We start from the raw sequence: 112425 nt of genomic DNA on the forward strand, positions 1-112425 counted from the left end.
GAAGCTTGGAACAGGCTCGTCGATCAGCCGTGGCGCATCATGACAATCGGACGCCGCAAATGGGCATGTGGGTCGTGATCAATGCAGGTTGGTATAAGGTCTGCAATCGGGCATGAAAAAAGTGAAAAAGAACGACAATAAGTGGTCGCTTCCCGTCCGACCCCTTCTCCCCGCGCCAAACGCCTCTGTCCTACGCCGCAGCTTTTATGCTCTATGCTGCGGGATGCCCCGGCCCGCTCCACGACGCCCCTTGCCCTTTCCCCGACCCTGCCCGCAGGCGCGCGGCGGTGACCCGGCCGGAACGCCGGTGACGCGGCATGGGCGCGTCGCCGTGACCGCGACGACGCGCGGCTGTGACCCGACCGTCGCGTCGCGGGCGCATCGGGCGCGCGTCGCGGCCGAAAATCGGCCCGGCCCGCGTCGGCAGGCATGGCGACAGTGTGAACTTCGCGGCGATGACCCAGCCGGTGCGCGCCCGTCGGATCGAGCAGACGGCGGCGGGCCGCTCCAGCCGCTTTGCCTTTGCCGCCAAAGCCGCTAAAGCGCGCGCCATGACACAGACAGTTGCACAGCCCGCAGTTGCAAAGCCGGCGCCCAAGGACTGGATATCGGGCATTTCCCCCTATGTTCCCGGCAAGTCGGCGACCGACGACGGCCGTCCCCTGATCAAGCTGTCCGCGAATGAAAACCCGCTCGGCACCGGCGACGCGGCCCGGGCCGCGCTGGTGGCCGCCACCGCCGACCTCGCCACCTATCCCGATCCCGGCGCGACAAAGCTGCGCGCGGCGATCGGCGCGGCGCACGGGCTGGATCCGGCGCGGATCATCTACGGCACCGGGTCGGACGAGCTGCTGCATATCGCCGCCAGCGCCTATGCCGGGCCGGGCGACGAGATCCTGTATGTCCGCTACGGGTTCGCGGTTTACGACATCGCCGCGCGGCGCGTGGGCGCGACCCCGGTCGTGGCGCCCGACGCCGATTATGCGACCGACGTGGATGCGCTGCTCGCGGCGGTGACCGAAAAGACCAAGGTCGTATTCCTCGCCAACCCCAACAACCCCACCGGCACGATGACCGGCCGGGCGGAAATCGCCCGCCTGCACGCCGGGCTGCGCCCCGACATCCTGTTCGTGCTGGATCAGGCCTATGCCGAATATCTGGACGCCGACGATGATGATGGCGGGCTTGCGCTCGCGACCGGCGCGTCCAACATACTGGTCACGCGGACCTTCTCCAAAATCTACGGCCTTGCCGCCGAACGGATCGGCTGGGGCTATGCCAGTCAGGATGTGATCGACATTCTCCACCGCATCCGCGCGCCGTTCAACGTCACGACGGCGGGCCAGGCGGCGGCGATCGCGGCGATCGCCGATACCGCATGGGTCGAACGCAGCCGCGCCCACAATGCCCGCTGGCGCGACTGGCTGGCGGGCGAGGTCGCCGCGCTTTCCAACCACGGCCTGCGCGCGGTGCCCAGCAAGACCAATTTCCTGCTGATCCTGTTCGACGGCGCGCTGACCGCCGAAACGGCGATGAAGGGTCTGTGGGACGAAGGCTATGCGACTCGCTGGCTGCCGGGCCAGGGCCTGCCCAACGGCCTGCGCATCACCATCGGCACGGAAGAACAGACCCGCGCGGTCGCGGCGACGCTGCGCGCCCTGGCGGAGGCGGCCTGACGCGATGCTGCCCTTCGCCCGCGTCACCATCATCGGCCTGGGGCTGATCGGTTCCTCGCTCGCCCGCGCCATCCGGGCGGAAATGCCGACTGTCCGGGTCACCGGCCATGACGCCGACCCGGCCGTGCGCGACATCGCGCGGCGCATCGACCTGTGCGACGACGTAACCGACACGGCCGGCGCTTCGGTGACCGATGCCGATCTGGTGATCCTGTGCGTCCCGGTCCGCGCCATGGGCGCCGCGGCGGCGGAGATCGCCGACGATTTGCCCGCCGACGCCATCGTCAGCGATGTGGGGTCGTGCAAGGCGGACGTGCTGGCGCAACTCGCCGCCGCGCTGCCGGGGCGGACGGTCATCCCCGCGCATCCGGTCGCGGGCACGGAAAACAGCGGGCCGGATGCCGGCTTCGCCACCCTGTTCAAGGGCCGCTGGTCGATCGTCACGCCGCCAGCCGATGCCGATCCGGCGGCGGTGGAACGGGTCGCGGAACTATGGCGCCGGGTGGGCGCCGATGTCGAGATCATGGACCCGGCGCATCATGACCTGGTGCTGGCGGTGACCAGCCACCTGCCCCACCTCATCGCCTATACTATCGTCGGCACGGCCAGCGACCTGGAGGACGTCACCCAGAGCGAGGTGATCAAATATTCGGCCGGCGGCTTTCGCGACTTCACCCGCATCGCCGCGTCGGACCCGACCATGTGGCGCGACGTGTTCCTGGCCAACAAGGATGCGGTACTGGAAATGCTCCAGCGCTTCTCGGAGGATCTGTCGGCGCTCCAGCGCGCGATCCGGTGGAACGACGGCGACGCGCTGTTCAGCCTCTTCACCCGCACCCGCGCGATCCGCCGGTCGATCATCGAACAGGGTCAGGACGATGCAAAGCCGGACTTCGGCCGCTCGCACTGACCGGTCGCGTTCAGCGCGTTGATCGCGGCGTGGACCCGGGCCTCGGCCTCCTTGCGGTCCAGCCCGGGCGGCACCGTCTCGCCGACCTTGTAGGTGATGATGCCGGCGCGCTTCATGAAACGGCCGCGCGGCGACACCCGGCCGCTGTCCACCGCGATCGGCACCACCGGCAGGCGCAGCAGGCTGTAGAGCCCGGCGAAGCCGGACTTGAGCGGCGGGCTTTCGCCATGGGGGACGCGGGTGCCTTCGGGGAACAGGCAGACGGCGCGCCCCTGCGCGGTCGCCGCCTGCGCCGCCGCCCGCAAGGCCCGCAGCGCGCTCGCACCGGCGGTACGCTCGATCGGGATGATGCCGTAGCGCTGCGCGATCAGCCCCCAGAGCGGAATGTCGAGCAATTCCCGCTTCGCCCCGATGGCGGGGCGGTCGAACAGGCACAGCATGTCGATCGTCTCGAACATCGATTCATGCTTGACGATATACAGATACGCCCCCTGCGGCAGGTCGCCCACTACCTGCACTTTCTGGCCCAGAAGCCAGCGGGCGCTCCAGCGGTGAAACCGGCTCCACGCCGTGGCGATGCCGGGGACCGCCGGGGGCGCGACCCGGCTGGCGACCAGCGCGCTCAGCACATAGCCCGCGCTGGCGATGTAGAAGACCAGCATGAAAGCCAGGGACCGGATCGCGGTGACCATGATATCCTTCAGATGCCGAACAGGGCCGCGGTTCGGCGCAGGAGATATTTGTTATATTCCCGCGCCAGCACGGTCAGGCTGGGATGGCTCGGCACGGCGTCGTAGATGATGCTGACCTTCGCCGGCAACGCCTGCTTCAGTTCCAGCGCCGACCGGCGCATATGCCAGTCGGTGGTGATGAGGCGCACGGTGCGGTAGTTGCGCCGCTCCAGCCACCGGGCGGTCTCGATGGCGTTGGACCGCGTGTCGATCGCTTCGCGACCCAGGGTGATGCAGCAGGTGAAGATGTCCTCGGGCACCTTATATTCGGCCGCCAGTTCGACCGGACGGACGGCCCGGTCGACGCCGGAGATCAGCATCCGCTTGGCCGCGCCTTCGTGCAGCAGGGCAAGGCCCCGGTCGATCCGGCCGGCACCGCCCGTCAACACGACGATGGCGTCCGTCGGGCGGCTGTCCAGCGGCTGCGGCAGGAAGATCGCGAACCAGACGAAGCCCAGCACCCAGCCGAGCAGCAGGACCGCGGCGGCACGGACGATCATAGCGTCCGTCCCAGCGCGCGCAGCACCGTCCTGCGCGCTATGACCATCGCCAGCACGATGCCGGCAACCGGTATCAGGGCGAGCGCCAGCCATCCCTGCCAGGACAGGTCGATCGCGCCCAGCAGGTCAGACCCGGTGTCGGCCAGCCGCAGGCCGATCAACAGCAGCACGAAAATGGCGAATGCAAAGCCCAGTGCGCTGCCCATCAACGCGTCCATGCCGATGCGCCGCTGGAACAGACGCGCGATCTGCACGTCGGTCGATCCCATCAGGTGCAGCACTTCGATCGTGCCGCGATGGCTGTCATGCGCGCCCCGTGCGGCGAGAACAACGACGGCGCCCGTCGCCAGGGCCATCAACGCCACGACGCCGCCCGCCAGCCAGCCGAGCGCCGCCAGCAGGCCCGCCAGCGGCTGGAGGAAAGCGGCGTGGGGTTCCATCCGCAGGGTCGGAGACAGGGCGCGAAGCCGCGCCCGCAGCCGTTCCAGCTTCGCCCCTGCATCGCCCGGCGTCAGCATCACATCGATCAGCGCCGGCACAGGCAAGTCTCCGTTGACCGCCTCCTCCCCCAGCCAGGGGCGCAGCTGTTCGGCCAGCCGGACGGGATCGACCGCGGTCGCGGCGCGCACTTCGGCCGCGCCGCGCAGGCTGGCCAGCGCCTGCGCGGCGATCCGGTCGCGCACCTGCTGGTCGGCCTCCACCACCTGCACCGTGGCCCGGCCTGCGAGGTCGTCGCTCATCGACTGGACGGCGGCGGCAAGCGCCAGCCCGGCGGCGGCGGCCAGCACGGTCAGGAACATCATGATTGCGATGATCCACGGCATCGGCCCGGCCAGCCGCCCGCCGGGCAGCAGGCGGCGGCGGGCGGCGGCGGCGGCCCGGCGATCGCTGCCTCCCGCCATCATTCGCTTCCCTGGGTGCGCGGGGGATAGCGCAGGCCCCCGGTCGGGTCGGCGAGCCGGCCCTTGTCGAGCCGCATCATCTGCGCGTCCTGAACCTGGCGCATCAGCGGCAGGTCATGGGTGGCGACCACGATGGTGGTGCCCAGCCGGTTGAGCGCTTCGAACAGGGTCATGAGGCGGCTGGCCATGTCCGCGTCGACATTGCCGGTCGGTTCGTCGGCGACCAGTATCTCCGGCCGGCCGATCACCGCGCGGGCAATGGCGACGCGCTGCTGCTCCCCGCCCGACAGCGTGGCGGGGCGCGCCTGGCCCCGGTCGCCAAGGCCGACCCAGTTCAGCATTTCGGCCACCGCCGCGTCGATTTCGCCTTCCTCCATGCCCGCGACGCGCAACGGCAGGGCGATGTTGTCGTAGGCGGACAGATGCGGGACCAGCCGGAAATCCTGAAACACGACGCCGATCCGGCGGCGAAAGCCCGGCAGGCGCTTGCGCGGCAGGGTCACGACGTCCTCGCCGAACAGGCGGATCACGCCGCGGCTGGGCCGCTGGGCAAGGTAGAGGAGCTTGAGCAGCGAGGTCTTGCCCGCCCCGGAGGTGCCGGTCAGGAAATAAAAGCCGCCCGATGCCAGCGAAAAACTGACGTCGGACAGCGTTTCGCTGTCCAGACCATAGCGCAGGCCGACATTTTCGAACTGGACGATGGCCGTCATGACAGAAAATCGGCGCCCGCGCGCTCCCTGCTTTCCGAAGCCGCAGCCATGGCACAGCGGGCAGGGCGCCGTAAAGCCCAGGCGGCATCATCCCGCGAGTCGCGACGGAATGACGTCATCTTCTGTTGCCGCTTGCCCTCGAGTCCAAGCCGTGCCTATGAAGCGTCATGATCCTGGTGTGCCCCAATTGTGCGACGCGCTACGTCGTACCCGACAGCGCCGTAGGCCAGAATGGCCGCCAGGTCCGTTGCGCGGCATGCAAGCATAGCTGGTTCCAGGAAGCAGCCGTCCCCGCGCCGCGCGAAATGCCCGAAATGGCGCAGGCCGCCGCGCCCGCGCCCGTGCCAACACCGGCAGCGCCTCCGCCGGCAGCGCCCACGCCGCCGCCTGCCGCGCCGTCCGTCACGTCTCCCGGGGTCGCGGCCTCCGCAGAACCCGAGGAAGCGATTGCCGCGCCGCCGGCAACGGACGACGCGGCGCAGGAGCGGGTTGACGATCCGGTCGGTCATCGCTTCGACGATATCTATGCGGGCGCGCCGGCCGATCCCGCGATACCGGTGGAAACCGCATTCGTGCCGCCGCCGCGCCCGCGGCGCAACAAGCTGAAACTATGGACCTATGCCGCTGCGGGCTTTTGCCTGCTCGTCGCGGCGGCAGGTGGCGCGCTGTGGTATTTCGGACCGCCGTCATGGGCCGTCAATCTGGGCCTGGTGGCGGAGGAAGGCGATCCGGACCTGCTGTTCTACCTGTCCAAGCCGGCGGAACGACGCAAGCTGCCGACCGGGGAGGAATATTTCGCCTTCGGCGCGCGGATCGTGAACAGCGGTGCACAGACGCTTCCCGTGCCGCCCGTGCTGGTGCAATTGCGCGACCGTCAGAACCGGCTGGTGTTCAGCTGGACGACCAAGGCCGACAAGACGCGGCTGAAGCCGGGCGAGGAAGCGTCGATCAACGAAAGCCGCATCGACATCCCCAAAAATGCCGAAAATCTGTCGCTTACCTTCGTCGACTGACCCTTCAAATCATGGATAGCTGACGGTCTTGGGCCTGCCCTGCGGGATCGGGATGAACTCCTGGTCGTCGCCCGGGATCAGGGGGAAACGCATCGCTTCCCAATCCTCCCGCGCCTGCATCAGCCGGTCCTGGGTCGAGGATACAAAATTCCACCACACATGGCGCGGCGAGGTAAAGGCTTCGCCACCGCACAAGATGATCCGTCCGCCATCGACACTCATCAGCGTCGCGCGGGTGCCGGGCCGCAGCACGTAGAGGGTTTGCGGCGCAAGCAGCATCCCGTCGAGCGCGGCATCGCCGCCCGATACATAGAGCGCACGTTCGTCGGCCGAGGGATCGATGGCGATCCGGCCGCCTGGCGCAAGCTGGATGTCGGCGTATATGGTCTGGGCATAGGTCGTGACCGGCGACGTCGCGCCCCAAAGCGATCCCATGATGACGCGGGCTCGCGCCGATCCGTCCTCGATGACAGGCAGCCCGCCCTCGCCGACATGCTCGAAGGCGGGATCCATCTCCTCCTGTGCGTCCGGCAGGGCAAGCCAGGTCTGGATCGCGGAGAGTTTCGAAAGCTTCGCGCGATCCTCTTCGGGGGAGCGTTCGGAATGCACGATACCCCTGCCCGCGGTCATCAGGTTGACGGCGCCCGGCTCGATCAACTGTTCCGTGCCCAGCGAGTCCCGGTGCAGGAACGCGCCCTCGTACATATAGGTGACGGTCGCAAGGTTGATGTGCGGGTGGGGCCGCACATCGATGCCGTGCCCGGCGGCGATCCTCGCCGGCCCGGCCTGGTCGAAGAAAATGAACGGGCCGACCATCGTCCGGTCCCTGGCCGGCAGCGACCGGAAGACCCGGAAATCGCCCAGGTCGTGGCTGGTGGGCGTAATCGTCTGGACGAACAGGTCGTCGGCCATCATGCTTCCCCCGGAGCCCGCGCCCGGATCGCCAGCGCGTGCACCTTGTCGCGCAGCAGGTCGGCCAGCGCCGCATTGATCAGTCGCTGGCGCGCGACGCGGCTCTGGCCGGCGAAGCGATCGGCCACGATTTCCACCGTGAAATGGCTTTCGCCCGAGCCGTCATGACCGGCATGCCCGCGATGCTTTTCGCTGTCGTCGATGACGGCGAGATGAACCGGAGACAGGGCTGCGCGCAGCCGCGCCTCGATTTCTGTGGCGACAGGGCCTTTGAGGTCGGTGGTCATGACCCCTATATAGACGCTTTGATCGGACTTTCATCAGGGCAATCTTGAGCAGCGAACCCTTTTCGACCCGTCGTTTCAACCGTTTCCACGGGCGCGTGGAAGGTGATCGCCCGTGCGCGGTGAAAGGCTGCGTCGAACCGGGCGAGTTTCGCGCGCCCGCCGGAGAGCGCGGGTCCAGCCATGACGGGCCGCGCTGGCGCTGGCTGTGCCTGGAGCATGTGCGTGCGTTCAACCAGGGCTATAATTTCTTTTCCGGCATGAGCCCGGAGGAAATCGCCGCCGCCCAGCGTCCCTATGCCGGATGGGAACGGGAAACCCGCGCCTTCTCCTCCAACGCCACCAGTCCGCCGCCGCGCTGGTCGGATTTTCAGGACCCGCTCGACGCGATCGGCGCCCGTTTCAAGGAACGGGTCGCCAAGGCGCGCGCCGACCGGCAGATGCGGCAGGACGGCAAGTTCCTGTCGCAGGAGGACCGGCGGCAAATGGCCGTGATGGGGCTGGACATCGATGCCGATCGCAAGGCGCTGCGTACCCGCTACACCGAATTGCTGCGGCGCTATCACCCCGATCACAATGGCGGCGACCGGACGCATGAAGAGGCGTTGCAGGGCGTGATCGGGGCCTATGCCCATCTGCGCAAGGCGGAGGTTTTCGCCTGAAGCTGCACCTGGGACATTACAGGCCAATTTGACGCAATGGGCAACTTGATAGCCGCATGTTCCGCCTCCACTCTATCGACATGCCCCGAAGGGATCGGTTAGGGGCTGATTGACTCGCAGAAAGATGATGATGCCATGACCGACATTTCCAACGTCCAGCCCGATACGCGCGCCGATACGCTGATGGACGCGCCCGACCGCGAGGTGGACGCGCGCGAGATGTTCGGCATCGACGTCGACATGAAGGTGCCTGCCTTTTCGCAGGCGGACGAGCGCGTGCCCGACCTCGACCCCGCCTATGTGTTCGATCCCGACACCACGCTCGCGATCCTGGCGGGTTTTGCCCATAATCGGCGCGTGATGGTGCAGGGCTATCACGGCACCGGCAAGTCGAGCCACATCGAACAGATCGCCGCACGCCTGAAATGGCCGTGCATCCGCATCAACCTGGACGCGCATATCAGCCGCATCGACCTGGTCGGGCGCGACGCCATTGTCCTGAAGGACGGTCAGCAGGTTACGGAATTCCGGGAAGGCCTGCTCCCCTGGGCGTTGCAGCGGCCCGTGGCGCTGGTGTTCGACGAATATGACGCGGGCCGCCCGGACGTGATGTTCGTGATCCAGCGCGTGCTGGAAACCGATGGCAAGATGACCCTGCTCGACCAGAACCGGGTCATCCGGCCCAACCCCTGGTTCCGCCTGTTCGCCACCGCCAACACGGTCGGCCTGGGCGACACGACCGGCCTCTACCACGGCACGCAGCAGATCAACCAGGGCCAGATGGACCGCTGGAACCTGGTGGTGGCGCTCAACTATCTGCCGGCCGCGACCGAGGCGCAGGTGGTACTGGCGAAGTCGGGCGAATATGATCATGAGGGCGGCCGCAAGGAAGTCGAGAACATGATCAAGGTCGCCGAACTGACGCGGCAAGGCTTCATCAACGGCGACATTTCCACCGTCATGTCGCCGCGCACCGTGATCAGCTGGGCGCAGAACGCGCTGATCTTCAGCAATGTAGGCTTCGCCTTCCGCCTCAGCTTCCTCAACAAGTGCGACGAGGCCGAACGGGCGCTGGTCGCCGAATATTATCAACGCGTGTTCGGGAAGGACCTTCCCGAAAGCGTGGCAAGCCGGGCGAACTGACGGTTCGTTCCGGCCCTTTTTGGGCGGGAGTTTCCCCATGATCGTCGTCGAAAGGATCGACCCCAGCGGCGGGACCGCGCACCGGATCAGCATCCGGGGGCACGAGATCGTTGCAGACATGTCCGGCGCCGATGGCCATGACGCCGGGCCGGACCCGCACGATCTGTATGACGCGGCGCTGGGTGCATGCAAGGCGATGACCATGCTCTGGTATGCGCAGCGCAACGCCATTCCGGTCGAGGACATCCATGTCGGCGTGGTCCGCGACGCCAGCGAGGAACGCAAGGGCATCTACAAGCTCACGACGCGTATCGCGCTCACCGGGCCGATGAGCGACGAACAGCATGACCGCCTGATCGCGGTCGCCGCCAAATGCCCGGTGCACAAGCTGATGACCGAGGTCGAGACGCAGATCGAAACCGTGGCGGTGCCGCGCGGGCGCGATCCGGAGGGCCGGTGACGGAACGCTCCCCCCTGGATGCCTTCAAGGATGTACTGTCCGGAACGGCGCGCGCGATGACGCGCGACGCGGAGGTGGAGGTAGGCTTCACCGCCGACGCGCCGCACATGGCGGGCAAGGCGATCAAGGTGCCGACGCCCGCCCGCTCGCTGCCGGCCGAGCAGCTTGCGCTGGCCCGCGGTTTCGCCGACGCCCATGCGCTGAAACTACGCTATCATGATGCCAGGGCGCATGCATCCTTCGCCCCGTCCGAAACGGTCGCGCGCGCGGTGTTCGATGCGGTCGAGCAGGCGCGGGTGGAAGCGATCGGTTCCCGGGCGATGCAGGGCGTGCGGACCAATCTCAACCATGCGCTGGACCTGCGGCTGAAATCCGACGCGATCCGACGCGCCCGGTCGGCCGACGAGGTGCCGTTGTCGACCGCGCTGGCGCTGAAGGTGCGCGAACGGCTGACCGGGCAGGCTATCCCCGGGGACGCCGCACCCGGCGTCGCCATGGTGGACCAGTGGATCGAGGACAAGGCCGGGGGCGACCTGGATTCGCTGGCACTGGCCATCGACGACCAGCGCGCCTTCCAGAAGCTGACCAACGCCATGCTGGAGCATCTCCAGCTGATCGACGCCGATGTGCCGCCCGACACGGACGAGCCGGAATCGCAGGACGAGGGCGAGGATCAGGAAGAGCAGCAGGAAGATGGCGACAGCGGGCAGGAGGAAGCCGGCGACAGCGACATGAACGCCGAGGCGCGCGCCGAGGACCAGGGCGGCGACACCGAGGAAGGCGAGAGCGAATATAGCGACGAGTTCGACGCCGACAGTGATGAGGGCGCCGACGACATGGGGGAGGAAGGCATGATGCCGGTCCGCCCCAACCGGCCGATGTCCGACCTGCCGCCCGGTTTCGATTACAAGCCCTACACGACGAAATTCGACGAGGTGGTGGCGCCCGAGGAACTGTGCGACGAGGACGAATTGCTGCGTCTGCGCGGTTTTCTGGACCAGCAGCTCGTCAGCCTCCAGGGGGCGGTGACGAAGCTCGCCAACCGCTTGCAACGGCGGCTGATGGCGCAGCAATCGCGATCCTGGGATTTCGATCAGGAGGAAGGGCTGCTCGACGCGGCGCGGCTGGCGCGGATCGTGATCGATCCGACCCGCTCGCTGTCCTACAAGATTGAGCGCGACACCGAATTTCGCGACACGGTGGTAACGCTGCTGATCGACAATAGCGGCTCCATGCGCGGGCGGCCGATCAGCATCGCGGCGATCAGTGCCGACATCATGGCGCGCACGCTGGAGCGCTGCGGCGTCAAGACCGAGATACTGGGTTTCACCACCCGGGCATGGAAGGGCGGGCAGAGCCGCGAGCAATGGCTGGCCGCAGGGCGGCCGCCGATGCCCGGCCGCCTCAACGACCTGCGCCACATCATATACAAGAAGGCTGACGATCCCTGGCGGCGCGCGCGCAAGAATCTGGGCCTGATGATGCGCGAAGGGTTGCTGAAGGAAAATATCGACGGCGAGGCACTGCTCTGGGCGCATGCCCGGCTGATCGCGCGGCCGGAGGAGCGACGCATCCTGATGGTCATTTCCGACGGCGCACCGGTCGACGATTCGACCCTTTCGGTGAATAGTGGTACCTATCTGGAACGGCATTTGAGGCAGGTGATCGAATGGATCGAGAGCCGGTCGCCGGTGCAGTTGGTGGCCATCGGCATCGGCCATGACGTCACCCGCTATTATCGCCGCGCCGTCACCATCATGGACGCCGAACAGCTTGGCGGCACGATGGTGGAACAGCTGGCCGGGCTGTTCGACGAGGACTGACGGACCGGCCTGGCCGTTCCTTCCCGCGCTATTTTTGAATTGTCAGGAGAGGTGAATGAGCGTCGCCTTTCGTCGCGAGAGCGACGACGAGCATATGGAGCCGAAATTCGAGATCCCGCTGCCGCCCGGTCCCAACTGGGTAACGGCGCGGGGGTTGCGGTTGACGCGCGAGCGAGTAGAGGCGCTGGAAGCCGTCGACACCGGCGCGATGGACGAGGATGGCGCCAGGAAGGTCCGACGCGAATTGCGCTACTGGCGCACGCGGTTGGCGACGGCGGAATTGCGCCCGGCCGCGGACGGCCAGGCCGTCACATTCGGCGCATGCGTGACCTACAGGCTCAACAGGCAGGAAAAAACCGTCGCCATCGTGGGCGATGACGAAGCCGATCCCAATGAAGGGCGGATCAGCTTCTCCTCGCCGCTCGCCCGCGCGATGATGGACGCGGAGGTCGGGGACATGGTCGACTTTGCAGGAAAGGCCGAAGCGGTGGAGATCGTCGCGATCGCCCCAATCGACGAAGCATGACGATCGCCCGGAAGGGCCCGGGCTGAAAAAAAGCCCTCCGGAATGCCGGAGGGCTTTCTCTAACCGTCCACTGCCAAGATCAGGCGCCGCGCGCGGCTTCGAACAGGAACCAGGCGCGCTGCTCGGCCTGATCGGTCCAGTCGTCGACGATGCCTTCGGTCGCGTTGTCGCCAGCCTCCGTGGCGGCGGCCTTCACGGCGCGGAAGGTTTCCACGAGCGCCAGATTGTCGTCGCGCAATTCCTTCAGCATGTCGGCCGGGCTGACGAAGTCGGCGTCATTATCCTTGACCGTCTGGTGCCGGGCGATGTCGCCGATCGAACGCAGCGTGGTATTGCCCGTCTTGCGCACACGCTCGGCGATCAGGTCGGTCACGCCCAATATCTCGGTCGCCTGTTCGTCGAACATCAGGTGATAGTCGCGAAAATGCGGTCCCGACACATGCCAGTGGAAATTCTTGGTCTTGAGGTAGAGGGCATAGCTGTCGGCAAGGGCACCGTTCAGCGCCTCGGCCACGGACTTCACGGCGTTGCTCTTCAGATCGGTCGGCGTTTTGAGATCGGATGCGGTCATGCGGGGCCTCCTGTTCGCGAAAATGATTTCGCACATATAATGATCCGGCGGCAAGTTGGTGCCATCATCGCCCCGTCTTTCCCTGCGATAATGTCGATCAGCGTGATGGAGCGAAGCGATCAGACCAGCGAGAGAGCCGTAAGTGCCGTAAGCGCCCCGGCGACGAACAGGATAGTGCCGCCGGCCAGGCGGATCGCGCGCAGGGGGAGCAGGCGCAGGATCCGGTCGCGCAGGATCACGACCGGCACGCAGGCAGCGACGATGCCGATGGCACCCCCGACCGCGGCGAGCACCGGATCTCCGCCACGCGCGGCGATCCCCAGAATCAGGAATTGCGGACCGTCGCCAAATTGCAGGATGAAGAGGCCGAGCATCGTTGTCAGGAACGCGCCCGTCGGCCATCCTGCCAGCGGATCGGGCGCCTTCACCGGCCAGAATAGCCCGACCGCGAGAAACAGGAGCGAAAGGGCCAGAAACAGCAGCCGGGCGTCGGCGCCCAACATGGGGCCGATCCATGCGCCGGCCGCGGCGGATATGGCGGCATTGGCGAAGGTAGCGACCAGCAGCCCCGCGATCACCGCCCGGTTGCGGTCATACCGGGTGGCCAGCGCGAGCAGCAGAAACTGGCTCTTGTCGCCTATTTCTCCAACCAGGCAGCCGAGCAGCGCCAGCAGCAGCGAATCCATCGGCCGTCCGAGCGTCAGGCGCGCAGCGCCGCGCCGGCGACATCAGGTCGCAGGGCGGCGAGGGGTATCACGGCGGCCGTCGGCAGGTCCGCCGCAATCGCTTCGCGCATCAGGTCGAGATAGGACAGAACGACCGGCCCCAGCCCGTGGAGGGAGAGCGCCGATTCAAGCGTTCCGGCCAGTCCTTCGACCGCATCCAGGCCAAAGGCGCGGGCGATGTGGCGGATCTGGTCGATTTCATCATGCAGCCTGACGGCCGAAACATGACCGCGCTGCCCGGCAAGGCCGTCAACCCGGCGCATCAGGTCGGTCAAAATGGCCAGCATCGGATCATGTCGCATGGAAGGCCGCTCCCGTGCCGTTGCGTGTCGCACGATCATGCGCGCCCGCTGGTTAAGGTCGCGTAAACCGCCTCGATCACGCGGCTGAGCCTTGACATGAATCCGAATCTGCCCCATGGGCCGCTGCTGAAACGGGGCGGTTCCCCTTCCATATCTGGGGGGCCGCTTTTCTTTTTACGCAATTCACGACCAGGGATAAAGGCCATGGCCAAGCCGGCAACCGTCAAGATCCGCCTCGTCAGCTCCGCTGACACCGGCTTCTTCTATGTCACCAAGAAGAATCCGCGCACCAAGACCGAGAAGCTGAGCTTCCGCAAATATGATCCGGTTGCGCGCAAGCATGTCGAGTTCAAGGAAGCGAAGATCAAGTAAGCCGTCGCGGGCCTTTCGCCCGCACGCCTGACCTTTCGGTTCCGGAGATGGACAAAGGCCCGTCCCCCTTGGGGATCGGGCCTTTTGCTGTCGGTCGCATCCGCCCGGCCCGGCGGGTCCGGCCGGAGATGCGGGAAGGGGCGCTCCTGCCGGAACGCCCCAGCGCTACCCCTTGCGTCCCGGTGCCAGGGGGTTTTGCCAGCCCCCGATCAGTTGCCGACCGGCTGTGCGTCGGTACGGCGCACGACGATGGTGGACGATCGCGGTTCCTTGCCCGACACCGGCCAGTCGCCGGTGGGATGCTGGATATTGATGAAGAAATTGGTGAGGTCGGGGGTATAGGCGATTCCGGTGATCTCGCAGCCGGTCGGTCCGACCAGGAAACGCATGGATTTCTTCGTCGCCTGGTCGATGTAGAACATCGCGTTGTGACCGAATATGTCCTCGATCGACCGGGTGGCGTCGCCCGATGAACCGGGGACGGAATGGTCCGTCTCCACCCACAGGCGGCCCTTGGGGTCGATACGGATGCCATCGGGGCTGGAGAAGGTGTCGCCGTCGATGTCGCCTTCCAGCCGGTCGCCAAAGCCGCTGAGCGAGGGATCGCCCGCCAGCAGCAGGATTTCCCAGCTGAACTTGGATGCCAGCGGGGAGTCGCCTTCCTCCTTGAACTTGATGATGTGACCGTGCCGGTTGCCCGTGCGCGGGTTGGCGGCGTCGGTCACCTTGCGGCTGCTGTTGTTGGTCAGCGTCACGAACACGGCGCTGTTGTCGGGGGCGACCGTGATCCATTCGGGACGGTCCATCACGGTCCCGCCGGCGACGCGCGCGGCAGCCTTGCAGTTGATGAGGACATCGGCCTGCGTGGCGAAATCGACCGTGACGGGGGCCGGGGGTGTGGTCGACTGGCTGACGTTGCCGGGGTCCGAAGCGCCGATCGTCAGTCCGTTCTGACCGCGTACCAGCGCGCGCCATTCGCCGGTGCCGTCGCTGTTGAACCGCGCGACGTAGAGCGTGCCATAGTCGAGCAGGCCGATATTGGCGGCACGGTTGCTGCTGCTGAACGCGCGGTCCGGCACGAATTTGTAGATACAGCCCGGGGTCGAATCGTCGCCCATGTAAAAGGCGACGCGATTGTCGCCATTGGCCATGTACGCGACATTTTCATGGTCGAAACGGCCCATGGCAGTCCGCTTGGTCGGATCGGCCAGTTCCTGAAACGGGTCGATTTCGACCACCCAGCCATAATCGGTTTCAGGCTGCGTCGGGTCCAGATAATTGTCCGTCGTTTCCTCGCAGGTCAGATATGTGCCCCAGGGCGTGCGGCCCGACGAACAATTATTGAGGGTGCCCCTGATGGTGCCCGAAATGGCCCCCGAGGCGGGACCGCCCGCGCGATAGATGCTGTTACCGGTATACCGCTTGTTGTAGCGCGATCCCGCCTTGACGGCCCACACGCCGTCCGACCCCTTGGCGATTTCGATCACCGACACGCCGACCGCCGACAGGACCAATGCCTTCTGGTCGGCGCTGGCCGTCGTCGGGTCATAATCGCCGTCCATCAATATGTTGAAATCGGGCAGTTCATGGTTGACGGCGAGCAGGCCGCCGCTGTTGGGATCCGTCCCGGAAATCTCGTAATATTCCATGCCGTCATGATTGCCGCCGGCCCATTTCTCCGCATCGGCAGCACTGGGGAAGGCGCCGGAATAGGCCGTGCCGGCTTCGACGGAATCACCCGCCTTGAAGAGGACGTCGACGGTATAGCCCGACGGGACGGTCACGGTGTCGTTCATGTTCGCCGCGACCGGCGTGAACGCGATCGTATAGCTGGGTGTGGGGGTCGGCGTCGGCGTGGGGGTCGGCGTGGGCGTCGGCGTTTGCGCGCCATCTTCGTCATCGCATGCAGCCAGCGCGCCGAGCATCGGCAGGATCGAAAGGCCGAGCAGCCCGTTCTTCAGCACCGTGCGCCGCGCGGGATTGGCGGCGACGATCGCTTCCAGGCTGTTCTCGCCCATATCGATGGTCGGTTGCGCATCGCGATAGGGCGCGCGCGCCTCGTCGGTCAGATGAGACATGGAAATACCCCTGTATCGGTTGTCGGGCCATCGGCGGAGCGCCGCGCCCTTGTGATGCGGGGGGTGTCAGACAAGGATGACGCAACGGCGTCGCGACCATAAAATTTATGTGAAATCTGAATGACGTACCGGTTAAATGGATTGCCGGCCCGTTACAGCAGCGCGTTGACCTGTTCGACGAAGCGCAGCACGGAAATGGGCTTTGACACATAGGCCTGCGCCCCGGCGCCGCGAATGCGTTCCTCGTCGCCCTGCCCGGCATAGGCCGTCACCGCCATGATCGGGACGGCCGACAATAGGTCGTCGGCCTTGAGCGAGACGATCAGGTCGAATCCGCTGACATGGGGCAGATGGATATCCGTGATAACCAGATCCGGCAGGAAGGCGCGCGCCTGCGCCAACACATCCCGTCCATCCCGCAGCGGCAACACCTCATGCCCGTGCGCGCGGAGCAGATCGCAAAAAAGTTTGAGGTTGAGTTCGTTGTCCTCGACAACGAGCACGCGCTTTGCCACCAGTCACTCGCAATTCAAGAACAAGCGGCGTCCCATCGGCGCCGCCCCGCCGCCGGAACCCATCATGCGACCCCAGGACCCGAATGGCAAGCCGGATAGCAGGGAGGAGGCCATGCTGCTGGCGCTGCTCGCACTGGGCTGGACGGTTTCGGACGGTGCCCGGGCCGACCGGCTGCTGGCGCTGACCGGCCTGGACGCGGCGGCCTTGCGCGAAGGGGTGGACCGACCGGCCGTCCTGGCCGCCGTGCTGGGCTTCCTGGCCGACCATGAGCCCGACCTGATCGCCTGCGCCGCGGCGATCGATACCAGTCCAGCCGCACTGATCGCGGCGCAGGAGATGTTGACCCGATGACCCGCCCCCTGATCATCACAGATTGCGACGAGGTGCTGCTGCACATGGTCGTGCCGTTCCGCGAGTGGCTGGACGAGACGCATGACGTCCATTTCGACATGCACGAACGCGGGTTCGGCGAAGCCCTGCGCCACAAGGACAGCGGCGAACCGCTGGAACGCGCGCTGGTATGGGAATTGCTGCTCGGCTTCTTCGAAACCGAAATGCATCGGCAGGCACCGATCGACGGCGCGGTGAACGCGCTCCATCGGCTATCCGACATGGCCGACATCGTGGTGCTGACGAACATCACCGAGCGTCATCATCAGGCGCGGATCGCCCAGCTGGCCGGGCACGGGCTCGACATCCCGGTCTTCTGGAACCAAGGCGGCAAGGGACGTCCGCTCGCGCAAATCATGGCTGACCGGGGAGCGCCGACAGCCCTGTTCATCGACGATCTGGCCGAGCATCATCATTCGGTCGCGACGCACGCCCCCGGAGTCTGGCGGCTGCACATGGTCGGCGAACCGGCGATCGCGCCGGGTGTCGCGCCCGCACCCTATGCCCATGCCCGCATAGACGACTGGGCGACGGCGGAAACCTGGATCGCGCAACGACTGGCCGAGGGGCCGGCCCCCACTGACAGCATCTGCACAGGAGCCACCACATGAACATCGAAGCCCGTCTCGCCGAACTCGGCATCACCCTGCCCCAGCCCGCCGCGCCGGTCGCCGCCTATGTTCCCGCCGTGGAGGCAAACGGCCTGCTGCACATCTCCGGGCAGATCGCGCTTGCGCCCGACGGGCTTATGACCGGCCGCCTGGGCGAGGATCGCGACCTGGCCTATGGCGTGGCCGCCGCCCGCGTCTGCGGGCTCAACCTCATCGCGCAGATGAAGGCCGCCCTGGGCAGCCTCGACCGGGTCGAACGGATCGTGAAGCTGGGGGCATTCATCAGCAGCACGCCCGACTTCACGGACCAGCCCAAGGTCGCCAACGGTGCGTCGGAACTGATGGTCGACATTTTCGGCGAGGCCGGGAAGCATGCGCGCAGCGCGGTGGGCGTACCGGTGCTGCCGCTGGGCGCGGTAGTCGAAATTGACGCGATCGTCCTTGTCCGGCCCGCGGCCTGACCGGGCGTTCCTGACGGCGCGCCCCTTCGCCCATCGCGGGCTGCACGGGCCGTGCGCGAGCGAGAATGGCATGGCGGCCTTCGATGCCGCCATCACGGCCGGTTTCGGCATCGAATGCGACGCACGGGCAAGCCGGGACGGCGTTGCCTTCCTGTTTCACGATGCCGGGATGGCACGGATGACCGGACGCGACGACAGGATCGCGGCGCTGGATGCCGTCGCGATCGACGCGATCACCCTTCCCGACGGCGGCACGATTCCGCGTCTGTCCGGGCTTCTTGCCCGCTGCGGCGGACGGGTGCCGCTGCTGGTCGAGATCAAGGCGCCGGATCGGCAAGTGGGGCCGCTGTGCATGTCTGTCGCGCGCGCGGCCGACGCGTGGCCCGGGGCGCCGGTTGCCGTCATGTCCTTCAACCCTGCGGTCGGTCGCTGGTTCGCCCGGCACCGGCCAGCCACGGTTCGCGGCCTGGTCGTGACGGCGCAGGGCAAGGGCGTGCTGCGCGGGCGGGTCGAACGCACCCTTGCACTTTTGCTGGCGAAACCCGATTTTCTGGCCTGTGACATTCGTGACCTCCCCTCCTCCTTTACCCGGCGCGCTCGTGCCCGGGGCCTGCCGGTGCTGAGCTGGACGGTGCGCACCGATGCGGAACGTGCCCGGGCCAGCGTGCATGCGGACCAGATGATTTTCGAGCGGCCGCATGACTGAGGTCGTGGCGCGGGTCGTATCGGGTGTCGCGGATCTGCCCCGCGCACAATGGGATGCCTGCGCCGGGCAGGCCAATCCCTTCGTCTGCTGGGATTTCCTGGCCGCGCTCGAAATGTCGGGCAGCGTCGGCGGATCGAGCGGCTGGCAGCCGTTGCCTCTGGTCATCGACGGAACCGACGGCGCCATCGTCGCGGCTGCGCCGCTCTATGCGAAGAGCCATAGCCAAGGCGAATATGTGTTCGACCATGGCTGGGCCGATGCGTGGGAACGGGCCGGCGGGCGCTATTATCCCAAGATCCAGGTTGCGGCCCCCTTTTCGCCCGTGCCCGGACCGCGCCTGCTGCTGCGCGAAGCCGGCATGGCGCCGGCCCTGATCGCCGGGATCGAAACGCTGGTCGAACGCAACGGGCTGTCGTCCGCCCATGCGACATTTGTCGCGCCCGATCAGATCGCGATGTTCGAAGCGGCAGGCTGGCTGATCCGGGAGGACAGCCAGTTTCACTGGACGAACCGGGGATATCGCGATTTCGACGATTTCCTGTCCGCCCTGTCGAGCGAGAAGCGCAAGAATATCCGCAAGGAACGGCGTCGCGCGGTCGAGGGTCTGGACATCGTGCATATTTCCGGCAGCGACCTGACCGAAGCGCATTGGGACATATTCTGGGAATTTTATCAGGATACCGGCGCGCGCAAATGGGGGCGGCCCTATCTGACCCGCGCGTTCTTCTCCCTGCTGGGCGAACGCATGGCCGACCGGATATTGCTGATGCTGGCATTGCGGGACGGACGGGCCATCGCAGGGGCGCTCAACCTGATCGGCGGCGATGCGCTATATGGCCGCTACTGGGGCTGCGTCGAGGAGGTGCCCAACCTGCATTTCGAACTATGCTATTATCAGGCGATCGACGTCGCCATCGCACGCGGGCTCGCACGGGTGGAAGCCGGGGCGCAGGGCAGCCACAAGCTGGCGCGGGGCTATGCCCCGGAACCGACATGGTCGGCCCATTATATTCCCGATGCCGGCTTTCGCCGGGCCGTATCCGATTTCCTGGCGGCCGAACGGTGCGATGTTCAGCGCGATCGACAATGGTTGTCGGAACGCACGCCGTTCCGGAAGGACGGTTAGGTCAGGCGGCGCGAACCTGGGTCGCGGCGATCCAGGCGCGCGCCTGGCGCTGGGCCTCGACTATCTCGCGCGCGGTCATTTCTTCCGCGATCTCCGCGCGCATCGACTGGCCTTCCTCGCTGCCGCGCCACGCGGCCAGATTGAACCATTTATGCGCTTCGATCAGGTCGATCGGCATCCCGCCCGTGCCGCAGCTATAGGCAACGCCCAGGTCGAAACAGGCTTCCGCCGATCCGCCCGTCGCCCGCGTCATGCGGCTGTCCATCAGAAACTGTGCGCTCTTGCTGCTGTTGCCCATGTTCGTTCCCCTGTTTTCTCCGCTAACTCAATGGACGGATGATCCCTTGCCAATTCACGAAGGACAGGGTGGACCGGCACGGGATAAGAAATGGTTAACGCCCAGGCGACAAATCGCGCGCTCGCCGTGGCCAGCCGTGCTGTCTGACGGTTAACGGTCGGCGGGGATGTCGGGGCGACGATCAGATAAGGGCTGGTGCCACTGCGCCATTACGCCCATAGCCCGGCCAATGTCGTCTCCCTCCCCCACCGGCGCGGCCGCAGCCAAGGACATCGGCTTTCGCGAGTTCGTCCTGCTCTGCGCCTGCCTCATGGCGATGAACGCCCTGTCCACCGACCCCATGCTGCCCGCGCTTCCGGCGATCGGCCGGGACCTGGCCATTCCCCACGCGAACGACAGACAGCTCATCATCAGCCTCTATTTCCTGGGCCTGGGGGCAGGATCGCTGCTGTTCGGCGTCCTTTCGGACCGATTCGGGCGCAAGGCGGTGCTGGCCTGCTCGATGACGCTGTTCGTCCTCGCTTCGATCAGTTGCGCGGCCACGCCCAGTTTCGCCATGCTGCTCGTCAGCCGGGCCTGCGCCGGTTTCTTTGCCGGAGCGAGTCGCGTGATCACGGTGAGCATCGTGCGCGACCGGTTTCACGGGGACGCGATGGCACGGGTCATGTCGCTGATCTTCGCCGTATTCATGCTGATTCCCGTAATGGCTCCCAGCTTCGGGCAGTTGATCCTGTGGCTGGCGCCGTGGCGCTGGATTTTCTGGATCTTATCAATTCAGGCCAGCCTGATCCTGATCTGGATGCTGCTACGCATGCCGGAAACATTGCCGGCGGATCGCCGGATGCGCATTACTCCGCGCACGCTGCTCGCCACCGTCGCGCTCGTCATGCGCACGCGCAGCTCGATCGGCTACATGCTGGCGAGCGGCATCGTGTCGGGCGGCCTCATCGGTTTCCTGCTGTCGGTGCAGCAGATTTTCTTCGACATATTCGGGGCACAGCGCTTCTTCCCCATCGGCTTCGCGATGATCGCGGGGGCCATGGGTATCGGCAGCCTGATCAACAGCCGCCTCGTATCCCGATTCGGCGCGCGGCGATTGAGTCAGGGCGCGCTGATCGGCTTCATACTGATCGCTCTCGTCCATGCCGGCTTGATCCTCCTGAGGCTTGAGACCTTGCCGACCTTCGTCCTGCTTCAGGCCATGACCATGATGACGGTTGCGTTTACGGCCGCCAATTTCAGCGCGATCTCCATGGAGCCCTTCGCCCGCGGCGCAGGCATCGCGTCGTCCTTTCAGGCGTTTCTGACAACGGCCCTGTCGACCATGCTGGGCACTCTGATCGGGCAGGCCTTCGATGGCAGCACCTTGCCTTTGACGGTCGGCCTGTTCGTCTACGGGCTCCTGGCGTTCGTCGTCATCATCTGGGCCGAACGCGGCAGACTGTTTACCCGGCCCCACAATGCCGCGCTGCGCGACATCGAATTCGAAGCGATGCATTAAAAAAGACGGGGCGGTTTCCCGCCCCGTCTTGCAGTCGGTCAGGCGTCCTTGCCGCCCGGCGTATGCGCACCCGGCAGCGGCGGCACGGGCTGCGGCGGCGTATCGCTGTCGTCCTCGTGCACGTCGATGATGCCACGGCCCACATAGCTGCGGTTGCGGCTGTAGACGAAATATACGACCAGGCCGACCGCCGCCCAGCCGACGAACATCAGCTTGGTTTCGATCCCCAGGCTCCAGAACAGGTAGAGGCAGCCGATGATCGCGACCGGTGCGGTGACCATGATCGCCGGCGTGCGGAAGGGACGCTTGCGGGCGGGGTCGGTCCGGCGCAGCACCATCACCGCGATCGACACGGCGGCGAAAGCGAACAAGGTGCCGGAATTGGAGATGTCCGCCAGGATGCCGACCGGGAAGAAGGCCGCGAACAATGCCACGAAAATGCCCGTCAGGATGGTGATGACATAGGGTGTCCGGTAGGTCGGATGTACCTTTGAAAAGATTTCGGGCAACAGCCCGTCACGGCTCATGACGAAGAAGATGCGGGTCTGGCCGAACATCATCATGAGGATGACCGACGGCAGCGCCAGGCCCGCAGCGAGGCCAAGCAGGTTGCCGATCTGCGGCCACCCGATTTCCCGCAGCGTCCAGGCCAGCGCTTCCTTGGAGCAGGTCACGGCTTCGGCACCGGCGGCGGCCAGCGCGGCGCATTGCTGCGACAGTTCGGTCGAACCGGGAGCCAGCGCGATGCCGCCCTGCGCGATGGGAATGCCGCCCGCAGTGACCGGCTGTGCACCGACCGTGCCGATCACGCCAGCGGCGACCAGCATGTAGAAGACGGTACAGACGGCAAGCGAACCGATCAGGCCGATCGGCATGTTGCGTTGCGGGTTCTTGGTTTCCTCCGCCGCGGTCGACACGGCATCGAAGCCCACATAGGCGAAGAAGATGGAGGCCGCCGCCGCCGAAATGCCGGAAAAGCCCAGCGGGGCGAAGGGGCTGAAGCCGTCCATGTTCATCACCGGGACCGAAAGGACGATGAACAGCGTCAGCGCCGACACCTTGATCGCAACCAGCACGGCATTGACCGTCGCGCTTTCCTTCGTGCCGATGACCAGCAACCAGGTGACGAGCGCCGCGATCAGCATCGCGGGCAGGTTGACCACGCCGCCGTCATAAGGCCCGCGCGTCAGGAAGTTGGGAATGTCGATATGAAATGTATGTTCGATAAGGCCCACGACATAGCCGGACCAGCCGACCGACACGGCGCCCGCTGCGACCGCATATTCCAGGATCAGCGCCCAGCCGACCATCCAGGCGATGAGTTCGCCCATCACGGCGTAGCTGTAGGTATAGGCGGAGCCCGAAACCGGCACCATCGCTGCCATTTCCGCATAGCAGAGCGCGGCCACAGCGCACACGAAGCCGGCAATGACGAAGGAAAGCATCATGCCCGGCCCCGCCTTCTGCGCGGCTTCCGCCGTCAGGACGAAGATGCCGGTGCCGATGACGGCGCCGATACCCAGCATGGTGAGCTGGAACGCGCCCAGCGAGCGATGCAGCGATTTTTTCTCGGCCGTCGCCAAAATGGCGTCGAGAGGCTTTACGCGCCCGAATATCATGAAGACCTCTTTTTCCCTTAGCGCGACGCGCCGACGGACGCGCCTCTTTTGCTTATGGGAGGGGGAGACTATCGCCTAATCTGCGTCGCGCAAGTATGTTGCGCGGCAATGACATGATTGACGGACTGCCCCGAAGGGAACGCATGTGATTGAATTGTTGAAGGCGCGGGCGCTGGCGGACGTTCCGCACGGCTTTGCGGGACGCCGGGGCGGCGTGTCGACCGGCCTGTATGCGGGGCTGAATGTCGGACTGGGGTCCGACGACGATCGCGCGGCCGTATCGCGCAACCGGGACATGGCGCGGGATGGGCTGATGCCGGGCGGCACGCTGGTGACCGTGCGGCAGGTTCATTCGCCAGACGTGGTGACGGTCCAAGACCCGATCGCGGAGGCCGACCGGCCCGCCGCCGATGCCATGGTGACGGACCGGCCGGGCCTGCTGCTGGGCATATTGACGGCGGACTGCGTGCCGGTGCTGCTGGCCGATGCCGACGCGGGCGTCATCGGCGCGGCCCATGCCGGCTGGAAAGGCGCGATTGCCGGGGTCACCGAAGCGACCGTCGCGGCAATGGCGGCACTGGGCGCGCGGCGGGACCGCATCGCCTGCGCCATCGGCCCGTGCATCGGCCGCGCCTCCTATGAGGTGACGGCCGAGTTCGCACGGCCGTTCGAGGCGCAGGATGCCGACAATGCCCGCTTCTTTGCCGAGGGACGTCCCGGGCATCTGATGTTCGATGTGGGCGGCTATGTCGCGTCGCGGCTTGCAACTGCCGGAGTGGCCCGGATCGAAATGCTGGACGAGGATACCTATGCGCAGCCCGGGCGCTTCTACAGCTATCGCCGCTCCTGCCATCGCGGCGAACCGGGCTATGGCCGGCAGATTTCGATGGTGGGACTGCCGGGCTGAAGCGCAGGACCGGCGCACTTCAGCGCGCGTTCAGTCCGATGGGGCCATTCTGTCTTGTCATAGCCTGCGGAGACTTTGCCCCTTGCCATCCCTCGTCCGGACTGCCCTTGCCTCCATCCTGCTCCTTTCGTCGGGCACCGTCGCGGCGGCGCGCGCCGAAACCTATTATGTGGACGCGCTGAGCGGCAATGATCGCGCCGACGGCACGGCGCCCGGGCGGGCGTGGCGCACCCTTGCAAAGGTCAATGGCTTCGCGCTCCGCCCGGGCGACACGGTGCTGCTGGCGGCGGGATCGGTCTGGACGGAGCCGTTGACGATCACGCGGTCCGGCCGGGCCGGCGCGCCCGTGGTCGTCGCCGCCGCAGGCGGCGGCCCCCGCCCGCGGATCGACGCGGGCGGCGTATCATCCCATGCGGTGGGCATCATCAATGCGGAATATGTGACCGTCAGCGGGCTGGAGCTGACCAACGCCGCGGCGACCCCGGCCCCGCGTTATGGCGTGCTCGTATCCGCACAGGATCGCGGGGTCACGCGCGGCATCCGCGTCAGCGACATGTATATCCATGACATAAGCGGGACGAACAGCCGCAAGGACAATGGCGGCATCGTCTTTCGCGCCGTGGGCCAACGGCTCCCCACGCGCTTCCTGGACCTGGCGATCGAACGCAATATCATATGGCGCGTGGACCGGTCGGGCATCGCCGGAATCAGCGACCGCATATCCGTCAGCGACTGGTTTCCCAGCGAACAGGTCGTCATCCGCGACAACCTGGTCGAGGATGTCGGCGGCGACGGCATCGTTCCGCGCGGCACCGACGGCGCGCTGATCGAACATAATATCGTCCGCTATGCCGGCAGCCGGGCGCCCGGCTATAATGCGGGCATCTGGCAATGGAGTACGGACAACAGCCTGATCCAGCTGAACGAGGCGGCCTACACCGTTACCCGCTATGACGGTCAGGGGTTCGATTCCGACTTCAACTCTCGGCGCACCACGCTGCTCTACAATTACAGCCACGACAATGCGGGCGGCTTCCTGCTGATCTGTTCACCGCGCAGCAACGACACGGACAATCTGGGCAATCGCGGCACGGTAGCGCGCTATAATGTCAGCCGTAATGACGGCAGCCGCATATTCCAGCTCGCCGGCAATGTGTCCGACGCGCTGATCGAGCGCAATGTCGTCCATGTCGGGCGTGACAGGGACGTGCAGATGGTCGTGGCGACCGAATGGGAAGGATGGGCCCACGACGTGCGTTTCGCCGACAATGTGTTCAATGTCGCGGGCACCGCCCGTTATGGCAGCGAAAGCGGTCGCAACGGCCCCGACTATCTGATCAGCGCGGGTTTCGCGCCCGCCCGGTTCATCCGCTTCAGCAACAACGATTATTTCGGCAATCATGTCGACCAGCCGGACGATGCGGCCCTTCCCCTGCCCGCCGCCTATGTGCAGTCGGAAGCGGCCTGGGCCATTCCCGTATTCGACCCGTCGAGCCCGGACGGCTTTTCCGAATTTCTGACGCGGCACCGCGCCTGGATGCTGACCATGCTCGCCCGGGAACTGAGCGCGCCGGTCAATCTGCGGCAGGCACGGCGCATGTCCCTGTTCGAAGCGCGGCGCTAGACCGACGCACAGGCTCCACCGAAGGGATGCGACGTCGGCTCGGCCTCACGAGCGGTTGCCGTTTCAGGTAGCGGTCGGCCCCTTTCCGTTTGAAACGGGAAGGGGGGAGATAATAAGGGGCGTGACATGAGAATCCTTTTGCCTGCCATTTTGATCGCGGTACCGGGCACGGTGTTGGCACAGACGCCGGACACCGGCGACGATTCCCGCGTCCTTGTCGTGACCGGGCAGGGACTGGCGCTGCCGCCGGGCACGCCCGCCTATGGATCGGTGACGATCGACCGCCAGCGGCTGACCGACACCGCGTCCGGACGGATGGAAAATGTGCTGGGCGACGTCGCCGGTTTCCAGCAGTTCCGCCGGTCGGACAGCCGGTCGGCCAATCCGTCGGCGCAGGGTGCGACGCTGCGCGCGCTGGGCGGCAATGCGTCGAGCCGCGCGCTGGTGCTGCTGGACGGCGTGCCGGTGGCGGATCCGTTTTTCGGCTACATCCCCTTTTCCGCGCTGGTGCCCGACCGGCTGTCGGTCGTGCGAGTGACGCGCGGCGGCGGCGCCGGGGCGTTCGGCGCGGGCGCGGTCGCGGGCACGGTCGAACTGGCGAGCGCGACGCGCGCCCAGCTGCCCGATTTTTCCGGGAGTGCCCTGTATGGCAGCCGCGACGCGACCATATTGTCGGCCAGCGTCACGCCCGACCTGGGCGGCGGCTATGTGTCCGTGTCGGGGCGATGGGACCGGGGCGACGGATTCTGGACCACGCCCCGCGACCAGCGTGTAGCCGCCAGCGTACCGGCGGCCTATGATGGCTGGTCGGCCAATCTGCGCGCGGTCGCACCTCTGTCGGCGAATGCCGAGGTGCAGGTGCGCGGCACGCTGTTCCGCGACACGCGCACGCTGCGCTTCAAGGGTGCCGATTCGGCCAGCGAGGGGCAGGATGCCAGCATCCGGCTTGTCGCGCGCGGCACATGGCAGGTCGACGCGCTGGCCTATGTCCAGGTGCGCAACTTCTCGAACATCGTCATATCGTCCAGTTCCTTCCGCAAGACGCTGGACCAGCGCAACACACCCTCGACGGGGTTGGGCGGCAAGATCGAGCTGCGCCCGCCGGTCGGCGACGCCCATATGCTGCGCATCGGCGTGGATACGCGCTTTGCCCGGGGCGACATGTTCGAGGACGCCTATGATGCCGGCGCCGCCGCCAATCCGGTGACCCAGCGCCGCCATGCGGGCGGCAGGCAGGAAACGAGCGGGCTGTTCGCCGAGGATGACTGGACCATAGGTGCGCTGGTCCTGACCGGCGGGGTCCGGGCGGATCACTGGTCGATCGGCGACGGCTTTTACCGCGCCCGGTCCGCCGCCAATGCGGCGATCGCCGACCGTGCCTATGCCGATCGGTCCGACTGGCAGTTTTCCGGGCGCGCGGGCGCCCTGCTTCACCTGTCCGACGCGGTGGCGCTACGCGCGGCGGGCTACACCGGCTTTCGCCTGCCCACGCTCAACGAACTCTACCGCCCCTTCGTGGTCTTTCCCGTCACCACCAACGCCAATCCGGCGCTGGAGCCCGAAAAGCTGAAGGGCGTGGAGATGGGCGTCGATGTCCACCCCGTGCCGGGCGTGACCGTTGGCGCGACCGCCTTCTACAACCGGCTTGACGATGCCATCGCAAACGTCACGATCGACGCGAAAACGCGCGAGCGCCGGAATGTCGACCGCATCGTGGCGAAAGGCGTGGAACTGACCGCCAGCGCGCGATCCGGTGCCTTCCTGCTGTCGGCATCCTATGCCTACAGCCACAGCATCGTCCATACCCCGGGGCAGCCATTCGACGGCCTGACCCCCGCGCAAAGCCCGCGCCATAGCGCCAGCGCCACATTCGCCTGGGCGCCCGAGGGGGGGCCGTCGCTCTCCACCACGCTACGCTATGTGGCGAAGCAATATGAGGACGATCTGCAAAGCGACGTGCTGCCCGACGCGCTGACGCTGGACGCGACCGCGCGCCTGCCACTCGGCCTTGGCATCAGCCTGATCGCACGGGGCGAAAATCTGTTCGACGAAACCGTGGTCACCCGCAATTCGGGCGGGTCGATGGATTTGGGCACGCCGCGCACAGTGTGGATCGGCATCAGCTTTGCCGGCTGACCCAGTATATCATGGAAACCGCCGACATGCTGCGGCGTCTGGCGCGCATGGGCCTTGGCCTCGACAAGAGGCCGGGAGGGGCATGTGAAAGGATGGGCGGGCCGACCGACCCCGCCCGCCATCGTCAATAGCCCACCGCATAGCCCATGCGGCGCGGGTCGCTGCCGGCCATGCGGGCGCCCGATGCGTCGACCAGCACGCCCTGGATGCTGCCGATGGCGAAGGGGCTGACCGTCGCCACCTTATGCCCCATGGCAGTCAGCGCCTGCGTGACGGCGGGGGCGAAACGGCTTTCCATCTGCACGGCGATCTGTGCGCCCGGCTTGTAGAAGCTGGGTTCGGCGTCGAGGGCGAAGCGCGGCGCCTCGATCGCTTCCTGGATCGGCATGGCGCGGTCGATGACGTTGACGAGGAACTGGAACTGCGTCTGGCCGATCGTCTCGCCGCCGGGCGTCCCGCACACCAGTTTGAGCCGGCCCTTTTCCAGCACGATGATGGGGCCGTTGCCCAGCAGTGCGCGCTTGCCCGGTGCGGCACGGTTGGGATGGCCGTCATAGGGCGCGGTCGACCCGGTGCGCAGGCCGTTGTTGCACAGCAATCCCGTGTCGCCCATGATCACCGACGTGCCGAAACCGCCGCCGACCGTGGTCGTGACGGCGACGGCGTTGCCGTCGGCATCCACCACCGACAGGCTGGTCGTGTCGCCGCCGCGCGACTGTTCGTCGGCCAGCGCCAGCACCGGCGCGCGGCCCGCCATGGCGATGTCGGCGCCCTGCGGAAAGGCGATGGCACGGGCGCGGTCGATGATCGCCCTGCGCTTCGCCGCGAAATCCTTGGACAGCAGGGTGTCGACCGGCACCTTCACGAAGCGGGGATCGCCGGCATAGCGATAGACATCGGCCTTGGTGACCTTGATCGCCTCTATCAGATAATGGGTGAGCAGCGGATCGGTAGCTGACAGCGCGGCAAGGTCCCAGCCTTCGACGATATTCAGCTGTTCGCACAGTTCGAGCCCGGTGCGCGATGTCAGCGGGCTGCAATAGACGTCGAGGCCGCGATAGCCGGTCGATACCGGCGCTTCCCATATCGGCTTGTAGGCGGCCATGTCCGCCATGCGCAGCCAGCCGCCGTTCGCCTCCGAAAAGCGGCTCATCTCACGCGCGACCGGGCCGGTATAAAAATGGTCGTAGGCAGCCATCAGCGCCTTGTCGCGGCTGGCCCCGCCCTTGAGCGCGCGCGTTTCCGCATCGGCGAGGCCCTGAAGCGTGCGCGACAGCGGCTCGTTGCGGAAGATGGCACGAGGCGGGGGCGGAGCGCCGCCCGGCAGGAAGACGGCCGCGCTGGTGGGATAGCGCGCCAGCACCGCCTGCTGCCGCCGGATGAACATGGCGATGGACGCATCGAGCGGATGACCGTCGCGCGCGTAGCCGATGGCCGGTTCGAGCAGCGCGGACATGGGCAGCCGGCCGAATTTGCGCGCAAGTTCGATCCAGCCGCCAAAGGCACCGGGCACCGTCACCGCCTTGTGCCCGCTGTCCAGTTCCCCGGGGTCGACGTCGGGATCGAAAAGACCCGGCGCGCCGCCGGTGAAGGCGAGCGAATGGACCTTCCCCGCCTTCCGGTCGAGACAGGTGGCAAAGCCGTTACCCGCCGCGCTGGAGGCCCAGGGTTCGACGACGTTCATGACCGCCATCGCGGCAACTGCGGCATCGGCCGCGCTGCCGCCTTGCAACAGCATCCGCGTCCCCGCCATCGCCGCGAGCGGGTGTCCGGCGGCCACGCCGCCGTGGGGCATGGGCACTTCGACCCGGTGTGCCCGGACAGCGGCGGGCGCGCTGCGCGGGGCGTCGGGCGCGCGCGTGCCCGACTGGGCGAAGGCCGATGCGACCGGCAGGCCGAGCGCGGCCCCGGCAAAACCCGCCGCGATCAGTTCGCGGCGGGCAATTCCGTCTTCCTGCATCAGAAGCTCTTTTTGATGCTGGTGTACCAGTAGCGGGCTTGCGGCTGATACAGGCTCGACAGATAGCCGCTCGATGCCAGCGGCGGGTTCTTGTCGAAGATGTTGCGGGCGCCGATGGTGATCGCCGTGTCGTTCAACATGCCCTGGTCGAACTTGTAGGTGGCATAGAGGTTGACGGTGGTCTGCCCCTTCACGACGAAGTTGTTCCCCGCCGCATCGAATACCCCGTTCTGGTAGACGTCGGAGATGAACTGGGTGAAGGCACCGATCCGCACCGGGCCGTAATTCCACGTCAGGTTGCCCGAAATCCGCCAGCGCGGCTGGCCGTCGCGGCCGACAACGTCGCCGCCGCCCGATACCGGCACCGCCCCGTTGATCGTGCCGTCCGCCTGGCCGTCGATCACCGCCTGGACCGCGGCGGGCGCGTCCACCTGATATTTGATGAGGCGGGCCGCGTTCACGTTGAACGAGAAATCGCCGATAGTGCTGGTGTGCAGGCGATAGTCGAGATTGAAATCCAGACCGTCGACCTGGATCGGCAGCAGGTTCTGGAACGGCGCGGTAACGTAGAGCAGTTCGCCCACCGGCGCGAGACCGGTACCCCGCACCAGCTCAATGTCGTCGGCGGTCGGGTCGCGGCGCACAACGGCCGGGTTGCTGCTGCCCTGCACGCGCAGCAGATAGTCGAGGTTGAGCGCGTTCTGATAGTCCAGCAGGCCCACGACGCCCTTCTGCTTGATGCGCCAGCGGTCGACGGTGAAGGTGACCGCGCCCCAGCCTTCGGGCAGCGGCGGCTGGAACACCGCGCCGAAATTCCAGCTGGTCGATTCTTCCGGCTTCAGGTTCGGGTTGCCGCCCGAACGGCGCAGCACCGATACGGGGCGGGCGCATTGCGAGAAGCTGCTGATGCGGCCGGCGCGCAGATCCGCTTCGCAGAGGATATATTCGGTGCCGCCGTTCACGCGGTCGAGCGTGGCGGTGTTGAGCACTTCGAGGTTCGGCGCGCGGAAGCCCTGCGACCAGGAACCGCGCAGGCGGAAACCCTGCAACAGGTCCCAGCTCGCCGCGATCTTGGGCTTCGCCACGTCGCCGACATCGCTATATTTCTCGTACCGGCCCGCAATCTGTATGTCGAACGAACGGAACATGGGGATTTCCATGTCCGGGCTGACCAGCGGAATGGCGAGTTCGGCATAGGCCGACCACACCTTGCGGTTGCCCTTCACGTCCGGGCTGGGGCTGGCGCCCATCAGGTCCGATCCGTAGAAGGTGCCGGTGACGGCGTCGGTATAGGTGGTGTCGACGCCCAGGATGCCGCCCTGGCGCGGATCGCGATCATCCTTGTAGGTTTCGCGGCGGAATTCGACGCCGGTCGCCAGGCCTATGCTGTTGCCGCCCCACAGGCCGAGCAGGTCCGCATTGGAAATCTTGAGGTCCCAAAGCGCCAGCGTGGTCTTGTTGCGGCGGGTCGCCTGGATGCGGAAGCTGTCGATGATGGATTGATCGTTGGGCGTGCAGTCGCCGACCGCCGGCGTGTCGATGCAGCCGCCGTTGAAGGGGTTATAGGCGTCGGGCGTCGTCTTGTTGATCGCCGCCTGCAACAGGGTGCTGGACGTCCCGTCCATCGTGTCCTTCACCGTCGCCCAGGTATAGAGGCCGGCCGATTCCCAGTTCCAGTCGCCGAAGTTGCCGCGCAGGCCGCCCAGGAAGCGATATTGATAGTTGGTGACATTCACCGACTTCCTGCCCGCATCGACATAGTTCATGCCGCGGATCGTGACCGGCAGGCCTTCGTCGGGAACGCCGACCAGGCCCGGCAATCGGTTGGGGTTGACCGACCCGTCGGCCAGCAGGGTGGGGCCGAGCGGGTTCCAATAAGCATTGGCCGCCACGGTGATCGGGATGTTGGAGAGCGACCCGCCGCTGCCGATATAGGCTTCGGTCTTGCCTTGGTAGAACCCCAGCTCGCCAAAGAAATCGAGATTGTCGGTCAGTTCATAATTGATGAAGCTGAACAGGTTGATCCGCTTGACCGATGGCTGGGTCGTCAGGTCGGTGAAGGTCTGGTTTGAGTCATATCGCAGGTTCGAATCGACGCTCGCCATCTGGGTGGCGCCATTCCCATCGTCCCAGCACATGCCCGCCGTCATCGCCGCAACCTGGCAGCCGGCGTTGGTCGATGGCTGGATGTGGAACTGGCGCGAGATATTGGTCAGCGCGACGCCATTGCTGGTGATGATGCCCGAACCGCTTGCCTGGAAATTGCCCCAGGGGGTGCTGGTCGACGTGCCATTGAACGACGCATTGCCTTCGAACGGCGTGCCCACGACATAAGGGCGGCGGTCCAGATTGGCGGTATAGTCCTGATCGCTCAGATACAGCTTCGACTTCTGGGCATAGCCGCCATAGAGCGAGATATTGCCCCGCCCGCCGCCGAAGTTGAACCCGACCAGGCCGTTGATCGTGAATTCCCGCAGGTTGGTGCTTTCCGCCCCGCCATATTGCGCGTCAAAGGTGGCACCGGTGAAATTGGATTTGAGCACATTGTTGACGACACCCGCCACCGCATCCGATCCGTAGAGCGCGGCCGCGCCGTCGCGCAGCACTTCGACCCGCTCGATCGCGCCGACGGGGATAGTGTTGGCATTGAAACCGAAAGTGGGCACGCCGGAATCGACGACGCCGGTGATCGCCTGCGACGTCGGGTGCAGCACGGTGCGGCGGCCGTTGATCAGCAGCAGCGTATTGCCCTGGCCCAGCCCGCGCAGCGACACGGTGGACACGTCGCCGCGCGCCGCGTTGCCCGAACCGCCGCCCAGCACCTGTTCGTTGAAGGTCACGCCGCCCAGTTGCGGGATGGAGCGGAACAGGTCGGCGCCCGAGACGGCGGCGACCGCATCCACCTGCTCCTGGCCGACGACGCTGACGGGCAGTGCGCCGGTGGTCTTGGCGCCACGGATCTGGGTGCCGACGACGACGATTTCGGCGCCGTCCTCACCCTGCGGTTCGGCCGGCAGCGGGGCGGGCGCGGCATCCGACATGGTGCCCCCGCCGACCTGCATTTCGGCAAAGGCGATGGGGCGCATGGCGGCGGTATCGCCGCGCGCGGCGGTCAGGCTGCGGTCGCGCAGGGTGACGACATCGTTGCGATCGGACCCGATCACCAGATCGGTGCCGCGAATGATGCGCCGAAGCGCCTGCCGCGCGTCATAGGCACCCTGAAGCCGGGGCGTGCGCGTATTGCGCAGCTTCTTCGACGGGGCGATGATCTGCAGGCCGCTTTGCAGGGCAAAGGACGGCAGCACGTCGGCGGCACGCCCTTCCGGCAGGTCGAAATTGCGTTGCTGCGCCATGGCGGTCCCGCCCGCGAGCGCAAGTGCGCTCGTGCCGGCCAGCACCATCGCCACAAACCTGAAACTGGTCATCTTCTCGTTCCCCCACTTGTCGCCCCGCAGGGCGAGCGCCACCGTGCAGCGCGCGGCCCTCGCCGCGTGCCGGTCACCCGTTCGAAAAAAATCCCACTGCTTCGCGCCGGCTCGGTCGGGCCGGCTTGCATGCCCTTCCGGCTTCGTCTGTTCGAAAGCCTCAGCATCCTCCCCAAACCGGCGGCGCATCGCCACCGATCATGATTGGAAAGACACGGCCGGAGGAAATATCCGCCATCGCGACCGTCATATTTTTTTCATGGTGGAATTTCGGCGCCCTCACGGCGGATTCGCCGCGCCGCTTCGTTGACAAAGGGGATCTTTTTTGAGGAAGGGATCGACCGATTCAGGAAAGCAGAGCCTTCTGGCTGGCACGCCATATATGTCCGCATGAACCGGCGTTGCGACGCTGGCTGGCGGGGCGTATCCAGCATGGCTTCCTGATCGATGACGTCGTGCAGGAAACATATGCCAAGCTGGCCAGCCTGCCGGCGGTCGACCATATCGAAAACCCCCGCGCCTATTTTTTCCGCGCCGCGCTGTCGGTGGTGGCGACGGAAGTGCGCCGCGCGCCGGTCGTGTCGATGGAATCGCTCAGCGAGATCGAGCGCCTGAGCCTCAAGGCCGAGGACCTGCCCCCCGACACCCAGGCGGAACAGAGGGAGGAGTTCCGGCTGGTCGCGGATGCCATCGGGCGGTTACCGCCAAAATGCCGCGAGGCTTTCGTGCTGCGCAAGGTCCAGGGCCTGTCCCAGCGCGAAACCGCGCAAAAGCTGGGCCTTTCGGAGAGCACGGTGGAAAAGCATGTCGGACGGGGAATCCGGCACCTGATAAATATTTTCGGACGTGGCGGAAAATCGGACCATGTCGCGTCTAATGTCCAAATCCCGGATCCGGAGCCATATGACAAGCAGGGAAAGCAGTGCGGAGATCGAGCGGCAGGCTGCCATCTGGGCGGCCCGGCTTGACGCACGCGCGCTGACCTCCGCCGAACAGGCGGAACTGGATCATTGGCTGGCGGGCGACAGCCGCAGGCTCGGCGCGTGGGCGATGGCGCGGGCCGCGCTGGCGCGCATCGAGATGGCGCGGGAAGAGTATGATCCGTTGAACGCTTTGCCGGTGCAGGCCCCCGCCATCGTCACCCGGCGGCGCATGTTGTGGGGCGCCGGCGCGGCGCTGGCGGCATCGGCGGTCGGCGCGGTCGGCATCGGCCTGCTGGGCCGGGGGCTGCATTACATGACCGGCAAGGGCGAAATGCTGCGCATCGCCCTGTCCGACGGCAGCATCGTCAACCTGAACACTGCCAGCGGCATCGACGTCCGCTTCACCGCCGAACAGCGCACCATCGTCCTGCGCGGGGGCGAAGCGCTGTTCGACGTGGCGAAGGACCCGGAAAGGCCCTTTGTCGTGGTGGCGGGCGACGCCCGGGTCCGCGCCGTGGGCACGGCCTTCACCGTTCGCCACGAAGACAGCAGGCCGGTCGACGTGATCGTCAGCGAAGGCGTGGTGGAAGTCAGCCAGGCCGCGGCCGCCACGCCGGTGCGCGTGTCCCAAGGGATGCGAGCGGTAGTCGATCCTAGTGCGCGCGCGCCGATCGAGACGGCGACCATTGCGCCCGATGCGATCGAGCAGGAACTCTACTGGCGCGACGGAAAGATCGCATTTCGCGACACGACGCTGGCCAGCGCGGCCGCGCAGTTCGCGCGCTACAACGACGAACGCATCGTCATTGCCGACCCGGCGCTGGCGGAGGAAACCATAACCGGCCTGTTCGTAGCCAACGACCCGCGCGGCTTTGCCGAGGCGGTGGCGGAAAGCCTGGGGGTCGTGACGCGGATGGAAGGCAACCGGATCATATTGAGCCCGACCTGAACCTTCGGGTCGTTCCATGCACTTTTCCCGCGCGACAGGCGCGGGGACAGGGAGAACCATAGATGAAGCGAGAAGACCCGATTTCGGGAATGAGCCGTCGTGCCCTGGGCAAATGGGCGGTCGCCGGCGGCACGGCGATGGCCGCCGGCCTGCCGCCGGCACCCGCGGCGACCGCGCAGACGGCGCCCCCGCCTGAACCCACGCGTCTGAAAAGCGCGGGCGAAACGCTGCGCCCGGAAATTGTCGGCAATTTCGGCATCGTCGCCGCCGGACGCCACTATGCCGTCGCGGCGGGCACCCGCATCCTCATGGCGGGCGGCAATGCGACGGACGCGGGCGTGGCCGCCGTGTTCGCCGCGGCCGTTACCGAGATTTCCCATTTCGGATTCGGCGGCGAGGCGCCGACGATCATCTATGACAGCAGCGCAAGAAAGGTGTCGGTCATCAACGGACAGGGCACCGCGCCCGCGCTCGCCACGCCGGACAAGTTCGCGAGCCTGGGCATGATCCCGGGCAACGGCCCCAATGGCGGCACCATTCCCGCCATGGTCGACGCCATGGCCCGCGCCTTGCAACTCAACGGCACGATGACGCTGGATCAGGTGATGCAGCCGGCGATCGAGCTGGCCGACGGTTTCGTGATGTACAATTTCCTGGCCGAGGTGTTCGTCAGCCAGCAGAAGGCGACGTCCAGATACAAGACCGCCTACGACACCTATTATCCGGGCGGAAAGCTGCCGAAAACGGGCGAGATATTCCGCCAGCCCAACCTCGCGCGGACGATGCGCACCATCGCGGCGGCGGACAAGGCGGCGCTCGCCGCGGGCAAGGACCGCAAGGCCGCGATCCAGGCCGGGCGCGATGCATTCTACAAGGGCGACATCGCCCGCACCATCGGCGCGGCGATGGAAGCCGACGGGGGGCTGATGCGTTATGAGGATCTGGCCCGTTACCAGGGCAAGGTGGAAGCGCCGCTGACGGCGGACGTATTCGGCTATACCGTGTGCAAGGGCGGGTTCTGGAGCCAGGGGCCCGCGCTGCTGATCGCGCTCAACATCGCCGAGGCGGCGGGCATCGCGTCGATGGAACCGGGCGGCGAGGATTATCTGCATACGCTCGCCGAGGCGATCAAGCTCGCCTTCGACGATCGCAACGCCTATTTCGGCGACCCTGATTTCGCAAAGGTGCCCGCCAGGGCGCTGCTGTCGAAGGCCTACGCCGCACAGCGCGCCAAGCTGATCGGCCCGCGCGCATCGCTGGAACATCGCTATGGCGACCCATGGGCGATGGAAGGCGGCAAGCGGCCGACTCCCGCCTTCATGCCGCACATGCTGAAAAGACCGCCGGTCCCGACCGCCGATACCACCGCGATCGAGGTGGTGGACAAGGCCGGCAACCTGTTCAGTTGCACGCCCAGTTCGGGCTGGCTGCTGGGCGGCGCCTATATCGCGGGCGAAACCGGCGTGCCGATGAGCAACCGCATGACCGTGTTCGACCTGGACCCGGAAAGCCCCAATGTGCTGGCGCCGGGCAAGCGGCCGCGTACCACGCTGTCGCCCGCCATGGTACTGAAGGACGGCGCGCCCTATCTCGCCATCGGGACGCCGGGCGGCGACAACCAGGACCAGCAGATCATGAACGTGCTGCTGCGCGTGCTCGCCTTCGGCCAGCCGCTCCAGGCGTCGATCGAGGCGCCGCGCGTCAATTCCAACCATTTCCACGGCTCCTTCGCGATCAAGAAGGACGAGCCGGGCGTGCTGGAGATAGAGGATCGCGTGCCGCAGGCCGTGCGCGACGGGCTGACCGCGCGCGGGCACAGGCTGGACGTTGTGGGGCCGTTCGGCGTGTCCACCGGCATTGTCGCGGCGGGCGTGGTGCCCGGAACCGGCACGCTGCGCGGCGGCGCGGACGTGCGCCGCGAACGATATGTCTTTGGCTGGTAAGCGCTTTCCCGGGGGAATTTTGGTAATGTCATCTTCGTTCAAGACGCTCGGTTTCGCCCTGATGATCGGCGCCGCCGGTCCGGCGCTGGCACAGCCCGCCAACCTGCCGCCGCCCGGCGGCGAGACGCCCATCGCCTTCGATGTGCATGAAGGCACGTCCATGGCGGTATCCGCCTCCCCCGACGGCAAGTGGCTGGCCGTCGACATCCAGGGCAGCCTGTGGATCATCCCGGCAGCGGGCGGCAAGGCAAAGCGGATTACCGATTATTTCAACGACGCGCGCCAACCGGTCTGGGCACCCGACGGGTCCAGCCTGCTCTATTTCGCCTATCGCGACGGCGGCTACGACCTGTGGTCGATCCGGCCGGACGGCAGCGACATGCACAAGATCACCGAGGGCGCCTATGATGATCGCGAGCCGGTCTATTCGCCGGACGGCAAGACCATCGCCTTCTCGTCGGACCGCAGCGGCAATTACGACATCTGGACGATGGACGTCGCCACCGGCGCACTGAAGCAGATCAGCAGCAACCCGCGCGAGGACCGGATGCCGACCTGGTCGCCGGACGGCGCGCGCATCGCCTATTCGGGCGCGGAGGGACCGAAGACCGCCATTTACGCCACAAGCCTGGCGGACGGCACCGAAACGCTGCTGAAACAGGTGGAAGGCAAGGTCGACGCCCCGTCCTTCGGCCCGGGGGGCGAACTGGCCTATGTGGTGCAGGACGACAGCGGCAGCCATCTGTTCATCGACGACCGGATAGTGAGCGGCACGGAAAATGTCTTTCCCTTCCGCATCTCCTGGCGCAAGGGCGGCTATTATTATGTGTCGGACGGCAAGATCCGGCACGGCGGCACGCGGAAAGCGACGGTCGAATTCACCGCGACGCTGGAAGTCGTGCGACCGCAATATGCGCGCGCCAAGCGCGACTGGGATTCCACGGCGCCGCGCAAGGCGCTGGGCATTACCCATCCGCGGCTGTCGCCCGATGGCAGCCGCATCGCCTTCGTCGCGCTGGGCGATCTGTATGTCGTGCCGGTCAAGGGCGGCACACCGGAAAATCTGACGAAGGACGCCGCGCTCGACGCCGATGCCGACTGGTCGCCGGACGGCAACAGCATCGTCTTTTCCTCCGACCGGGTCGGCGGCCTGCCGCAGTTGTTCATCAAGGATCTGAAGACCGGCAAGGACCGGCAACTGACGAATATGGACACCCAGCCGCTGGGCGCGGCCTGGTCGCCGGACGGCAGGCAGGTTGCCTTCATCGACGTCGACGGGCGCTGGGGGGTAGCGGGCGTGTGCGTCGTGGACGTCGCCACCGGCACGGTGACGCGGCTTCAGGGATCGCTGGGCCAGCCGGGAAGCCCGAGCTGGTCGGCGGACGGCAAATATGTCGCGATCAGCCTGTCCTACAAATTTTCCAACAGCTTCCGCGAAGGGACCAATCAGGTCTATGTGATCCCGGTCGACGGCAAGACCAAGCCCTTCTGGCAGATTCCGCAGGAGAATATGTCGCTCGACACGCGCAGCGGCAGCGGCCCGGCCTGGTCCCCCGACGGGACCAAGATGGCCGGCATCTACGAAGGTCTGCTGAAAGTCTGGTCGGTGGGCGAGGACGGCAAGCCTATGGGCCCCGCGCGCAGTTACACGTCGGACATCGCCTTCTACCCGACATGGAGCGGGGATTCGAAGACCATCCTGTTCCAGTCCAACGAAAAGCTGAAAACGGTCAACATGGAAACGGGCGTCCTGACAGACGTGCCGGTAGACCTCAGCTACCGCCTTGCCAAGCCGACGGGTCGCACCATCATCCACGTCGGAAGCCTGGTCGATTCCGTCCATGACGTGACGCAGAAGAACAAGGACATCGTCATCGACGGCAACCGGATCGTGGCCATCCGCGATCACGACCCGGCCAAGAGCGAGGCCGGCGCGCGCTATGTCGACGCAAGCGGTCTGACCGCCATTCCCGGCCTGATCGAATATCATTCGCACATCCAGAAGGATTTCGGGTCGAACCTGGAAAAGGCGTGGCTGGCCTATGGCATCACCACGGTCCGCGATCCCGGCACGCAGGTCTACGACGCGGTCGAGGACCGCGAGGCGGCCGAAGCCGGCGTGCGGATCAGCCCGCGCCTCTACACCGGGGGGCCGCTGCTGGAATGGCAGCGCGTCTACTATAAAATGGGTATCGCCGTTTCGAGCCCGGCCCATCTGGAGCGCGAACTGGCCCGCGCCCGCGCGCTGAAATATGACATCCAAAAAAGCTATGTGCGCATGCCCGACATCTACCAGCGGCGCATCGTGGAGGCGGCGCACGACATGGGCATCCCGGTGTCGGGACATGAAATCTTTCCCGCGGCCTATTCCGGCGTGGACGGCACCGAGCATATGGGCGCGACCAGCCGGCGCGGCTATTCGCCCAAGCAGGGTCCGGGCGGCATGGCCTATGAGGATGTGATCCAGCTGTTCGGCAAGAGCCAGCGGACGTTGACGCCCACGAATTTCGGGGCGTTGATCGGATATCTCCGGCAAAATCCCGACTATCGCAGCGATCCCCGCGTGAAGCTCTACCCAGACTGGGCGCAGGAGACGGTGACGAAGGACGAGGACGCGATGGCACGGATCGTCGGGCCGCTGCTCAAGGGCGGGCTGACCAGCATGAAGAAGATGTACGACGCGGGCACGCAGGTGGTCGCCGGTACCGACACGATGATCGCCACCAACCTGCACGCCGAAATCGCATCCTATGTCGACGGCGGGCTGACCCCGTTCCAGGCGCTCCAGACCGCGACGGTGAATTCCGCCCGCGCGCTCAATCTGGACGCCGGCACGCTGGAGGCGGGCAAGCTGGCGGACATCGCGCTGATCGACGGCGACCCGCGCGAGAATATCGCCAACACGTTCAAGGTGAAGACGGTGGTCGCGAACGGCAATGTCTATACCGTGGAGGATCTGCTGAAGGGCGTGCAGTGAGCGGTTTCGGGGCAGGCGGCGCGCCCGCCCCCCGCTTCAGCGCAGATGCTCCATGATCGCCCGCGCGGCGCGGGTTACGTCGTCCCACGTCACCTCGAACCCCGCATCCGATCCGAAATAGGGATCGACCACGCCCGTTCCCTCGCGGCCGGGGACCATGTCCATCAGCAGGCCGAGCCGCGCGGTCCCGTTCGCCGGCCGGATGCGGCGCAGGTCGCGCAGATTGTCAGCGTCGAGCGCGAAGATATGGGTGAAGCGGCGGAAATCGCCCGGCTGCACCTGCCGCCCGCGATAGCCCGAAATGTCGATGCCGTTGCGCAACGCCTGCTGCTGCGCGCGGCGGTCGGGCGGACTGCCGACATGCCAGTCGCCGGTGCCGGCGGAATCGACCAGCATGTCGGCCCCCGCCTTGTCCGCTTCCGCCCGCAGCGCGGCTTCGGCCAGCGGCGACCGGCAGATATTGCCGAGGCACACGAAGAGGATGGCGGGGCGGCTCATCCTTCTGCCGCGGCGGTCGACAGCCCGAGACCCGGCACGCCGATAGAACGTTTGCCGGAAAAGTCGGTACGCGCCACGATGACGCCCAGCTTTTCCATATAGTCGATCAGCCGGCGGACCCGACCCGGCGAGCTCGTGCCATAGGCGCGGGCGAGCGCACCGTCATCCGGGCAGGGTTGTCCGTCCATCGCCGCGCGCGCGATCAGCAGGAAGGGGGCGAGCATGTCCTCGGGCACCGGCGCCGCGGCGCGCAGCGCGTCCTGCCAGCGCGGATCGTCGGCATCGGCCATGCCCGCCTGCGCCATGGCGAAGCGTCTGCGGAAGGCGGGCAGGTCGAGCGGCGCCTTTTTCAGCCCCTTCATCCGGCAACGCACGCCAAAATCCTGATAGAGCGTCGACACGCCCGGCGCGGCGTCGCCCAGATCGGCGACGATGTCCTGAAGCACGCCGATGACGACGGGTTCATTCTCGCCGAAATCCAGTTCGGGCGCGGCGGGCCGGGCCTGCGGCGTGTCGGCCAGCGCGCGCATGATCTCCTCGGCGGCACGGGGGGGCGGCTCGGCGCGCGGCGGCGGCGGTGGCAGGTCGTCCTCCGCCGCTTTGGCAAACAGCAATTCCTGAAAATCCCCGGCCGCCGCCACGGGCGGCGGCATCAGCTTGTGCCCGCCGCCGCGCGTACCTGTCCTGACCGCGCCGATCTTCACCGACACCGGCCGCCGGGCGATGGCAGGGCCAAGGCCCAGGAAGCGGCCGCGTTCCAGGTCGCGTATCTGCTCGGCCTGCCGCCGCTCCATGCCGAGCAGGTCCGCCGCGCGCGCCATGTCGATGTCGAGGAAGGTGCGGCCCATCAGGAAGTTCGAAGCCTCCGCCGCGACATTCTTGGCGAGCTTGGCGAGGCGCTGCGTGGCGATGACCCCGGCAAGCCCGCGCTTGCGCCCCCGGCACATCAGGTTGGTCATGGCGGCGAGCGACAGGCGCCGCGCCTCGTCCGACACGTCGCCCGCGGCGACCGGTGCGAACATCTGCGCTTCGTCCACCACCACCAGCGCGGGATACCAATGGTCGCGCGGCGCGTCGAACAGGGTCGACAGGAAGGTCGCGGCGCATTTCATCTGCGCTTCCAGCTCCAGCGCGTCGAGGCTGAGCACCACGGATGCGCGATGTTCGCGGATGCGCGTCGCCATACGCACGATGTCGCGCTCATTATGGTCGCCCGCGTCGATGACGACATGGCCATATTCGTCGGCAAGGGTGACGAAATCCCCTTCCGGATCGATCACCACCTGCTGCACCATGGCGGCGCTTTCCTCCAGCAGGCGGCGCAGCAGGTGCGACTTGCCCGACCCCGAATTGCCCTGGACGAGCAGGCGGGTGGCGAGCAATTCCTCCACGTCGACCAGCACGTCCTTGCCGTGATGATCGGTTCCTATGCTGATGCTGGCGGTCACGAGGGGCTTTTGGCGCGGCGGGTGGGGGAGCGCAAGGGGCATGCGGTCGCGGACGACGCGCCACCTGCCGGGGCTGGCAGAAGTTCACACCGTCGTCGGGTGGAAAGAGGGCGATCTGGTCCGATAGTCCTGCCACAGCCACGGCGAAGCGACGGCGACGCGTCAGCCGGGTCACGGCAAGGCCACGCCGACGCGACGGCAAGGTCACGCCAAGGTGACGGCGACGCGACGGGGACGCGTCCCACCGGCGTCATGCCTGCGGCGGCGCGGGCGCGGGATGAGCGCCGAAGGGATCAGCCATGCGGCGAGCATGCAGCGCCAGCGCCCGGTCCCACGCCTGGTCGAAGGGCGTGCCCGCGAGACGCCGGCGCAGGCGATGGGCGCTGGTGCGCGACATCCCCGCCATGCCGGCGGCGCGGGCGACGCAGCCGGTCTGGACCAGGGCTTTCAGGAAGAGGCGCTGTTTGGCGGGACTCCAGTGCGCGCGGTCGACGGGAACGGGCGGCATGGGCGGCGATGCGGGCATGAGGTGCTGTTCCATCCGACAGGATAGATCAAAGAATGTTCGAGTAGGAAAGGGGGTTTTTGGCAGAGCGGTGGAGCAAGCGCGTCAAGCGTCATCGATACCGCGCCAGGGGGGATTGCGCTCTCAACCTGGTGATGCGGGAGAGGTCAGGAGATGGGTTCCCGCCTTCACGGGGATGACGACGTGCGGTGGATTGCAGGATGTCGGCTTTCCAACAAGCAGCGGTCGATAGTTGACATTGTCCAGCTACGGTTGGCCACACCTTACCACTGCACCTTTGCGGAACGGCCAACTCGATGAGTGCATAATACGAATGGCACTACCGTTGCGCTCCGTTTCTGCGCGTAGGCAATATCCACTCGACTGCGTATCCTCCGCATCGGAAAAAACCGTTCTATATTCCCGCCTATTAATGCAGAAGTCGCCGAAATAATCGCGCAGTTGAATGTGGTAGCAGCCGCCCTTTCCATATGTCTTGTATGCACGTGCTATCGCAAAGTTTTCTATCTTCCGAGTGACTTGTGGTCCAGAAAATTCAGCGATTTGATACCCTTTGGAAATCAAAGCCATTCCTAGAAGGGTTCCAAAAAATATCATACAAAAGAATAATATTATCGTTGTCCATAATAGCGAGTAGCGAGACGGTGGATTTACGACGACGATGATCGTGGATAAAATTATTGCAACAACTAAGCCAAATACGAAAGCTCCCACAAAAACGTGATCGCTATGGTCGGGTGACAACTGTGTTGATCCATCTAGAATCCACATCAGGGGCATAGATGACAGCATAGCACAAAAGATTAAAATGATGAGGTTGCGCCTTATGAAGCCACCTTTATCGTTGTCCACTCTGTTCATGCCGTAAGCGCCTTGCTGCTTCTTTGGCTACGTATAGACAGGCTCGGGTCTAAACGGAACGATGGAGATTGGTGAAGGCTGAGCGGCAACTTCTCCGATGCCACATAGGCTGCGAGACTTAAACGAATGGCCGCTTCCGGGGAATGGAAATGAGCTGCCGGTCGGCGACAAATGATCGTTGTTTGCCCGTCCTGCATCGTCATGCCGGGCACGACCCCGCATCCCGCTTTTCCTCTCCAGAAGCGAGACTCCGCCGCGAGGCCGGGGTGTCGGTTAAGGTGAACAAGCTGTCCATCGGACCGCCGCTCCCGCTGGCAGGCGCGCTGCCTGCGCCACCCTGCGAATCCGGTTTGCCCTAATCCCCTTGACCCACCCTCTACCGCAGCGCAGCATCGCTTCCATGGCGACTCCCTCTTCCGAAGCGGCGGCTCCGCCGCCCGCGATCACCCAGAATCCCGATATCCGCTATCTCGGGCGCCTGCTGGGCGATGTCATCCGCGCCTATGGCGGGGAGCATCTCTACAAGCAGACCGAATATATCCGCTCGGCATCGGTCGACCGGGCGCGCGGGGTGCAGGGGGCGGACCTGACCGATACCGGGCTGGATGCGCTCAGCCTGGACGACACGCTCAATTTCACGCGCGGCTTCATGCTGTTTTCGATGCTCGCCAACCTGGCCGAGGACCGGCAGGGCGTGGCGGCCGAGCCGGGCGCCGACGTCGAATCGGCGGTCGCACGGCTGGAAGCGCATGGTGTCGGTCGCGCGGCGATACTGGACCTGCTGGCCCACAGCCTGATCGTGCCCGTGCTGACCGCCCACCCGACCGAGGTGCGGCGCAAGAGCATGATCGATCACAAGAATCGCATCGCCGATTTGATGCATCTGAAGGATCTGGGCCGCACGGAAACGGCCGATGGCGAGAAGCTGGAGGAGGCGATATTCCGCCAGATCGCGCTGCTGTGGCAGACGCGCCCGCTGCGCCGCGAAAAGCTGTTCGTCGCCGACGAGATCGAGAATGTTCTGGCCTATTTCCGTGACAGCTTCCTGCCGGTGCTGCCCGCCCTCTATGCCCGCTGGGAACGGGTGCTGGGCGCCCGGCCGCACAGTTTTCTGCGGGTGGGAAGCTGGATCGGCGGCGACCGCGACGGCAATCCCTTCGTGCAGGCGCCGCAACTGGAACATGCGCTCAAACGCGGCGCAGCGGCAGCCATCGCCTATTATCTGGACGGCGTGCACGCGCTGGGCGCGGAGCTTTCGCTTTCCACGGAACTGGCCCATGTGCCCCAGGCGGTGCTGGACCTGGCCGATGCCAGCGGCGATGCGTCGCCCAGCCGCAAGGACGAGCCCTATCGCCGCGCGCTGAGCGGCATCTACGCGCGGCTCACGGCGACCTGCGTCGCGCTGACCGGCGGGCAGCCGGCACGGCCGTCGGGCCTGAAGGGCGACCCCTATGCCAGCCCCGCGGACCTGCGCCACGATCTCGTCATCGTCGCGCAGGGGCTGGCGAGCGAAGGCGACCGCGCGCTCGCGACCGGCGGCGCCCTGGGCCGGCTGATCCGCGCGGTCGAGACGTTCGGCTTTCACCTCGCCACACTCGACATGCGACAGAACAGCGCCGTGCATGAGCGGGTCGTCGCCGAACTGCTGAAGGTCGCGGGGGTCGAGGCGGACTATCTGGCGCTCGACGAATATGCGCGCATCGCACTGCTGCGGCGGGAACTTGCGAACAACCGGCCGCTGGGATCGCGCTTTTCGGACTATAGCGAGGAAACGGCGACCGAACTCGCCATCGTGCAGGCCGCCGCGCAGGCGCATCGCATCTACGGCCCGCAATGCATCACCCATTATATCATCTCCATGGCGCAGAGCGTGTCGGACCTGCTGGAGGTCAACATCCTGCTGAAGGAAGCCGGGCTGTGGCGCGCAGCCGAAAATGGCGATCCGCCCCGCGCCGCGATCATGGCGATCCCGCTGTTCGAGACGATCGGCGACCTGGAGGCCGCGCCAAAGATCATGTCCGCCTATTTCGGCCTGCCGGAGATCGCCGGCGTGGTGAAGGCACGCGGCCATCAGGAAGTGATGATCGGCTATTCCGACAGCAACAAGGATGGCGGCTACATCACCTCGACCTGGAGCCTGTACAAGGCGAGCCAGGCGCTGGAGCCGGTGTTCGCCGACGCGGGCGCGGCGATGCAGTTGTTCCACGGCCGGGGCGGCGCGGTCGGTCGCGGCGGCGGATCGGCCTTCGCCGCGATCCAGGCGCAGCCCAGGGGCAGCGTGCAGGGACGCATCCGCATCACCGAACAGGGCGAGGTGATCGCCGCGAAGTTCGGCACGCGCGACGTCGCCATGACCAATCTGGAAGCGATGACCAGTGCGACCCTGCTGGCCAGCCTGGAACCGGAAGGCATTTCGGAACGCGACGCGACCCGTTTTGCCGGAGCGATGGACGAATTGTCGAAAAGCGCCTTCGCCGCCTATCGCGCCCTCGTCTACGGGACGGACGGATTCAAGGAATTTTTCCGGCAGTTGACGCCGATCCAGGAAATCGCCGGCCTGAAGATCGGATCGCGCCCTGCCAGCCGCAAACAGAGCACGGCGATCGAGGATCTGCGCGCCATTCCCTGGGTATTCAGCTGGGCGCAGGCGCGCGTGATGCTGCCGGGCTGGTATGGCGTGGGCCATGCCATGGCGGCGTTCGAGGACAAGGGGTTGCTGGCCGACATGGCGCAGCACTGGTCGTTCCTGAAATCGGCGCTGGCGAACATGGAGATGGTGCTGGCCAAATCCGACCTGGGCATCGCGGCGCGCTACCTGCCGCTGGTGGAGGATCAGGACAGGGCGGAGAGCATATTCGGGCGCATTCGCGAAGGCTGGCAGATCACCCATGACGGGTTGCTCGCCGCCACCGGCCAGTCGCGCCTGCTGGAGAAGAGCCCGTCGCTGGACAGCTCGATCCGGCTGCGCCTGCCCTATATCGAGCCGCTGAACCTGCTCCAGGTCGAACTGCTCAAGCGCCACCGCGCGGGCGAGGACGACCCGCGCATCAAGGAAGGCATCGAACTGTCGATCAACGCCATTGCGACCGCGCTGCGCAACAGCGGGTAGCTACGGCGCGGGTCGTCGGCGGGCGATGGGAATCCGCGCGCCCCGGGGATGCGCGTATGGGCGATGCCGCACAGCCTGTTTCGCCGTCGCCCTCGCTACAGCCGTCATCCTCTCGCTCTGATCGGTCGGGCCGAGGCGGCCGGACATGATGACAAGGGCGTTGCCGACCACCATGTCGGTCTGCCACTATGCCGGCATGGTGACGAAGTTGAGAAAATCCGTGTCGACCCACGGCATGGTCCGTCTGGCAGGCGGGGTGTTCACGATGGGATCGGAAAATTTCTATCCTGAGGAACGGCCGGTGCGGCGCGTGAAGGTCGACCCTTTCTGGATCGACGAAACGCCCGTGACCAACCGTCAGTTCGCGGATTTCGTCGCGGCGACGGGTCATGTCACCTTCGCCGAGCTGGCACCCGATCCGAAGGATTATCCGGGCATGGACCCGGCAATGGCCAAAGCCGGGTCGCTGGTCTTCACCCGGCCCGGCCACCCTGTCCCGCCGGATGACTGGACCCAATGGTGGCGCTTCATGTTCGGCGCCGACTGGCGCCATCCCCTGGGACCGGACAGCACGCTGGACGGCCTGGACGATCATCCGGTCACGCATGTCACCCATGCCGATGCCAAGGCCTATGCGACCTGGGCGGGCAAAAGCCTGCCGACCGAGGCGGAGTTCGAATTCGCCGCGCAGGGCGGGCATGACGGGCGCGACTATCAATGGGGCGACACGCTCGCTCCGGGCGGACGGATGCTGGCCAATTATTGGCAGGGCGCGTTCCCGCACGAAAACACGATCGAGGACGGCTGGGAACATACCAGCCCGGTCCGCAGCTATCCGCCCAACGATTACGGTCTCTACGACATGATCGGCAATGTCTGGGAATGGACGAACGACTGGTACGCCACGCCCAAGCCGGCCGAAAAGAAAAAGCCAGATGCCTGCTGCACCGTCGCCAACCCGCGCGGCGCAGCCATGCGGGAGAGTTTCGATCCCTGCATGCCCGACCTCAAGATAGCCCGCAAGGTTACCAAGGGCGGGTCGCATCTGTGCGCCGAAAATTATTGCCAGCGATACCGTCCCGCGGCCCGGCAGGGGCAACCGATCGACAGTTCGACAAATCATATCGGCTTTCGCTGCGTCCTGCGCGGCTAGACCACATCCGTCGACGGCCGCGGCCCGATTTCGCTCCCTGATGAACAAATGTCCGCCCGATGCGCCCAATCGGATGAATATCGCCGCGCAGGAGCGCCTTCTGGACCAGGGACGAAGCGCGCGGCAAGGCGCTGGCCCGGCGCCTGTTGACCGGCGGCGTGTTCCCTAACGGTTTCGCGGCATCCGACCCGCGCGTGCCGATCGGCGGGATCAAACATAGCGGCTATGGGCGCGAACTGTCCTATTTCGGGCTACGGGAATTCACCAATCCGCAGCTTGTGTGGCAGGATCGTGCCTGACGGACTGACCTGGCCCGGGGCCGGGCTACGGGCGCTCTTTCAATCCCGGCCGGCTATCGCCTGCAGGTGCGCCAGCAACGTGTCACCGTTCGCCGCCCAGGTGAAGCGACGGGCGGTTTCGCGCACCGCTTCGCGATCCGGTGGGTCGGCCAGGATCGCTCGGATCGCCGCGGCAATCGCCTCGGGATCGCGATCGACGATCCGACCCGCCTCGGGACGGTCGATCAGTTCGCGCGCGCCGCCGACATCGCTGGTGACGACCGGGGTGCCGCAGGCGAGCGATTCCACCCAGGCATTGGCCAATCCTTCGGATTCGGATGGCAGCGCCATCACGTCGGCGGCGGCGAAGATGCGGGGCAGCTTGTGATGCGGAACCGATCCCAGAAAGCCGATCCGCCGCTCCACCCCCAAATCCAGCGCCATCTGTTCGAGCGTGCGGCGATACTGCCCCTGTCCCGCCAGCAGCAGCGTCACGTCGGGCAGCATCGGCAGGGCGCGCACGAGCAGATCCTGTCCCTTGCGCGGGATCAGCGCGCCGACGCTGAGCACGACCGGCCCGTCGAACCCCAAGGCCGCCTTTGCCGCCGCCTGGTCGGCCAGTTCGAACGTATCGAGATCGACGCCGGTATAATGTACCCGGATCTTGTCCTCGTCGATGCCCATGCGCCCCATCGACCGGCGCATCGCTTCCGACACCGCGAGCAGGCCCGCGGCATCGTCCGCCGCGCCGCGCACCATCCTGGCCGTGCCGCGCCGGGTACCCCAATAATGGATGTCCGCGCCGCGCGCCTTCACCGAATAGGGAATGCCCAACGCACGCGACAGCCGCCGCGCCACCGGTCCGTCGGGGAAAAAGAAGCTGGCGTCGATGACGTCGAACGGCCGGTCGGCATGAAGCCGCCGGACCAGCGGCAGGATCGCGCGGGTCATGCTAAGGACGTTGGTGCGCGCCCCGATCTTCGGGATGATGGGAAAAGTCGGGCGATAGACGGTCAGTTCGCGCCAGCGTTCCTTGCGCGGCAGGGCGCGCAGCGGCGCATAGCGTCCCGCGAGCGAAAAGGGCCAGGGCGGCAGGCCGAGCGGGGCGATGACGGTCACGTCTGCGTCCGGCCGACTGGCCAGTTCGCGCGCCTGCCTTTCCACGAAGACGCCAAAATTGGGCCGGCTCATGTCCGGGAACAGCGTCGACAACATGAGAATGTTGAGTGTCATGACACCTCAATTCCCGAAAAACATTGCCGGTTGGTTAGAGGGCGGGCGGCCACTTGGCTAGAGCGCGCGCGCCGAACGGCGGGAACGGCGCGCCGGAGCCATCCAGAAGGGCGCGTCACAGTCGCCGGACGATCTGTTCCGCAACCGCCGCCCATGGCGGATCGGTCAGCACCAACTGGCGCGTTCCGGGGCCGAGCGGCAGCAATTGCAGCCGGTCGCCCTCGCGTCCGATCAGACGGCCGAACAGGAAGCGACCCGCCGGGCGCGGCAGCAGCACGTCGCGGTTGAGCGCCGCACCGAAGTCGGGCGGCCCGATCCGGCGGCACCAGATGGCGTCGCCCGCGCGATAATCGCCGATGCTCGCGCCCACATGCACGCCGACCATGCCGTCGGACGCTACGGGCGGCGGGAAGGCCAGCGCGCGCGTCGGCGCCCGCACGCCGTCCGGACCGAGCAACGCCGCGACCGGTACCTCGCTCTGTCCCGGCAGCGCCACCAGTTCCGCACTGGTGACACCCAGCGCCAGCGCGATGCGATTCAGCCAATTCACCGAAACGGTCCGCGTTCCGGTTTCCAGCCGCCCGATCGTCTGGGCGGTGGTGGGCGGATCGCACAACGCCCCGACCTGCTCGAGCGTCAGCCCCTTCGCCTTGCGGACTTCGCGGATGCGCGTGATCATGATAACACCGATGTATAACCTATTTGGTTTTTCCTTTCCTACAAAGCGTCCTGCATGGCAAGGCCGAATCGCTGATCACCTGGACAAGGAGCGACCGATGACGAACCATGTCGAACATTATGTCGAGGGCCCGGACGGCAGGTCGCAAAGGGTACAGGTGCACCTGGGCGAATCGCCGCTCGCCTGGCTTCATGCGCGGGGCCACATCTCGCAGCGTCAATATGCCGCCGGCGACAAGCTGCGCGAGGATTGGGAGCGGGCCGGGCTGGGGCCACGCGTCACGATGCGCTGGGACGGGGCACCGCGCACGGGCGGACGACGCGGCCCGGCGCTGACGGCAGAACCCGGTCATGCCCGGCTTTCGGCACGGGCGCGGTTCGACGGTGCCCTGGCAGCGGCGGGACCGGGGTTGTCCGACATATTATGGCGCGTGGTCTGCGCGGGCGAAGGGCTGGGTGCCGCCGAAAAGGCGCTGGGCTGGCCGGTGCGCGCGGGCAAACTGGTGTTGACCATGGCGCTCGACCGGGTTGCGGGATGGTATCGGGTGCCCTGACGGGGGCAGGCGATGACCGGGGCGGCGGGCGTCAGTCGCGGATCGCGGCGAGCGCCCGACCGACGGCCAATATCCCCTCGGGCGCGGCGGCAAAGCCCATATGGGTGCAATCGACCTCCATCGCCTTGTCGCGCTCGCCCGCGCGACCCTTTGCGCATTCGGGCAGGATCACGCCGTCCCGCCGCGACCAGAGCGCCAACGTTGGAACCGGCGGCTTTTCCTCGCGCGCGCAGGGAAAGGGCGGGCGATCGACCGAAAAGCCCGACACGAATTGATAGAGACGCCAGGCATGATTGGCACGCGGATCGCCCGAGAAGGGCGTGCCCAGCGTGACCACACCCGCCACCTTTTCGGCTGCGACCTTCGCATATTCGCGCGCATAGAGACCGCCAAGGCTCCATCCCACAAGCGTAACGGGCGCATCATTGCCGCGCCGGATGGCGTCTACCCTGCGGTCGATCCGTTCCAGACTGTCGGGCCGGGGGCCAAAGTTGCGGCCCTGACCCCAGTCGTGCGCGTCATAGCCGGCGGCACACAGAATATGGCGCATCAAATCCATGCGGCGTTCCGAGGCCATCAGCCCGGGGATCAACAATATCGGGCGTCCGTCGCCGTCGATCCGCGCCGCCAGCGACGCCGCCTGCGCCCTCGTCCGCGCGAGATCGCGGGGCAGCGAGAAATTTCCGATCAGATGCTGAAGCGACGGCCTTTCCGCCGCCGTGGGACCGGACAGGAACCTGTCCTTCCAGAAACTGCTGACGGCATCGACATATGGCGGCACGATTGGAAAATCCCCTGGCCCGAAGGCTAAAGATGACGTTATCGTGACAAACGCCGGCGCCGTCCATGGGTTTCATCCCATGCGGTTAACGGTTCATCGAAGGACAGGCATCATGGCGCGAGGGGGGAATCCTGCGTGACCGGCGCCCCGCCACCGCTGCGCAAGCTACGCGGTTCCAGGATCGCGGCGGTTTCGACAAGGTCGAGCGCTCGGCGCGCCTCCATGTACCGGCGGGCCATCTGGATCCAGCGTTCGGCAACGGCGCGGCCCGGCAGGCGTTCCACCTCCGCCAGCGAAGCGCTGACCCGACCGGCATCGAGATAATGGATCGCGCGGTCATATCCCGCCTCCGGCCTGGGCGAAGGCGCATCGGCACGGCGGATCGTCACCAGTTCGCGCGCTTCGTGACGCAGCGCCGTCCACCAGTCCGCATCGGCCGGCGGCGTGGTCACGCGCCCACCAAGTTCGATCAGTTCGGCCCGCAGATCCGCGAGCGTCACCGGCTCCCGCGCGGCGTTGATGATGGTGGCGACAGCGCGCGGCTGGGCCGAACCGAAGCGCAGCCGCAACTGCGCCTCGACATAACCGAGCGGCGCCCCGTTATCGAGCGCGCGACGCGCGGCGAACGCAACCAGCAATCCTTCCGCGCGGGCGGCATTGGCCGACGCGGCCTGCGCTTCGACCGTGATTCGGGTCAACCGTTCCTCGAGCTGCACGACGCGGCCATCCAGCATCTGCGCGGCATCATTCGTCAGCGGACGCATGGCGGTCGGCGGTTGCGTCGGGCGCGCCGGCGCGGCGGACACCACGGCCCGTGGCTTTGTATCCGCACCCCATCCGCCCTGAATCCGCGGCCAGGCCCATATCGTCGCCGCGACACCGACCGCGAAGGCCAGCAACATCAGGATCAGCGCCGGAAGCGGGCCGCGCCCGGTCGCACGCGGCGGCGCGGATGCGCCATCCGCCACCTCGTCGCGATCGTTCCTGCTGACCCCGTCCTCTGTCATTGTCTCGTCATTCGCACAAAGCGCGCGCCAGGGCCAGCATGTCGTCATCGTCCGGACGATCCGGTGCATGGGCGCTGGCCCAGCCACCGCCACAGGCTTTCAGCGTGGCGTCGCTGATCGCCACCAGATGCAGCGTTCCACGCGCCGCCGGCCCGATGCGGTCAGCGAGCAGGCGACCGGCGCGGGGCGAATGGACCAGCACGACCGCGCCTGCCGTGGCGTCGGCCGCGAGCGCCGGATCCGGCGGCAGGGCCGTCATGGTGTAAACGGCGACCCGGATGATCCCCAGCGGTCCCGCCTCCAAAGGCGCCACGGTGGTTCCGGCCAGGTGAAGCACCCGCCGGTGCCCGTCGGCCGCGATCCGCGCGGCGATCGCGCTGCCGTCCGAGTCGCCGGCTGTCACGTCGGCAAAGCCCGCTTCGCACAAGGCCCGGGCGGTGGCCGCGCCCACCGCATAGGCGGGCAGCGCGCGATAGATGCGAAGCTCGTCCCCGGCCATGCGCACGCCATGTGCGCTCGTCAGCAGCAACGCGTCGAGTTCGCCGGCCGGCGGCGGCGTCCAGGCGACCGCCCGGGGTGCGAACAGCGGATGAAGGCGCACGTCGAAGCCCATGGCCGCCGCCTTGTCGGCCGTTCGCCCCGCCGCCGGCTGGGGCCGCAGCAGGATGAGGCGCTTCACCCTTCGAACAGGACGCGCAGGGCGGGACTGGCGCGTTCGAGCAGGATGCGGCCGATCGCTTCCGCCGCGCCATGGTCGCCGCGCGCCAGCACGGCCTCCTCGCGCACCGTCTCCACGCCGTCGGGGCTGATGATCTCCGCGGCGATGCGCAGCCGGTCGTCCTCGACCCGCGCCAGGGCGGCGATCGGCGAGTGGCAGGTGCCGCCCAGCCCGCGCAGCACGGCACGCTCCAGCATCACGCAGTCGAAAGTGTCGCGGTGGTTGATCGCCGCCAGTGCGTCCAGCACCGGCCCATTGCCCGAAAGCGCCTCGATCCCGACCGCTCCCTGCGCGGGCGCCGGCAGCATCATGTCCACCGGTATCGGCGTCCCCACCTCTCCCTGCTCCAGCCGGTCCAGTCCGGCGGCGGCCAGCAGCGTCGCGTGCACGTCGCCCGCCGCCAACTTGGCCAGCCGGGTCGCGACATTGCCCCGGAAAACGGCTATGGTCGCGTCGGGACGCAACCGCCTTACCTGCGCGCCGCGCCGGGGCGAGCTGGTGCCGACCAGCGGATCGGGCGGCAGCGCATCGAACCGCACCGCCCCCACCAGCTTGTCGCGAACATCGGCGCGCGGCAGCATCGCCGCGATGTGGAAGGCGTCAGGACGCAGCGTTTCCACATCCTTCATGCTGTGCACCGAAAAATCGGTTTCCCCGGCCAGGAGGGCGCGGTCCAGTTCCTTGGTCCACAGCGCCTTGCCGCCGATGTCGGCCAGTGCCCGGTCCTGAATCCGGTCGCCGCTGGTCTGGACGGTGACGATCTCGATGGCGTCATCGGCCCAGCCATGGGCGGCGGCCAGCGCCTGCGCGGTCAGGCGCGCCTGTGCCAGCGCGAGCGGCGAACCTCTGGTGCCAAGGCGCAACGGTCGGTCGGTGAAAAGCATATCCGGCTTGCTCTAATGACCAGCGGCATTAGATGGAAGCGGCAATGACCATCATCCTTGGCCTGGAATCGAGCTGCGATGAAACCGCAGCGGCGCTGGTGACGGCCGATGGCCGCATCCTTGCCCATCGCCTCGCCACGCAGGAGGAAGCCCACCGGCCCTATGGCGGCGTCGTGCCGGAAATCGCGGCACGCGCGCATGTGGAGGCGCTGACCCCGCTGGTGGAGGCCGCGCTGGCGGATGCGGGCATGACGCTGGATCAGGTCGACGTGATCGCCGCCACCGCCGGGCCGGGCCTGATCGGCGGGGTGATGGTCGGCCTCGTCACCGGCAAGGCGCTGGCCCATGCGGCGGGAAAGCCGCTGGTCGCGGTCAATCATCTGGAAGGGCATGCGCTCTCGCCGCGCCTCGCCGACCCCAGTCTGCGCTTCCCCTATATGCTGCTGCTCGTGTCGGGCGGCCATTGCCAGATCCTGCATGTCCGGGGACCCGGCGATTATGCCCGGCTCGCCACCACCATCGACGACGCGGCGGGCGAGGCGTTCGACAAGACCGCCAAGCTGCTGGACCTGGGTTATCCGGGCGGTCCGCTGGTCGAGAAGGCAGCGGCGCAGGGCAATGCAAAGGCCGTGCCGCTGCCGCGCCCGCTGGTCGGCACGAACGAACCGCATTTTTCTTTCGCCGGCCTGAAAAGCGCGGTGATGCGCGCGGTCCAGTCCGGCCAATATGCGACCGAGGACATCGCCGCGTCCTTCCAGCAGGCAGTGATCGACTGCCTTGTCGACCGGACCCGCAGGGCACTGGCCCAAGGTGATAGCGTCACGGCGCTGGTCGTCGCGGGCGGTGTCGCGGCCAACCAGCCGATCCGCGCGGCACTGGAATCGCTCGCCGCCGCCCACAACCTGCCCTTCGTCGCACCGCCCCTGTGGCTGTGCACGGATAATGCGGCAATGATCGCCTGGGCCGGGGCGGAACGCCATGCGGCGGGACTGGTCGACGACCTCACCGTCCCCGCCCGGCCGCGCTGGCCGCTCGATCCGGCCGCGGAAAAGGCGCGCGGCGCAGGGGTGAAGGCATGAAGGCGGGCGTCATCGGCGCTGGCGCGTGGGGTACGGCGCTGGCGCAACTGCTGGCCGGCGACGGGCGGCCGGTCGCGCTATGGGCGCTGGAGGCGGACGTGGTGGACGCGATCAACGCGACCCATGAAAATCCGCTCTACCTGCCCGGCCTGCCGCTCGCCCCGTCGATCCGGGCGACCGGCGACATGGCCGACCTCAACGACTGCGACCTGCTGCTGGTGGTCAGCCCCGCCCAGCATCTGCGCGGCGTAGCGGGCCAGGCCCCGGCGGGCGTGCCGCTGCTCCTGTGTTCCAAGGGGATAGAGGCGGGCACCAGCCTGCTCATGTCCGAAGTCGCGCGGCAGGCTCAACCGTCCTCGCCCGTCGCCGTCCTGTCCGGCCCGACTTTCGCGCATGAAGTCGCCAAGGGATTGCCGACCGCCATCACCCTGGCCTGCGAGGACCGGGCACTGGGCGAGAAACTGGCCGCGCGCATCGCCCGGCCGACATTCCGGCCCTATCTGTCCGACGATGTCATCGGCGCGGAAATCGGCGGCGCGGTGAAGAATGTGCTCGCCATCGCCTGTGGCGTCGCGGAAGGCGCGGGCCTTGGCCTCAACGCCCGCGCCGCGCTGATCAGCCGGGGTTTCGCCGAAATGACGCGGTTCGGCCTCGCGCGCGGGGCACGGGCGGAAACGCTGGGCGGGCTGTCGGGACTGGGCGATCTCGTGCTCACCTGCTCGTCCACCAATTCCCGCAACTTCTCGCTGGGCAAGGGGCTGGGCGAGGGCGCGCGCGCGGCCGACCTCCTGTCGAACCGCAGGACCGTGGCGGAGGGCGCGTTCACCGCGCCCGTGCTGCGCGACGCGGCGCGCGCGGCTGGCGTGGAAATGCCGGTGGTGGAAGCCGTCTGCGCGCTGATCGCCGACGCCGCGCCGCTGGCCCAGGTCATCGACGCCCTGCTCGCGCGCCCCCTGCGGCCCGAATAAATTTCCCCCGGCCGCATCCTTTGCCTACAACAGGGAAGAAGACCATGGGTCGAGAGGGGGACCAGCAGCACGTGACGGCCAGCGCCGCCCTGCCGGATGACAAGGACGACATCGCCGCCCTGGCCAAAGGCGGGCGAACCAACATATTCGGTTTCCTGCTGCGCCTCGCCGCGCGCCTGCCCTTTCTGTTCATCGCCGGGCGCGTCTATGGCGCCGACGCGCTGGGCCGCTTCGCCTATGCCGTGCTGGTGGTCGAATTCGTGGCGCAGATCGCGACGCTGGGGCTCAAGCGCGGGCTTGCGGGCGCGCTGGCCCAGACCGAGCGGCCGCATGTCCATGTCGTGGCCGATGCCATGCTGGTCACCCTGCTCGCGTCGCTGCTGGGCGCGGGCCTGCTGATCCTGTTCCCGCAGGCGATGTTTCCCAACAGCGGCATCAACGGGCTGGACCGGCTGCTGGCGCTGACGGTGATCGCCGTCGCCGGATCGGACGTGGCGCTGGCGGCGTGCGCCTATCGCTTCGATGTCGGCGCCACCGTGCGGGCGCGCGCGATCATCGAACCCTGGGCGATCAGCATCGGCGCCTTCGCCTTCGCCTTCTATTCCAAGCGCGACGGCCTCATCCTCTCCTATGCCGTGTCGATGATCGCGGCGCTGGCGGCCTCGCTCGTCCCCATGGCCCGTCATTACGGCCTGCCCGGCGGCTGGCGGCCCGATTTCGGACGGCTCGGTCGGCTTGCCCGGCGCAACCTGCCGCTGGCGGCAGCCGATGGGGTCGAGTGGGGATCGCGCCGGCTGGACATGGCGATACTGGGGTTGTTCGTCAGCCCGGCCGTCATCGGCATTTATTATGTCGCGCAGCAGGTCGCGTCGCTGCCGCAGAAGCTCAAGACCAGTTTCGATCCCATTCTGGGTCCGGTGATCACCCGCAATCTGGCCGAGAAGAACCTGGCCGCGATCGCCCGGCAGGTGAGCCAGGTAGGATTCTGGATCATCGCGGCGCAGGCGGGCATCGCGCTGGCGCTGGGTATTCCGGGCGAAGCGGTGATGGGCCTGGTCGGCCCCAATTTCGTCGGCGGCACCGGCGCGCTCGCCTTCCTGCTGCTGGCCGAAGTGGTGGCGGCGACGGCGGTGGTGAGCGAATCCGCGCTCGTCTATATCGCGCGGCACCGCAACCTGATGATCTCGCTCTGCATGATCGGCCTTCAGGCGGCGCTCAGTTTCATGCTGATCCTGGCGGCGCGGCGCATGGCGCTGCCCGTCATGTGGGTGGCGGCCGCGCCTGCGCTGGCGCTGTGCCTGGCACTGGGCGCCGGTGCGCTGGTCAAGGCACGGCTGCTGTCCAGCCTGCTGCATGCGCCGATCAATGCCTGGCGCTGGCCGCTGCTGAGCGCAGCCGGCATCGCCTGCATCGTCGGCGCCGCGTTCGTCGCCCTGCCGCCGCGCTTCGAATGGGTCGAGCTGGCGGTCGGCGTGTGGGCGATACTGGGCGCCTACGGCCTGGTCATCTGGCACTGGGGCTTCGGGCCGGACGACCGTGCCCTGTTCCGCAAGCCGCAGAAGGCGGGCTGACGCCGCCCTGCCCGCCTTTCCCGATCAGGCGAACAGCCGGTCGCGAATCTGCCCCAGATCCTCCTCGGGCCGTGCGCCCCAATGAGAAATGACCTCTGCCGCCGCCGCCGCGCCAAGGGCCAGCGCATCGGCGACGCTGCGCCCGTCGATATGGGCGGCAAGGAAGCCGGCGGCGAACAGGTCGCCCGCGCCGGTCGTGTCGACGATCTGCGCGACCGGCGCGGCCGGCGCCTCGTAACGGATGCCATCGACGATCGCGACCGCGCCCCTTTCGCTGCGTGTCGACACCAGCACCGGCACCTTGCCCGCGAAGGCGGCGAGCGCCTTGTCGAAATCGTCGACCTGCGCCAGCGCGCAAATCTCGCCTTCGTTGGAAAAGAGGATGTCGATCAGCCCCTGGTCGATCAGGGCGATGAAGTCGTCGCGGTGGCGGTCGATGACGAAATTGTCCGACAAGGTGAAGGCGACCTTGCGCCCGGCATCGCGCGCGGCCTCGATCGCAGCCCGCATCGCCGCGCGCGGCTGCTGCGGGTCCCACAGATAGCCTTCGAGATAGAGGATGCCGGCCGAGCGGATCAGGTCAAGGTCCAGCGCGGCTTCCGGCAGGAACTGCGAGGCGCCCAGAAAGGTGTTCATCGTGCGCTGCGCGTCCGGGGTCACCAGGATGAGGCAGCGGGCGGTCGGCACATCGCCCGACATGGCGGGCGTGTCGAACCGGATGCCGAGCGCCCGCACGTCATGGGCGAACACCGCGCCGAGCTGATCGTCGTTCACCTGCCCGATAAAGCCGCATGACTTGCCCAGCGCGGCCAGCCCCGCCAGCGTGTTGGCGGCGGACCCGCCGCTGATTTCCTTCGCCTGGCCCATGTCGGCATAAAGGCGTTCGGCCATGTCGGCGTCGATCAGCTGCATCCCGCCCTTGGTCAGCGCATGTTCGGCGAGGAAGCCGTCATCGCTGCGGGCGAGAACGTCGACAATGGCGTTGCCGATGGCGACGACGTCGAGGGTGGGGGCGGAAGCGGTCACGCAATTTCCTTAATCTGGGGGCGGGACATGAAATTTCGCCGTCTCTACCGGCCGTCGGCGCGGCGCGCAACGGCACTGATTGACGCGGGGACGGCGCGGGAGGATAGGTTGGCGATGGTCCTGACCGCCGCCCTGCGCGCCTTTCCATCGATCTTCCGCGGCGCCACCCTGCGCCTGCTGGGCAAGACGCTGTTGCTGACGCTGCTGCTGTTCGCGGTGCTGGCGGGACTGTTGTGGAGCGGATTTCACCTGCTGCGCACGCATTTCGGCTGGGGCGGGGGCGGCATGGCCGAGGCGACGGCGACGGCGCTGACCATGATCGCGGCGGGATGGCTGCTGTTCCGCGCCACCGCGATGGCGGTCATGGGCCTGTTCGCCGACGACATCATCGCGGCGGTCGAGCGGGACGATTATCCCCGTGCCGCGCCGCGCACCGTGGGATGGGGCCGCAGCCTGCGCTTCGCCGTCGCTTCCGTCACGCGGACCATCGGCTGGAACCTGGCGGCGCTGCCCGCCTATATCCTGCTGCTGGTGACGGGCGTGGGCACGATCGGGCTGTTCCTGGCGCTGAACGCCTATCTGCTGGGCCGCGACATGGCCGACATGGTGGAGCCGCGTCATCCCGCACTGCCGCCGATCGGGCAGGGCAGCCGGTGGCTCATGGGCCTCGCTTCGGCGCTTCTCTTCCTGGTTCCGGTGCTGAACCTGCTTGCACCGGTGTGGAGCGCGGCTATGGCGGTGCATATGCTGCTAGGGCGAAAATCATGACCCGCCGACCGTTCCGTCCCGTCGCGGCGGCTTTCCTGCTGATGCCGCTGGCCGGCTGCGGCGCCGGCAGCGTGGTGCCGCGCACCGGCTATGTCCCGCCGTCCGCCGGCCCACCGGCCAGCGCGTTCGGCCGGCAGGGGCCGCTGATGGGCTATGACGCCCAACAACTGACCCGCAGCTTCGGCCAGCCCCGGCTGGACATTCGCGAAAGCACGGTGCGCAAGCTGCAATTCGCCAATGGTCGCTGCGTGCTCGACGCCTATCTCTACGCGCCCGCGCGCGGGAAGGCGCCGGTGGTGACCCATGTCGATGCGCGCACCCCGGCCGGCAGCGACGTCGATCCCGCCGCCTGCGCCGCCGCATTGCAGGCGAAATAGGGCGCACGCCAGGGTCACGGGTCGGAAGTTCACGGCGTCGCGGCGTCGCATTTGCGCGATTCCACCCCGGAAAGTCTCATCCACGCACCCGCGACGCGGCCCCCGCGCGCCGCCGACGTCATGATCGCGCGTCGGGAAAGTCACAGCCGGGTCACTATCGGATCACTGCCGGGTCACGACCGACCTGGCGCGCGGCGACGGGACAGGCGGAACGGGGCGCGCGGACGGGAGGGGTCGGCCGGGTCATCCGACAGGATAGACCAGAGAAAATCCTATTTTGAAAGAGGTCCGTGCCGCGCCCGCCATGACGGCGGGGCGCGCGGTTTACGCCCCCGTCCGGCGCACCAGCGTGCCGGCGCCGCGATCGGTGAAGATTTCCAGCAGCATCGCATGCGGCACCCGGCCGTCCAGGATGACGGCCGCATCCACCCCGCCCTCGACCGCGCGAACGCAGGTTTCGAGTTTCGGAATCATGCCGCCGCTGATCGTGCCGTCGGCTTCCAGCCCGTGGATCGCCTGCGGATCGAGGTCGGTCAGAAGCTGGCCCTGCTTGTCCAGCACGCCCGCGACATCGGTCAGAAGGAAGAAGCGCGACGCCTTCAGTTCCGCCGCGATCGCGCCCGCCATGGTGTCGGCGTTCACATTATAGGTATGGCCGTCCGCGCCTATGCCGACCGGGGCGACGACCGGGATGATGCCGTTTTGCGACAGCGTGTCGAGGATCGACCGGTCGACCGAGACGGGATCGCCGACAAAGCCCAGGTCGACATTGCGCTCAATGCCCGAATTCGGGTCGGCCTCGCGCTTGCCCAGCACCTTTTCGCAGGTGACGAGGCCGCCGTCCTTGCCCGAAATGCCGACCGCGCGGCCGCCCGCCCCGCTGATCCAGCCGACGATTTCCTTGTTGATCGACCCCGCCAGCACCATCTCGGCGATCTGCGCGGTTTCCTTGTCGGTGACGCGCAGCCCCCCCACGAACTGCGATTCGACGCCCAGCTTCTTGAGCATCGCGCCGATCTGCGGCCCGCCGCCATGGACGACGACGACATTGATGCCGACCGCCTTCATCAGCACCACATCCTCGGCGAAATCGCGCGCGGCTTCCGGATCGCCCATCGCGTGGCCGCCATATTTGACGACGAAGGTCTTACCGGCGTAGCGCTGCATGTAGGGCAGCGCTTCCACCAGGACTTCGGCCTTGGCGAGGAGGGCGGGATCGGGGGCGTGCTTGCTGTTCATGCGCGCGCGCATAAGACCATATGGCCCCTGCCGCAAGTTAGCGATCCAGTTTGCGCCCCAGCGCGACCAGCAGGTAAATGACCGGCGGCACGAGAATCGCCGACAGCAGGACCTTGGCCAGCATCTGTCCCAGCAGCAGTTCGCCGATGGGGAACACGCCGTAGAAGGCGATAGACACGAACAGCAATGTGTCGACGATCTGCGACAGGATGCTGGCGACGGCGGCGCGCAGCCAGAGAAGCCGGGCGCCCTCCCGCCCCTTCAGCGCGGCGAACAGGGTGACGTTGAGCGTCTGGGAAATGCCATAGGCGATGATGCCGCCCAGCCAGATGCGGGGCGTGCCGCCCATCATCAGGGCGAAGGCCTGCGCCCGCGCCGGGTCCATATCACCGGCCGCCGGCGCCGCGAGCACCAGCACCGACAGCAGGATCGACGCGATCAGCGGCAGGAAGCCGATCTGCACCAGCCGGTTGGCGACCGCCCGGCCGTGCAGTTCGGCAACGGCGCTGGAAATGGTGACGAGCAGCAGGAAGGCGAAAATGCCCGCTTCCACCGCCAGCGGGCCGAGCCCCAGCATCGACCCCAGGCCCGACAACGGCCCCAGCGCCACCTGCTTGTTCCCCAATACCCCGGCGATGCACACCATGCCGCCATAGAAGATGGAGAAGAGGAAGAGCGATCGGCTGATCGGCGCGGGCGAACTGGTCATGGCGCGGCCTTACCGGGATTTGCGCCAACGGGAAAGAGGAGCGATAGCCCCCGGCGCTTCAGGCGAAACGCTGCTGCACCACCGCGTTTTCCCGCTTTTCGGGGCGGATATAGACCGAGGTGATTTCGCGCACCGCACCCTTGAGCGCGCTTTCCATCTCCTCGATCAGCGTTTCCGCCTCGCCCATTGCGAGATCATCCTCGAAGTCGGCGCTGATGGCGACGAACACCGCGTCGGGCGCGGTGTGGATGGTGCGGACATGGTTGACGGCAACGATGGCCCGGTGATCGTCCATGATCCGCCATACCGTGTCGACGATGACCGGCGCGGCGCTTTCGCCGATCAGCAGCCCCTTCGCCTCGCGCGCGAGCAGGATCGCAACCGCCCCCAGCACGCAGCCGATGGCGATCGACGCCACGCCGTCGATGCGCGGGTCCGAATAATGATGGCTGGCCCAGACGCCGATGCCGGCCATCGCCAGCCCCGCCAGCGCCGCGCTGTCCTCGAACAGGACGATGAAGCCCGCCGGATCCTTCGACCGCCGGATCGATCGCCACCATGTGTCCGCGCCGCGCGTCCGGTCGAATTCGCGCACCGCGATCGCCCAGGACATGCCCTCCAGCAGGACGGCGATGCCCAGCACGACATAGTTGACCGTGGGATCGCGCAACGGTTCGGGCGCGACGACGTGCAGCCAGCCTTCATAGACGGACACGCCCGCGCCCACCGCGAAGATGAGGATGGCGACCACGAACGCCCAGAAATAGAGTTCGCGGCCGTAGCCGAAGGGATGGGCCGCGTCGGGCGCGCGGCGGGAGCGGTGCTGGCCGTAGAGCAGCAGCACCTGGTTGCCGCTGTCGACCAGCGAATGGACGCCTTCGGTCAGCATCGACGACGACCCGGTGATGCCGGCGGCGACGAATTTGGCGACGGCGATGCCGACATTGGCGACCAGCGCGCCATAGAGGACGATATTGTCCTTCACATGCCCGATGCCGTCCCGTGCCATGTCGTCCCCTTCCCGTGTCGCATCGGCTGAAACGCGCCCGGGCGGCTTAAGGTTCGCGCCACTATCTGCACGCCTGTACAATTTGCCTTGGCGCGGGCGCCGGGCATCGCCTAGCCTTGCGCCATGACCCGCATGTCCATGATCCGCACCGCCTGCGCCGCCCTGATCGCGGCGGCCGCCCCCGCCCTGATCGCCGCAGCGCCGGCCACGGCCGACGATCCCTGGCTGTGGCTGGAGGATATAGAAGGACCGCGCGCCATCGCGCAGGTCGACGCGTGGAACGCGCGGACCGAACGGCAATTGCGCGCCGCCCCCGGCTTCGAGCAAGACCGGGCGCGGGCGCGCGCCATCCTGGACGACGAAAGCCAGATCGCCCTGCCCGACCGGGTGATGGGCGACCAGGTGACGAACCTGTGGCGCGACGCCGCCAATCCGCGCGGCCTGTGGCGGTCGAGCGACCTTGCATCCTACCTGGCGGGCAAGCCGCAATGGAAAACCGTCATCGACGTCGACGCGCTGGGCAAGGCGGAGGGGAAAAGCTGGGTCTGGCACGGCGCCGACTGCCTGGCCCCGGATTATCGGCGCTGCCTCGTCTCGCTGAGCGCGGGCGGCACCGATGCGGAGGTGGTGCGCGAATTCGACATGGCGACCGGCGCGTTCGTCGCCGACGGATTCGTCGTGCCCGAAGCCAAGAGCGATGTCGCCTGGATGGACCGCGACACATTGCTGGTCGCGACCGACTATGGCGCGGGGACGCTCACCGATTCGGGCTATGCCCGGCAGGTGAAGGCATGGAAGCGCGGCACGCCGCTGTCCGCCGCGACGCTGGTCATGGAAGGCGAGACGGGCGACATCGCGATGCGCGCCCGCGCCTTGCAGGACGGCGACACGCGCCGGGCCTTCGTCGAGCGGGGGCTGACCTTCTACAGCAACCGGCTGTCGCTGATCGGCGAGGACGGGCGGCTGGTCGCGACGCCGTTGCCCGAGACCGCGGAGTTGCAGGGGCTGATCGACGGGCAGATGGTCGCGCTGCTGAACGACCCGCTGGGCGACATTCCCGCCGGGTCGCTGATCTGCTGGCCGATCGCCGACGTGGCGGCGGGCCGGGCCGGGGCGCCGCAGGTCATCCTGACCCCCACGAAAACCACGGTCGTCGAGGAAGTCCGCGCGAGCGACCATGTGCTGTGGGTCAAGCAGCTGGACGACGTGTCGGGCGTGCTGCTGGCGATGACGCGCGATCCCGCCACCGGGCGCTGGTCCGGGCGGCCGGTGCCGCTGGCCGACAAGGCGACCGTGCACCTTGTCGCGACCGCCGATGCGCAGGACATGCTGTTCGCTTCGGTCGAGGGGATGCTGACCCCGCCCAGCCTGATGGTCGCGGGCGCATCCGGGCCGGCGCGCACCATCCAGCAACTGCCCGCGCGCTTCGACGCCGGCGCGTTCACCGTGGAGCAGCGCTTCGCCACGTCGAAGGACGGCACCCGCATCCCCTATTTCCTGGCCCGCAGGAAGGGCGTGACCGGGCCGGTTCCCGCGCTGATCCACGCCTATGGCGGATTCCGGCTGGCGCAGACGCCCACCTACCTGACCACCGAGCCCTATCGCGCCGGGCCGCTGGGCCTGTTCTGGGTCGAGGACGGCAACGCCTATGTACTGGCCAACATCCGGGGCGGCGGCGAATATGGCCCGGCCTGGCACCAGGCGGCGCTGCGCGAAAAGCGGCAGAATGCCTTTGACGACCTGGCCGCCGTGGCGGAGGATCTTGTAAGCACCGGCGTGTCGGCCAAGGGGCGCATCGCCATTTCAGGCCGGTCCAACGGCGGCGTGCTGGTCGGCGCGTCGATGACCCAGCGGCCCGACCTCTATGGCGCGGTGATCGCCGGATCGCCGCTGGAGGACATGAAACGCTATTCGCACCTGTCGGCGGGCGCATCCTGGGTCGCGGAATATGGCGACCCCGACAATCCGTCCGACTGGGCGTTCATGAAACACTGGTCGCCCTACCAGAATGTGCGGCCCGGCGTCCGGTATCCGCCCGCCTTCTTCTACCTGTCGACCAAGGACGACCGCGTGCATCCCGGCCATGCCCGCAAGATGGCGGCGAAGCTGATGGCGACGGGCAGCACCGTCTATTATCACGAATATCGCGAAGGCGGCCATTCGGTCGGTGCCGACCATGCCGAAGACGCGGTGCGCGCGGCGTTGCTGCACGCCTTTCTGAAAAAGGAGCTGGGCGCGAAGAAATGACGGCCGGCGCACGCGCCCCGGCCCGCCGCGCGCGTCAGGCGCCCACCACCATGCGGTGATCGATCTTCATCGCCTGGGCCAGGTGGCGCAGGCGGCGTTCGACCGGTTCGCCCAGCAGCGCATCGTCGCCGCCGCCGGTTGTCAGGACGAGGCGCCCGTCCTCATGGTCCAGCCGCGATTCATCCAGCGGCCCTTCCATCCCGCCCGACAGGCGTTGCGCGAGGCGGATGGCGAGCCCCCACAGCGCCGCGCGGTGCAGCGCCTCCGGCGCGGCCAGTCCTTCGATCCCCGCCGGCGTTCCGGTGCCGCCGCCGAAATGGCTGTAGAGCGCCTGCGCCAGCATCGCCCGTTCAGCGGCGCTGATGCCGACCCAGTTGCTGTGCAGCGCGATTTCCACGCCACGTTCGGCGCGAAAATCGGGATTGGCGCGCCAGCCCACGTCCGCGAGCAGACAGGCGGCGCGGCGGATGCGGCGCCAGGCGCTGCCGTCTTCCAGGAACAGCGGCGCGATCCAGCGTTCGATGCGGTCGCCATGACCGGCAAAGCGCGCCTGCGCCTCCCCTTCCGCCTCCGCCGCCACCAGCAGCGGGTCCTGCGCCCGGACAGCGTCCGGCAGCGCTTCGTAGAGCAGGCCTTCGCGCAGGCCATAGGCCGATGCCACCAGGCGGCTGGTGCCAAGCTGGCGCACGATCACCGACAAGAGGGCCGCCGCGTCCGGCAAGGTGGGCACGCGCGATCCGGTGATGGCGGGAATCTGCTTCAGCCGCGACCGGCCGACATGCGACACGATGCGTGTGAGTTGCTCAGCACGCTCCGCCGGCATCTCATATTGATGCACCACCGGCAGCGGGAAATGGGTCAACTGCATGTCGAAGCGGGCCAGCGTGCGCCACGACCCGCCGACCATGTAGAGCGGCAATCCCCGTTCGGGCCGCCAGCCCGCCTTGTCCAGCATCTTGCGGACCTGCCGTTCCAGATGACCCGGCCCCTTGGCACGTATGTCGGGCAGGCGCAGCACCCCCAGCGGCAGCGACGCCGTCTGTTCCACTTTCCCGGCGCGCACCCGCGCCAGTTCCAGGCTGCCGCCGCCAAGATCGCCGACGATCCCGTCCGCGCCGGGTATGCCCGACAGGACGCCGTGGCCGGCCCCGATCGCTTCCTGCGCGCCGGTCAGCAGGCGCACCGTCAGGCCCAGCGCCTGCACGCGGGCGATGAAGTCGGGGCCGTTGCCGGCATCGCGCACCGCCGCGGTGGCGACGCAACTGACGTCCGTCACCTTCATGTCGCGGCACAGATGGGCAAAGCGCGCCAGCGCCCGCAGCCCGCGTTCCATCGCCGCTTCCTCGATCTGCCCGGTCTTGGCCAGCGACGCGCCAAGGCCCGCCATCACCTTTTCGTTGAACAGGATGAAGGGCAGGCGGACCGGCCCGTCATAGACGACCAGACGAACGCTGTTGGAACCGATGTCGATGATCGCGCTGCGCTTCGTCGCCGGGTCCGGCGCCCCGGCGAGCGTTTCGGCGACCGCGCGCACCCTGCTGAGCATGGAATTCACCGCGCGCGCCTCAACCGCGCGCGCGCAGGCGCAGCGTGGGCACCGCGTCGCTGTCCAGCGCGGCCCCGCGCCCCGACAGGGACGGGTTGGTCATGAAGTAGCGGTGCAGGTTGAACGGTTTTTCGCCCGCCTCCACGCGCGCATAATGGCCATCGCTGTCCAGCGTCCAGCTCTGTTCGGTGTCGATCAGATTGGCCACCAGAACCTGGTCGACGATCTGGTCGTGCACCGTGGGATTTTCCACCGGGGCCAGAAATTCGACCCGGCGGTCGAAGTTGCGCGGCATCCAGTCGGCCGAACTGATATAGACGAGTGCGCCGTTGTTGGGCAGCGTCTTGCCATTGCCGAAGACGGCGATGCGGCTATGTTCCAGGAACCGACCGACGACGGATTTCACCCGGATATTGTCCGACATGCCCGGCACGCCGGGACGCAGACAACAGATGCCGCGCACGATGAGGTCGATCTGGACACCGGCGTTGCTGGCCGCATAGAGCTTCTCGATAATGGCGGGGTCGACCAGACTATTCATCTTGGCCCAGATGGTTCCCGGCCGCCCTTCGCGCACATGGTCGATTTCCGCGTCGATGCGGCTGCACAGTTCGCTGCGCAGGTCGCGCGGGCTTATCACCAGCTTTTCCAGCCGCTGGGGTTCGACATAGCCGGTGATATAGTTGAACAGCGCGGCGGCGTCCCGGCCATAGGCGGGTTCGGCCGTGAAGAAGCTGAGGTCGGTATAGATGCGCGCGGTGACCGGGTGGTAGTTGCCGGTGCCGAAATGGCAGTAGGTGCGGAACTGGTCGCCTTCGCGCCGGACCACCATCGACACCTTGGCATGGGTTTTCCAGTCGATGAAGCCGTAGACCACCTGAACGCCCGCGCGTTCCAGCGCATCGGCCCACATGAGATTCTGTTCCTCGTCGAACCGGGCCTTGAGTTCCACCACGGCGGTCACCGATTTTCCGGCCTCCGCCGCGTCGATCAGCGCGCGGATGACGGCGGACTGCTTGCCCGCACGGTACAGCGTCTGCTTGATCGCGACCACATCGGGGTCGGACGCCGCCTGCCGCAGGAAGGAAATGACGACATCGAACGCCTCATAGGGGTGATGGACGATGATGTCCTTGGCCCGGATGGCGGCAAAGCAGTCGCCGCCATATTCGCGGATGCGTTCGGGAAAGCGCGGTGCATAGGGTTCGAACTTGAGGTCGGGCCGGTCTTCGTCGACGATGCCCGACAGGTTGCCGATGCCCACGAAACCTTCCACCTCGACCACGATCGCGTCATGCCCCTGGAGCATGTCCTGCAACATTTCCTCGACCGGTTCGGGTATCCGCTCCTCAATCTCCATGCGGATGACGCGGCCGCGCCGCCGCCGCTTGATGGCGCTGCGGAAATAGCGGACGAGATCTTCCGCCTCTTCCTCTATTTCGATGTCGCTGTCGCGGATGATGCGGAACACACCGCTGTTGCGGACCCGGTAGCCGGGAAAGAGATCGGCGGAAAAGCGGCGGATCACCGCTTCCAGCGCCATGTAGCGCGCGGGTTCGCCGGGGATGCGGGCGAAGCGGGCGAGCGAGGGGGGGATCATCACCAGTTCGCGGATCGGTTCCTTGTCCGACAGGCGGACGAGATCGAAGACGATCGACAGACCTTCGTTTGGAATGAAGGGGAAGGGATGCGCCGGATCGAGCGCCTGCGGCGTCAGGATCGGGAAAATCTGCGTCAGGAAATGCTCGCGCAGCCATGCGTCGCTGTCGGCGTCGAGATCCGTCGAGGGGCCGATAACCTCTATGCCCACCTGCACCAGTTCGCCGTGGAGCGCGCCCCACACCTTCTGCTGCGCCTGCATCAGCGCGGCCGTGGCGTCGGTGATGGCGCCCAGCTGCTGCACCGGGGTCAGGCCGTCCGCCGAGCGCAGGTCGACATTTTGAAGCTGCTGTCCCTTCAGGCCCGCGACACGCACGGAGAAGAATTCATCGAGGTTGGCGCCCGAGATGGAGAGGAAGCGCAGACGTTCCAGCAGCGGATGGGCGCGGTTCATCGCTTCTTCCAGCACGCGCTGGTTGAAGGCGAGCCAGGACAGTTCGCGGTTGAAATAGCGTTCGCCCGGCAGGGTCAGGCTGGTCAGGGGATCGGCTTCGGCCACGGATCACTCGCGCTGGTCGGTGGAAGGATCGGGCGGGACTATAGGCATATATCCCGCCGATTGCAGAATATCTTTGGCCATTGAGGCCGAAATCTTGCGTCCCTGTGACAGGGCCGCCCGGTCGAGCAGCCGCGTTACCGATTCGATGGCGCCATAGCTGCGCTCGATCCGGCGCAGCAGCCAGTCGGGCAGGCCGGCGGCATAGGCCGCCCCCGCAATGTCGAGCGCACGGCAGATCAGCGCCCGGGCCAGCGCCTCGTCCGGTTCGGCGATCGCCACATGCGGGACGGCGGCCAGCCGCGAGCGCAGGTCGGGCAGCGCGACAGTCCAGTGCGCGGGCGGCGCCTGCCCCACCATCAGCAGCGGATGGCGCCGGGTTTGCGCATCGTTCCAGGCGTTGAACAGGGCACGTTCGTCCTGCCCCTGCGCGTCGTCGATGACCGCGCCGCCGCTCATCGCCGCGAACTGGCGCGCCAGGGTCGAGCGCCCCGAGCGCGGCGGGCCGGTGAGCACGCTGACCGACAGCGGCCAGTCGCGCCATCGTTCCAGATGGGCGACCGCCAGACGGTTGGCCTCGCTCACCAGGAATGCCCCGTCCCCGGCCTGTCCCGGCCAGTCGAAGGGAAGGCTGATCTGGCTCATTGTTCGGCGGGCTGGGGTCCCGCCGGCGCGGCGGCCGGTGCCTGCCGCCGCGTTATGCGCAGCGTCGTGCCCGACACCGCGACGGTGAAGCCGCGCGCCTGAAGCCCGGCGCGCAGCATGTCGACCGTGCCGTCGAAGCTAACCTGCATGACCGACGTGCCGCCCAGCGCCAGGCTGCGCGTCGCTGCCGTCCGCACGCCCGGAATGGCGCGCACCGCCGATTCGCCCTGCGTCACGGACCCGACATCGGGGGTGTCGAACTGGATCGAGAAGCTGGTGCCGCCGCTGCTGACGGTCGGCAGTTCGGTCGTTTCGACCGGCAGCGCCTCTGCCGCGTTCTCGATTTCCAGCGCGGCGGTGTCGACCGGCTCCTCGATGATCAGCGACGGGTCGGGCCGCAGGCGGCCGTCGTTGAGCGCGCGGATATACAGTTCGTCGATCCGGCGCACGCCGTCGTCCAGCATCTTGGCGATGCCGCTGTCGTTGGAGGCGCGCAGGGTGAAATCGCCGATCAGGCTGTCGTCGGGGCCGTAGCGGGCGGTGAAGGTGGCGGTCACGGGGCCGCCGGGCCAGGCGCGATCGAGCCGCACGATGGGAATGACCACGTCGGCGGCGCCATATTGGTCGAGCAGGACGCGCCACCACAGGCGCCCGCGCCGCCCGGTCTGGCCGGCGTTCAGCAGGATCGGGTCGGCGATCGATCCGGCGACCCGGACATAGTCGATGGCACTGTCACCGGTGCGATAGCGCGCCCAGGCCTTCTGCCATTCATTGGTGCGTTCGTAGGACACGGCCGATCCGCCGTCCCACATCACCGGGATCACCAGCAATGGCGGCGAGCGCATGACATGGCCGCTGACGCCCAGCAACTGGCCCGTGCGCGCGCGGTCGAAGGAGATGCCCAGCGTGGCGATATAGCGCGTCGGCCCGGCCTGTTCATATTCGATCTCGATCCCCGAAATCATGGCTTCGAGCTGCGAATCGGACAAGGCCGGGGCGCCCGCGCCGCCATGGGTGCGGCCCCACAGCATCCGCCATGCCTGCCGCTGGGCAAGGCGCCAGCCGGCGTAGCGGGCGCTGTCGGCATCCTTGGCCGACACGTCCACCTTCACGCCGGTCACCTCGAAATCGCCGCCGCTGGCGATCGGCGGGACGCCGCGTTCGCCGTTCATCTGCGCAAGCAGACCCGCCGCCGCTATGCCGAGCGCGACCGCGAGCAGGATCTGGAGCGGGCGGGACAGCCCGTGCGCGAGGGCGCGCCGCAGCGGCAGGCGCACGACGGGCAGGCGGGAAAGGGACGGGGCAAGGCTCACGCGCGTCCTTTTGGCGGGATTTGCCTGTCCTGCCAAGCGCCAACCCACGCCGCCTTTCGTTTTCGGGCCAGTTGCTCTAGGGCGCTGCCCATGAACGAGAACGAATCCTACAGCTACGCCAAGGCCGGCGTCGACATCGCCGCCGGCAACGCCCTGGTCCGCGCCATCGCGCCGCTGGCGAAGGCCACCCGCCGCCCCGGCGCCGACGCCGACCTGGGCGGGTTCGGCGGTTTTTTCGACCTGAAGGCGGCCGGCTATGACGACCCGCTGCTGGTCGCGGCCAATGACGGGGTGGGCACCAAGCTGAAGCTGGCGATCGATCATGGCCGCCATGACGGCGTGGGTATCGACCTGGTCGCCATGTGCGCGAACGACCTGATCGTGCAGGGCGCCGAACCGCTGTTCTTCCTGGACTATTACGCGACCGGCAAGCTGGAGTCGGGCGTAGCCGAGCGCGTGATCGCGGGCATCGCCGAAGGATGCCGCATCGCCGGCTGCGCCTTGATCGGCGGCGAGACCGCCGAGATGCCGGGCATGTATGCCGATGGCGACTATGACCTCGCCGGTTTCTGCGTCGGCGCGGTGGAACGCCACAAGGCGCTGACCGGTACACGCGTCGCGCCGGGAGACGTGCTGCTGGGCCTCGCCTCTTCGGGCGTGCATTCCAACGGCTATTCGCTGGTCCGCCGCCTGGCCGCGGACAAGGGGTGGAAACTCGACCGGCCCGCCCTGTTCGACAATGAGGTGCTGCTGATCGACGCGCTGATGGCGCCGACCCGCATCTATGTGAAGAGCCTGCTGCCGCTGGTGCGCGCGGGCATGATCCACGCGCTGGCGCACATCACCGGCGGCGGGCTGCTGGAAAATATCCCGCGCGTGCTGCCCGACGGCGCCCATGCCGTGGTGGAAGCCGACGCGTGGGATCAGCCGCGCCTGATGGCGTTCCTCCAGGCGCAGGGGAATATCGAGCCGGAGGAAATGGCCCGCACCTTCAACTGCGGCATCGGCATGGTGCTGGCCGTGGACGAGGCGCATGCCGCCGCCGTCGCCAAATCGCTGGAGGATTCGGGCGAAACCGTGTTCCGCATCGGCGCCGTGGTCGCCGGCGACAAGGGCTGCACCGTTCGGGGCGGGGCGGAGACATGGGGAGCGCGGGCCGCATGGTCGGCGACGCATCGGGGATGACATCCTGCCGGGAGGTTGGACAATGGCCAGGGCAAAAGTCGGCGTTCTGATTTCCGGGCGGGGGTCGAACATGGCCGCGCTGCTCTACGCGGCGAAGGCCGAACGCTGCCCCTATGAGATCGTGCTGGTCGCGGCCGACAATCCCGACGCGCCGGGCCTGAAACTGGCCGAGGCGGAGGGGATCGCCACGATCGGCTTTCCCCGCCCGAAGGCGACGGAGAAGGCGCAGTTCTTCGACGCACTGGATCTGGCGCTGCGCCGGGCGGGCGCGTCCTTCGTCGCGCTGGCCGGGTTCATGCGCATCCTGCCCGCGCCCTTCGTCGCGGGATGGGAAGGACGGATGCTCAACATCCACCCCAGCCTGCTGCCGCTCTACAAGGGGCTGGACACGCATCGGCGCGCGATCGAGGCGGGCGACAGCCATGGCGGATGTTCGGTCCATGTCGTCACCGCCGCGCTGGACGACGGGCCGGTGCTGGCCCGGACGCCGGTCGCGATCCAGCCCGGCGACACGCCCGACAGTCTGGCCGCGCGCGTCCTGATCGCCGAGCATCAGCTCTATTCCCGCGCGCTGGCCGACTATGTCACCCGCGAGCGCGAGCCCGACTGGCTGCTGAACCGGGTGCGCGAACTGGCACTGGCCCTGCCGCAGGCGGACGAGATCCTGTCCCACGGCATGCCCTGTTTCGGCATCGTCAAGGGCAAGAAGTTCGGCTATTTCACCAGGGGCCATCACGGCGACGGCATCATCGCCCTGCTGGTCAAGACGACCGCACCGGACGAGCAGGCAACCCTGATCGAGGCCGATCCGGACCGCTATTACCGCCCCGCCTATTTCGGCGACGGCTGGGTCGGCATCCGCCTGGACCTGGGCGATACCGACTGGGACCATATCGCCGACCGCCTGCGCGCGAGCTGGCGGCAGGTCGCGCCCAGGAAGCTGCTGGGCCTGATGGACATCGCCGACCAGTTCTAGGGGCGGCTCCGCCGGCCAGGTCCAGGGCCGGGGGTCGCGCGCGCGGAACGGGCGGGGGCGTGGCCTTCACCCCGGCAGCCGGGCCATCGCCCATGACGCCGCTTCCGCCACGACCGGGTCGTCGTCGCGGGTCAGCGGTTCCAGCCGCGCGCGCAGCGACGCGTCGCCGCTGTTGCCGGCCGCGACGGCGGCGTTGCGGACCAGCCGGTTACGCCCGATCCGCTTGATCGGCGAACCGGAGAAAATCTCGCGAAAGGCGGCGTCGTCGAGGGCGAGCAGGTCGCCGATCCGTGGCGCAGCGAGTTCGGCACGGCCGACAAAGGCGCGGTTGGCCGCCGCCGCGTCGGCAAACTTGTTCCAGGGGCAGACGGCGAGGCAATCGTCGCAGCCATAGACGCGGTTGCCGATGCCCGCGCGCAGATCCTGCGGGATCGGCCCCTTATGTTCGATCGTGAGGTAGGAGATGCAGCGCCGCGCGTCGACGACATAGGGCGCGGGAAAGGCGTCGGTCGGACAGGCGGCCTGGCAGGCGGTGCAACTGCCGCAATGGTCGACCTCCGGCGCGTCGGGCGTCAGGACAAGTTCGGTGTAGATGGCGCCCAGGAAGAGCCAGCTGCCATGGTCGCGGCTGACGAGATTGCTGTGCTTGCCCTGCCAGCCGAGACCCGCGCCCGCGGCAAGCGGCTTTTCCATGACGGGAGCGGTATCGACAAAGACCTTGAGGCTTGCCGCCTGTTGCTCGACCAGCCAGCGGGCCAGCGCCTTCAACCCCTTCTTGACGACATCATGATAGTCCCTGCCCTGCGCGTAGACGGAAAAGCGCGCGCGGTCCGGCACGTCCGCCAGCGCCAGCGGGTCGCGTCCCGGCGCATAGCTCATCCCCAGCATCACGACGCTGCGCACGTCGGGCCACAGCCCCGCCGGCGATCCCCGCTGGTCGGCGCGGTCCTCCATCCAGAGCATGTCGCCATGATGGCCGGCATCGAGCCAGGCGCGCAGCCGTTCGCTCGCGCGCGGCGCGACGTCCGCAGGCGCGATGCGGCAAGCGGCAAAGCCCAGCCGCAGCGCCTGCGCCTTCAGGCGCTGTTCCAATGTTTCTATAGGCACGGGCACGTGTCCAGACTATCAGGACGGAATGATCGGCGACACCCAGGCCCCTGCTTCCGCCCCTCACCAACCCTATGCCGTGGAAGGCCATGGCCTTGTCAAGACGTTCGGCCGCTTTCGCGCCGTCGACGGCATCGACATCGCCGTGCCCGTCGGCGCCATATATGGCATCCTGGGCCCCAATGGCGCGGGCAAGACGACATTGCTGCGCACCCTGCTGGGCATAATCGACCCCGATGAGGGAGAGCGCCGCCTGCTGGGCGATGCCGCCCCGCTGAGGATGGCGCCCAATGTCGGCTATCTGCCCGAGGAACGCGGGCTCTATCCGTCGATGAAGGCGTTCGAGGCGATCGCGTTCATGGGCGCGCTGCGCGGACTGCCGCTGGCCGAGGGACGGCGACGGGCCAAGGCGATGCTGGAGGGGCACGGCCTGGGCGCGGCCATCGACAAGCCCATCCGCCAATTGTCCAAGGGCATGGCCCAGACGGTGCAATTGTTCGGCACCATCGTGCACGAACCGCGCCTGATCGTACTGGACGAACCCTTTTCCGGGCTGGACGCGATCAACCAGGAAAAACTGGAAGCGCTGATCCGCGAACAGGCGCGCAAGGGCGTCACCATATTATTTTCCACGCATGTCATCGCCCACGCCGATCGTCTGTGCGAGCGCATCGCCATCGTCGCGGGCGGGCGCATCCATTTCGAAGGGACGCCCGCGCACGCGCGCGACCGGCTGCGCGCGCAGGTGCGGCTGCGCACGCGGGCGGCGGACGGGGGCTGGCGCGGCGCGTTGCCGCCCGACGCGACGACCGAGGACGGGACATGGCATTTCGCCCTGCCGGACGAAGGCATCGAACCGCTGCTGCGCGCGCTGATCGACGGGCAGGCGGGGATAGAAAGCCTGTCGATCGAGCGGCCCGGCCTGCACGACGCCTTCGTCGCCATCGCCGGAGCGGCGGTGGCACGGCAGATGCGGGACGACCGGCCCGACCGGACGGAGGATGCGGCATGAGGCATTTGTGGCGCGCCGCCTTCGTCATCGCGCGGCGGGATTTCACCGCCGTCGTGCTGTCGCGCACCTTCATCCTGTTCCTGCTCGGCCCGCTGCTGCCGATCCTGATCGGCTTCGCCTTCGGCGGGCTGGGCAGCAAGATTTCCAGCACCGACCTGCGCCCGGTGGTGGGCATCGCCATGTCGGCGGCCGACAATGGCGCGATCGAGCGCGCCCGCGACGGGCTGACCCAGCGGATGGGCGACCAGGCGCTGCCGCATCTGCGGCCGGTGCCGCGCGCGCCCGACCCGCGCGCGCAGCTGGCACGGCCGGATTCGGCGGTGGTGGCGATCCTGTCCGGATCGCTTGCCCATCCGGTGCTGACCGGCAAGGCGGAGGATCTGGACCATTTGCAGGGCGACGTCAGCCTGCTGGCATCGGCGGCGCTGGCCGAACGGTCGCTGCGCTTCGTGGCGGTGGACCGGCAGGAGGTGGCGACCAGCCACGGCGCGCAAGCCCAGGGGCAACTGGTCATCGGCCGGATCGCGCAAGTGGTGATGTTTTTTCTCACCATTTTGCTGGCGGGTATGATCCTGTCCAATCTGGTCGAGGAAAAAACCAATAAGATTATAGAGATACTGGCAGCGGCGGTGCCGATCGACGCGATATTCCTGGGCAAGCTGATGGCGATGCTGGCGATGAGTTTCGTGGGCATCCTGTTCTGGGGCGGGACCGCGCTGCTGCTGCTGATCATGCTGGGCGACGGGGTGGCGAACCTGCCCGCGCCGGCGGTGGGGTGGCCCCTCTTCCTGCTGCTGGCGATCGTCTATTTCGCCATGGCCTATACGCTGCTGGGGTCGCTGTTCCTGGGGATCGGCGCGCAGGCGACGACGGTGCGCGAGGTGCAGACGCTGAACATGCCCATCACCATGGGGCAGATGCTGATCTTCTTCTTCGCCAGCTATGCCGTGGACCATATGGGATCGCCGGCCGAGATCGCCGCCTGCATCTTCCCCTGGAGTTCGCCCTTCGCGATGATCGTGCGGGCGGCGCAGGACGGGGCGGTGTGGCCGCATCTGGTGGCGATCGTGTGGCAGGCGGCCTTCGTGGCGCTGATCATCCGCGTGGGCGTACTGCTGTTCCGGCGTCATGTGATGCAATCGGGCGGACGCTGGTGGCGCCGGCTGTTCAGGCCGACGACAGGCTGACCGCGCTAGGACGGCGCACATGGACAGACGACATTTCCTTGGCGGCATGGCTACGGGCGCGGCGGCGCTGGCACTCTGGCAGTTTCTGCCGGGCGAGGCGGAGGCTGCCTATCCCTATGCCCTGACCGACGCGCAGTGGAAGAAGAAGCTGAGCCCCTGGGCCTACAAGGTGTTGCGGCAGGAGGCGACCGAGCATCCCTTCACCAGCCCGCTCAACGACGAGCATCGCGCCGGCATCTTCGCCTGTGCCGGGTGCGACCAGAAGCTGTTCAGTTCCAGGACCAAGTTCGACAGCGGCACCGGATGGCCCAGTTTCTGGGCACCGCTGGCCGGGGCGGTGGGGACGAGGCGGGACTTTTCCATCGGCTATCCCCGCACCGAGGTCCATTGCGCGCGCTGCGGGGGGCATCTGGGCCATGTGTTCGACGACGGGCCAAAGCCGACCGGCAAGCGTTACTGCATGAACGGCGTGGCGATGGCCTTCATTCCGGCCTGATGCGGTAGAGGCGCAGCGGGCCCCGGCCCGGCAGCGGCTCCAGCCAGCCCGGAACCCGCCCCCGCGCGAGCATCGCCGCCAGCCCCTGGCGGTCGGCGTCGGCATAGAGCCGCATTTCGGTGAGACCGTCGCAGGTCACGACATAGGCCGCGCTGGTCCGGCCGATGACGGCACGCGCGGCGGGCGGGGCGTCGACGAAGCCTTCGATGACGGCGGTGATGCCGGCGGCATTGCGGTGATGGGCGGTCGCGACGACGCGGTGGCGCGTCTGGACCAATATGTCGGGGCCAAGATCGATCGGCGCGAACAGCGTCGCGGGCGGCAGCGCCCGCAGCGGCGCCAGCACGGCGGCGGCGCGGCAATTGGCGCTGGCCTGCCGGGCGGGTTCCGGCTTCGCCGCGATGGCGACCCAGGCGGCGCACAGGCCTGCCGGCGTCAGCAGCACAAGCGTCACGGTGCCCAGCACCCGCACGGGCGCGAGGATGGAACGCTGCGCCTTTCCGAGCAGCAGGAGAAGCAGCCAGGCGATCCCCGGCAGGGCGAAGACATGGGCGACGGACAAGGCCCGCATGACCAGGAGCGACACCGCGGTCGCGCCGAGCAGCAGCAGCGCCAGCGTCAGCCAGCGCATGCGGGCCGCCCCCCGCGCCGCGCGCGCGGCCATGAGGCTGGCCCCCAGTCCCAGCAATGCGGGCAGCAGGATGACGCCGCGCAGCGACAGGCTCTGTTCCCAGATCGGGCGCCCCTCCATGACCTGAAGATACCAGAGGCGATAGGCGACCGGGCCGAGCGCGGCGAACGGGTCGCCCGTCAGGCACGCCCCTCCGGTCAGCAGGAACGCCAGCGCCGCCGCACCGCCGCCGACCCCGGCGACGAGGAAACGGCGCCCTGCGCCCTGCGTGCCGACGAGGCGCGCGGCGACCGGGGTGGCGCACGCCATGGCCACCAGCGGCCAGACATAGATGAAGGACAGGGCGTCGCACTGCCGCGCGACCAGCGCCATCTGGCCGCGCAGGATGACAAGCAGCAGCAGCGCCCCGCCCCCCAGCGTCGCCGCATAGCCGATGAAGCGCGGCGCTTCCGCGCGGTCGATCCATTGGCGCAGTGCGAAGGCGGCGGCGAACAGCGCGGCATAGGGCAACGCCTCGCTGGAAATCTGAAGCCACAGCATCAGCGCCAGCCCCGCGACGATGCCGCCGCGCAGCGCGCGCGCGTCCATCGCGCCCGCCAGCGCCAGCGCGGCCAGCATGATCTGCCAGCCATGATGGTCGATGCGCAGCGGCGTGAACTGGACGAGGATGCTGGGCGCGGTCAGCAGCAACATGACGGCGAGCAAGGCCGTTGCCGTCCCCGCGATCCGCCGCGCCGCGAGGAACAGCGCGCCGGTCAGCCCGCCCAGCAGCAACAGGGGCACAAGGGCGATGGCCAGCAATTCCGCCGGCCCGGCACCCAGCAGCGGCCGCAGCAGCAGGATCAGGCCCGCAATCGGCATGTCGACGATCCGCGACCAGTGCATCGGGCCGCCTGCGGGCGGGTTCACCCGGTGCTGGCTGACGTCCCAGAAGGACTGGCCGCCGATCCAGTCGCGCACCTGCGCCAACCGCATGGCATCGTCGGGATCGCGAAAGCCCAGCGTCGCATAGTCCGCCCGGAACAGCCACAGCATGACGCCCGCGCACGCCGCCCAGGCGAGCAGCGCCCACAAGGTGGCGCGGCGCGGTTCAGGCGCGGGCGAATACGCCATATTTGCGGATCGCATAGACGGTCAGGAAGCTGACGGGCACCGACAGGAGCTTGGCGACCGGCGGAGCCAGGCCGACGGCGCTGAGCCCGCCGACCATGGCCAGGGTGATGCCCATGCCCAGCAGCGCGGTGGCGACGAAGCCGGCGCGCTGCGCATGGGTCGGCCCGGCGCCGGTATCGAACACGTAGCGGATGCTGATGGCCCAATGGACGACGAGACCCGCCGCATAGCCGCCGAAGGCGGCCAGCATGGGCGCCGACCCCATCCGGTCCAGCAGCAGGAAAACCGCCATGTCGCTGGACAGCGCGCAGATGCTGGCCAGCAGATAGCGGGCGAACGTCGGGCGAACGGCCCGCGCACAGGCGGCACGCAGCCGCTTCACCACGGGATCAGGCAGCCTTCAGGCGCGACGGCACGCCGCGCACGCTGCCCAGTGCGGCCTGGGCGTCGGCATCCTGCCCTTCCTCGCCCGCCTCATGATATTCGGCATCCTCGTTGACGCTCCACACGTCGTGGACGCGCGCGCCCGCGACGATGTTGCGCACGGTCAGCATCGCCGTCATCATCGCATGATCCTGGTTGTTATAGCGGTGCATGCCGTTGCGGCCGACCATGTGGAGCGTGGGATAGCGGGCCTCCAGCTCGGTGCGCATCGCCAGCACATTGGCGGCATAGGCGTCGTCATAGACGGGATAGGCCTTTTCCTGGCGCACTACCGCGCCGCCGACCACATCGACCGGATCGCACAGGCCCAGCATGGCCATTTCCTTCGTGGCGAGCGCGATGAGATCGGCGTCGTCCGAGGCCCACAGCCCGTCGCCTTCGAAGCAGAAATATTCCAGGCCCACGCAGGCAAGGCTGGGATCGGGCACCATTTCGGGCGACCAGCTGCGGAAATTCTGGATGCGGCCGACCTGCACCTTGGGATCGTGGATGTAGATCCAGTTGTCCGGGAAGATATCCTGCCCCTTCACCATCAGGGCAACGGTCAGGAAGTCGCGATATTTGAGGTCCATCGCCGCCGGCAGCGTGTCGGGAAGCGGATGGATGCGGCCGGCCAGTTCGCGCATCGGCGCGGAACTGATCACATGTTCCGCATTGATCACGACGTCCCCTTCGGGCGATTCGGCCATCAGGCGCCAGCGACCGGTGCCCTGGTCCTGTTCCAGCCGCTTGAAGCTGTGCGCCATCAGCACATGATTGCCGCCGGCCAGCACATGGTCGCGCGCGGCATCCCACATCATGCCGGGGCCAAGGCGCGGATAGCGGAAGCTTTCCAGCAGGGTCTTGGTCGCCATGCCGTCATTTGGCCGTTTGTTGAGGCCCAGGCTGCGCTTCAGGCCGTCGACCACCGCGCCCCAGAGCGACAGGCCCTTGATGCGCTGCGCCGCCCAGTCGGCCGACATCTCGTCGCACGGCATGCCCCATACCTTTTCGGTGTAGGTCTTGAAGAAGATCGAGAAAAGCCGGTGCCCGAAGGCGTTGACGGTCCAGTCCTGGAAGGAGCGGACATTGCGGTTCGGGAACAGCTTTGCCTTGGCGAAACTCGCCATGCACAAGGCGGACCGCCAGACGCCGAGATTCCACAACGCCTCGAACGCGCGCAGCGGATAGCTGTAGAATTTGCCCTCATAATAGATGCGGCTCATGCGCGGGCGCTGGATGAAGTCGTCCGGCAATATCTCGTTCCACAGGTCGACGACCTGCTGGCTCTTGGAAAAGAACCGATGCCCGCCGATGTCGAAGCGAAAGCCGCCGACTTCCACCGTCCGGCTGATGCCGCCGACATAGACCGGGTCCTTTTCGATCACGGTGACGCGGTAGCCCTGCTTCGTCAGCAGATAGGCGGCGGTCAGCCCGGCCGGCCCCGCCCCGATGATGGCGACGTCCACATGTCGGTCGGTACGCGGCATGACTGGCATTTTCCCCCGAATTGATCCTTCGTGGCGTCGGGAGTGAAGGAAATCCTCTAAGGAGTGGTTAATGCCGGGTAATCATTGCCACGCAGACGACACGGAAAAGGGCCGCCCCGCTTGCGCGAGGCGACCCCCTGCAGTCCCCTTCGTGGGGGAAGGCATGTTCCGGTTCAGCTGCGCCGGGCCAGCGCGTCGAGATCGGTCCGCGCGCCTTCGATCGCCGAGCCGTAGCAGGCCCGGTAATCGTCCGTCACCGGCAGGATGGAGCCGTTGACGAAGCCGCACACTTCCTTGGAAGCGCGAACCAGACGATAATCGGCCCGTTTCAGGCCCTTGTCGGTGGCAAGGTTCAGATCGCCAAGCTGGACCGCAATGGTGCGCGTTTCGGCGCCCGTGCTGCCGTCGACGATCACGTCCATGTCGTTGCTGCCGGCGCTCGCCACTCCGGGCAGGGCAAAGGCCATCGTGGCGGCCAGAGCCACCAGCGCGTTCTTGGTCATCCTCTCATACTCCTGTCGAACAATATTCTCTTTTATGCCCTGCGCCTGACGTGGACGTCGGGTCCCGCACTAGATAGGCCTTGCAGCATGTTTTGAAAAGAGGCCACTTCACGAAAAGTGGCGGATTTCCGGGCTTTCGCAGTTGCGAAAGGAAGGGAGCGCTGCCTGCTGCGCGCTCCCCGCAGGCATCAGCCCAGGCGCTGATCCGAAATCGCACCGTTGAGATCGACCCGCGCCCTGCCGAAGGCGTCGGCGTAGCAGCGACTTTCCCCGGCGCGGATCACGCTGCCGTTCATGCGGCCCACGCCGCAGACATCTTCGGCTGCGCGACGGATGCGGGCATCGGCGACGCGCACGCCGCGATCGCTGCGCAGATCGAGGTCGCCCAGCCTGACAAGCTTCGCCCGCACTTCAGGCGCGCCGGGGCGGGCGGTGACGGTCAGCCCGTCGACCTGCGCCTGCACGGGGGCGGCCATGGGCAGCGCCAGCGCGACGGCACCGGCGGCGATCACTATCCTGTTGAGCATGTCTCTCTCCTTTCCGTTCCTGCCCTTTCAACGGGCGGAGCGGCGGAAAGGTCCGGCATGTCAGTGCCGGAAATGGCGCATCCCGGTGAAGACCATCGCGAGGCCCGCTTCGTCGGCGGCGGCGACGACTTCTTCGTCCCGGATCGATCCGCCCGGCTGGATCACCGCCGTGGCGCCAGCTTCCACCGCGGCCAGCAGCCCGTCGGCAAAGGGGAAGAATGCGTCGGACGCGACCGCCGAACCGATGGTGCGCGGCTCTGCCCACCCCGCCTTTTCGGCGGCATCCTTTGCCTTCCACGCGGCGATGCGCGCGGATTCCAGGCGGTTCATCTGGCCCGCGCCAACGCCCGCCGTGCTGCCGTCGCGGGCATAGACGATGGCGTTGGACTTCACATGCTTGGCCACGGTCCAGGCGAACAGGCAGTCCTTGAGTTCCTGTTCGGTCGGCGCGCGCTTGGTGACGACCTTGAGCGCATCCAGCGCGACCTGGCCATTGTCGCGGCCCTGCACCAGCAATCCGCCCGCGATGGTCTTGATCTGTAGCCCCGGGCGCGCGGGATCGGGCAGGTCGCCGGTCAGCAGCAGGCGGAGATTCTTCTTTTTCGCGAAGATCGCGCGCGCGGCGTCGTCGGCGTCGGGTGCGGCGACGACTTCGGTGAAGATGCCGCTGATCGCTTCGGCGGTGGGGCCGTCCAGCGGCCGATTGACGGCGATGATGCCGCCGAAGGCCGACACGCTGTCGCAGGCCAGTGCCGCCTCATATGCCTCTATCAGCGTATCGCCGGTGGCAACGCCGCACGGATTGGCGTGCTTGACGATGACCACGGTCGGCGGGCCGTTGCGAAATTCGCTGACCAGTTCCAGCGCCGCGTCGGCATCGTTGTAATTATTGTAGCTCAGTTCCTTGCCCTGGACCTGCCGCGCCTGGGCGATGCCGTTGGCGGTCGGCCCCATGGGCAGATAGAGCGCGGCGGACTGGTGCGGATTTTCGCCGTAGCGCAGCGTCGTGCCCAGGGTGGACGAAACCGCCAGCGTGTCGGGGAACATCGCGCCCTGATCGGCGAAGGCGAACCAGCTGGCGATCATCGAATCATAGGCGGCGGTCGCGGCATAGGCCTTGGCCGCCAGCATCCGGCGGAAGTCGTAGCTGGTCGCGCCGTTCTTTTCCGCCATCTCCGCGATCAGGCGGGCATAGTCGGCCGGGTCGGTGACGATCGCAACGCTTTCGTGATTCTTGGCGGCGGAGCGGACCATGGACGGGCCGCCGATATCGATATTCTCGATGATCTCGTCCCGCCCCGCGCCCTTGGCGACGGTCGCGGCGAAGGGATAGAGGTTGACGACGACGAGGTCGATCGCGCCGATGTCGTGCTCGACCATCGAGGCCACATGCTCGGCATTGTCGCGCACGGCGAGCAGGCCGCCATGGACCTTGGGATGCAGCGTCTTGACGCGGCCGTCCATCATTTCGGGAAAGCCGGTCAGATCGGAAATATCCTTCACGGCGAGGCCCGCGTCGCGCAGTGCCTTGGCCGTGCCGCCGGTCGACACCAGTTCCACGCCATGGTCCCCCAGCGCCCGGCCCAGTTCGACAAGGCCCGACTTGTCGGACACGGACAGGAGTGCGCGCTTTATGGTCACGTCGGTCATGGAAACGGGCTTTCTTCGCAAGGGGCGGGACGGCTTTGCGTCAGCCCCTTACGGCCCCGCGCGGCAAAAATACAGCCCCGAGCAGCATCGGCCAGAGCATCCCCGCCCCCAGCGCGATCCCGCTCGCCAGGGCGGCCGGTGCGGCCACCAGCGGGGTGAGCGTCGCCAGCGCGATCCGCCCGCGCAGGTCCGGACCGGCCGCCGGCCAAAGCCACAGCGCGGCAAGGCCGGCCATGACGCAATCATAGTCGCTGACATAGAGCGACCCGGCGAGCACACCCGTGGCAAGGGCCGCACAGGCGCGCGGGGTCGGGCCTTCCGAACGCCACAGCCGTGCCACCATGATGGCGACAGCGCCGCTGGCCAGCGCCTGCGCCGCATAGGCCCAGGCCACCGGCGCGCCCAGATGCCGCACCAGCACGAAAACGGACAGCATCCGGTGCCAGGTGCCGCTGCCCTGTTCCAGGATCACCTCCTTCAGCATCGCCCCCTGCCGCGCATAGGCAATCCACGCGTCCGGCCCGAACAGGGGCAGCGTCGCCGCCAGCAGCAGGGCGGCGGTCAGGACGAAGGCGGCGAGCGCGCGATATTGTCGCCCGGCCAGCAGCGCCAGCGGGATCAGCCAGCCCAATTGCGGCTTTGCCACGAACAACGCCAGTATGGCCCCCGCCAGCCGGGGGCGATCGCGCAGCAGGATCAGTCCCCAGCCCAGCATGGCGGCGGTCCAGCAGCCGTTCTGGCCGCCGAGGAAGTTGATCAGCACCGCCGGCAGGGCGGCCGCCGCAACCAGGCCGTGGCGGGGCGACAGCCGCCGCATCGCCAGCGCGAAGGCGGTCCACCCCGTCCCCTGCCAAAGCGCCCAGGCGAGCGGATAGGGCACCAGCCCCAGCGGTGCGCTGAGCAGCCACATGACCGGCGGATAGCTGTAATGATAGAGGTCGATCGGCGCGCCCGCGACCTGCGTTTCGAAGGCGTGGAACCGGGCCAGATCATAGATGATGTCGACCCGGCCCGTCGCGGCCAGCCGCGCGCCCGACCAGAAATTGATGAAATCCTCCCCGAAAGGGTGGCCCATGCCATCGGTCATCCCGCAGGAAAGCTGTCGCCCCAGGTACAGCAGGGCCAGAATGCCCGCGACGATGCACCAGAGGCGCGCGATGCGCCGCAGCCGCGCGGGATCGATCGATCCCAGACTGCGCCATGATGCCGACAAGATCATGGCCCGGCGCTAGCCGATAATGGTGAATATAGGGTGAGGGATAATCGACCGGGGCGGCACCCGGCCGCCTAGCCCATCCGCTTGAAGATCCAGCCGATGCTGGAGCCGCCGGGCAGCGCCTCTGCGGTGACGACAAGCTGCCGGGTGGGATGCGGGCGGCCGTCGGGGTCGACCCAAAGGCTGTCCTCGACGCCGAGCACGCCGGTGCCGGTGCGGAACTGCCACAGCGCGCCGAGGTCGATGCGCAGCAATGCCCCCTGATTGTCGGCGGTCAGCGTGGGTTCGACCCCGGGTGCCAGATGAAACCGCACCTGGACCGGCTTCCTGCCCGGCTTGCGGCGGCGCTCGGCGGGGGTCAGCATGTCCTCCCCGCGAATTTCCCTGCCGTCGCCGCTCACCAGCAGCAGGCGGCGATGAACATAGCCCATGCGGCGGACATAGCCGTCATGGCTGAGTTCCAGCCGGCTGCCATTTTCCAGCTCCTGCCGGTTGAGCTCGACCTCCGTCACGCCGCGCCCCAGCGTGCCGTCCGGCAGCAGCGCGGTGGAATTGCAGTCGTCGAGCACCAGCGTGCTGTGCGCCGCCGTTGTGCGCAGTCCCTGCGCCAGATCCCCGGAAATCCAGGCGCCCTCCAGCGCCGCGCCGCCGCAATTGACGACCATCCGGTGCGCGCCGTCGCTGATTTCCAGCGCGCCGGTGGAGGCGCAGCCCGCCGCCGCCAGCCGCGCGACGGGCGGCGGCGCGGCGTCGACCTGAACCACGGTCGGGCCGGCCGCTATCCGCTGATACCCCCAGTCGCGCGCCTGCCGCAGCGGACGGGTCCGCACCCGGCTGGCCCGCACCACCGCATCGACCATCTGCGGTGCGATGGCGGCGGCGCCCTGCCAGCTGCCAAGGCCGCCGTCGCCGTGGACGAGGCCCAGCAGCGCGGCAACCGCGCGGCCCATGCATTCGTCCAGGAAAGCGGGCGCGGCCTGACGGCGGACGTCATAGACCGCCGCCAGCATGGCGAGTGCCATCACCGATTCCAGCTGCGCGAGCGGCGATCGCGACACGATACCACCGTCTGGATGGAAGCCGCTGTCGATCGCGCGCCGAAGCCCCGCCTCGCCGAACGCCCGGCGCGAGTCCCCGCCGGGGATCAACAGCCCGGCCGCGATGATGCCGCACCAGCCCACGATGCGCGACAGGCCCATCGGCGCCTTGTCCGCGCCCCGGTCGAGATGACGGGCGGTCCGGGCGATGCAGTTGAGCACCAGCGAACGATAGACAAGATCGCTGGACGACAGGATCAGCGGCGCGTGCGCGGTCCAGAACAGCAGGCGCCAGCCCGCATTGTCGACCCGCCACGCCGGTTCGCTGGGGGTTTCGGCATGGACCGCCAGCCATTTGCGCATGACCGCTTCGGCGATCGGCGCCGCCTGATCGCGCGGCGCCGCGCCGGCCAGATCGCGCAGCCAGCGAAATTCGTGCAGATGGTCGGCAAAGGCGGGCGCGACGTCCAGCCGGGCGAAATCCAGCGTGTCGAGCGCCTGTTTCTGCCCGCGAAACAGCATGTAGCCCGCGCGCATCGCCGCGCCCGCGCGGCCGTCGCCGGGAATGGCGTCGTCCGGCACGGCGAGCAGTTTGAGCGGATATTTGCCGCGCAGCTTGCGCCCGTGAATCGGCGTTTTCCAGCTGAGCAGATAGAAATGATGCGCGATCTTCTGCGTCAGCGACAAGCCCTTGTCATCCGCGACACGGATGAGCCGCTTGCCCTGTTCAATCCCGTCGCCTTCCACCTGCGCGGCGGGTTCGGCGGCCGGGCGGGCCGGGATGCGCCGATGCTCCGTCACCCGCCCCGCAGCGCCCGGATATTGTCGGCGTAGGCGGACGGCCCGCCGCGGAAGGTCGCCGTACCCGCCACCAGCACGTCGGCGCCCGCCGCGATGGCCCGGGGGGCGGTCGTCATATCGATGCCGCCGTCCACCTGAAGATGGATGTCCCGCCCCACCTTGTCGATCATCTTGCGGATCGCCTCGATCTTGCGAAGCTGGTTTTCAATGAAGCTCTGGCCGCCGAAGCCGGGATTGACGCTCATCACCAGGACCAGGTCGACGTCGTCGATCAGATAGTCGAGCATCTTGGCCGGCGTGCCGGGATTGAGCACCACGCCCGCCCGCACGCCCAGCGATTTGATATGCTGGACGGTGCGGTGGATATGCGGTCCCGCTTCGGGATGGACGGTGATGATGTCCGCGCCGGCCGCCGCGAAGGCATCGAGATACTGGTCCACCGGCGAGATCATCAGATGGACGTCGAACGGCTTTTTCGTGTGCGGGCGCAATGCCTTGACCACGGCGGGGCCGATCGTGATGTTGGGCACGAAATGGCCGTCCATCACATCGATGTGAATCCAGTCGCATCCCGCTTCGTCGATGGCGCGAACCTCCTCACCCAGGCGGGCGAAGTCGGCGGAGAGGATGGAGGGCGAAATGAGTGTGGAACGGGTCATTGACCGTTCGCCTTAACCACCCCCGCGCCGCAGGGCAACGGCGATTCGCGCGCCGCGTTCAGAGCATGACGAAGATTGTCGGGTCGAGCCGGCGGGAAGGCGGCGTACCGGGCAGCAGCAATTGCTTGACCCCTTGCAGCGCCACCACCTGGCCGGCGCGATCGAGCACCGGGGCGCAGATCAGCCGCATGGCACAGCGGCCGTCGCCATCCATCCGGTCAATGTCCACATCCAGCGTGAAGCCGCGCTTGTGCCGGATGGCATAAGCGCGCAGTCGTTCCATCGGCGCCCGCGATTCCGGCGCGTAGAGCGAAACGGCGAGATCGCGCGATACCGCGGCGTCGCGATCCAGCCCGAAAATATCGTAGACGCCGGCGGTCCATTGCAGGGCATTGTCGGCGAGCGTGCAATGCCACAGGCCCAGTCCCCGTTCGGCAAGCGCCGCGTCGTTGCGGGCCAGCGACGTATCCAGCGCGACCGGCGCAAGATGATCGCTCAGGTCGCAGAGCGGCCAGCTATGATTCAGCGGCAGGGGTTCGACCGGGCGCACCACATATCCTCGCCAGAAAAATTCCGGCATCGTTGTAGGAGCGTCATGGTTAAGGCTTAGTTGGCGTGCCTGACAAGCGTCGCGATAAAAAAGCCGTCGATGCCGCCCCGGTCCGCCAGCATGTCGGGCTGGCTGCGCAACCAGCCGCGGGCATCGGGCGCGAAGCCGGCCGGCAGCACCGCCGGGTCGGCGGGAACCAGAGTGAAATCGGGGCGTGCCGACAGAAAGGCCGCGACCTGATCCTCCCCCTCCGCCCGTTCCAGCGAACAGGTGGCGTAGACGATGCGGCCGCCCGGGCTCAGCCAGTCCGCCGCCCGCGCCAGCAGCAATGCCTGCAAGTCCGCCAGCTCCGCGATCTGGCGCGGACCGATGCGGTGCAGCACGTCGGGATGGCGGCGATAGATGCCGGTCGCCGAACAGGGCGCGTCGAGCAGGATCGCGTCGACCGGCGCATCGGGTTGCCATTGGCGCAGGTCGGCCTGCACCACGCGCGCATCGAGGCCGGTGCGCGCGAGATTCTGGCTCAGCCGCTCCAGCCTCTTCTTCGACTGGTCGACCGCCGTCACCCGCCATCCGGCGGCGGCGAGCTGCATCGTCTTTCCGCCCGGCGCGGCGCACAGGTCGAGCACGGCGCGCGCCTGTCCCGGCCCCAACAGGCGCGCCGCGCAGGAGGCGGCGATGTCCTGCACCCACCAGGCGCCATCGGCAAAGCCGGGCAGGTCCGGAACGGCAGCGCCGCCCTGATCGGGACCGGTCGGCAGGCGGACATGACCCGGCGCGAAGGACTGGCCCCCGAGCGCCCCTGCCCAATGCCCGGTTTCGTCCACCGCGCGCAGGCTGATGTCGACGGGCGGGCGCGCGGCGAAGGCGGCGGCCGCGGCCTGCACCATCGCTTCGCCCCATTGCCCCGCCCAGCGGTCCGCCACATCGGCCGGAAGCGTCGGCGGATCGGGCAGCACGGGCGCCGCGCGCGTCACCGTGCCGAACACGCCATGGACCAGCTTGCGCGGGCCACCGTCCACCAGCGGCAGGGCGGTGGCGATCGCCGCGTGGGCGGGCGTGCCCATGCGCAGGGCCTGCGCCAGCGCGAGGCGCAGCACCATCCGCGCCTTGGCATCGTCGGGCAGGCGCTGCCGTGTCGCGCCGTCGATCAGCGCATCGAGATCGGGCAGGTGACGCAGCACTTCCGCCACGATCGCGTGGACCAGCGCGCGATCGGCCGTAGGCAGGCCCTGCCCCGCGCCGTGCAACGCCAGTTCGAGCGGTTCGCCCCGGCGCAAGACCGCATCCAGCAGCCGGAGCGCCGCCCTGCGCGCGGGAAGGCCGGGGGGATCGTCGGGACGGGGTGCAGGTCGGGCCATGGCAGGCCCCTACGCGCTTTGCGGCGCGCGGTCATCCGTAAAGGAGGAGGAGGCTGCCCCCGACACCGATGGCCAGGAAGGCGGCCGTCCAGACCAGGATGCCGACCCACAGGGCCAGCCAGTCGGACCGGCGCGGGCGCGCCGCCATGCCGCGCGGCACCGTGCGCAGCGACGATGCGACGCGCACGCGTCCCAAAGTGCCGACGGCAATGGTCCGTCGCCCGACGCCGTGGAAGAACCGGGCCGTATGGCGCGAAAATATATGGTCGACGGTGACGTCGACGACATAGCCACCGGCATGGCGGAGGACGGCACCCGCGACATCGATCACGACCTCCCCCAGTTCGTCCATCGCGCGCGTCAGCGCCGGTTCGGATCGAGCGCGCTGCGGCGGGGCCGGTCGGGCGCGGCGACCGGCGCGAGCGCGGAGATGCGCGCAGACGCCGGCGGCAGGACCGGCGCGCCCATGCCGACGGCGATGTCCTCCAGCGCGGCGATGCGCTTTTCCGTGGCCGGGTGGGTGGAGAAGAGTTCGCTGACGTGCGTCGGCACGATATATAGCTGCGCGGCGGCGGGATTGCGTTGCGCCACAGGGTTGGGGACGTGCAGCGCCCGGCCTGAAATCTTCGCCAGCGCGCTGGCCAGCGCGCGCGGATTGCCGCTGATTTCGGCACCGGCGCGATCGGCGCCATATTCGCGGGTGCGACTGATCGCCATCTGGACGATCATCGCGGCGAACGGCGCGACGATGACCGCGAGCAGGGTCGCGACGATGTTGCCATGGCCGTTGTCGCCATGGCCGCCGCGGAAGAAGAGGCCGAAATTGGCCAGCATCGACACCGCGCCCGCGATGGTCGCGACCATCGTCATGATCAGCGTGTCGCGATTCTTCACATGGCCCAGTTCGTGCGCCATCACGCCCGCCACCTCGTCCCGGCTGAGCATCGCCAGCAGGCCGGTGGTCGCGGCGACCGCCGCATGGTCGGGATCACGCCCCGTGGCGAAGGCATTGGGCGCATCCTGGTCGATCAGATAGACGCGCGGCATCGGCAGGCCGGCGCGCTGGGACAGGTCCTGCACCAGCCGGTGGAATTCCGGCGCGCTGCGGGCGTCGACCTGTCGCGCATTGTGCATGGACAGCACGATCCGGTCGGCGTTCCAGAAGGTGAAGAGGTTCATGCCCGCCGCCACCAGCAGCGCGACGATGGCACCGCCGCCGCCGCCCAGCGTATAGCCCAGCGCCATGAACAGCGCCGTCAGCGCCGCCAGCAGCATGGTCGTCTTGATCCCGTTCACTTGCGTTTCGCTCCTTCGCCGCCCAGATAGCGGACAGGCTATGAATATGGGGTGGCGCAGCGCGCCCCGCAATCGAAAGGCGACACGGCCCATGGGAACGTACAACGGCAAGCGGCCCGCGCATGTGAAACCGCCCGCGCACCTGTCCAAGAGCCCGCCGGTGCCCCGGCCCGACCCGGTCGACCGGCCGTCCCGCCATGACGAGGAGCTGAGTCCCGTCCGCTATGGCGACTGGGAGCGCAAGGGCATCGCGATCGACTTCTGACGCCGGACGCCCGCCGGCGCGCGATCACCGCTCGCCGCCCTTTTTGCACGACTGCCGCCGGTCCGTGCCCGCATTGCGGGGAGAAGGCGGTCGCGGCTATGGCCTCGCGCCCGCTTAACCATGCAAGGTTCCGGAAAGAAGGAGCTTTCGGGGCGTGGGCATACATCTGGTATCTGACATAAATGTAAAACCGGTTTCGGGATATGCGCCGGAGGACGCGGCGCTGCTCTGTTCCGTCGGGCGGCTGATCTGCGCCTGGACCATGCTGGAACAGAGCCTGGAGGCCAAGATCAGCCTGTTGCGCGAGGCCATGGGCGACGTGCGCACCGTAGGCGCGCGCACCAGGCCCAGCATGACCAAGCTGATGACCGAATTGCGCACCATGGTCGCCATGCGCGACCGCCGCAACGCGAGCGCCCTGACCGAAATTTCCGGCATCGAGCGCGACATGCAGCGGATCGACCGGTTTCGCGCGCTGATCATCCAGGGCTTTCAGCAGCCCGAGCCCGGCGGTTTCGCCTGCCGCGACACGCGCAACAACCGGATTCATGTCTCGCTGGACCAGCTGGACGGAGAAATCGCCGCGCTGGAGGGGGTCGCGCAGAGACTATTGGCCGTTTGAGGCATTATTGCTCCCGCCGACGCTTGACCTTTGCGGTCGGCGCCGCGATTTCAGACGCGAGTTTCCGCGCCGCAGCGAGAATGGAGCAGCATGTCCCACAAGCCGATTCGCAAAGCCATTTTCCCGGTTGCCGGCCTTGGCACCCGATTCCTGCCTGCCACCAAGGCGGTGCCCAAGGAATTGCTGCCGGTGGTCGACCGACCGTTGATCCAATATGCGGTCGACGAGGCGCGCGAGGCAGGGATCGAGCAGATGATCTTCGTCACGGGGCGCGGCAAGGGCGCGATCGAGGATTATTTCGACATCGCCTTCGAGACCGAGATCACGCAGCGCGAGCGCGGCAAGGACCTGTCCGCCCTGGACGGCACGAGGCTGATGCCGGGCAATGCGGTGTTCCTGCGGCAGCAGGAGCCGCTGGGGCTGGGCCACGCCATCTGGGTGGCGCGCGACATCATCGGCGACGAGCCCTTCGCCATCCTGCTGCCCGACGAGTTCATGAAGGGCGGGCCGGGCCGGGGCTGCATGAAACAGATGGTCGAGGCCTATGAGCAGGTTGGCGGCAACCTGGTGTGCGCGCTGGAAATCCCGATGGCCGACACGCCCAGCTATGGCGTCATCGATCCCGGCGCACGCGACGGCGTGCTGACGGAGGTGAAGGGCCTGGTCGAAAAGCCCAAGCTGGGCACCGCGCCGTCCAACCTGATCGTGCCGGGGCGCTACATCCTGCAACCCGAGGTGATGACCATCCTGCAAACGCAGGACAAGGGCGCGGGCGGCGAGATCCAGCTGACCGACGCCATGGCGGCGCTGATCGGCACGCAGCCCTTCCATGGCGTGACGTTCGACGGGCGCCGGTTCGATTGCGGGTCCAAGGCGGGCTATATCGAGGCCAACCTTGCGATCGCGCTGGAGCGCGAGGACCTGGGCGACCATATCCGCCGGTTCGCCACCGCCGAACTGGCGCAATAGGCGCTACGGCGCCGCGTCCGGCGGCGAACTACAGACCCGACACCATATGGCCGCCGTCGACCACGATGTCGGCGCCGGTCATGTAGCGCCCCGCGTCGGAAGCCAGCAGCAGCAGCGGCCCGTCCAGATCCTGCGCCATGCCGACGCGCCCCTGCGGAATGCGCGCGATCATCGCCTGACCCGCGCGGCTGGCCAGGAAACCGCGGTTCAGATCGGTTTCGACATAGCCGGGGCACAGCGCGTTGACGCGGATGCCGTGGGGCGCCCATTCCAGCGCCAGCGCACGGGTCAGCTGGACCACCCCCGCCTTGGCCGCCGCATAGGCCGCCACGTAGGAAGTCACGCGCAGGCCCAGGATCGACGCGATGTTGACGATGCTGCCGCCGCGCCCGCCGGCGACCATTGCGCCGGCCGCCGCCTGCGCCACCCGGAACACGCCCGACAGATCGGTGTCGATGACCCGGGTCCAGTCGTCTTCCGCAACGTCGATCGTGGGTCCGCCATGCACGATGCCGGCATTGTTGACGACAATGTCATAGGCCGACCCCGCGAATGCCGCCGCGATCGTGGCGGGATCGCGCACGTCAAGCCGGACAGTGTCGGCCCGGCCGCCCTGCGCGACGATCTCCGCCGCCGCTTCGTCCAGCGCATCCGTGCGCCGCGCCGCCAGCGTGACGGCAACCCCGTGCTGCGCGAGGAGCGCGGCGAAGTGCCGACCAAGCCCGGAGGATGCGCCGGTGACCAGCGCGCGCCTGCCATCGAGGTCCTGCATGGTCAAAGCCATCGCTCAGCGGACGTCAGAACGGCACTTCGTCGTCCAGGTCATTGTCGAAATTGGGCCCGCCCGCGCCGCCGCCGCGCGATCCGCCGCCCTGCGACCGGCCACCGCTGAAGCCGCCACCGCCCTGGCCGCCGCCGAAATCGTCATAGTCGCCGCCGCCAAAGCCGCTCGATCCGCCACTCCAGTCGCTGACGCCCTGCGACCGGCCGCCGCCCTGGCCGCCGCCGCCCGGTGCGCCGTCGAGCATGGTCAGCACCGCGCCGGGCCCCTGCAACACCACTTCGGTCGTGTAGCGGTCATTGCCCGACTGGTCCTGCCACTTGCGGGTGCGCAACTGCCCCTCGACATAGACCTTGCTGCCCTTGCGCAGATAGCGCTCGGCAACGCCCGCCAGCCCCTCGGAAAAGATCGCGACGCTGTGCCATTCGGTGCGCTCCTTGCGCTCGCCCGAATTGCGGTCCTTCCACGTCTCGGAGGTCGCGATGCGGATGTTGCACACCTTGCCGCCATTCTGGAAGCTCTTGACCTCCGGGTCGGCGCCCAGATTGCCGACCAGAATGACCTTGTTCACCGAGCCTGCCATGATTCCTCCGATAAATTGATCGGCCCTTATAGTCCCGCTGCGGTCGCGGTCCAGTAAGTTAGCCCGGCCGCGGCATAGGCAAGGACGAACAGATAGCCGACCATGAACAGCGGCCACTTCCAGCCGTTGGTCTCACGCCGGGTGACGGCGATGGTGGAGATGCACTGCGGCGCGAACACGAACCAGGCGAGGAAGGCCAGCGCCGTCGCCAGCGACCAGCGGCCCTGCAGCCGGTCGCCCAGTTGCTGGCTGACGGCATCCTCATCGTCGCCCGCGTCGATCGCATAGACCGTGGCGATCGCCGACACGGCGACTTCGCGCGCGGCCATGGTGGGCAGCAGCGCCAGCGAAATGTCGCGATTGAAGCCGATCGGCGCCACCAGCACATGGATGCCGGACGCGATCCGGCCGGCGATGCTATATTCCACCTGGCTGCGGCCTTCGGGCGCCTGCGGGAAGCTGGCAAGCACCCACAGCACGATGTTGGTGGCGAGGATGATGGTCCCCGCGCGCTTCAGGAAGATCACCGCGCGCTGCCACAGGCCGATCAGGATGTCCTGCGGCCGGGGCCACTGATATTTCGGCATTTCCATCAGGAATCCGCCGCTCTGCCCCCTGGTGACGGTCAGGCGCAGCGCCCAGGCCGCCAGCATCGCGCCGACGATGCCGCTGACATAGAGAGCGAACAGCACCAGCCCCTGCAGCCCGATGCCCCAGCCCCCCCCAAACTCATAAACATCCCGCGCCGGGATGAAGGCGGCGATGATCAGGCCATAGACCGGCAGCCGTGCGGAGCAGGTCATCAGCGGCGCGATCAGGATCGTGGTCAGCCGGTCCTTGGGGTCCGCGATGGTCCGCGTCGCCATGATCCCCGGCACCGCGCAGGCAAAGGAGGAGAGCAGCGGGATGAACGCCCGGCCCGACAGGCCCACCCGCGCCATCAGCGCGTCCATCAGGAAGGCGGCGCGCGCCATATAGCCGGTCGCCTCCAGCATCAGGATGAAGAAGAACAGGATCAGGATCTGCGGCAGGAAGACGATCACCGCGCCGACCCCGCCGACCACGCCCTGCAACAGGAAATCATGGACCAGTCCCGGCGGCAGGGTCGCCGTCACCGCCTCGCCCAGCGCCGTCACCCAGCCTTCCAGAAGGTCGGCGGGCGCCGTGGCCCAGCTGAACACCGCCTGGAACATCACGAACAGCAGCGCCAGCAGGATCAGGAAGCCGGCCACCGGATGCAGCAGCACCCGGTCCACCGCCGACGTCAGCCGGCGGGACGGCGTTTCCCGCACGATGGCCGCACGCGCGACCCGGCGCGCCTCCAGCCGCAGCGCATCGAAATCCCGGTCGGGCGCCGAAGGACGGATCATGCCGCCCGCGCCGTCCATCGCCTGTTGCAGCGCGTCGCGCAGATGGTCGAGCCCGCGCCGCCGCACCGCGACCGTCGGGATCACCGGCACGCCCAGTTCGCGCGAGAGCACCGCCGCGTCCAGTTCCAGCCCGTCGCGCGTGGCGAGATCCACCATGTTGAGCGCGACCACCGTGGGCAGGCCCAACGCGATGAGTTCGAGCGCGAACCGCAGATGATTATCGAGGTTCGACGCGTCGACGACGACGACCAGCGCATCGGGCAGCTTTTCCCCCGCCTGCCGGCCCAGCACCACGTCGCGCGTCACCTGTTCGTCCGGGCTGCCGGGGCTGAGGCTGTAGGTGCCGGGCAGATCGACCAGTTCGACCGGCCGCCCGTCCGCCAACGACAGGCGGCCCGCCTTTCGCTCCACCGTGACGCCCGGATAATTGCCCAGTTTCTGCCGCGCGCCGGTCAGCGCGTTGAACAGCGCGCTCTTGCCCGCATTGGGATTGCCCACCAGCGCGACCAGCGGAAATCCGCTCATGCGGCCACGTCCTGCTCGCCGGTGCGGACTTCGCCGGTGCGGACTTCGATGGCGGCGGCATGGGCGCGTCGCATGGCGATGGTCATGCGCCCGACCTTGCAGGCGATCGGCCCCCGCCCCCACAGGCCGCCATGATGCAGCGCCTCTACGCTGGCGCCTTCGCACATGCCGAATTCGCGCAGCCGCTGGCCCTCCGCCGGAGACAGGGCGGACCAGTCAATCATGTCGACATAGGCGGGCTGGCGCAGGGGCAGGTCGGTCAGGCGCAACGATATTCCACTCACAGGCTGTCTGCTGCGAGTGACTATCAATATTGATTGGGGATGGCCAGTGGATTCCGTGCCGGTTCACACCGCCGGATAGCGCAACCGCCCGATGAAGCGCGACAGGCTGAGCCGCTCTCCACCGCCCGCATTGCGCACGCCGGCCTTGAACTTTTCGAACCGCATGACGCCTTCTATCCGTCGGGCCAGGAAGGCGCGGCTGTCCGCCTGTCCGGCGCTTTCGTCGTCCAGAAAGACCAGCAGGGTCGCGGCATAGACCGCGCTGAGCGTCGCGCGCTTGCTGTAATGGGCAAAGCTGGTGGCGCTATCGCCGGCGGCACGCCACATGGTGTCGGCCGCGCGCCAGCCCAGCGCGGCGGCGCGACGCGCATTGACCGGCATGGCCAGCACCGCCAGCGCGCGGCGCAGCGCCTCCCGCTCCGGCGCCAGCAGGTCCAGCCGCGCCTCGACCAGTGCCAGGATGCGGCGGCGAACCGACAGGCCGTCCAGCATCGCGGCCGGGACGGCGTTCAGCATCGCCGTGTCGATGGCGGCGAACCAGGCGTCGATCATGCCCATCGCCCCGTCGGCGAAGGCCAGCCGGGCGATGTCGGGATCGATGCCCCGTTCCCGCGCCGCCATGTCCACAGCCTGCGGACGCCAGCCGTCGAACGCGGCGTGGCGCGGCAACAGCGGCGCCAGCGTCGCGCGCAGTTCGTCCAGAGTGAGATCCTCGGTCATGCCGACAGTCTAGGCACGCGCGGGCAGGCGCACAAGCACCAGCGCGACCGCGACCGCGATCGTGCCGGCAAGGTCGGTCGCGGTCAGCCATTCACCGAACAGCAGCCAGCCCAGCAAGGCGCCCATGGCCGGTTGCAACAGCAGGCTGAGGCCCAGCACCAGCGGCGAGAAATAGCCCATCGCATAGGTCAACAAACCCTGCCCTACCAGTTGGCTGGAAAGGGCGAGGGCGACGACGGGCGTCCAGTCGCCCGGCATCACCGTTTCGCCCAGGGCCCATGCACACAGCAGCAGGGCGGGGGCACCCGCCATGCTGGACACGGCGAGCACCGACCAGCTTTCCAGCCGCCGCCGCGCGCCCTGCACGATCAGCAGATAGGCGGTATAGAATGTCCCCGCGAGCAGGCACAGAAGATCGCCGTGCAGATAGGCGGCCGACAATTCGTAGCTGCCGCCCATCAGCGCCGCGGCGCCCAGCGCCGCCAGCACCAATGCCGCCGCCTGCGGCCGGGCCGGCCGCTGGCGCAGCACCAGCAGGGCCCAGAGCGGCAGCAGCAGCGCGCTCATGTTGGCAAACAGCGTCGCATTGGCGATCTTCGTATCCAATATGCCCAGATGCCATGCCGCCAGATCGCCCGCGAACAGCAGGCCCGCCGTCAGCATCGCCGCCCATTCCGCCGGTCGCGGCGGCAGGCGGCGCAGGCCCGACCAAGCCAGCGCGGCCAGAACCGGCAAAGCCAGCGCGAGTCGCCAGAAGGCGGCGGACACCGGCCCGACATCCGCCAGGCGCACGAAGGTCGGGCCGAGCGCGAGAAAGACATTGGCCAGCACGAGCGCCGGAAAGGCGAAGCGCGGCGCATCTGTTCGCATGGCGGGGCTTGAAGTCGGCATCGCGGCTCCCTAGCTGGCTTTCCGAACCAAGTCCCGTTGCAAATCGCAACTATGTTGGAAAGGGGAAATTGACGTGCCGACCCTGTTCGATCCCATCCAGTACGGCGCCCTGTCGGCGCCCAATCGCGTGGTCATGGCCCCGCTGACCCGGGCGCGGGCGACTCGCGCCCATGTCCCCACGCCGATCATGGCCGATTATTATCGCCAGCGCGCGGGCGCGGGCCTGATCATCAGCGAAGGCGTCGGCGTGTCGCAGCAGGGCATGGGCTGGCCCCATGCGGCGGGATTGTGGAACGAGGAGCAGGTCGAGGGATGGCGGGGCGTGACCGATGCGGTGCATCAGGCCGGCGGTCGCATCCTGGCCCAGCTCTGGCACATGGGCCGGCTGGTCCATTCGAGCGTGACCGGCGAGCAGCCCGTTGGGCCCAGCGCCCTGACCGCGCCCGGCCATGCCCACAGCTATGACGGCAACAAGCCCTATGAGCAGCCCCGCGCCCTGGGCCTGGACGAGTTGCCGGGGATCGCCGCGACCTTCGCGCAGGCCGCCCGCAACGCCATCGCCGCCGGGTTCGACGGCGTGCAGATCCACGGCGCCAACGGGTATCTGATCGACGAATTCCTGCGCGACGGCGCCAACCACCGCACCGATGCCTATGGCGGCAGCCCGGAAAATCGCGTCCGCCTGCTGCGGGAGGTCACGCAGGCGGTGGCGGGCGCGGTCGGCGCCGGGCGCACTGCGCTGCGCCTGTCGCTGAACGGCGCGTCCCAGGGCACCGACGACAGCGACCCCGCCAGCCTCTCGCTGGCCGTGGCGCAGGCACTGGAGCCGATCGGCATCGCGTTCCTGGAGTTGCGGGAACTCAAGCCCGGCGGCACGCGCGGGGCCAGCGACGTTCCGCGCCAGTCTCCGCTGATCCGCCAGCATTTCAGCGGCAAGCTGGTGCTGAACAGCGATTATGACGCGCAGAGCGCGCAGGCCGACCTTGCCAGCGGGCTGGCCGACGGGATCAGTTTCGGCCGGCCGTTCATCGGCAATCCGGACCTGGTCGACCGGCTGCGCACCGGCGCACCGCTGAACCCGGCGCGGGCCGACCTGTTCTACACGCAGGGCGCCGAAGGCTATACCGACTATCCGGCGGTTCAGGCGGCCGCTTGACGGAATGGAGGTTCCCGCAGGGGAGCCTCCCGACGATCAGGCGCCGAACTTTTCGCGCAGGGCCAGCATGGCGATAGCGGCCTTCGCCGCTTCGCCGCCCTTGTCCTTTTCGTCCATGCGCGCGCGGGTCAGTGCCTGCGCCTCATTTTCCACCGTCAGGATGCCGTTGCCGATGGCGATGCCGTCCATGCTGAGCGCCATCAGGCCGCGCGCGCTTTCGTTCGACACCACTTCGAAATGATAGGTTTCGCCGCGGATCACGACGCCGATCGCGACGAAACCGTCATAGCGGCCGCTTTCCGCCGCCAGCGCGATCGCACCGGGGATTTCCAGAGCACCCGGCACCGTCACGACGTCATATTTGTGGCCGCCGTCGTCGAGCGCCGCCTTGGCGCCTTCGATCAGCAGGTCGTTGAGACGCGTATAGAAGCGCGCCTCGACAATCAGGAATTTGGCCATGGCTTCGCGCTCCTTCAGGAATTGATCGCCCGGTGCCCAACCACGGCCAGGTCGTAGCCGTCAAGCGCGATCAGGCTGTGGTGGCTGTTGGTCAGCAAGACCATGTCATGCACGGCGAGGTCCGCCAGAATCTGTGCACCAACGCCATAGTCCCGCAATTCGTCCATGCCCGTGCCCGATTCGCCGGCATGATGCCGCAGCACCCGGGTCAGGAAATCATTCTGGGACGGCGTGGTCAGGATGACGATGATGCCAGCGCCCGCTTCCGCGATGATTTCCATGGACTTGGCCAGCAGCCCCGCGCGCGGGCTGTCATTGCCGTAGACATCGTCCATCAGCGACAATTGATGCATCCGCACCAGGGTCGGCTGGTCGGCGTCGATCTTGCCCTTTTGCAACACCATCTGTTCGCTGCGGGTCGCCTTGTTATAGAAGCTGATCGCCTTCCAGTCGCCGCCCCATTTGCTGTGGAATGTGGTCTCGGCCCGGCGTTCGACCATATGGTCGTGCCGGCGGCGATAGGCGATCAGGTCACGGATCGTGCCGATCTTCAGCTTGTGCTTCTGGGCGAAGGGAATGAGGTCGTCCAGTCGCGCCATCGTCCCGTCGTCCTTCATGATCTCGCAGATCACGCCCGAGGGATTGAGCCCCGCCAGCCGCGCCACGTCGACCGCCGCCTCGGTATGGCCGGTGCGCACCAGCACGCCGCCGTCGCGCGCCACCAGCGGGAACACATGCCCCGGCGTGACGATGTCGTCCTTCCCCTTCGACCCGTCGATCGCCACGGAGATGGTGCGCGCCCGGTCGGCGGCGGAAATGCCGGTGGTCACGCCATCGCGCGCCTCGATCGATACGGTGAAGGCGGTTTCGTGCCGCGTGCCGTTGTGCCGGCTCATCAGGTCGAGACCGAGCTGGTCGACACGGTCCTTCGTCAGCGCAAGGCAGATGAGGCCGCGCCCGTGCATCGCCATGAAATTGACCGCGTCCGGCGTCGCCATCTGCGCGGGGATGACCAGGTCGCCCTCATTTTCCCGGTCCTCGTCATCGACCAGTATGAACATGCGGCCGTTGCGGGCCTCGTTGATGATCTCTTCCGGGCTGGCGAGCGCGGTGCCGCCTTCGCGCTTGAGCAGATAGGCCTCCAGCTTGCCCAGCGTTTCGGCGGTCGGGTTCCAGTCGGCCTCGCCCAGCTTGCGCAGCGAATTGGCGTGCAGGCCGGCAGCGCGCGCCAGGCCGGATCGGGACATGCCGCCTTCGGTGACGAGATTGCGGACGGTATCAAGTAGCGCGGACGACATGGAACGACTCCTAACCCGGATAGTATGTCGCATATCACATCGTGATGTGATTAATTCAAGTAGAAATCACATTGTGCGGTTGCGAACAGCCTGCATCCGGTCGAGATAACGGGCCAGCACGTCGATCTCCAGATTGAAGGCCCGGCCTTCCGGCAACGCGTCCAGCGTCGTCGCGGCGGCGGTATGGGGGATGATGTTGAGCCCGAAATGCACGCTGCCGTCGGGCTGGTCCGCGACATGGTTCACCGTCAGGGAAATGCCGTCCACCGTGATCGAGCCCTTCGCGGCCAGCGCGGCGGCCAGCGCGGGCGGCGCCCCGATCACCAACCGCAGCGAATCGCCTTCGGGCGTCGCCGACACCAGCCGGCCGATGCCGTCGACATGGCCGGTCACGATATGCCCGCCCAGTTCGTCGCCCACCTTGAGCGCGCGTTCCAGGTTCAGCCGGTTGCCCTCGCTCCACAGGCCGGGCGCGGTGCGCGCGACCGTTTCGGCCGACAGGTCGACGGCGAACCAGTCCGCACCCTTTTCCACCACGGTCAGGCAGACGCCCGAGCAGGCGATCGACGCACCGATCGCCACGCCGTCCATCGCATAGGCGCAACCGATGACCAGCCGCAGGTCGCCGCGCTGATCGCGCGCCCGGATGGTGCCGATGTCGGTGATGATGCCGGTGAACATGCGCTGATCCGATCCTGTGCCAACAGCCCGAGTGGAGAGCGGACTTAGGCGCTCCGCGCCCGCTCGTAAACCTCCAGCCGGTCGATGCCCAGTTGTCGCGCGTCGGTCATCCGCCAGCGCCCGTGCGCATCCGCCAGCGCGCCGAGCCCGATGTCGCCGATCCCCGCCAGCCCCGCACCCACGATGATCGGTGCGCGATAGAGCAGCAGCCGGTCGACGAGGTCCGCGCGCAGGAACGCAGCGGCGACACCCGCCCCGCCTTCTATGAGCAGATGGTCGACCCGGTCGAGCGCGGCAATGTCCCGGGGCCGGCCGATCCGTTCCCAGCCGTCCGGCGCGACCCCGCCCGTCAGCACCAGGCGCCGAGGCGCGCGATCCTCCAGCCCCGGCAGCCGCACGTCGAGCCGGGGAGCGTCGGCGCGCAGGGTTCCGCCGCCCACCAGGATAGCGTCATGGCGGGCCCGCTCGACATGCGCATGGGCGCGGGCGTCCGGCCCGGTGATCCACCGGCTAGACCCGTCCGCGAGCGCGATGCGCCCGTCGAGCGACAGTCCGAGCTTGAGCGTGACATGGGGCCGACCCAGCGTCTGGCGCAGCACGAAACCGGCCATGGCGCGCGCCGCCTCACCGGCCATCAGGCCCATGTCGACCCGGATGCCGCGTTCCCGCAGCCACGCCGCGCCCTGCCCGTCGGTACGGGGATCGGGATCGCGCAGCGCGACCACGACGCGCGCCACGCCCGAGCGCGCCAGCAGGTCGGCGCAGCGCGGCCCGCGCGGGGACAGGTGGAAACAGGGTTCCAGCGTCACATAGGCGGTGGCGCCCCGGGCCTGGTCGATCGCCTGGTCGAGCGCCTGCGCCTCCGCATGGGGACGACCGCCCTTCTGCGTCCAGCCGCGCCCGACGACGCGGCCGTCCCGGACGATGAGGCATCCGACATTGGGATTGGGGGTGGAAAGGCCGCGTCCCCGCCCGGACAGGGCGATGGCGGCAGCCATGTACCGCCGGTCGTCGGCTGGAGACGGCACCGGGCTCAGGGCTTTGCCTCTCCCCTGTCCGCACCCTTTTCCTGCGCTTCCGCCCGGGCAAGGCGATCGTCCAGCATCGCGTCGATCTGCCTGACCGCTTCCTTGCGCCGCGCGGTGTTGCGCGCTTCCTCATCGCGCCATTCGATACCGAAGGCATCCGCCCAGCCCTGCATTTTCTTCTGCTGCTTTTCCAGCGCCGCCTCGCGCTTGGCGAAGTCGATCTTCTGCTGGAGGATGATGGCGGCGTCCGAACGGCTGGCGTCCCAGCTCTGGACATAGATGATCTTGTTACGGGTGGGCATGGTGTTGGTGTTCGCGTCGATCACGAACGTCCACACGATCACCCAGGTGAGCGCGACGGACAGGCCCAGGAGCGGCCATTTATGGCTGCGTTGCTGGCGGAAATAACTCCAGAAGTCGCCAAGCGCGCTTTTGGGAGAAACGGGACGGGGAAAGATCGCCATACCGCCCCTATAATCCAGTGCGGGCGCGGATGCAAAAGGCGCCATGCCACTCTCCGATGGCCAGAGGGAAAGGGTGCGCCCCGCCCCCGCGGAGCGGAGCGCGCGCGGGCCTCTACCGGTCCGTCAGGGTGAAACGGACCGTCAGCGTCTTCGTCGAGCCGACCGGCACGCCGTCGCGGGTGGCAGGACGGAATCGCCATTTGCGCAGCGCATGACGCTGGGTCGCCAGCCAGAAGCTTTCGTCCGTCGCCGAGATTTTGACGATGTCGGTGACCCGGCCTTCGGGACTGATCGTCACCCGCACCGTGACGGTGCCTTCCGTCCCCTGGCGGATCATGGTGCCGGGATAGTCGGGCTGGAAGCCGCCCATGGCGCGCGGGTCGATCGACGGTTCGGTCAGCACCGGTTCGCGCACGGGGGGCAGCGGCGGGGGCGGCGGAACGGGCGGGAATGGCTTGATGTCCCCCCCCGGGACGAGGTCGCCCGGGAACGAGGGCACGATCGGATCGGTTGCCGTCGGCCTTTCCGGCACAGAATCGCGCGGTGCCTGCGACGGCGTGTCCTGCGTTTCGGGCGGCTGCGGTTCGGGCGGCGGCGCCTGCGGTTCGGGCACGGCATAGGTGTCGAGCGGATCGGGTATGACCGTGTCGATCACCTCCTTGGGGATCAGCAGCCAGGCGCCGATGACCAGCGCGTGGACGGCGACCGTCGCACCGACGCCGACCGGCGACCGCCTGCCGCCCCGATAGCCTACCCCTGCACCCCTGCTCTCAATCGCATGTGACGACATGGCTCCACTCCTGGTCTATTGCGCGATTCGCGTCGCGCTATGTGATGTTACACCATGATATAATGATATGTTGCAACATGTTTTTTGGAGCGGCAGTCCTGCCGGGTCATCCGCCTGTCAGAGCAGCGTATCGAGCGTGTGGATGACGAGCCCGACGAGCCCGCCGACCAGGGTTCCGTTGATGCGGATATATTGCAGGTCGCGGCCGACCGCATGTTCCAGCTTGTGCGTGACCATGGCCGCGTCCCAGCCGCGCACCGTGTCGCTGACCAGTCGCACGATCGCATCGCCATAGGTTGCCGCGGCCCCGACGGCGGCGCGCCGGACGAAGCGGTTGATGACGTGGCGCAAGCCCGCCTCCTGTTGCAGGGTCGCGCCCAGCTGGCGGATCGCTTCCCCCAATTTGCCGGCCATGGCCTTGCCCGGATCGCGCGCGGCGCGCAGCAGGCCGGCGCGCGCCTGTTCCCACAGGCCGTCGATCCACCGCTGCATTGCCGGATTGTCCAGTATCTCGTCGCGGATCTGGGCCGCACGGGCCTGCATGTCGAGGTCGAACTGAAGATCCTGCGCCAGCTTCGCCATCCCCTCCTCCGCTTTCAGGCGCATGGGATGGTCCGGATCGGTCGCCATTTCCGACAGCATCTTGCGCAGGCCGCTAAGGATGGCGTTGGCCAGATTTTCGTCCAGCCCGGTCCAGCGCAGCACCTTGCCCGCGCGTTCATGCACCATCTGCCGGATCAGATGTTCGTTGGTTTCCAGCGTCCGGTCCGCCCATTGGATGATGCCGTCCATCACCGGTTTGTGGCGGCCGTCGCGCATGGCCGCTTCGATCGCCTGCCCGACCAGCGGACCGATATTGATGGCCCGCAAGCGCTGGCCGATCGCGCCCTTTACCATGCCGCCCAGCCGTTCCTGGTCCAGCGCCTCCAATATGTCGGCCGCCAGTCGCGACGCGCCTTCGCGCAGCCGGCCGTCGCCGCTGGCCGGGCTGGCGAGGAAGCGCCCCGCCGCGGCCGCGACGTCGATGTGACGCATCCGCCGCGCGACCACCGCGGGGGTGAGGAAATTATCGCGCAGGAACACCGCCAGCGTGTCCCCGATCCGGTCCTTGTTGCGGGGAATGATCGCGGTATGGGGGATCGGCAGCCCCAGCGGATGGCGGAACAGCGCCGTGACGGCGAACCAGTCGGCCAGGCCGCCGACCATCGCCGCTTCGGCGAAGGCCTGAACGAAAGCGACGGCGGGATGAAGATGAAGCGTGGCCCGCGCCAGGGCGAACAGCATCGCCATCGCCAGCAACATGCCGGTGGCCACCAGCCGCATCCGCCGGGCCGGATGCGGGGCGGGGTCGCCGATCGGGCGGAGCGCGGGCAGCCTGTTCATGACGGCATAACGGTTACGCCGCCGTTTCGTTCAGGCATAGCCGTTATCGGATGCGCGCCTATTCGGCCGGCTGCGCGCGCGGATCGGGTGCCGTGTCGCCGGATTTGTGCGTCAGCAACAGGCGCCTGAGCCGCGGACCGATCCATTCCTCTACACCCAGCGCCAGGCTGAAGGTCGCGGGTACGATCACAAGCGTCAGGGCGGTGGAAAGGATAAGGCCGCCGATCACGGTGATGCCCATCGGCGCGCGCCATGCGCCGTCGCCCGACAGCGCCAGCGCGGTCGGCACCATGCCCGCGACCATCGCCACCGTGGTCATGACGATCGGCTGCGCGCGCTTGTGCCCGGCGTCGATGATCGCTTCCAGCTTGGGCACGCCCTTTTCCATCTCCTCGAGCGCGAAGTCGATCACCAGGATGGAATTTTTGGCGACGATGCCCAGCAGCATCAGCAGGCCGATGAAGACCGGCAGCGACAGCGGCTGGCCGGACAGATGCAGGGCGACGGCACCGCCCAGCGGCGCCAGCAGCAGCGATCCCAGATTGACGAAGGGCGGGATCACCCGCTTGTAGAGCAGGACCAGCACCGCCAGCACGAGCATGATGCCCGACACCACGGCGATGGCGAAATTCACCAGCATTTCCGCCTGAAGCTTGCTTTCGCCAACGGTGATTTTCTGGATGCCCTGAAGCTGGCCCTCGTTGATCTGCTTCATCAGCGGCAGGGCGTTGATCTTCTTCATCGCTTCGCTGGTGACGATGCCGGGGGCCAGGTCCGCGCCCACGACGATGCGGCGAATCTGGTTGTAGCGACGGATCTGCGTCGGACCGGCGCCGAAGCTGATGTCGGCGACCACGCGTAGCGGCACGGACCCGCCCGAGACGGTGGGCACGGGCATGTTCTCGATGGTGGAGATGTCCTTGCGGCTGTCCTCTGCAACGGACACGCGGATCGGAATCTGGCGATCGGACAGCGAGAATTTGGCGACATTCTGATCGATGTCGCCGATCGTCGCGATGCGGATCGACTGGCTGAGCGCGGCGGTGGTCACACCCATGCTGGCGGCAAGATCCAGGCGCGGTTTTATGATGATTTCAGGTCGCTGCATGTCGCCCTGCACGCGCGGCGCGCGCAGTTCGGGAATGCGGGCCATTTCGGCCACGAGCTGATTGGCCACCGATTCCAGCTTCACCGGGTCGTCCGACCCGAACATCATGATGATGTCGCGGCCGAATCCGCCGCCGGACTGCGACTGGAAATTGACGCGGGCGTCGGCCACCGTCTGGAATTTGGGCGCGATCTTGCGTTCCCATTCGACCGAACTGAGCGGCCGATCCTTTTTCAGCGTGAGATAGATGTCGGCACTGGTCGGCTCGACGTCGGCGAACGCGGCCTCCACCACGTCGGTGTCGGCCGCCAGCATCGCCGCGACCTTGCGCGTCACGGTCGCCGTCTGCTCCAGCGTGCTGCCGGGCACCGTCTCGATCTTCACCTGGCTGAAATCGGTATTGATCGACGGCTGAAACGTCATCGGCAGCGTCGCGAAGGCGGCGATGGTGGCGAGAAACGCCACCACGCCCAGGCCGGCGGTCCAGATGCGATGGTCGAGGAACCAGGCGACCATGCGGTTGCGCAGTCCGCCCCGGGCGCGCCGCGCGATCGCGCGGCGCTGGTCCAGCGACCAGTGCAATATGCCCATGTAGCGATCCATCAGCCAGCCTTCGCCATGGCTTTCCTCACCATGGGCCTTCAGGAAATAGGCCGCGATCATCGGCGTGATCAGGCGGGCGACCGCGAGGCTCATCAGGACGGACACGACGACCGTCATCCCGAACTGGATGAAGAACTGGCCCGACATGCCGGGCATCAGCGCGACCGGCAGGAAGACCGCGACAATCGCCATGGTGGTCGCCAGCACGGCGAGGCCGATTTCGTCGGCCGCGTCGATCGACGCCTGATAGGCCGATTTGCCCATGCGCATGTGGCGCACGATATTCTCGATCTCCACGATCGCGTCGTCGACCAGCACGCCGGCCACCAGGCTGAGCGCCAGCAGCGAGATGGTGTTGAGCGTGAAGCCCATCATCTCCATGAACCAGAAGGACGGGATGGCGGACAGCGGGATCGCCAGCGCCGAAATCATCGTCGCCCGCCAGTCGCGCAGGAACAGGAACACGATGACGACGGCCAGCACCGCCCCCTCGATCATCGCCGCCATGGCGGAATGATATTGTTCCTTGGTGTAGTCGACGCTGGTGTAGAGCTGCTTGAACTGGACCTTGGGATTTTCCTTCTTCAGCTTTTCCAGCACCTTCATCGCATCGTCATAGACGGTGACGTCAGATGACCCCTTGGCCTTTTCCAGGCTGAAGCTGGTCACCTGCCGCCCGTTCATCAGGGCCAGGCTGCGCTGTTCGGCGTACATGTCGCGCACCTGGGCGAGGTCCGACAATTTGACCGTGCGCCGGCCGGAAATCGCGATCTGCGTCGCACCCAGGTCCAGCGCGTTCCGCGCATTGCCGAGCACGCGGATGGACTGTTCCGCGCCCGCGATTTCGGTACGGCCGCCAGCGGCGTTGAGGTTCACCTGCTGAAGTTGCGCATTCACCTGCGCCGCCGTCACGCCATAGGCCTGCAGCTTCGCGGGATCCAGGATGACGCGAATTTCGCGGCTCACGCCGCCGCCGCGATTGACCGCCGCCATGCCGCTGACCGACAGGAGCCGCTTTGCGACCGTATTGTCGACATACCAGGACAGTTCCTCCAGCGTCATGTCGGTGGCTTCGGCGCTGAAATAGGCAATCGGTCCGCCGTCGATGTCGATGCGGCTGACCTGCGGTTCCAGAATGCCCTCGGGCAGGTCGCTGCGTATCTGGTCCACGGCGTTCTTGACGTCGTTGACCGCCCGGTCGATCGGCGTGCCGATCTGGAACTGCACATTGGTCAGCGACCGCCCTTCGGAGGCGAAGGACACGATTTCGTCCACGCCGCTGATGCCGCGCACCGCCGCCTCAACCCGCTGGGTGATCTGCGTTTCCAGTTCGGTGGGCGCGGCGCCCGGCTGCAACACGACCACGTTCACCAGCGGGAAGCTGATATCCGGATTGTTGTTCACGTCCATCCGCATGAAACTGACCAGGCCCGCCATCAGCAGCGCCGCGAACAGCACCAGGGGCGTAACCGGATTGCGAATGGCCCAGGCGGAAATATTCCGGAAATTCATGACGGCTTCCTTGCCCGGACGCGGGGTGTCCGCGTCCCTTTCATCCTTGTCCAGGGCAGGGTCATCCCCGCCCGTCCGGCAGCGCGGCGCCCCTGTCCGCGCGCCGTCGCGTCACTGCTTCTTCAACGCCTCGGGCTTGACCTTCTGGCCCGGCGTCAGGAAGGCGCCGGCCGAGGTCACGATCTTTTCCTGGCCGGTGACGCCGCCGGTCATGGCAACCCCGGCATCGGACACCTGGCCCACGGTCACGTTCCGCCGTTCCACCTGATTGCTGGCATTGACGATATAGACGTAGCTGCCCTTGTCGTCGGTCTGGATCGCGGATTCGGGGAGCAGCGGCGCGTTGCCCGATCCGCTGGTGATCGTGGCCGAAGCAAAGCCGCCGGGGCGAATCGCCTTGTTATAGGGAATGGCAATGCGCGCGATGCCCTGACGGGATTGCGGATCGACCACGGGCGACACCTGCCACACCCGGCCGGCGAACGCCTGGTTGCTGCCGATCGGCGTCACCATCGCGCCATTGCCCGGACGCACGGTGGACAGATCGCTTTCGGCAACCTGCGCCTGCATTTCCATCTCGCCGCCCTTGGCCATGCGGAAAAGCGCGCTGCCGCCGGCCTGAACGATCTGGCCCGGCTCCACCGCGCGGGTCAGCACCAGTCCGGCCGCCGGCGCGCGTATGTCGAGCCGTCCCGTGCGCGCGCGCTGTTCGGCGAGCTGCGCCTGGGCGACACGAACGCGCGCTTCGGCCTGATCGCGGGTCGCGGTGCGCTGGTCGATGTCGGCGGCGCTGATGAAGCCACGGCTGACCAGCGCCTTCGCACGGTCGAGCTGCGCCTGCGCCAGCTTGGCGTCGGCACGGGCCACTTCGACCTGCGCGGCGAGCGAGCGCACCTGTTCGGTCTGCACCGACCGCTCCACCGACGCGAGGACCTGGCCCGCGCGCACCCAGTCGCCCGGTTGCACCAGCACGCGCGTCACCATGCCGCCTTCCCCGACCACGCCGACCGGCATGTCGACGCGGGCGGCGAGCGACCCCGTCGCGCTGACGGTGCGGGCGACGACCGATTGTCCGGGAACGGTGACGGTGACGACCGGCACCTGGACCGCAGGCCCCTGGCTTGCCGCCTTGTCGCCGCCGCGCATCGACACCCACACCGCGATCGCGACGAGCAGAATCGCAATGGCCGCGCCGATCAGCAGGCGGCGGCGCCCGCGGCGCGCATCCGTTTCGCCGATCACCATCACCGGGTCGCCCAAGACCTGGGTTTCATAGTTCATGCCGATTCCATCTGTGTTCCGGCGTTGCCGCCCTGCTGGCAACTGTGTTATATAAATATATCACCGCTCTCAAGTCCCAATATCATGGATGAAGGGCGAAGGGCAAAACGAATGTGCGCCGCAACGGGACAGGCACATGCACGCGCTGTTCCGATGAATATTGTCAAGGCGGAACGGTTATGGCGCAATGCCTCTGACGTGACATAGACGGTGGAGAATGGCGGGATGGACCTGTTGGGCTGGATCGCGATAGGGCTGCTGGCGGGCGCGCTGGCGAAACTGATCATGCCGGGGCGCGACCCGGGCGGTTGCGTGGTCACGATATTGCTGGGCATGGCGGGGGCCTTGCTTGCCGGTTTCCTCGGCCGTCTGGGCGGTTTCTACGCGCCGGGAGAGCGGGCCGGCTTCATCGCCGCGACGCTGGGCGCGGTCGCCATTCTGATGGCGTATCGGTCGCTGGCGGGCCGCCGCTGAAGGAAGGCACGAAAAAGGCCGCGCCCGGCAGGGCGCGGCCTTTTGATGATGGTTGGTCAGGCTGGTTTAGCGTACCGAACCGCGGCGAACCAGATTGACGATCGCCAGAAGGATGATCGCACCGACAAGCGACACGATGAAGCTGTACACGGTCAGACCTTCGTTGATCGAACCGCCGCTGAAGATCAGGCCGCCGACGAACGCGCCGATGATGCCAACCACGATGTTAAGCAGGATGCCCTGCTGCGCGTCGGTGCGCATGACCATGCTGGCAAGCCAGCCGATGATGCCGCCGACGATAAGCCACAAGATAATGCCCATGTTACTCTCCTCGAACCACGCCCCCAGCGGATTGGGTGATGGTTCAACGGAGGAAGTGCCAAGGCGTTCCATGGGCGAGAAATGATTCCACGGATGCAACTATCGGCGCACTGCGCCGTTGCGGCGCATGGCGCGGAGGGCATATCCCGCCGCGCAGCACGGCGGGCCGGACCCGGAATGCAAAAGGGCCGCCCTGTTAAGTGGCGGCCCCTGGCATGTCCCTGCGGCGTGCCGGACGTCAGTATTTCTGCTGTCGTTCGTACAGGGACTTATAATATTGGATACGCGTGACGCGCAGCCCGTGCATGCCGGAACGATCGACCGCCCTTTGCCATCCGGCAAATTCCTCGAGCGTCAGATTGTACCGGCCACAGGCTTCATCCACGGTCAGCAGTCCACCATTGACGGCCGCCACGACTTCGGCCTTGCGCCGCACGACCCAGCGGGTCGTGTCGGCAGGCGGCAGGCTGTCCAGGGTCAGAGGCTCCCCGAGCGGCCCGACGACCTGGGCGGGCCTGATTTTCTGGTTCTCGATCATTCTTACCCTCAAAAAGCGGCACTGGCCTTGTCGAACACAGTGTCGAATTCGGCCGCCTTCCCGTTATGCGCGTCAGCCCTGAACATCGGCTAAAGCGCCACGGTAAACGCGGCCTTCATCAACCTTGCCCCCACCTAAACGGGACGCCATGGACGGGTTGAAACTGCCCGTGCGTCCTACGGCCTCGATCACGCCGCCGGAACGTGGCGCAAAGATTTCCGCCAGTTCCTGGATCCAGTCACCCCCGCTATCCTGCCCCCGCAGGATGCCCGCCATCGCCCGTGCGGTCGGGCTGGCCGCCTGCTCCGCGGCCGTGGCCGCGCGCAGATAAGGCCAGACCGGAACGCGCGGCCGACCGATCGGCGTGGCGTGGGCGGGGTCAAGCCCGCCCTTCCGGAAGAAACTAAGGTCCATGAACAGGGCTTGTAGGCCGCAATGGATAAGGCTCGGTAAACCCGCGCCCAACTCGTCGCATTTGCGTCGCGCCCTGCCGACGCTGGCCAGACGCGCGCGCATTGCCTATATGCGCGCCCATGCAGCCTGTTTTCGATCTTCCAGAGCCGCTTTCGGGGCGCCGCATCGTCGTTGCCATGTCGGGCGGCGTGGATTCGAGCGTCGTCGCGGCGCTCGCCGCGAAGACCGGCGCGGAGGTGATCGGCGTCACGCTCCAGCTTTACGATCATGGCGCGGCGGTCGGCCGCACGGGAAGCTGCTGCGCCGGGCAGGACATACGCGACGCGCGCGCCGTGGCGGACCGCATCGGCATCGCCCATTATGTGTTCGATTATGAAAGCCGCTTTCGCGATTCGGTCATCGCCGACTTTGCTGATGAATATATGGCCGGGCGCACCCCCATACCCTGCGTCAAGTGCAACATGGGGGTGAAGTTTACGGACCTGTTCCAGATCGCGCGCGATCTGGGCGCCGATTGCCTCGCCACCGGCCATTATGTTCGCCGGGTCGAGGGGCCAAACGGCGCGGAACTGCACCGTGCCGCCGATCCGGCACGCGACCAGAGCTATTTCCTGTTCGCCACGACTCAGGCGCAGCTCGACTATCTGCGCTTTCCCCTCGGCGGATTGCCCAAGCCGCAGGTACGCGAGATCGCGGCCGAACTGGGCCTGTCGGTGGCATTGAAGCCCGACAGCCAGGACATCTGCTTCGTGCCGGACGGCGATTATGCGAAGATCGTGCGGAAATTGCGCCCCGACGCGGACGAAGGCGGCGACATCGTCCATGTCGACGGCCGCACGCTCGGCCGGCACAAGGGGATGATCCATTTCACCGTCGGCCAGCGCAAGGGGCTGGAAATCGGCGGCCAGCCCGACCCGCTCTATGTCGTGCGGCTGGACGCGGAAGCGCGCCGCGTGATCGTGGGGCCAAAGGCGGCGCTCGCCGTGTCGGGAGCGGTCCTCTCCGACATCAACTGGCTGGGCGGCGATTTCAGCGGGCCTTTGACGGCCAAGGTGCGATCGATGGCCAAACCCGTGCCGGCGCGGCTGGACGGCGAGCGCCTGATCTTCGACGCGCCCGAATATGGCGTCGCGCCGGGGCAGGCGGCGGTGCTCTATGCGGGCGACCGCGTGCTGGGCGGCGGCTGGATCGCGAGCACGCAAGGTGTGATGGCGGAGGCGGCCTGAGGCTATGTCGTTGTATGCCCGGTCTCGGTTATTTATGGCTTGGGTCTGGCTGCTATTTTTCACATTTCCGATTTGGTTGACGTTCATTGAACGACACTTTGGACCGGATGGCTCTTGGATAGCTGGGACATTTTGGGTCGCTCATGGATTGGTGCCGATGTTCCTGCTGCGTTGCCCAGAATGTGGACTTTCACCATTCAGAAGCAGCAAGAAGTTCATCGCATGGCAGACCATGTGGCCGCGCAGGATATGCGGTCATTGTGGTCATAACCATCGGCGAATGACATCAGCCGAATAGTCGTCGGCCTGGCATTGCCCCCCAAATCCTTGCCCTTTCTCGCACCCGCGCGTAAGGCCCGCGCGTCATGACTCGCTCGCTCACCTTCGCCATTCCCAAGGGCCGTATCCTCGATGAAGCGCTGCCCCTGCTCGCCAAGGCCGGTATCGAGCCGGAGGCGGAGTTTCACGACAAGAAGAGCCGGGCGCTGCGCTTTGCGACAAATCGCCCCGACGTGTCGATCATCCGGGTGCGCGCGTTCGACGTCGCCACCTTCGTCGCCCATGGTGCGGCACAGATCGGCATCGTCGGTTCCGACGTGGTGGAGGAGTTCGACTATAGCGAGCTTTACGCGCCGGTGGACCTAGACATCGGCCATTGCCGCCTGTCGGTGGCCGAACCGAAGGACGCGGCGGACGAGGACGAGGCG

General features: G+C 67.4%; 109 protein-coding genes (1 of these 109 only partly in view). 44 read left to right on the plus strand and 65 right to left on the minus strand.

Annotated elements, in window-relative coordinates:
• The first annotated feature begins 551 nt into the window (after nt 1-551).
• Nucleotides 552-1676, plus strand: a complete 1125-nt coding sequence (locus J3E64_RS07755) for a histidinol-phosphate transaminase (RefSeq protein ID WP_253342307.1) — start codon at nt 552-554, stop codon at nt 1674-1676.
• 4 nt (nt 1677-1680) lie between these two features.
• Entirely contained in the window at nt 1681-2586 is a 906-nt protein-coding gene (locus J3E64_RS07760; protein ID WP_253341746.1) for a prephenate/arogenate dehydrogenase family protein, read from the plus strand.
• Here the strand turns inward: J3E64_RS07760 and J3E64_RS07765 are convergent.
• Genes J3E64_RS07765 through ftsE form a run of 4 tightly spaced genes read right to left on the minus strand, consistent with a single transcriptional unit; the run spans nt 2547 to nt 5429 of the window.
• Entirely contained in the window at nt 2547-3278 is a 732-nt protein-coding gene (locus J3E64_RS07765) for a 1-acyl-sn-glycerol-3-phosphate acyltransferase (RefSeq protein WP_253341748.1), read from the minus strand. The two genes, J3E64_RS07760 and J3E64_RS07765, sit on opposite strands and share 40 nt — an antisense overlap.
• An 8-nt stretch (nt 3279-3286) precedes the next feature.
• Nucleotides 3287-3817: a YdcF family protein gene (locus tag J3E64_RS07770; protein WP_253341750.1), complete on the minus strand. Its 531-nt coding sequence runs from the start codon at nt 3815-3817 to the stop codon at nt 3287-3289.
• Complete coding sequence (locus J3E64_RS07775) at nt 3814-4719, minus strand: ABC transporter permease (protein ID WP_253342309.1); 906 nt, start codon at nt 4717-4719, stop codon at nt 3814-3816. Before J3E64_RS07775 ends, J3E64_RS07770 begins: the two co-directional genes overlap by 4 nt.
• Complete coding sequence (gene ftsE, locus J3E64_RS07780; RefSeq protein ID WP_253341752.1) at nt 4719-5429, minus strand: cell division ATP-binding protein FtsE; 711 nt, start codon at nt 5427-5429, stop codon at nt 4719-4721. Before ftsE ends, J3E64_RS07775 begins: the two co-directional genes overlap by 1 nt.
• Before the next feature lie 167 nt (nt 5430-5596).
• On the opposite strand from ftsE, the gene J3E64_RS07785 reads away from it, so the two are divergent.
• The gene (locus J3E64_RS07785; RefSeq protein ID WP_253341754.1) at nt 5597-6442 is read left to right on the plus strand and encodes a zinc-ribbon domain-containing protein; all 846 of its coding nucleotides are present in this window, start codon (nt 5597-5599) and stop codon (nt 6440-6442) included.
• A 9-nt stretch (nt 6443-6451) separates the two neighbouring features.
• On the opposite strand, the gene J3E64_RS07790 is transcribed toward J3E64_RS07785, so the two are convergent.
• Nucleotides 6452-7357 carry a pirin family protein gene (locus tag J3E64_RS07790; protein ID WP_253341756.1) on the minus strand — a complete coding sequence of 302 codons (906 nt, stop codon included), beginning with the start codon at nt 7355-7357 and terminating at the stop codon, nt 6452-6454.
• Entirely contained in the window at nt 7354-7641 is a 288-nt protein-coding gene (locus J3E64_RS07795) for a BolA family transcriptional regulator (RefSeq protein WP_253341758.1), read from the minus strand. The genes J3E64_RS07790 and J3E64_RS07795 overlap by 4 nt, the downstream gene beginning before the upstream one ends.
• A 44-nt stretch (nt 7642-7685) precedes the next feature.
• Here J3E64_RS07795 and J3E64_RS07800 point away from each other — a divergent pair, with 44 nt between their 5' ends.
• From J3E64_RS07800 to J3E64_RS07820, 5 genes are all read left to right on the plus strand, one after another.
• A complete protein-coding gene (locus J3E64_RS07800; protein WP_253341760.1) occupies nt 7686-8300 on the plus strand; it encodes a J domain-containing protein in 615 nt (204 codons plus the stop codon).
• Between the two features lie 135 nt (nt 8301-8435).
• The gene (gene cobS / locus J3E64_RS07805) at nt 8436-9443 is read left to right on the plus strand and encodes a cobaltochelatase subunit CobS (protein ID WP_253341762.1); all 1008 of its coding nucleotides are present in this window, start codon (nt 8436-8438) and stop codon (nt 9441-9443) included.
• A 37-nt stretch (nt 9444-9480) separates the two neighbouring features.
• Nucleotides 9481-9903 carry an OsmC family protein gene (locus tag J3E64_RS07810; protein ID WP_253341764.1) on the plus strand — a complete coding sequence of 141 codons (423 nt, stop codon included), beginning with the start codon at nt 9481-9483 and terminating at the stop codon, nt 9901-9903.
• On the plus strand, nt 9900-11726 hold the full coding sequence (cobT, locus tag J3E64_RS07815) for a cobaltochelatase subunit CobT (RefSeq protein WP_253341766.1): 1827 nt from the start codon (nt 9900-9902) through the stop codon (nt 11724-11726). The genes J3E64_RS07810 and cobT overlap by 4 nt, the downstream gene beginning before the upstream one ends.
• Nucleotides 11727-11781: 55 nt before the next feature.
• Nucleotides 11782-12252 carry a GreA/GreB family elongation factor gene (locus J3E64_RS07820; protein ID WP_253341768.1) on the plus strand — a complete coding sequence of 157 codons (471 nt, stop codon included), beginning with the start codon at nt 11782-11784 and terminating at the stop codon, nt 12250-12252.
• A gap of 79 nt (nt 12253-12331) precedes the next feature.
• On the opposite strand, the gene J3E64_RS07825 is transcribed toward J3E64_RS07820, so the two are convergent.
• The 3 genes from J3E64_RS07825 to J3E64_RS07835 form a co-directional block, all read right to left on the minus strand.
• Nucleotides 12332-12823, minus strand: a complete 492-nt coding sequence (locus tag J3E64_RS07825; protein ID WP_253341770.1) for a Dps family protein — start codon at nt 12821-12823, stop codon at nt 12332-12334.
• Nucleotides 12824-12942: 119 nt separating this feature from the next.
• Nucleotides 12943-13509, minus strand: a complete 567-nt coding sequence (locus J3E64_RS07830; protein ID WP_253341772.1) for a TMEM165/GDT1 family protein — start codon at nt 13507-13509, stop codon at nt 12943-12945.
• A 14-nt stretch (nt 13510-13523) separates the two neighbouring features.
• Complete coding sequence (locus J3E64_RS07835) at nt 13524-13850, minus strand: hypothetical protein (protein WP_253341774.1); 327 nt, start codon at nt 13848-13850, stop codon at nt 13524-13526.
• 204 nt (nt 13851-14054) lie between these two features.
• On the opposite strand from J3E64_RS07835, the gene rpmG reads away from it, so the two are divergent.
• A complete protein-coding gene (rpmG, locus tag J3E64_RS07840) occupies nt 14055-14222 on the plus strand; it encodes a 50S ribosomal protein L33 (RefSeq protein ID WP_021226203.1) in 168 nt (55 codons plus the stop codon).
• Nucleotides 14223-14431: 209 nt separating this feature from the next.
• Here the strand turns inward: rpmG and J3E64_RS07845 are convergent, their stop codons facing one another.
• Entirely contained in the window at nt 14432-16300 is a 1869-nt protein-coding gene (locus tag J3E64_RS07845; protein ID WP_253341776.1) for a PhoX family phosphatase, read from the minus strand.
• 152 nt (nt 16301-16452) lie between these two features.
• Nucleotides 16453-16815, minus strand: coding sequence for a response regulator (locus J3E64_RS07850; protein ID WP_253341778.1), 363 nt, complete (start codon nt 16813-16815; stop codon nt 16453-16455).
• A gap of 64 nt (nt 16816-16879) precedes the next feature.
• Between J3E64_RS07850 and J3E64_RS07855 the strand changes: the two genes are divergently transcribed.
• Genes J3E64_RS07855 through J3E64_RS07875 form a run of 5 tightly spaced genes read left to right on the plus strand, consistent with a single transcriptional unit; the run spans nt 16880 to nt 20110 of the window.
• Nucleotides 16880-17167: a DUF3572 family protein gene (locus J3E64_RS07855; protein ID WP_253341780.1), complete on the plus strand. Its 288-nt coding sequence runs from the start codon at nt 16880-16882 to the stop codon at nt 17165-17167.
• A complete protein-coding gene (locus J3E64_RS07860) occupies nt 17164-17817 on the plus strand; it encodes an HAD family hydrolase (protein ID WP_253341782.1) in 654 nt (217 codons plus the stop codon). Before J3E64_RS07855 ends, J3E64_RS07860 begins: the two co-directional genes overlap by 4 nt.
• Nucleotides 17814-18278 carry a RidA family protein gene (locus J3E64_RS07865; RefSeq protein WP_253341784.1) on the plus strand — a complete coding sequence of 155 codons (465 nt, stop codon included), beginning with the start codon at nt 17814-17816 and terminating at the stop codon, nt 18276-18278. Before J3E64_RS07860 ends, J3E64_RS07865 begins: the two co-directional genes overlap by 4 nt.
• Nucleotides 18259-18984, plus strand: coding sequence for a glycerophosphodiester phosphodiesterase family protein (locus J3E64_RS07870; protein ID WP_301287180.1), 726 nt, complete (start codon nt 18259-18261; stop codon nt 18982-18984). The genes J3E64_RS07865 and J3E64_RS07870 overlap by 20 nt, the downstream gene beginning before the upstream one ends.
• Entirely contained in the window at nt 18977-20110 is a 1134-nt protein-coding gene (locus J3E64_RS07875) for a GNAT family N-acetyltransferase (RefSeq protein WP_253341786.1), read from the plus strand. Before J3E64_RS07870 ends, J3E64_RS07875 begins: the two co-directional genes overlap by 8 nt.
• Before the next feature lies 1 nt (nt 20111).
• Here J3E64_RS07875 and J3E64_RS07880 read toward each other — a convergent pair whose 3' ends face one another.
• Nucleotides 20112-20408 carry an SEL1-like repeat protein gene (locus tag J3E64_RS07880; RefSeq protein ID WP_253341788.1) on the minus strand — a complete coding sequence of 99 codons (297 nt, stop codon included), beginning with the start codon at nt 20406-20408 and terminating at the stop codon, nt 20112-20114.
• Between the two features lie 229 nt (nt 20409-20637).
• On the opposite strand from J3E64_RS07880, the gene J3E64_RS07885 reads away from it, so the two are divergent.
• Nucleotides 20638-21909, plus strand: coding sequence for a multidrug effflux MFS transporter (locus J3E64_RS07885; protein WP_253341790.1), 1272 nt, complete (start codon nt 20638-20640; stop codon nt 21907-21909).
• 38 nt (nt 21910-21947) lie between these two features.
• On the opposite strand, the gene J3E64_RS07890 is transcribed toward J3E64_RS07885, so the two are convergent.
• Nucleotides 21948-23528, minus strand: coding sequence for an amino acid permease (locus J3E64_RS07890; RefSeq protein ID WP_253341792.1), 1581 nt, complete (start codon nt 23526-23528; stop codon nt 21948-21950).
• Nucleotides 23529-23673: 145 nt separating this feature from the next.
• Between J3E64_RS07890 and pgeF the strand changes: the two genes are divergently transcribed.
• From pgeF to J3E64_RS07905, 3 genes are all read left to right on the plus strand, one after another.
• On the plus strand, nt 23674-24435 hold the full coding sequence (gene pgeF / locus J3E64_RS07895) for a peptidoglycan editing factor PgeF (RefSeq protein WP_253341806.1): 762 nt from the start codon (nt 23674-23676) through the stop codon (nt 24433-24435).
• A gap of 82 nt (nt 24436-24517) precedes the next feature.
• Complete coding sequence (locus J3E64_RS07900; RefSeq protein ID WP_253341808.1) at nt 24518-26059, plus strand: right-handed parallel beta-helix repeat-containing protein; 1542 nt, start codon at nt 24518-24520, stop codon at nt 26057-26059.
• 126 nt (nt 26060-26185) lie between these two features.
• The gene (locus J3E64_RS07905; protein WP_253341810.1) at nt 26186-28195 is read left to right on the plus strand and encodes a TonB-dependent receptor; all 2010 of its coding nucleotides are present in this window, start codon (nt 26186-26188) and stop codon (nt 28193-28195) included.
• A gap of 124 nt (nt 28196-28319) precedes the next feature.
• Here the strand turns inward: J3E64_RS07905 and J3E64_RS07910 are convergent, their stop codons facing one another.
• Both J3E64_RS07910 and J3E64_RS07915 read right to left on the minus strand, forming a co-directional pair.
• Nucleotides 28320-30155, minus strand: a complete 1836-nt coding sequence (locus tag J3E64_RS07910; protein ID WP_253341812.1) for a gamma-glutamyltransferase family protein — start codon at nt 30153-30155, stop codon at nt 28320-28322.
• Nucleotides 30155-33196, minus strand: a complete 3042-nt coding sequence (locus J3E64_RS07915; RefSeq protein WP_253342313.1) for a TonB-dependent receptor — start codon at nt 33194-33196, stop codon at nt 30155-30157. Before J3E64_RS07915 ends, J3E64_RS07910 begins: the two co-directional genes overlap by 1 nt.
• A gap of 764 nt (nt 33197-33960) precedes the next feature.
• Between J3E64_RS07915 and J3E64_RS07920 the strand changes: the two genes are divergently transcribed.
• The 4 genes from J3E64_RS07920 (at nt 33961) to J3E64_RS07935 (ending at nt 40372) form a co-directional block, all read left to right on the plus strand.
• Entirely contained in the window at nt 33961-34548 is a 588-nt protein-coding gene (locus J3E64_RS07920; protein ID WP_367398614.1) for an RNA polymerase sigma factor, read from the plus strand.
• Nucleotides 34484-35452, plus strand: coding sequence for a FecR domain-containing protein (locus tag J3E64_RS07925; RefSeq protein WP_253341816.1), 969 nt, complete (start codon nt 34484-34486; stop codon nt 35450-35452). The genes J3E64_RS07920 and J3E64_RS07925 overlap by 65 nt, the downstream gene beginning before the upstream one ends.
• A 62-nt stretch (nt 35453-35514) precedes the next feature.
• On the plus strand, nt 35515-37395 hold the full coding sequence (locus J3E64_RS07930; RefSeq protein ID WP_253341818.1) for a gamma-glutamyltransferase family protein: 1881 nt from the start codon (nt 35515-35517) through the stop codon (nt 37393-37395).
• A 25-nt stretch (nt 37396-37420) separates the two neighbouring features.
• Nucleotides 37421-40372 (plus strand): LpqB family beta-propeller domain-containing protein, encoded by a 2952-nt coding sequence (locus J3E64_RS07935; RefSeq protein WP_253341820.1) that lies wholly within the window; start codon nt 37421-37423, stop codon nt 40370-40372.
• Nucleotides 40373-40408: 36 nt separating this feature from the next.
• Here the strand turns inward: J3E64_RS07935 and J3E64_RS07940 are convergent, their stop codons facing one another.
• The 4 genes from J3E64_RS07940 to J3E64_RS07955 form a co-directional block, all read right to left on the minus strand.
• On the minus strand, nt 40409-40870 hold the full coding sequence (locus J3E64_RS07940; RefSeq protein WP_253341822.1) for a low molecular weight protein-tyrosine-phosphatase: 462 nt from the start codon (nt 40868-40870) through the stop codon (nt 40409-40411).
• On the minus strand, nt 40867-42318 hold the full coding sequence (locus J3E64_RS07945; protein WP_253341824.1) for an ATP-binding protein: 1452 nt from the start codon (nt 42316-42318) through the stop codon (nt 40867-40869). The genes J3E64_RS07940 and J3E64_RS07945 overlap by 4 nt, the downstream gene beginning before the upstream one ends.
• 250 nt (nt 42319-42568) lie before the next feature.
• Nucleotides 42569-42844, minus strand: coding sequence for a LysR family transcriptional regulator (locus tag J3E64_RS07950; RefSeq protein ID WP_253341826.1), 276 nt, complete (start codon nt 42842-42844; stop codon nt 42569-42571).
• A gap of 246 nt (nt 42845-43090) precedes the next feature.
• A complete protein-coding gene (locus J3E64_RS07955; RefSeq protein WP_253341828.1) occupies nt 43091-43705 on the minus strand; it encodes a hypothetical protein in 615 nt (204 codons plus the stop codon).
• Nucleotides 43706-44105: 400 nt separating this feature from the next.
• Between J3E64_RS07955 and ppc the strand changes: the two genes are divergently transcribed.
• The 3 genes from ppc to J3E64_RS07970 all read left to right on the plus strand — a co-directional run bounded on the left by ppc (nt 44106) and on the right by J3E64_RS07970 (nt 48266).
• A complete protein-coding gene (gene ppc, locus J3E64_RS07960; RefSeq protein WP_253341830.1) occupies nt 44106-46814 on the plus strand; it encodes a phosphoenolpyruvate carboxylase in 2709 nt (902 codons plus the stop codon).
• A gap of 235 nt (nt 46815-47049) precedes the next feature.
• Entirely contained in the window at nt 47050-47967 is a 918-nt protein-coding gene (locus J3E64_RS07965) for a formylglycine-generating enzyme family protein (protein WP_253342315.1), read from the plus strand.
• 77 nt (nt 47968-48044) lie between these two features.
• Nucleotides 48045-48266 carry an aldehyde dehydrogenase family protein gene (locus tag J3E64_RS07970; RefSeq protein ID WP_367398615.1) on the plus strand — a complete coding sequence of 74 codons (222 nt, stop codon included), beginning with the start codon at nt 48045-48047 and terminating at the stop codon, nt 48264-48266.
• A gap of 39 nt (nt 48267-48305) precedes the next feature.
• Here J3E64_RS07970 and J3E64_RS07975 read toward each other — a convergent pair whose 3' ends face one another.
• Nucleotides 48306-49478 carry a glycosyltransferase gene (locus tag J3E64_RS07975; RefSeq protein WP_253341834.1) on the minus strand — a complete coding sequence of 391 codons (1173 nt, stop codon included), beginning with the start codon at nt 49476-49478 and terminating at the stop codon, nt 48306-48308.
• Between the two features lie 115 nt (nt 49479-49593).
• Nucleotides 49594-50157: a helix-turn-helix domain-containing protein gene (locus tag J3E64_RS07980; protein ID WP_253341836.1), complete on the minus strand. Its 564-nt coding sequence runs from the start codon at nt 50155-50157 to the stop codon at nt 49594-49596.
• A gap of 97 nt (nt 50158-50254) precedes the next feature.
• On the opposite strand from J3E64_RS07980, the gene J3E64_RS07985 reads away from it, so the two are divergent.
• Nucleotides 50255-50710 (plus strand): DUF6456 domain-containing protein, encoded by a 456-nt coding sequence (locus tag J3E64_RS07985; protein ID WP_253341838.1) that lies wholly within the window; start codon nt 50255-50257, stop codon nt 50708-50710.
• Nucleotides 50711-50741: 31 nt separating this feature from the next.
• Here J3E64_RS07985 and J3E64_RS07990 read toward each other — a convergent pair whose 3' ends face one another.
• The 4 genes from J3E64_RS07990 to hemC all read right to left on the minus strand — a co-directional run bounded on the left by J3E64_RS07990 (nt 50742) and on the right by hemC (nt 54100).
• Nucleotides 50742-51491: an alpha/beta fold hydrolase gene (locus J3E64_RS07990; protein ID WP_253341840.1), complete on the minus strand. Its 750-nt coding sequence runs from the start codon at nt 51489-51491 to the stop codon at nt 50742-50744.
• A 110-nt stretch (nt 51492-51601) separates the two neighbouring features.
• Nucleotides 51602-52498, minus strand: coding sequence for a hypothetical protein (locus J3E64_RS07995; protein ID WP_253341842.1), 897 nt, complete (start codon nt 52496-52498; stop codon nt 51602-51604).
• 7 nt (nt 52499-52505) lie between these two features.
• Nucleotides 52506-53177 carry a uroporphyrinogen-III synthase gene (locus J3E64_RS08000; RefSeq protein WP_253341844.1) on the minus strand — a complete coding sequence of 224 codons (672 nt, stop codon included), beginning with the start codon at nt 53175-53177 and terminating at the stop codon, nt 52506-52508.
• A complete protein-coding gene (hemC, locus tag J3E64_RS08005; protein WP_253341846.1) occupies nt 53174-54100 on the minus strand; it encodes a hydroxymethylbilane synthase in 927 nt (308 codons plus the stop codon). The genes J3E64_RS08000 and hemC overlap by 4 nt, the downstream gene beginning before the upstream one ends.
• Before the next feature lie 44 nt (nt 54101-54144).
• On the opposite strand from hemC, the gene tsaD reads away from it, so the two are divergent.
• From tsaD to J3E64_RS08020, 3 genes are read left to right on the plus strand one after another with little or no spacing between them, the layout of a single operon-like run.
• Entirely contained in the window at nt 54145-55179 is a 1035-nt protein-coding gene (gene tsaD, locus J3E64_RS08010; protein WP_253341848.1) for a tRNA (adenosine(37)-N6)-threonylcarbamoyltransferase complex transferase subunit TsaD, read from the plus strand.
• Nucleotides 55176-56147, plus strand: coding sequence for an NAD(P)H-dependent glycerol-3-phosphate dehydrogenase (locus J3E64_RS08015; protein WP_253341850.1), 972 nt, complete (start codon nt 55176-55178; stop codon nt 56145-56147). The genes tsaD and J3E64_RS08015 overlap by 4 nt, the downstream gene beginning before the upstream one ends.
• Before the next feature lie 44 nt (nt 56148-56191).
• Nucleotides 56192-57718 carry a lipopolysaccharide biosynthesis protein gene (locus tag J3E64_RS08020; RefSeq protein WP_253341853.1) on the plus strand — a complete coding sequence of 509 codons (1527 nt, stop codon included), beginning with the start codon at nt 56192-56194 and terminating at the stop codon, nt 57716-57718.
• Nucleotides 57719-57742: 24 nt separating this feature from the next.
• Here J3E64_RS08020 and J3E64_RS08025 read toward each other — a convergent pair whose 3' ends face one another.
• Nucleotides 57743-58744 carry an adenosine kinase gene (locus tag J3E64_RS08025; protein WP_253341855.1) on the minus strand — a complete coding sequence of 334 codons (1002 nt, stop codon included), beginning with the start codon at nt 58742-58744 and terminating at the stop codon, nt 57743-57745.
• 114 nt (nt 58745-58858) lie between these two features.
• Between J3E64_RS08025 and J3E64_RS08030 the strand changes: the two genes are divergently transcribed.
• Together J3E64_RS08030 and J3E64_RS08035 are read left to right on the plus strand one after the other, a co-directional pair.
• Complete coding sequence (locus tag J3E64_RS08030; RefSeq protein WP_253342317.1) at nt 58859-59512, plus strand: EI24 domain-containing protein; 654 nt, start codon at nt 58859-58861, stop codon at nt 59510-59512.
• Nucleotides 59513-59553: 41 nt separating this feature from the next.
• Complete coding sequence (locus tag J3E64_RS08035; protein WP_253342319.1) at nt 59554-59889, plus strand: hypothetical protein; 336 nt, start codon at nt 59554-59556, stop codon at nt 59887-59889.
• Between the two features lie 324 nt (nt 59890-60213).
• On the opposite strand, the gene argB is transcribed toward J3E64_RS08035, so the two are convergent.
• From argB to J3E64_RS08050, 3 genes are read right to left on the minus strand one after another with little or no spacing between them, the layout of a single operon-like run.
• Nucleotides 60214-61140, minus strand: coding sequence for an acetylglutamate kinase (gene argB / locus J3E64_RS08040; RefSeq protein ID WP_253341857.1), 927 nt, complete (start codon nt 61138-61140; stop codon nt 60214-60216).
• A 25-nt stretch (nt 61141-61165) separates the two neighbouring features.
• Nucleotides 61166-61837 carry a queuosine precursor transporter gene (locus J3E64_RS08045; protein WP_253341859.1) on the minus strand — a complete coding sequence of 224 codons (672 nt, stop codon included), beginning with the start codon at nt 61835-61837 and terminating at the stop codon, nt 61166-61168.
• A 58-nt stretch (nt 61838-61895) separates the two neighbouring features.
• Nucleotides 61896-62846, minus strand: coding sequence for a cation diffusion facilitator family transporter (locus J3E64_RS08050; RefSeq protein ID WP_253341861.1), 951 nt, complete (start codon nt 62844-62846; stop codon nt 61896-61898).
• A 123-nt stretch (nt 62847-62969) separates the two neighbouring features.
• On the opposite strand from J3E64_RS08050, the gene J3E64_RS08055 reads away from it, so the two are divergent.
• On the plus strand, nt 62970-65093 hold the full coding sequence (locus J3E64_RS08055; RefSeq protein ID WP_253341863.1) for a prolyl oligopeptidase family protein: 2124 nt from the start codon (nt 62970-62972) through the stop codon (nt 65091-65093).
• A 34-nt stretch (nt 65094-65127) separates the two neighbouring features.
• On the opposite strand, the gene J3E64_RS08060 is transcribed toward J3E64_RS08055, so the two are convergent.
• From J3E64_RS08060 to J3E64_RS08075, 4 genes are read right to left on the minus strand one after another with little or no spacing between them, the layout of a single operon-like run.
• Nucleotides 65128-66648, minus strand: coding sequence for a Ppx/GppA family phosphatase (locus tag J3E64_RS08060; RefSeq protein WP_253341865.1), 1521 nt, complete (start codon nt 66646-66648; stop codon nt 65128-65130).
• A 10-nt stretch (nt 66649-66658) separates the two neighbouring features.
• Nucleotides 66659-68797, minus strand: a complete 2139-nt coding sequence (locus J3E64_RS08065; protein WP_253341867.1) for an RNA degradosome polyphosphate kinase — start codon at nt 68795-68797, stop codon at nt 66659-66661.
• Between the two features lie 3 nt (nt 68798-68800).
• Entirely contained in the window at nt 68801-69439 is a 639-nt protein-coding gene (locus J3E64_RS08070) for a chromosomal replication initiator DnaA (RefSeq protein ID WP_253341869.1), read from the minus strand.
• Complete coding sequence (locus J3E64_RS08075; RefSeq protein WP_253341871.1) at nt 69436-70752, minus strand: heavy-metal-associated domain-containing protein; 1317 nt, start codon at nt 70750-70752, stop codon at nt 69436-69438. Before J3E64_RS08075 ends, J3E64_RS08070 begins: the two co-directional genes overlap by 4 nt.
• A gap of 90 nt (nt 70753-70842) precedes the next feature.
• Here J3E64_RS08075 and purM point away from each other — a divergent pair, with 90 nt between their 5' ends.
• Both purM and purN read left to right on the plus strand, forming a co-directional pair.
• Nucleotides 70843-71937: a phosphoribosylformylglycinamidine cyclo-ligase gene (purM, locus tag J3E64_RS08080; RefSeq protein WP_253341873.1), complete on the plus strand. Its 1095-nt coding sequence runs from the start codon at nt 70843-70845 to the stop codon at nt 71935-71937.
• Between the two features lie 22 nt (nt 71938-71959).
• Nucleotides 71960-72913, plus strand: coding sequence for a phosphoribosylglycinamide formyltransferase (gene purN, locus J3E64_RS08085; protein ID WP_253341875.1), 954 nt, complete (start codon nt 71960-71962; stop codon nt 72911-72913).
• A gap of 66 nt (nt 72914-72979) precedes the next feature.
• Here purN and queG read toward each other — a convergent pair whose 3' ends face one another.
• Nucleotides 72980-74005 carry a tRNA epoxyqueuosine(34) reductase QueG gene (gene queG, locus J3E64_RS08090; RefSeq protein WP_253342321.1) on the minus strand — a complete coding sequence of 342 codons (1026 nt, stop codon included), beginning with the start codon at nt 74003-74005 and terminating at the stop codon, nt 72980-72982.
• A gap of 43 nt (nt 74006-74048) precedes the next feature.
• On the opposite strand from queG, the gene J3E64_RS08095 reads away from it, so the two are divergent.
• The 3 genes from J3E64_RS08095 to msrB are packed head-to-tail and all read left to right on the plus strand — an operon-like array spanning nt 74049 to nt 76715.
• Nucleotides 74049-75032 carry an ABC transporter ATP-binding protein gene (locus tag J3E64_RS08095; RefSeq protein ID WP_253341877.1) on the plus strand — a complete coding sequence of 328 codons (984 nt, stop codon included), beginning with the start codon at nt 74049-74051 and terminating at the stop codon, nt 75030-75032.
• Entirely contained in the window at nt 75029-76219 is a 1191-nt protein-coding gene (locus tag J3E64_RS08100; RefSeq protein WP_253341879.1) for an ABC transporter permease, read from the plus strand. Before J3E64_RS08095 ends, J3E64_RS08100 begins: the two co-directional genes overlap by 4 nt.
• Before the next feature lie 19 nt (nt 76220-76238).
• Nucleotides 76239-76715, plus strand: a complete 477-nt coding sequence (msrB, locus tag J3E64_RS08105; RefSeq protein WP_253341881.1) for a peptide-methionine (R)-S-oxide reductase MsrB — start codon at nt 76239-76241, stop codon at nt 76713-76715.
• Here the strand turns inward: msrB and J3E64_RS08110 are convergent.
• The 13 genes from J3E64_RS08110 to htpX all read right to left on the minus strand — a co-directional run bounded on the left by J3E64_RS08110 (nt 76702) and on the right by htpX (nt 89972).
• Nucleotides 76702-78459 carry a hypothetical protein gene (locus tag J3E64_RS08110; protein ID WP_253341883.1) on the minus strand — a complete coding sequence of 586 codons (1758 nt, stop codon included), beginning with the start codon at nt 78457-78459 and terminating at the stop codon, nt 76702-76704. The two genes, msrB and J3E64_RS08110, sit on opposite strands and share 14 nt — an antisense overlap.
• A complete protein-coding gene (locus tag J3E64_RS08115) occupies nt 78437-78844 on the minus strand; it encodes a GtrA family protein (RefSeq protein WP_253341885.1) in 408 nt (135 codons plus the stop codon). Before J3E64_RS08115 ends, J3E64_RS08110 begins: the two co-directional genes overlap by 23 nt.
• Before the next feature lie 4 nt (nt 78845-78848).
• The gene (locus J3E64_RS08120; RefSeq protein ID WP_253341887.1) at nt 78849-80372 is read right to left on the minus strand and encodes an NAD(P)/FAD-dependent oxidoreductase; all 1524 of its coding nucleotides are present in this window, start codon (nt 80370-80372) and stop codon (nt 78849-78851) included.
• Between the two features lie 173 nt (nt 80373-80545).
• Nucleotides 80546-80875, minus strand: a complete 330-nt coding sequence (locus tag J3E64_RS08125; protein WP_253341888.1) for a UrcA family protein — start codon at nt 80873-80875, stop codon at nt 80546-80548.
• A 188-nt stretch (nt 80876-81063) separates the two neighbouring features.
• Nucleotides 81064-81402, minus strand: a complete 339-nt coding sequence (locus J3E64_RS08130) for a UrcA family protein (protein WP_253341890.1) — start codon at nt 81400-81402, stop codon at nt 81064-81066.
• A 60-nt stretch (nt 81403-81462) separates the two neighbouring features.
• Nucleotides 81463-83052, minus strand: coding sequence for a bifunctional phosphoribosylaminoimidazolecarboxamide formyltransferase/IMP cyclohydrolase (purH, locus tag J3E64_RS08135; protein WP_253341892.1), 1590 nt, complete (start codon nt 83050-83052; stop codon nt 81463-81465).
• 40 nt (nt 83053-83092) lie between these two features.
• Complete coding sequence (locus tag J3E64_RS08140; RefSeq protein WP_253341894.1) at nt 83093-84271, minus strand: glycosyltransferase family 87 protein; 1179 nt, start codon at nt 84269-84271, stop codon at nt 83093-83095.
• Between the two features lie 68 nt (nt 84272-84339).
• The gene (locus tag J3E64_RS08145) at nt 84340-86088 is read right to left on the minus strand and encodes a heparinase II/III family protein (RefSeq protein ID WP_253342323.1); all 1749 of its coding nucleotides are present in this window, start codon (nt 86086-86088) and stop codon (nt 84340-84342) included.
• Nucleotides 86089-86102: 14 nt separating this feature from the next.
• Complete coding sequence (gene rpe, locus J3E64_RS08150; RefSeq protein ID WP_253341896.1) at nt 86103-86765, minus strand: ribulose-phosphate 3-epimerase; 663 nt, start codon at nt 86763-86765, stop codon at nt 86103-86105.
• 58 nt (nt 86766-86823) lie between these two features.
• Nucleotides 86824-87315 carry a diguanylate cyclase gene (locus tag J3E64_RS08155; protein WP_253342325.1) on the minus strand — a complete coding sequence of 164 codons (492 nt, stop codon included), beginning with the start codon at nt 87313-87315 and terminating at the stop codon, nt 86824-86826.
• 56 nt (nt 87316-87371) lie between these two features.
• Nucleotides 87372-88676, minus strand: a complete 1305-nt coding sequence (locus J3E64_RS08160) for an RsmB/NOP family class I SAM-dependent RNA methyltransferase (protein WP_253341898.1) — start codon at nt 88674-88676, stop codon at nt 87372-87374.
• Between the two features lie 31 nt (nt 88677-88707).
• Complete coding sequence (locus J3E64_RS08165; protein ID WP_253341900.1) at nt 88708-89028, minus strand: hypothetical protein; 321 nt, start codon at nt 89026-89028, stop codon at nt 88708-88710.
• An 8-nt stretch (nt 89029-89036) separates the two neighbouring features.
• Nucleotides 89037-89972, minus strand: a complete 936-nt coding sequence (gene htpX, locus J3E64_RS08170) for a zinc metalloprotease HtpX (protein ID WP_253341902.1) — start codon at nt 89970-89972, stop codon at nt 89037-89039.
• A gap of 91 nt (nt 89973-90063) precedes the next feature.
• On the opposite strand from htpX, the gene J3E64_RS08175 reads away from it, so the two are divergent.
• The 3 genes from J3E64_RS08175 to J3E64_RS08185 all read left to right on the plus strand — a co-directional run bounded on the left by J3E64_RS08175 (nt 90064) and on the right by J3E64_RS08185 (nt 91828).
• Nucleotides 90064-90237: a DUF1674 domain-containing protein gene (locus J3E64_RS08175; RefSeq protein ID WP_253341904.1), complete on the plus strand. Its 174-nt coding sequence runs from the start codon at nt 90064-90066 to the stop codon at nt 90235-90237.
• Between the two features lie 160 nt (nt 90238-90397).
• The gene (locus tag J3E64_RS08180) at nt 90398-90859 is read left to right on the plus strand and encodes a hypothetical protein (RefSeq protein ID WP_253342327.1); all 462 of its coding nucleotides are present in this window, start codon (nt 90398-90400) and stop codon (nt 90857-90859) included.
• 90 nt (nt 90860-90949) lie between these two features.
• On the plus strand, nt 90950-91828 hold the full coding sequence (locus J3E64_RS08185) for a UTP--glucose-1-phosphate uridylyltransferase (protein ID WP_253341906.1): 879 nt from the start codon (nt 90950-90952) through the stop codon (nt 91826-91828).
• Nucleotides 91829-91856: 28 nt separating this feature from the next.
• On the opposite strand, the gene J3E64_RS08190 is transcribed toward J3E64_RS08185, so the two are convergent.
• From J3E64_RS08190 to J3E64_RS08215, 6 genes are all read right to left on the minus strand, one after another.
• Nucleotides 91857-92600 carry an SDR family NAD(P)-dependent oxidoreductase gene (locus J3E64_RS08190; protein WP_253341908.1) on the minus strand — a complete coding sequence of 248 codons (744 nt, stop codon included), beginning with the start codon at nt 92598-92600 and terminating at the stop codon, nt 91857-91859.
• Between the two features lie 25 nt (nt 92601-92625).
• Complete coding sequence (ssb, locus tag J3E64_RS08195; protein WP_301287184.1) at nt 92626-93192, minus strand: single-stranded DNA-binding protein; 567 nt, start codon at nt 93190-93192, stop codon at nt 92626-92628.
• Between the two features lie 26 nt (nt 93193-93218).
• Nucleotides 93219-95087, minus strand: coding sequence for a ferrous iron transporter B (locus tag J3E64_RS08200; RefSeq protein WP_253341910.1), 1869 nt, complete (start codon nt 95085-95087; stop codon nt 93219-93221).
• Nucleotides 95084-95356 (minus strand): FeoA family protein, encoded by a 273-nt coding sequence (locus J3E64_RS08205; RefSeq protein ID WP_253342331.1) that lies wholly within the window; start codon nt 95354-95356, stop codon nt 95084-95086. Before J3E64_RS08205 ends, J3E64_RS08200 begins: the two co-directional genes overlap by 4 nt.
• A gap of 78 nt (nt 95357-95434) precedes the next feature.
• Complete coding sequence (locus J3E64_RS08210) at nt 95435-96091, minus strand: COQ9 family protein (protein WP_253341912.1); 657 nt, start codon at nt 96089-96091, stop codon at nt 95435-95437.
• Between the two features lie 9 nt (nt 96092-96100).
• Nucleotides 96101-96982: a DMT family transporter gene (locus J3E64_RS08215; RefSeq protein ID WP_253341914.1), complete on the minus strand. Its 882-nt coding sequence runs from the start codon at nt 96980-96982 to the stop codon at nt 96101-96103.
• 73 nt (nt 96983-97055) lie between these two features.
• Here J3E64_RS08215 and J3E64_RS08220 point away from each other — a divergent pair, with 73 nt between their 5' ends.
• Nucleotides 97056-98138: an alkene reductase gene (locus J3E64_RS08220; protein WP_253341916.1), complete on the plus strand. Its 1083-nt coding sequence runs from the start codon at nt 97056-97058 to the stop codon at nt 98136-98138.
• A 36-nt stretch (nt 98139-98174) separates the two neighbouring features.
• Here J3E64_RS08220 and ribH read toward each other — a convergent pair whose 3' ends face one another.
• The 9 genes from ribH to J3E64_RS08265 all read right to left on the minus strand — a co-directional run bounded on the left by ribH (nt 98175) and on the right by J3E64_RS08265 (nt 108745).
• Nucleotides 98175-98597, minus strand: coding sequence for a 6,7-dimethyl-8-ribityllumazine synthase (gene ribH / locus J3E64_RS08225; protein WP_253341918.1), 423 nt, complete (start codon nt 98595-98597; stop codon nt 98175-98177).
• A 14-nt stretch (nt 98598-98611) separates the two neighbouring features.
• Complete coding sequence (gene ribB / locus J3E64_RS08230) at nt 98612-99895, minus strand: 3,4-dihydroxy-2-butanone-4-phosphate synthase (protein WP_253341920.1); 1284 nt, start codon at nt 99893-99895, stop codon at nt 98612-98614.
• Between the two features lie 66 nt (nt 99896-99961).
• Nucleotides 99962-100576, minus strand: coding sequence for a riboflavin synthase (locus J3E64_RS08235; protein WP_253341922.1), 615 nt, complete (start codon nt 100574-100576; stop codon nt 99962-99964).
• Nucleotides 100577-100620: 44 nt separating this feature from the next.
• Nucleotides 100621-101613 (minus strand): bifunctional diaminohydroxyphosphoribosylaminopyrimidine deaminase/5-amino-6-(5-phosphoribosylamino)uracil reductase RibD, encoded by a 993-nt coding sequence (ribD, locus tag J3E64_RS08240; protein ID WP_301287202.1) that lies wholly within the window; start codon nt 101611-101613, stop codon nt 100621-100623.
• Nucleotides 101610-102113, minus strand: coding sequence for a hypothetical protein (locus J3E64_RS08245; RefSeq protein ID WP_253341926.1), 504 nt, complete (start codon nt 102111-102113; stop codon nt 101610-101612). Before J3E64_RS08245 ends, ribD begins: the two co-directional genes overlap by 4 nt.
• 67 nt (nt 102114-102180) lie before the next feature.
• Nucleotides 102181-102858, minus strand: a complete 678-nt coding sequence (locus J3E64_RS08250) for an energy transducer TonB (protein ID WP_253341928.1) — start codon at nt 102856-102858, stop codon at nt 102181-102183.
• A gap of 117 nt (nt 102859-102975) precedes the next feature.
• Nucleotides 102976-104241 carry a DUF445 domain-containing protein gene (locus J3E64_RS08255; protein WP_253341930.1) on the minus strand — a complete coding sequence of 422 codons (1266 nt, stop codon included), beginning with the start codon at nt 104239-104241 and terminating at the stop codon, nt 102976-102978.
• A 58-nt stretch (nt 104242-104299) separates the two neighbouring features.
• Nucleotides 104300-107464, minus strand: a complete 3165-nt coding sequence (locus J3E64_RS08260) for an efflux RND transporter permease subunit (protein ID WP_253341932.1) — start codon at nt 107462-107464, stop codon at nt 104300-104302.
• A 111-nt stretch (nt 107465-107575) separates the two neighbouring features.
• Nucleotides 107576-108745 carry an efflux RND transporter periplasmic adaptor subunit gene (locus J3E64_RS08265; RefSeq protein ID WP_253341934.1) on the minus strand — a complete coding sequence of 390 codons (1170 nt, stop codon included), beginning with the start codon at nt 108743-108745 and terminating at the stop codon, nt 107576-107578.
• Between the two features lie 225 nt (nt 108746-108970).
• Here J3E64_RS08265 and J3E64_RS08270 point away from each other — a divergent pair, with 225 nt between their 5' ends.
• Complete coding sequence (locus J3E64_RS08270; RefSeq protein ID WP_253341936.1) at nt 108971-109219, plus strand: GlsB/YeaQ/YmgE family stress response membrane protein; 249 nt, start codon at nt 108971-108973, stop codon at nt 109217-109219.
• Between the two features lie 66 nt (nt 109220-109285).
• Here J3E64_RS08270 and J3E64_RS08275 read toward each other — a convergent pair whose 3' ends face one another.
• The 3 genes from J3E64_RS08275 to J3E64_RS08285 form a co-directional block, all read right to left on the minus strand.
• Nucleotides 109286-109540 carry a GlsB/YeaQ/YmgE family stress response membrane protein gene (locus J3E64_RS08275; protein ID WP_253341938.1) on the minus strand — a complete coding sequence of 85 codons (255 nt, stop codon included), beginning with the start codon at nt 109538-109540 and terminating at the stop codon, nt 109286-109288.
• Between the two features lie 238 nt (nt 109541-109778).
• Nucleotides 109779-110078: a DUF1153 domain-containing protein gene (locus J3E64_RS08280; protein WP_253341940.1), complete on the minus strand. Its 300-nt coding sequence runs from the start codon at nt 110076-110078 to the stop codon at nt 109779-109781.
• 72 nt (nt 110079-110150) lie between these two features.
• Nucleotides 110151-110492, minus strand: a complete 342-nt coding sequence (locus J3E64_RS08285; protein ID WP_253341942.1) for a hypothetical protein — start codon at nt 110490-110492, stop codon at nt 110151-110153.
• Between the two features lie 119 nt (nt 110493-110611).
• On the opposite strand from J3E64_RS08285, the gene mnmA reads away from it, so the two are divergent.
• Nucleotides 110612-111718, plus strand: coding sequence for a tRNA 2-thiouridine(34) synthase MnmA (gene mnmA, locus J3E64_RS08290; RefSeq protein WP_253341944.1), 1107 nt, complete (start codon nt 110612-110614; stop codon nt 111716-111718).
• Nucleotides 111719-112083: 365 nt separating this feature from the next.
• Nucleotides 112084-112425: the 5' portion of an ATP phosphoribosyltransferase gene (gene hisG, locus J3E64_RS08295; RefSeq protein ID WP_253341946.1), read on the plus strand. 321 nt of this gene lie beyond the right edge of the window; the window shows 342 of its 663 coding nt (coding positions 1-342); its start codon is at nt 112084-112086; its stop codon lies beyond the right edge, outside the window.

The sequence above is a fragment of the Sphingobium sp. OAS761 genome, assembly GCF_024168485.1.
Classification (GTDB): domain Bacteria; phylum Pseudomonadota; class Alphaproteobacteria; order Sphingomonadales; family Sphingomonadaceae; genus Sphingobium.

Coding starts and splice junctions, on each gene's coding strand:
- J3E64_RS07755 (WP_253342307.1), top strand. CDS start 552: ATGACACAGACAGTTGCACAGCCCGCAGTTGCAAAGCCGGCGCCCAAG.
- J3E64_RS07760 (WP_253341746.1), top strand. CDS start 1,681: ATGCTGCCCTTCGCCCGCGTCACCATCATCGGCCTGGGGCTGATCGGT.
- J3E64_RS07765 (WP_253341748.1), bottom strand. CDS start 3,278: ATGGTCACCGCGATCCGGTCCCTGGCTTTCATGCTGGTCTTCTACATC.
- J3E64_RS07770 (WP_253341750.1), bottom strand. CDS start 3,817: ATGATCGTCCGTGCCGCCGCGGTCCTGCTGCTCGGCTGGGTGCTGGGC.
- J3E64_RS07775 (WP_253342309.1), bottom strand. CDS start 4,719: ATGGCGGGAGGCAGCGATCGCCGGGCCGCCGCCGCCGCCCGCCGCCGC.
- ftsE (WP_253341752.1), bottom strand. CDS start 5,429: ATGACGGCCATCGTCCAGTTCGAAAATGTCGGCCTGCGCTATGGTCTG.
- J3E64_RS07785 (WP_253341754.1), top strand. CDS start 5,597: ATGATCCTGGTGTGCCCCAATTGTGCGACGCGCTACGTCGTACCCGAC.
- J3E64_RS07790 (WP_253341756.1), bottom strand. CDS start 7,357: ATGATGGCCGACGACCTGTTCGTCCAGACGATTACGCCCACCAGCCAC.
- J3E64_RS07795 (WP_253341758.1), bottom strand. CDS start 7,641: ATGACCACCGACCTCAAAGGCCCTGTCGCCACAGAAATCGAGGCGCGG.
- cobS (WP_253341762.1), top strand. CDS start 8,436: ATGACCGACATTTCCAACGTCCAGCCCGATACGCGCGCCGATACGCTG.
- J3E64_RS07810 (WP_253341764.1), top strand. CDS start 9,481: ATGATCGTCGTCGAAAGGATCGACCCCAGCGGCGGGACCGCGCACCGG.
- J3E64_RS07820 (WP_253341768.1), top strand. CDS start 11,782: ATGAGCGTCGCCTTTCGTCGCGAGAGCGACGACGAGCATATGGAGCCG.
- J3E64_RS07825 (WP_253341770.1), bottom strand. CDS start 12,823: ATGACCGCATCCGATCTCAAAACGCCGACCGATCTGAAGAGCAACGCC.
- J3E64_RS07830 (WP_253341772.1), bottom strand. CDS start 13,509: ATGGATTCGCTGCTGCTGGCGCTGCTCGGCTGCCTGGTTGGAGAAATA.
- J3E64_RS07835 (WP_253341774.1), bottom strand. CDS start 13,850: ATGCGACATGATCCGATGCTGGCCATTTTGACCGACCTGATGCGCCGG.
- rpmG (WP_021226203.1), top strand. CDS start 14,055: ATGGCCAAGCCGGCAACCGTCAAGATCCGCCTCGTCAGCTCCGCTGAC.
- J3E64_RS07845 (WP_253341776.1), bottom strand. CDS start 16,300: ATGTCTCATCTGACCGACGAGGCGCGCGCGCCCTATCGCGATGCGCAA.
- J3E64_RS07855 (WP_253341780.1), top strand. CDS start 16,880: ATGCGACCCCAGGACCCGAATGGCAAGCCGGATAGCAGGGAGGAGGCC.
- J3E64_RS07860 (WP_253341782.1), top strand. CDS start 17,164: ATGACCCGCCCCCTGATCATCACAGATTGCGACGAGGTGCTGCTGCAC.
- J3E64_RS07865 (WP_253341784.1), top strand. CDS start 17,814: ATGAACATCGAAGCCCGTCTCGCCGAACTCGGCATCACCCTGCCCCAG.
- J3E64_RS07875 (WP_253341786.1), top strand. CDS start 18,977: ATGACTGAGGTCGTGGCGCGGGTCGTATCGGGTGTCGCGGATCTGCCC.
- J3E64_RS07880 (WP_253341788.1), bottom strand. CDS start 20,408: ATGGGCAACAGCAGCAAGAGCGCACAGTTTCTGATGGACAGCCGCATG.
- J3E64_RS07885 (WP_253341790.1), top strand. CDS start 20,638: ATGTCGTCTCCCTCCCCCACCGGCGCGGCCGCAGCCAAGGACATCGGC.
- J3E64_RS07890 (WP_253341792.1), bottom strand. CDS start 23,528: ATGATATTCGGGCGCGTAAAGCCTCTCGACGCCATTTTGGCGACGGCC.
- J3E64_RS07905 (WP_253341810.1), top strand. CDS start 26,186: ATGAGAATCCTTTTGCCTGCCATTTTGATCGCGGTACCGGGCACGGTG.
- J3E64_RS07910 (WP_253341812.1), bottom strand. CDS start 30,155: ATGCAGGAAGACGGAATTGCCCGCCGCGAACTGATCGCGGCGGGTTTT.
- J3E64_RS07915 (WP_253342313.1), bottom strand. CDS start 33,196: ATGTCGGATGCCGCGCCCGCCCCGCTGCCGGCCGAACCGCAGGGTGAG.
- J3E64_RS07925 (WP_253341816.1), top strand. CDS start 34,484: ATGACAAGCAGGGAAAGCAGTGCGGAGATCGAGCGGCAGGCTGCCATC.
- J3E64_RS07930 (WP_253341818.1), top strand. CDS start 35,515: ATGAAGCGAGAAGACCCGATTTCGGGAATGAGCCGTCGTGCCCTGGGC.
- J3E64_RS07935 (WP_253341820.1), top strand. CDS start 37,421: ATGTCATCTTCGTTCAAGACGCTCGGTTTCGCCCTGATGATCGGCGCC.
- J3E64_RS07940 (WP_253341822.1), bottom strand. CDS start 40,870: ATGAGCCGCCCCGCCATCCTCTTCGTGTGCCTCGGCAATATCTGCCGG.
- J3E64_RS07950 (WP_253341826.1), bottom strand. CDS start 42,844: ATGCCCGCATCGCCGCCCATGCCGCCCGTTCCCGTCGACCGCGCGCAC.
- J3E64_RS07955 (WP_253341828.1), bottom strand. CDS start 43,705: ATGAACAGAGTGGACAACGATAAAGGTGGCTTCATAAGGCGCAACCTC.
- ppc (WP_253341830.1), top strand. CDS start 44,106: ATGGCGACTCCCTCTTCCGAAGCGGCGGCTCCGCCGCCCGCGATCACC.
- J3E64_RS07965 (WP_253342315.1), top strand. CDS start 47,050: ATGGTCCGTCTGGCAGGCGGGGTGTTCACGATGGGATCGGAAAATTTC.
- J3E64_RS07975 (WP_253341834.1), bottom strand. CDS start 49,478: ATGACACTCAACATTCTCATGTTGTCGACGCTGTTCCCGGACATGAGC.
- J3E64_RS07980 (WP_253341836.1), bottom strand. CDS start 50,157: ATGATCACGCGCATCCGCGAAGTCCGCAAGGCGAAGGGGCTGACGCTC.
- J3E64_RS07985 (WP_253341838.1), top strand. CDS start 50,255: ATGACGAACCATGTCGAACATTATGTCGAGGGCCCGGACGGCAGGTCG.
- J3E64_RS07995 (WP_253341842.1), bottom strand. CDS start 52,498: ATGACAGAGGACGGGGTCAGCAGGAACGATCGCGACGAGGTGGCGGAT.
- hemC (WP_253341846.1), bottom strand. CDS start 54,100: ATGCTTTTCACCGACCGACCGTTGCGCCTTGGCACCAGAGGTTCGCCG.
- tsaD (WP_253341848.1), top strand. CDS start 54,145: ATGACCATCATCCTTGGCCTGGAATCGAGCTGCGATGAAACCGCAGCG.
- J3E64_RS08015 (WP_253341850.1), top strand. CDS start 55,176: ATGAAGGCGGGCGTCATCGGCGCTGGCGCGTGGGGTACGGCGCTGGCG.
- J3E64_RS08020 (WP_253341853.1), top strand. CDS start 56,192: ATGGGTCGAGAGGGGGACCAGCAGCACGTGACGGCCAGCGCCGCCCTG.
- J3E64_RS08030 (WP_253342317.1), top strand. CDS start 58,859: ATGGTCCTGACCGCCGCCCTGCGCGCCTTTCCATCGATCTTCCGCGGC.
- J3E64_RS08035 (WP_253342319.1), top strand. CDS start 59,554: ATGCCGCTGGCCGGCTGCGGCGCCGGCAGCGTGGTGCCGCGCACCGGC.
- argB (WP_253341857.1), bottom strand. CDS start 61,140: ATGCGCGCGCGCATGAACAGCAAGCACGCCCCCGATCCCGCCCTCCTC.
- J3E64_RS08045 (WP_253341859.1), bottom strand. CDS start 61,837: ATGACCAGTTCGCCCGCGCCGATCAGCCGATCGCTCTTCCTCTTCTCC.
- J3E64_RS08050 (WP_253341861.1), bottom strand. CDS start 62,846: ATGGCACGGGACGGCATCGGGCATGTGAAGGACAATATCGTCCTCTAT.
- J3E64_RS08055 (WP_253341863.1), top strand. CDS start 62,970: ATGACCCGCATGTCCATGATCCGCACCGCCTGCGCCGCCCTGATCGCG.
- J3E64_RS08070 (WP_253341869.1), bottom strand. CDS start 69,439: ATGAGCCAGATCAGCCTTCCCTTCGACTGGCCGGGACAGGCCGGGGAC.
- purM (WP_253341873.1), top strand. CDS start 70,843: ATGAACGAGAACGAATCCTACAGCTACGCCAAGGCCGGCGTCGACATC.
- purN (WP_253341875.1), top strand. CDS start 71,960: ATGGCCAGGGCAAAAGTCGGCGTTCTGATTTCCGGGCGGGGGTCGAAC.
- J3E64_RS08095 (WP_253341877.1), top strand. CDS start 74,049: ATGATCGGCGACACCCAGGCCCCTGCTTCCGCCCCTCACCAACCCTAT.
- J3E64_RS08100 (WP_253341879.1), top strand. CDS start 75,029: ATGAGGCATTTGTGGCGCGCCGCCTTCGTCATCGCGCGGCGGGATTTC.
- msrB (WP_253341881.1), top strand. CDS start 76,239: ATGGACAGACGACATTTCCTTGGCGGCATGGCTACGGGCGCGGCGGCG.
- J3E64_RS08110 (WP_253341883.1), bottom strand. CDS start 78,459: ATGGCGTATTCGCCCGCGCCTGAACCGCGCCGCGCCACCTTGTGGGCG.
- J3E64_RS08120 (WP_253341887.1), bottom strand. CDS start 80,372: ATGCCGCGTACCGACCGACATGTGGACGTCGCCATCATCGGGGCGGGG.
- J3E64_RS08125 (WP_253341888.1), bottom strand. CDS start 80,875: ATGACCAAGAACGCGCTGGTGGCTCTGGCCGCCACGATGGCCTTTGCC.
- J3E64_RS08130 (WP_253341890.1), bottom strand. CDS start 81,402: ATGCTCAACAGGATAGTGATCGCCGCCGGTGCCGTCGCGCTGGCGCTG.
- purH (WP_253341892.1), bottom strand. CDS start 83,052: ATGACCGACGTGACCATAAAGCGCGCACTCCTGTCCGTGTCCGACAAG.
- J3E64_RS08140 (WP_253341894.1), bottom strand. CDS start 84,271: ATGATCTTGTCGGCATCATGGCGCAGTCTGGGATCGATCGATCCCGCG.
- rpe (WP_253341896.1), bottom strand. CDS start 86,765: ATGACCCGTTCCACACTCATTTCGCCCTCCATCCTCTCCGCCGACTTC.
- J3E64_RS08160 (WP_253341898.1), bottom strand. CDS start 88,676: ATGGCCCGACCTGCACCCCGTCCCGACGATCCCCCCGGCCTTCCCGCG.
- J3E64_RS08165 (WP_253341900.1), bottom strand. CDS start 89,028: ATGGACGAACTGGGGGAGGTCGTGATCGATGTCGCGGGTGCCGTCCTC.
- J3E64_RS08175 (WP_253341904.1), top strand. CDS start 90,064: ATGGGAACGTACAACGGCAAGCGGCCCGCGCATGTGAAACCGCCCGCG.
- J3E64_RS08185 (WP_253341906.1), top strand. CDS start 90,950: ATGTCCCACAAGCCGATTCGCAAAGCCATTTTCCCGGTTGCCGGCCTT.
- J3E64_RS08190 (WP_253341908.1), bottom strand. CDS start 92,600: ATGCAGGACCTCGATGGCAGGCGCGCGCTGGTCACCGGCGCATCCTCC.
- ssb (WP_301287184.1), bottom strand. CDS start 93,192: ATGGCAGGCTCGGTGAACAAGGTCATTCTGGTCGGCAATCTGGGCGCC.
- J3E64_RS08200 (WP_253341910.1), bottom strand. CDS start 95,087: ATGAGCGGATTTCCGCTGGTCGCGCTGGTGGGCAATCCCAATGCGGGC.
- J3E64_RS08210 (WP_253341912.1), bottom strand. CDS start 96,091: ATGACCGAGGATCTCACTCTGGACGAACTGCGCGCGACGCTGGCGCCG.
- J3E64_RS08215 (WP_253341914.1), bottom strand. CDS start 96,982: ATGCCGACTTCAAGCCCCGCCATGCGAACAGATGCGCCGCGCTTCGCC.
- ribH (WP_253341918.1), bottom strand. CDS start 98,597: ATGGCCAAATTCCTGATTGTCGAGGCGCGCTTCTATACGCGTCTCAAC.
- ribB (WP_253341920.1), bottom strand. CDS start 99,895: ATGTCGTCCGCGCTACTTGATACCGTCCGCAATCTCGTCACCGAAGGC.
- J3E64_RS08235 (WP_253341922.1), bottom strand. CDS start 100,576: ATGTTCACCGGCATCATCACCGACATCGGCACCATCCGGGCGCGCGAT.
- J3E64_RS08245 (WP_253341926.1), bottom strand. CDS start 102,113: ATGGCGCCTTTTGCATCCGCGCCCGCACTGGATTATAGGGGCGGTATG.
- J3E64_RS08250 (WP_253341928.1), bottom strand. CDS start 102,858: ATGTCGTCACATGCGATTGAGAGCAGGGGTGCAGGGGTAGGCTATCGG.
- J3E64_RS08255 (WP_253341930.1), bottom strand. CDS start 104,241: ATGAACAGGCTGCCCGCGCTCCGCCCGATCGGCGACCCCGCCCCGCAT.
- J3E64_RS08260 (WP_253341932.1), bottom strand. CDS start 107,464: ATGAATTTCCGGAATATTTCCGCCTGGGCCATTCGCAATCCGGTTACG.
- J3E64_RS08265 (WP_253341934.1), bottom strand. CDS start 108,745: ATGAACTATGAAACCCAGGTCTTGGGCGACCCGGTGATGGTGATCGGC.
- J3E64_RS08270 (WP_253341936.1), top strand. CDS start 108,971: ATGGACCTGTTGGGCTGGATCGCGATAGGGCTGCTGGCGGGCGCGCTG.
- J3E64_RS08275 (WP_253341938.1), bottom strand. CDS start 109,540: ATGGGCATTATCTTGTGGCTTATCGTCGGCGGCATCATCGGCTGGCTT.
- J3E64_RS08280 (WP_253341940.1), bottom strand. CDS start 110,078: ATGATCGAGAACCAGAAAATCAGGCCCGCCCAGGTCGTCGGGCCGCTC.
- J3E64_RS08285 (WP_253341942.1), bottom strand. CDS start 110,492: ATGGACCTTAGTTTCTTCCGGAAGGGCGGGCTTGACCCCGCCCACGCC.
- mnmA (WP_253341944.1), top strand. CDS start 110,612: ATGCAGCCTGTTTTCGATCTTCCAGAGCCGCTTTCGGGGCGCCGCATC.